The organism is Nonomuraea sp. ATR24 (genome assembly GCF_041950485.1).
GTDB classification, from domain to species: Bacteria; Actinomycetota; Actinomycetes; order Streptosporangiales; family Streptosporangiaceae; genus Nonomuraea; species Nonomuraea ceibae.
Window position 1 is genome coordinate 620,584 of record NZ_JBGNUU010000002.1, and the last position, 111,636, is coordinate 732,219.

Annotated in this window: 106 protein-coding genes (2 of these 106 cut by a window edge); 47 read left to right on the plus strand and 59 right to left on the minus strand. The window is 74.4% G+C overall.

Annotated features, from left to right (window positions below; all coding sequences use genetic code 11):
- Positions 1 to 83: the 5' end (the start) of a hypothetical protein gene (locus ACBI99_RS06830; RefSeq protein WP_219516677.1), read on the minus strand. 319 nt of this gene lie to the left of the window's left edge; the window shows 83 of its 402 coding nt (coding positions 1-83); its start codon is at positions 81 to 83; the stop codon falls past the left edge of the window.
- A 373-nt stretch (positions 84 to 456) separates the two neighbouring features.
- Between ACBI99_RS06830 and ACBI99_RS06835 the strand changes: the two genes are divergently transcribed.
- Together ACBI99_RS06835 and ACBI99_RS06840 are read left to right on the plus strand one after the other, a co-directional pair.
- Positions 457 to 1,383 (plus strand): hypothetical protein, encoded by a 927-nt coding sequence (locus tag ACBI99_RS06835; protein ID WP_375071904.1) that lies wholly within the window; start codon positions 457 to 459, stop codon positions 1,381 to 1,383.
- 163 nt (positions 1,384 to 1,546) lie between these two features.
- Positions 1,547 to 2,746 (plus strand): cytochrome P450, encoded by a 1,200-nt coding sequence (locus tag ACBI99_RS06840; protein ID WP_219519490.1) that lies wholly within the window; start codon positions 1,547 to 1,549, stop codon positions 2,744 to 2,746.
- Between the two features lie 25 nt (positions 2,747 to 2,771).
- Here ACBI99_RS06840 and ACBI99_RS06845 read toward each other — a convergent pair whose 3' ends face one another.
- Entirely contained in the window at positions 2,772 to 3,890 is a 1,119-nt protein-coding gene (locus ACBI99_RS06845; protein ID WP_375071905.1) for an FAD-dependent oxidoreductase, read from the minus strand.
- Between the two features lie 93 nt (positions 3,891 to 3,983).
- On the minus strand, positions 3,984 to 4,568 hold the full coding sequence (locus ACBI99_RS06850) for a TetR/AcrR family transcriptional regulator (RefSeq protein WP_246647085.1): 585 nt from the start codon (positions 4,566 to 4,568) through the stop codon (positions 3,984 to 3,986).
- Between the two features lie 77 nt (positions 4,569 to 4,645).
- On the opposite strand from ACBI99_RS06850, the gene ACBI99_RS06855 reads away from it, so the two are divergent.
- From ACBI99_RS06855 to ACBI99_RS06865, 3 genes are read left to right on the plus strand one after another with little or no spacing between them, the layout of a single operon-like run.
- The gene (locus ACBI99_RS06855) at positions 4,646 to 5,689 is read left to right on the plus strand and encodes a hypothetical protein (RefSeq protein ID WP_219519483.1); all 1,044 of its coding nucleotides are present in this window, start codon (positions 4,646 to 4,648) and stop codon (positions 5,687 to 5,689) included.
- Between the two features lie 13 nt (positions 5,690 to 5,702).
- Positions 5,703 to 5,864, plus strand: a complete 162-nt coding sequence (locus ACBI99_RS06860) for a hypothetical protein (RefSeq protein ID WP_375071906.1) — start codon at positions 5,703 to 5,705, stop codon at positions 5,862 to 5,864.
- Positions 5,861 to 6,736, plus strand: coding sequence for a hypothetical protein (locus tag ACBI99_RS06865; RefSeq protein WP_219519477.1), 876 nt, complete (start codon positions 5,861 to 5,863; stop codon positions 6,734 to 6,736). Before ACBI99_RS06860 ends, ACBI99_RS06865 begins: the two co-directional genes overlap by 4 nt.
- 30 nt (positions 6,737 to 6,766) lie before the next feature.
- Here ACBI99_RS06865 and lexA read toward each other — a convergent pair whose 3' ends face one another.
- The 4 genes from lexA to ACBI99_RS06885 form a co-directional block, all read right to left on the minus strand.
- Entirely contained in the window at positions 6,767 to 7,426 is a 660-nt protein-coding gene (gene lexA / locus ACBI99_RS06870) for a transcriptional repressor LexA (RefSeq protein ID WP_375071907.1), read from the minus strand.
- Between the two features lie 10 nt (positions 7,427 to 7,436).
- Positions 7,437 to 8,288, minus strand: a complete 852-nt coding sequence (locus ACBI99_RS06875; RefSeq protein ID WP_375071908.1) for a TIGR03619 family F420-dependent LLM class oxidoreductase — start codon at positions 8,286 to 8,288, stop codon at positions 7,437 to 7,439.
- 842 nt (positions 8,289 to 9,130) lie between these two features.
- Positions 9,131 to 9,307, minus strand: coding sequence for a hypothetical protein (locus tag ACBI99_RS06880; protein WP_219514365.1), 177 nt, complete (start codon positions 9,305 to 9,307; stop codon positions 9,131 to 9,133).
- A 14-nt stretch (positions 9,308 to 9,321) separates the two neighbouring features.
- Positions 9,322 to 9,513 (minus strand): hypothetical protein, encoded by a 192-nt coding sequence (locus tag ACBI99_RS06885; protein ID WP_219514363.1) that lies wholly within the window; start codon positions 9,511 to 9,513, stop codon positions 9,322 to 9,324.
- Between the two features lie 465 nt (positions 9,514 to 9,978).
- Between ACBI99_RS06885 and ACBI99_RS06890 the strand changes: the two genes are divergently transcribed.
- Positions 9,979 to 10,680, plus strand: a complete 702-nt coding sequence (locus ACBI99_RS06890) for a hypothetical protein (RefSeq protein ID WP_219514361.1) — start codon at positions 9,979 to 9,981, stop codon at positions 10,678 to 10,680.
- A 3-nt stretch (positions 10,681 to 10,683) separates the two neighbouring features.
- On the opposite strand, the gene ACBI99_RS06895 is transcribed toward ACBI99_RS06890, so the two are convergent.
- Complete coding sequence (locus tag ACBI99_RS06895; protein WP_364181183.1) at positions 10,684 to 12,234, minus strand: AMP-binding protein; 1,551 nt, start codon at positions 12,232 to 12,234, stop codon at positions 10,684 to 10,686.
- Positions 12,235 to 12,519: 285 nt separating this feature from the next.
- Between ACBI99_RS06895 and ACBI99_RS06900 the strand changes: the two genes are divergently transcribed.
- Positions 12,520 to 14,205: an RICIN domain-containing protein gene (locus ACBI99_RS06900; protein ID WP_375071909.1), complete on the plus strand. Its 1,686-nt coding sequence runs from the start codon at positions 12,520 to 12,522 to the stop codon at positions 14,203 to 14,205.
- Here ACBI99_RS06900 and ACBI99_RS06905 read toward each other — a convergent pair.
- The 10 genes from ACBI99_RS06905 to ACBI99_RS06950 form a co-directional block, all read right to left on the minus strand.
- Positions 14,133 to 15,251 (minus strand): methyltransferase, encoded by a 1,119-nt coding sequence (locus tag ACBI99_RS06905; RefSeq protein ID WP_375071910.1) that lies wholly within the window; start codon positions 15,249 to 15,251, stop codon positions 14,133 to 14,135. The two genes, ACBI99_RS06900 and ACBI99_RS06905, sit on opposite strands and share 73 nt — an antisense overlap.
- A gap of 10 nt (positions 15,252 to 15,261) precedes the next feature.
- Positions 15,262 to 16,551: an MFS transporter gene (locus ACBI99_RS06910; protein ID WP_375071911.1), complete on the minus strand. Its 1,290-nt coding sequence runs from the start codon at positions 16,549 to 16,551 to the stop codon at positions 15,262 to 15,264.
- Positions 16,548 to 20,759 (minus strand): amino acid adenylation domain-containing protein, encoded by a 4,212-nt coding sequence (locus tag ACBI99_RS06915; RefSeq protein ID WP_375071912.1) that lies wholly within the window; start codon positions 20,757 to 20,759, stop codon positions 16,548 to 16,550. Before ACBI99_RS06915 ends, ACBI99_RS06910 begins: the two co-directional genes overlap by 4 nt.
- The gene (locus ACBI99_RS06920; RefSeq protein ID WP_375071913.1) at positions 20,756 to 21,442 is read right to left on the minus strand and encodes a DUF6875 domain-containing protein; all 687 of its coding nucleotides are present in this window, start codon (positions 21,440 to 21,442) and stop codon (positions 20,756 to 20,758) included. Before ACBI99_RS06920 ends, ACBI99_RS06915 begins: the two co-directional genes overlap by 4 nt.
- Positions 21,439 to 22,725 (minus strand): NAD(P)/FAD-dependent oxidoreductase, encoded by a 1,287-nt coding sequence (locus ACBI99_RS06925; RefSeq protein ID WP_357593602.1) that lies wholly within the window; start codon positions 22,723 to 22,725, stop codon positions 21,439 to 21,441. Before ACBI99_RS06925 ends, ACBI99_RS06920 begins: the two co-directional genes overlap by 4 nt.
- Before the next feature lie 5 nt (positions 22,726 to 22,730).
- On the minus strand, positions 22,731 to 22,901 hold the full coding sequence (locus tag ACBI99_RS06930; RefSeq protein ID WP_219514375.1) for an MbtH family NRPS accessory protein: 171 nt from the start codon (positions 22,899 to 22,901) through the stop codon (positions 22,731 to 22,733).
- A gap of 5 nt (positions 22,902 to 22,906) precedes the next feature.
- The gene (locus ACBI99_RS06935; protein ID WP_219514332.1) at positions 22,907 to 24,337 is read right to left on the minus strand and encodes an amino acid adenylation domain-containing protein; all 1,431 of its coding nucleotides are present in this window, start codon (positions 24,335 to 24,337) and stop codon (positions 22,907 to 22,909) included.
- A gap of 11 nt (positions 24,338 to 24,348) precedes the next feature.
- Positions 24,349 to 25,524, minus strand: a complete 1,176-nt coding sequence (locus tag ACBI99_RS06940; RefSeq protein WP_357593598.1) for a nucleotide disphospho-sugar-binding domain-containing protein — start codon at positions 25,522 to 25,524, stop codon at positions 24,349 to 24,351.
- Positions 25,521 to 25,757 (minus strand): phosphopantetheine-binding protein, encoded by a 237-nt coding sequence (locus ACBI99_RS06945; protein ID WP_219514328.1) that lies wholly within the window; start codon positions 25,755 to 25,757, stop codon positions 25,521 to 25,523. The genes ACBI99_RS06940 and ACBI99_RS06945 overlap by 4 nt, the downstream gene beginning before the upstream one ends.
- A gap of 419 nt (positions 25,758 to 26,176) precedes the next feature.
- Complete coding sequence (locus ACBI99_RS06950) at positions 26,177 to 27,160, minus strand: NAD-dependent epimerase/dehydratase family protein (RefSeq protein WP_375071914.1); 984 nt, start codon at positions 27,158 to 27,160, stop codon at positions 26,177 to 26,179.
- A 119-nt stretch (positions 27,161 to 27,279) separates the two neighbouring features.
- Here ACBI99_RS06950 and ACBI99_RS06955 point away from each other — a divergent pair, with 119 nt between their 5' ends.
- Positions 27,280 to 28,893, plus strand: a complete 1,614-nt coding sequence (locus ACBI99_RS06955) for a sulfatase (RefSeq protein WP_357593597.1) — start codon at positions 27,280 to 27,282, stop codon at positions 28,891 to 28,893.
- A gap of 25 nt (positions 28,894 to 28,918) precedes the next feature.
- On the opposite strand, the gene ACBI99_RS06960 is transcribed toward ACBI99_RS06955, so the two are convergent.
- Both ACBI99_RS06960 and ACBI99_RS06965 read right to left on the minus strand, forming a co-directional pair.
- On the minus strand, positions 28,919 to 30,304 hold the full coding sequence (locus ACBI99_RS06960; RefSeq protein ID WP_375071915.1) for a PP2C family protein-serine/threonine phosphatase: 1,386 nt from the start codon (positions 30,302 to 30,304) through the stop codon (positions 28,919 to 28,921).
- 67 nt (positions 30,305 to 30,371) lie between these two features.
- The gene (locus tag ACBI99_RS06965) at positions 30,372 to 31,355 is read right to left on the minus strand and encodes an MBL fold metallo-hydrolase (RefSeq protein WP_219514301.1); all 984 of its coding nucleotides are present in this window, start codon (positions 31,353 to 31,355) and stop codon (positions 30,372 to 30,374) included.
- A 53-nt stretch (positions 31,356 to 31,408) separates the two neighbouring features.
- Here ACBI99_RS06965 and ACBI99_RS06970 point away from each other — a divergent pair, with 53 nt between their 5' ends.
- On the plus strand, positions 31,409 to 32,062 hold the full coding sequence (locus ACBI99_RS06970; protein ID WP_219514290.1) for a TetR/AcrR family transcriptional regulator: 654 nt from the start codon (positions 31,409 to 31,411) through the stop codon (positions 32,060 to 32,062).
- Between the two features lie 17 nt (positions 32,063 to 32,079).
- On the opposite strand, the gene ACBI99_RS06975 is transcribed toward ACBI99_RS06970, so the two are convergent.
- The 5 genes from ACBI99_RS06975 to ACBI99_RS06995 form a co-directional block, all read right to left on the minus strand.
- The gene (locus ACBI99_RS06975; RefSeq protein ID WP_357593593.1) at positions 32,080 to 32,784 is read right to left on the minus strand and encodes an energy-coupling factor transporter transmembrane component T; all 705 of its coding nucleotides are present in this window, start codon (positions 32,782 to 32,784) and stop codon (positions 32,080 to 32,082) included.
- The gene (locus tag ACBI99_RS06980) at positions 32,781 to 34,202 is read right to left on the minus strand and encodes an ABC transporter ATP-binding protein (RefSeq protein ID WP_357593592.1); all 1,422 of its coding nucleotides are present in this window, start codon (positions 34,200 to 34,202) and stop codon (positions 32,781 to 32,783) included. Before ACBI99_RS06980 ends, ACBI99_RS06975 begins: the two co-directional genes overlap by 4 nt.
- Positions 34,199 to 34,813, minus strand: a complete 615-nt coding sequence (locus tag ACBI99_RS06985; protein WP_219514285.1) for an ECF transporter S component — start codon at positions 34,811 to 34,813, stop codon at positions 34,199 to 34,201. The genes ACBI99_RS06980 and ACBI99_RS06985 overlap by 4 nt, the downstream gene beginning before the upstream one ends.
- Before the next feature lie 59 nt (positions 34,814 to 34,872).
- On the minus strand, positions 34,873 to 35,451 hold the full coding sequence (locus ACBI99_RS06990) for a TetR/AcrR family transcriptional regulator (protein ID WP_357593590.1): 579 nt from the start codon (positions 35,449 to 35,451) through the stop codon (positions 34,873 to 34,875).
- An 80-nt stretch (positions 35,452 to 35,531) separates the two neighbouring features.
- Positions 35,532 to 36,077, minus strand: a complete 546-nt coding sequence (locus ACBI99_RS06995; RefSeq protein ID WP_219514282.1) for a GNAT family N-acetyltransferase — start codon at positions 36,075 to 36,077, stop codon at positions 35,532 to 35,534.
- A 55-nt stretch (positions 36,078 to 36,132) separates the two neighbouring features.
- Here ACBI99_RS06995 and ACBI99_RS07000 point away from each other — a divergent pair, with 55 nt between their 5' ends.
- Positions 36,133 to 36,747, plus strand: coding sequence for a TetR/AcrR family transcriptional regulator (locus ACBI99_RS07000; RefSeq protein ID WP_375071916.1), 615 nt, complete (start codon positions 36,133 to 36,135; stop codon positions 36,745 to 36,747).
- Here the strand turns inward: ACBI99_RS07000 and ACBI99_RS07005 are convergent.
- The gene (locus tag ACBI99_RS07005) at positions 36,736 to 37,383 is read right to left on the minus strand and encodes a GntR family transcriptional regulator (protein WP_219514274.1); all 648 of its coding nucleotides are present in this window, start codon (positions 37,381 to 37,383) and stop codon (positions 36,736 to 36,738) included. The genes ACBI99_RS07000 and ACBI99_RS07005 overlap by 12 nt on opposite strands.
- Positions 37,384 to 37,508: 125 nt before the next feature.
- Here ACBI99_RS07005 and ACBI99_RS07010 point away from each other — a divergent pair, with 125 nt between their 5' ends.
- From ACBI99_RS07010 to ACBI99_RS07075, 14 genes are all read left to right on the plus strand, one after another.
- Entirely contained in the window at positions 37,509 to 39,473 is a 1,965-nt protein-coding gene (locus ACBI99_RS07010; RefSeq protein ID WP_375071917.1) for a beta-galactosidase, read from the plus strand.
- Complete coding sequence (gene gcvPA / locus ACBI99_RS07015; RefSeq protein ID WP_219514270.1) at positions 39,470 to 40,795, plus strand: aminomethyl-transferring glycine dehydrogenase subunit GcvPA; 1,326 nt, start codon at positions 39,470 to 39,472, stop codon at positions 40,793 to 40,795. Before ACBI99_RS07010 ends, gcvPA begins: the two co-directional genes overlap by 4 nt.
- Entirely contained in the window at positions 40,792 to 42,333 is a 1,542-nt protein-coding gene (gcvPB, locus tag ACBI99_RS07020; protein WP_375071918.1) for an aminomethyl-transferring glycine dehydrogenase subunit GcvPB, read from the plus strand. The genes gcvPA and gcvPB overlap by 4 nt, the downstream gene beginning before the upstream one ends.
- Positions 42,330 to 43,478, plus strand: a complete 1,149-nt coding sequence (locus tag ACBI99_RS07025; RefSeq protein WP_375071919.1) for an ATP-NAD kinase family protein — start codon at positions 42,330 to 42,332, stop codon at positions 43,476 to 43,478. The genes gcvPB and ACBI99_RS07025 overlap by 4 nt, the downstream gene beginning before the upstream one ends.
- The gene (locus ACBI99_RS07030; protein WP_375071920.1) at positions 43,475 to 44,230 is read left to right on the plus strand and encodes an SDR family NAD(P)-dependent oxidoreductase; all 756 of its coding nucleotides are present in this window, start codon (positions 43,475 to 43,477) and stop codon (positions 44,228 to 44,230) included. Before ACBI99_RS07025 ends, ACBI99_RS07030 begins: the two co-directional genes overlap by 4 nt.
- A 44-nt stretch (positions 44,231 to 44,274) precedes the next feature.
- Entirely contained in the window at positions 44,275 to 45,555 is a 1,281-nt protein-coding gene (locus ACBI99_RS07035; RefSeq protein ID WP_375071921.1) for an ABC transporter substrate-binding protein, read from the plus strand.
- A 2-nt stretch (positions 45,556 to 45,557) separates the two neighbouring features.
- On the plus strand, positions 45,558 to 46,505 hold the full coding sequence (locus ACBI99_RS07040; RefSeq protein ID WP_375071922.1) for a carbohydrate ABC transporter permease: 948 nt from the start codon (positions 45,558 to 45,560) through the stop codon (positions 46,503 to 46,505).
- Positions 46,506 to 46,515: 10 nt separating this feature from the next.
- The gene (locus ACBI99_RS07045) at positions 46,516 to 47,337 is read left to right on the plus strand and encodes a carbohydrate ABC transporter permease (RefSeq protein WP_357592334.1); all 822 of its coding nucleotides are present in this window, start codon (positions 46,516 to 46,518) and stop codon (positions 47,335 to 47,337) included.
- Entirely contained in the window at positions 47,337 to 49,001 is a 1,665-nt protein-coding gene (locus tag ACBI99_RS07050; protein ID WP_375071923.1) for an amylo-alpha-1,6-glucosidase, read from the plus strand. The genes ACBI99_RS07045 and ACBI99_RS07050 overlap by 1 nt, the downstream gene beginning before the upstream one ends.
- A gap of 57 nt (positions 49,002 to 49,058) precedes the next feature.
- Positions 49,059 to 50,183, plus strand: a complete 1,125-nt coding sequence (locus tag ACBI99_RS07055; protein WP_375071924.1) for a site-2 protease family protein — start codon at positions 49,059 to 49,061, stop codon at positions 50,181 to 50,183.
- 118 nt (positions 50,184 to 50,301) lie between these two features.
- Positions 50,302 to 50,598 carry a DUF3817 domain-containing protein gene (locus ACBI99_RS07060; RefSeq protein ID WP_357592338.1) on the plus strand — a complete coding sequence of 99 codons (297 nt, stop codon included), beginning with the start codon at positions 50,302 to 50,304 and terminating at the stop codon, positions 50,596 to 50,598.
- Between the two features lie 42 nt (positions 50,599 to 50,640).
- A complete protein-coding gene (locus tag ACBI99_RS07065; RefSeq protein ID WP_219510678.1) occupies positions 50,641 to 51,294 on the plus strand; it encodes a response regulator transcription factor in 654 nt (217 codons plus the stop codon).
- Positions 51,291 to 52,454 (plus strand): sensor histidine kinase, encoded by a 1,164-nt coding sequence (locus tag ACBI99_RS07070; RefSeq protein ID WP_375071925.1) that lies wholly within the window; start codon positions 51,291 to 51,293, stop codon positions 52,452 to 52,454. The genes ACBI99_RS07065 and ACBI99_RS07070 overlap by 4 nt, the downstream gene beginning before the upstream one ends.
- A gap of 201 nt (positions 52,455 to 52,655) precedes the next feature.
- Entirely contained in the window at positions 52,656 to 52,859 is a 204-nt protein-coding gene (locus ACBI99_RS07075; protein WP_219510677.1) for a cold-shock protein, read from the plus strand.
- Positions 52,860 to 52,915: 56 nt separating this feature from the next.
- Here ACBI99_RS07075 and ACBI99_RS07080 read toward each other — a convergent pair whose 3' ends face one another.
- Positions 52,916 to 53,587: a GNAT family N-acetyltransferase gene (locus tag ACBI99_RS07080; protein WP_375071926.1), complete on the minus strand. Its 672-nt coding sequence runs from the start codon at positions 53,585 to 53,587 to the stop codon at positions 52,916 to 52,918.
- Positions 53,577 to 54,206, minus strand: a complete 630-nt coding sequence (locus tag ACBI99_RS07085; RefSeq protein ID WP_375071927.1) for a TetR/AcrR family transcriptional regulator — start codon at positions 54,204 to 54,206, stop codon at positions 53,577 to 53,579. Before ACBI99_RS07085 ends, ACBI99_RS07080 begins: the two co-directional genes overlap by 11 nt.
- Before the next feature lie 84 nt (positions 54,207 to 54,290).
- Here ACBI99_RS07085 and ACBI99_RS07090 point away from each other — a divergent pair, with 84 nt between their 5' ends.
- Complete coding sequence (locus ACBI99_RS07090; protein ID WP_375071928.1) at positions 54,291 to 55,031, plus strand: type II CAAX prenyl endopeptidase Rce1 family protein; 741 nt, start codon at positions 54,291 to 54,293, stop codon at positions 55,029 to 55,031.
- Between the two features lie 4 nt (positions 55,032 to 55,035).
- Here the strand turns inward: ACBI99_RS07090 and ACBI99_RS07095 are convergent, their stop codons facing one another.
- Complete coding sequence (locus tag ACBI99_RS07095) at positions 55,036 to 55,998, minus strand: YafY family protein (RefSeq protein WP_219510674.1); 963 nt, start codon at positions 55,996 to 55,998, stop codon at positions 55,036 to 55,038.
- Positions 55,999 to 56,059: 61 nt separating this feature from the next.
- On the opposite strand from ACBI99_RS07095, the gene ACBI99_RS07100 reads away from it, so the two are divergent.
- A complete protein-coding gene (locus ACBI99_RS07100) occupies positions 56,060 to 58,294 on the plus strand; it encodes an ATP-binding cassette domain-containing protein (RefSeq protein WP_375071929.1) in 2,235 nt (744 codons plus the stop codon).
- A gap of 39 nt (positions 58,295 to 58,333) precedes the next feature.
- Here the strand turns inward: ACBI99_RS07100 and ACBI99_RS07105 are convergent, their stop codons facing one another.
- Positions 58,334 to 60,661, minus strand: a complete 2,328-nt coding sequence (locus ACBI99_RS07105; RefSeq protein ID WP_375071930.1) for an alpha/beta fold hydrolase — start codon at positions 60,659 to 60,661, stop codon at positions 58,334 to 58,336.
- Positions 60,658 to 61,611 carry an ABC transporter ATP-binding protein gene (locus ACBI99_RS07110; protein ID WP_375071931.1) on the minus strand — a complete coding sequence of 318 codons (954 nt, stop codon included), beginning with the start codon at positions 61,609 to 61,611 and terminating at the stop codon, positions 60,658 to 60,660. Before ACBI99_RS07110 ends, ACBI99_RS07105 begins: the two co-directional genes overlap by 4 nt.
- Before the next feature lie 157 nt (positions 61,612 to 61,768).
- Here ACBI99_RS07110 and ACBI99_RS07115 point away from each other — a divergent pair, with 157 nt between their 5' ends.
- Both ACBI99_RS07115 and ACBI99_RS07120 read left to right on the plus strand, forming a co-directional pair.
- Positions 61,769 to 62,950, plus strand: coding sequence for a histidine kinase (locus ACBI99_RS07115; protein WP_308126033.1), 1,182 nt, complete (start codon positions 61,769 to 61,771; stop codon positions 62,948 to 62,950).
- Positions 62,935 to 63,585 carry a LuxR C-terminal-related transcriptional regulator gene (locus ACBI99_RS07120; protein WP_375071932.1) on the plus strand — a complete coding sequence of 217 codons (651 nt, stop codon included), beginning with the start codon at positions 62,935 to 62,937 and terminating at the stop codon, positions 63,583 to 63,585. Before ACBI99_RS07115 ends, ACBI99_RS07120 begins: the two co-directional genes overlap by 16 nt.
- Positions 63,586 to 63,653: 68 nt before the next feature.
- Here the strand turns inward: ACBI99_RS07120 and ACBI99_RS07125 are convergent, their stop codons facing one another.
- The 5 genes from ACBI99_RS07125 to ACBI99_RS07145 are packed head-to-tail and all read right to left on the minus strand — an operon-like array spanning position 63,654 to position 68,527.
- Positions 63,654 to 64,577, minus strand: a complete 924-nt coding sequence (locus tag ACBI99_RS07125; RefSeq protein WP_375071933.1) for a glycosyltransferase — start codon at positions 64,575 to 64,577, stop codon at positions 63,654 to 63,656.
- On the minus strand, positions 64,574 to 65,749 hold the full coding sequence (locus ACBI99_RS07130) for a hypothetical protein (RefSeq protein ID WP_357592344.1): 1,176 nt from the start codon (positions 65,747 to 65,749) through the stop codon (positions 64,574 to 64,576). The genes ACBI99_RS07125 and ACBI99_RS07130 overlap by 4 nt, the downstream gene beginning before the upstream one ends.
- Positions 65,746 to 66,525: a hypothetical protein gene (locus ACBI99_RS07135; protein ID WP_375071934.1), complete on the minus strand. Its 780-nt coding sequence runs from the start codon at positions 66,523 to 66,525 to the stop codon at positions 65,746 to 65,748. The genes ACBI99_RS07130 and ACBI99_RS07135 overlap by 4 nt, the downstream gene beginning before the upstream one ends.
- 11 nt (positions 66,526 to 66,536) lie before the next feature.
- Positions 66,537 to 67,526: a hypothetical protein gene (locus ACBI99_RS07140; RefSeq protein WP_375071935.1), complete on the minus strand. Its 990-nt coding sequence runs from the start codon at positions 67,524 to 67,526 to the stop codon at positions 66,537 to 66,539.
- Entirely contained in the window at positions 67,523 to 68,527 is a 1,005-nt protein-coding gene (locus ACBI99_RS07145; protein WP_375071936.1) for a GNAT family N-acetyltransferase, read from the minus strand. The genes ACBI99_RS07140 and ACBI99_RS07145 overlap by 4 nt, the downstream gene beginning before the upstream one ends.
- A gap of 164 nt (positions 68,528 to 68,691) precedes the next feature.
- Here ACBI99_RS07145 and ACBI99_RS07150 point away from each other — a divergent pair, with 164 nt between their 5' ends.
- From ACBI99_RS07150 to ACBI99_RS07180, 7 genes are all read left to right on the plus strand, one after another.
- Positions 68,692 to 69,621: an NAD(P)-dependent oxidoreductase gene (locus tag ACBI99_RS07150; protein WP_219510663.1), complete on the plus strand. Its 930-nt coding sequence runs from the start codon at positions 68,692 to 68,694 to the stop codon at positions 69,619 to 69,621.
- Entirely contained in the window at positions 69,618 to 70,736 is a 1,119-nt protein-coding gene (locus ACBI99_RS07155; protein ID WP_357592352.1) for an ATP-grasp domain-containing protein, read from the plus strand. The genes ACBI99_RS07150 and ACBI99_RS07155 overlap by 4 nt, the downstream gene beginning before the upstream one ends.
- Entirely contained in the window at positions 70,726 to 71,520 is a 795-nt protein-coding gene (locus ACBI99_RS07160) for a hypothetical protein (protein WP_219510661.1), read from the plus strand. Before ACBI99_RS07155 ends, ACBI99_RS07160 begins: the two co-directional genes overlap by 11 nt.
- A complete protein-coding gene (locus ACBI99_RS07165; protein ID WP_219510660.1) occupies positions 71,517 to 72,167 on the plus strand; it encodes a hypothetical protein in 651 nt (216 codons plus the stop codon). Before ACBI99_RS07160 ends, ACBI99_RS07165 begins: the two co-directional genes overlap by 4 nt.
- 61 nt (positions 72,168 to 72,228) lie before the next feature.
- A complete protein-coding gene (locus ACBI99_RS07170; RefSeq protein WP_375071937.1) occupies positions 72,229 to 73,770 on the plus strand; it encodes an ABC transporter substrate-binding protein in 1,542 nt (513 codons plus the stop codon).
- Entirely contained in the window at positions 73,767 to 74,696 is a 930-nt protein-coding gene (locus ACBI99_RS07175; RefSeq protein WP_219510658.1) for an ABC transporter permease, read from the plus strand. Before ACBI99_RS07170 ends, ACBI99_RS07175 begins: the two co-directional genes overlap by 4 nt.
- The gene (locus tag ACBI99_RS07180; protein ID WP_375071938.1) at positions 74,693 to 75,541 is read left to right on the plus strand and encodes an ABC transporter permease; all 849 of its coding nucleotides are present in this window, start codon (positions 74,693 to 74,695) and stop codon (positions 75,539 to 75,541) included. The genes ACBI99_RS07175 and ACBI99_RS07180 overlap by 4 nt, the downstream gene beginning before the upstream one ends.
- Here the strand turns inward: ACBI99_RS07180 and ACBI99_RS07185 are convergent.
- Positions 75,520 to 76,260: a class I SAM-dependent methyltransferase gene (locus ACBI99_RS07185; RefSeq protein WP_375071939.1), complete on the minus strand. Its 741-nt coding sequence runs from the start codon at positions 76,258 to 76,260 to the stop codon at positions 75,520 to 75,522. The two genes, ACBI99_RS07180 and ACBI99_RS07185, sit on opposite strands and share 22 nt — an antisense overlap.
- Before the next feature lie 165 nt (positions 76,261 to 76,425).
- On the opposite strand from ACBI99_RS07185, the gene ACBI99_RS07190 reads away from it, so the two are divergent.
- From ACBI99_RS07190 to ACBI99_RS07200, 3 genes are all read left to right on the plus strand, one after another.
- Positions 76,426 to 78,528: a carbon starvation CstA family protein gene (locus tag ACBI99_RS07190; RefSeq protein WP_219510653.1), complete on the plus strand. Its 2,103-nt coding sequence runs from the start codon at positions 76,426 to 76,428 to the stop codon at positions 78,526 to 78,528.
- Positions 78,525 to 78,698, plus strand: a complete 174-nt coding sequence (locus ACBI99_RS07195; RefSeq protein WP_219510651.1) for a CstA-like transporter-associated (seleno)protein — start codon at positions 78,525 to 78,527, stop codon at positions 78,696 to 78,698. Before ACBI99_RS07190 ends, ACBI99_RS07195 begins: the two co-directional genes overlap by 4 nt.
- A gap of 104 nt (positions 78,699 to 78,802) precedes the next feature.
- Positions 78,803 to 79,753 carry a sulfotransferase gene (locus tag ACBI99_RS07200; protein WP_375071940.1) on the plus strand — a complete coding sequence of 317 codons (951 nt, stop codon included), beginning with the start codon at positions 78,803 to 78,805 and terminating at the stop codon, positions 79,751 to 79,753.
- Between the two features lie 15 nt (positions 79,754 to 79,768).
- On the opposite strand, the gene ACBI99_RS07205 is transcribed toward ACBI99_RS07200, so the two are convergent.
- The 7 genes from ACBI99_RS07205 to ACBI99_RS07235 form a co-directional block, all read right to left on the minus strand.
- On the minus strand, positions 79,769 to 80,677 hold the full coding sequence (locus ACBI99_RS07205; protein ID WP_375071941.1) for a hypothetical protein: 909 nt from the start codon (positions 80,675 to 80,677) through the stop codon (positions 79,769 to 79,771).
- A 164-nt stretch (positions 80,678 to 80,841) separates the two neighbouring features.
- The gene (locus ACBI99_RS07210) at positions 80,842 to 83,550 is read right to left on the minus strand and encodes a fumarate reductase/succinate dehydrogenase flavoprotein subunit (RefSeq protein WP_375071942.1); all 2,709 of its coding nucleotides are present in this window, start codon (positions 83,548 to 83,550) and stop codon (positions 80,842 to 80,844) included.
- Complete coding sequence (locus ACBI99_RS07215; protein WP_375071943.1) at positions 83,551 to 84,300, minus strand: ABC transporter ATP-binding protein; 750 nt, start codon at positions 84,298 to 84,300, stop codon at positions 83,551 to 83,553. It abuts the gene before it with no gap.
- Positions 84,297 to 85,073: an ABC transporter permease gene (locus ACBI99_RS07220; protein ID WP_219510647.1), complete on the minus strand. Its 777-nt coding sequence runs from the start codon at positions 85,071 to 85,073 to the stop codon at positions 84,297 to 84,299. The genes ACBI99_RS07215 and ACBI99_RS07220 overlap by 4 nt, the downstream gene beginning before the upstream one ends.
- The gene (locus ACBI99_RS07225) at positions 85,070 to 86,482 is read right to left on the minus strand and encodes an ABC transporter substrate-binding protein (protein WP_375071944.1); all 1,413 of its coding nucleotides are present in this window, start codon (positions 86,480 to 86,482) and stop codon (positions 85,070 to 85,072) included. The genes ACBI99_RS07220 and ACBI99_RS07225 overlap by 4 nt, the downstream gene beginning before the upstream one ends.
- 8 nt (positions 86,483 to 86,490) lie before the next feature.
- On the minus strand, positions 86,491 to 86,718 hold the full coding sequence (locus ACBI99_RS07230) for a ferredoxin family protein (protein WP_219510645.1): 228 nt from the start codon (positions 86,716 to 86,718) through the stop codon (positions 86,491 to 86,493).
- Positions 86,709 to 87,458, minus strand: a complete 750-nt coding sequence (locus ACBI99_RS07235) for a GntR family transcriptional regulator (RefSeq protein WP_375071945.1) — start codon at positions 87,456 to 87,458, stop codon at positions 86,709 to 86,711. Before ACBI99_RS07235 ends, ACBI99_RS07230 begins: the two co-directional genes overlap by 10 nt.
- A gap of 199 nt (positions 87,459 to 87,657) precedes the next feature.
- On the opposite strand from ACBI99_RS07235, the gene ACBI99_RS07240 reads away from it, so the two are divergent.
- The 7 genes from ACBI99_RS07240 (at position 87,658) to ACBI99_RS07270 (ending at position 94,587) form a co-directional block, all read left to right on the plus strand.
- Positions 87,658 to 88,608: a TauD/TfdA family dioxygenase gene (locus tag ACBI99_RS07240; RefSeq protein WP_219510642.1), complete on the plus strand. Its 951-nt coding sequence runs from the start codon at positions 87,658 to 87,660 to the stop codon at positions 88,606 to 88,608.
- A 197-nt stretch (positions 88,609 to 88,805) separates the two neighbouring features.
- Positions 88,806 to 89,960 carry a sensor histidine kinase gene (locus tag ACBI99_RS07245; RefSeq protein WP_375071946.1) on the plus strand — a complete coding sequence of 385 codons (1,155 nt, stop codon included), beginning with the start codon at positions 88,806 to 88,808 and terminating at the stop codon, positions 89,958 to 89,960.
- Positions 89,957 to 91,078, plus strand: coding sequence for a hypothetical protein (locus ACBI99_RS07250; RefSeq protein WP_219515520.1), 1,122 nt, complete (start codon positions 89,957 to 89,959; stop codon positions 91,076 to 91,078). The genes ACBI99_RS07245 and ACBI99_RS07250 overlap by 4 nt, the downstream gene beginning before the upstream one ends.
- Entirely contained in the window at positions 91,060 to 91,731 is a 672-nt protein-coding gene (locus tag ACBI99_RS07255; RefSeq protein ID WP_219515510.1) for a response regulator transcription factor, read from the plus strand. The genes ACBI99_RS07250 and ACBI99_RS07255 overlap by 19 nt, the downstream gene beginning before the upstream one ends.
- Before the next feature lie 140 nt (positions 91,732 to 91,871).
- Positions 91,872 to 92,810: an AfsR/SARP family transcriptional regulator gene (locus ACBI99_RS07260; protein WP_219515469.1), complete on the plus strand. Its 939-nt coding sequence runs from the start codon at positions 91,872 to 91,874 to the stop codon at positions 92,808 to 92,810.
- Positions 92,811 to 92,930: 120 nt separating this feature from the next.
- A complete protein-coding gene (locus tag ACBI99_RS07265; RefSeq protein WP_219515457.1) occupies positions 92,931 to 94,076 on the plus strand; it encodes an FAD-dependent monooxygenase in 1,146 nt (381 codons plus the stop codon).
- Between the two features lie 67 nt (positions 94,077 to 94,143).
- Positions 94,144 to 94,587, plus strand: coding sequence for a proteasome activator (locus tag ACBI99_RS07270; RefSeq protein WP_219515440.1), 444 nt, complete (start codon positions 94,144 to 94,146; stop codon positions 94,585 to 94,587).
- On the opposite strand, the gene ACBI99_RS07275 is transcribed toward ACBI99_RS07270, so the two are convergent.
- The 7 genes from ACBI99_RS07275 to ACBI99_RS07305 all read right to left on the minus strand — a co-directional run bounded on the left by ACBI99_RS07275 (position 94,582) and on the right by ACBI99_RS07305 (position 99,966).
- On the minus strand, positions 94,582 to 94,812 hold the full coding sequence (locus ACBI99_RS07275) for a hypothetical protein (RefSeq protein ID WP_375071947.1): 231 nt from the start codon (positions 94,810 to 94,812) through the stop codon (positions 94,582 to 94,584). The two genes, ACBI99_RS07270 and ACBI99_RS07275, sit on opposite strands and share 6 nt — an antisense overlap.
- A gap of 212 nt (positions 94,813 to 95,024) precedes the next feature.
- Positions 95,025 to 95,996 (minus strand): helix-turn-helix domain-containing protein, encoded by a 972-nt coding sequence (locus ACBI99_RS07280; protein ID WP_219515434.1) that lies wholly within the window; start codon positions 95,994 to 95,996, stop codon positions 95,025 to 95,027.
- Positions 95,997 to 96,048: 52 nt separating this feature from the next.
- Entirely contained in the window at positions 96,049 to 97,125 is a 1,077-nt protein-coding gene (locus ACBI99_RS07285; RefSeq protein ID WP_219515419.1) for a 2,3-butanediol dehydrogenase, read from the minus strand.
- Positions 97,122 to 98,393, minus strand: coding sequence for an MFS transporter (locus ACBI99_RS07290; RefSeq protein ID WP_357592398.1), 1,272 nt, complete (start codon positions 98,391 to 98,393; stop codon positions 97,122 to 97,124). Before ACBI99_RS07290 ends, ACBI99_RS07285 begins: the two co-directional genes overlap by 4 nt.
- 12 nt (positions 98,394 to 98,405) lie before the next feature.
- The gene (locus tag ACBI99_RS07295) at positions 98,406 to 98,939 is read right to left on the minus strand and encodes a 2,4'-dihydroxyacetophenone dioxygenase family protein (protein WP_219515414.1); all 534 of its coding nucleotides are present in this window, start codon (positions 98,937 to 98,939) and stop codon (positions 98,406 to 98,408) included.
- A gap of 108 nt (positions 98,940 to 99,047) precedes the next feature.
- A complete protein-coding gene (locus ACBI99_RS07300; protein WP_219515410.1) occupies positions 99,048 to 99,392 on the minus strand; it encodes a VOC family protein in 345 nt (114 codons plus the stop codon).
- Complete coding sequence (locus tag ACBI99_RS07305; protein ID WP_219515407.1) at positions 99,352 to 99,966, minus strand: SDR family NAD(P)-dependent oxidoreductase; 615 nt, start codon at positions 99,964 to 99,966, stop codon at positions 99,352 to 99,354. The genes ACBI99_RS07300 and ACBI99_RS07305 overlap by 41 nt, the downstream gene beginning before the upstream one ends.
- 120 nt (positions 99,967 to 100,086) lie before the next feature.
- Between ACBI99_RS07305 and ACBI99_RS07310 the strand changes: the two genes are divergently transcribed.
- Both ACBI99_RS07310 and ACBI99_RS07315 read left to right on the plus strand, forming a co-directional pair.
- Positions 100,087 to 102,888 (plus strand): AAA family ATPase, encoded by a 2,802-nt coding sequence (locus tag ACBI99_RS07310; RefSeq protein WP_375071948.1) that lies wholly within the window; start codon positions 100,087 to 100,089, stop codon positions 102,886 to 102,888.
- A gap of 64 nt (positions 102,889 to 102,952) precedes the next feature.
- Positions 102,953 to 104,647 carry a DJ-1/PfpI family protein gene (locus ACBI99_RS07315; protein WP_219515378.1) on the plus strand — a complete coding sequence of 565 codons (1,695 nt, stop codon included), beginning with the start codon at positions 102,953 to 102,955 and terminating at the stop codon, positions 104,645 to 104,647.
- A 16-nt stretch (positions 104,648 to 104,663) separates the two neighbouring features.
- Here ACBI99_RS07315 and ACBI99_RS07320 read toward each other — a convergent pair whose 3' ends face one another.
- The 8 genes from ACBI99_RS07320 to ACBI99_RS07355 all read right to left on the minus strand — a co-directional run.
- Positions 104,664 to 105,257 carry a hypothetical protein gene (locus ACBI99_RS07320; protein ID WP_357592403.1) on the minus strand — a complete coding sequence of 198 codons (594 nt, stop codon included), beginning with the start codon at positions 105,255 to 105,257 and terminating at the stop codon, positions 104,664 to 104,666.
- Positions 105,254 to 105,754 (minus strand): hypothetical protein, encoded by a 501-nt coding sequence (locus tag ACBI99_RS07325; protein WP_357592405.1) that lies wholly within the window; start codon positions 105,752 to 105,754, stop codon positions 105,254 to 105,256. Before ACBI99_RS07325 ends, ACBI99_RS07320 begins: the two co-directional genes overlap by 4 nt.
- A 61-nt stretch (positions 105,755 to 105,815) precedes the next feature.
- Entirely contained in the window at positions 105,816 to 107,582 is a 1,767-nt protein-coding gene (locus ACBI99_RS07330) for a thiamine pyrophosphate-dependent enzyme (RefSeq protein ID WP_375071949.1), read from the minus strand.
- Between the two features lie 69 nt (positions 107,583 to 107,651).
- Positions 107,652 to 108,107, minus strand: a complete 456-nt coding sequence (locus ACBI99_RS07335) for a carboxymuconolactone decarboxylase family protein (protein WP_246646572.1) — start codon at positions 108,105 to 108,107, stop codon at positions 107,652 to 107,654.
- A gap of 69 nt (positions 108,108 to 108,176) precedes the next feature.
- Entirely contained in the window at positions 108,177 to 108,662 is a 486-nt protein-coding gene (locus tag ACBI99_RS07340) for an Rrf2 family transcriptional regulator (protein WP_219515347.1), read from the minus strand.
- Positions 108,663 to 108,695: 33 nt separating this feature from the next.
- Entirely contained in the window at positions 108,696 to 109,901 is a 1,206-nt protein-coding gene (locus ACBI99_RS07345) for a cytochrome P450 (protein ID WP_375071950.1), read from the minus strand.
- Complete coding sequence (locus tag ACBI99_RS07350) at positions 109,852 to 111,126, minus strand: cytochrome P450 (protein ID WP_357592411.1); 1,275 nt, start codon at positions 111,124 to 111,126, stop codon at positions 109,852 to 109,854. The genes ACBI99_RS07345 and ACBI99_RS07350 overlap by 50 nt, the downstream gene beginning before the upstream one ends.
- Positions 111,123 to 111,636 carry the 3' portion of an ATP/GTP-binding protein gene (locus ACBI99_RS07355; protein WP_219515339.1) on the minus strand. 74 nt of this gene lie beyond the right edge of the window, so the window shows 514 of its 588 coding nt (coding positions 75-588); its start codon lies off the right edge, out of view — the gene reads right to left on this strand; its stop codon occupies positions 111,123 to 111,125. The genes ACBI99_RS07350 and ACBI99_RS07355 overlap by 4 nt, the downstream gene beginning before the upstream one ends.

The window sequence follows — 111,636 nt, forward strand, 5'->3', positions numbered from 1 at the left end:
GCCGAGCCGGTACGGTCCGTCCACAGGGCGAGCTCGGCCTGGATTTCCCCGGCCAGGCGCTGCCCTTTCGCGCGCACGTTCATGCCCACCGCGCATTCCCCCGACGATCAATGGCAACTTTTCTCGCGCAACCTATCAATCACCGGGCTGTGACCATAAGTCCATAAATGCGTCACATATCGCTCATTTTCCGCCAGGTCAGGGGTGTGGTCGGAGATGGCAATGTCCTCCCCAGAAGGTCGCCGTACGCCGCGTGGCGCGCTGACCGGCTTTGCCCGGGTATGCCATCGTGACTCGTCCCAGCAGCCGCCCCCCGGGAGGCCGTCGCTCGGCCGTCCCAGGCCCTGACCGGCGTGCCGCGCGCCACGCTCGTGGCCGGCCCCGGTTCGGCGGATCACGATCCCACACCCGCGGCGCGCTCGCGCCCGACCACGAGGAAGGCTGGCCAGCGTAAGCATGACCGGCAGGCGACACACCCCGACCGACCTCACCACCCCCGACGCGGCCACGGGGGCGGCCCCCAGCGTGGCCACCGACGCGGCCACCGAGGCGGCCACCGGCGCGGTCGCCGGGGCGCGTACGGGCGCGGCCGTCCGCGCGGATGCCGTCCCGGATCCGGACGCGCCCGGGAAGTGGCGGGGGCGGGTGAGCGTCGTGCAGGTGGCCGGGGGCGCGATGGCCGCGCTCACGGCGGCGGTGGCGGCCTCGTGGCTCGGGGTGGCGGGCACGGTGATCGGCGCGGCGGTCATGAGCGTGGCCACCACGGTCGGCACCGAGCTGTACACCCACTACCTGCGCCGCACCCGCGCCAAGGTCAGGCAGCACACCGTCACCGGCAGGCGGCACCGCCCGTCGGACCAGGCCCGCTCCTCCCGCCCGGCCCATGTCTCGGACCAGGCGCGGGCGGGGCGGGGGCGGGTGGGGTGGCTCCGGCTGGGCGGGGCGGCGGCGCTGGTGTTCACGCTCAGCTTCGGCGGCATCCTGATCTACCAGGCGATCGCCGGGCAGACGGTGTCCGAGCAGCTCAAGGGCGCGACGGAAGGCAAGGCCGAGCCCGCCGGCCGGGACGCCGCCAAGGACCGCCGGACCGAGCCCGCCCTGCGCCACTCCCGCCCGTACCCGGTCTCGCCGACGCCGTCGGGCACCCCGTCGTCCACGCCGTCCGCGACCGGCTCGCTGGCCACGCCGTCGGCGTCCGCGACCGTGACCGCCACCGCGCCCTCCCCCACGGACGCGCGCACCGATCAGCCGGCCGCGCCGCCCGCCCAGGAGCCCACGGACCGGCCCGCCACGCCGCCGCCGACCGGCGCCGAGCCCACCGAGCCGCCGCCGCCCGCCCCCTCACCGTCCGCCCCGCTGTCCGGCCTCCTCCCCTTCCCGTGAACGACCGCGATTCCGTGAGCGACCGCCCTTCCGTTAACGACCGCGCGGATCTCGTACGTACGCGAAAACACCCCGCACGGGCAGGGGCCCCGGCTGCCAAGGCGGGGTAGGGACCTGGGGTGGCCGCCCCACGCCGACGCGGATCTACGACCAAGGAGAGGCGATGGCCGACTTCGCCGAACGGTACGGAATCCCCGAACAGCACTTCTGGCTGCACGGCCCGCGCTCGGGCCCGCCCGTCGAGTTCGACCCCGCCTCGGGGATGTGGAACGTCTACGGCTACCCGGAGCTGCACGAGGTTCTCGGCGACCCCGCGACCTTCTCCTCCGACACCATGCGGGTGGTGCCGAAGGGCCTGGTGCCCGAGGTCGAGGAGTTCTCGCTCGACGGCTTCATCACGCAGATCGACCCGCCGGCGCACGGCAAGCTGCGCAGGCTGGTCAGCAGCGCCTTCACCCGCAAGATCGTCGCGGATCTGGAGCCGCGCATCGCCGCCCTCACCCACGAGCTGCTGGACGCGGCCCGCGAGCGCGGCCGGCTGGAGCTGGTGACCGACCTGGCCTACCCGCTGCCGGTCATCGTCATCGCCGAGCTGCTCGGGGTGCCCGCCACCGACCGGGCGCTGTTCAAGCGGTGGGCCGACGCGCTGTTCCAGCGTGACACCAAGGTCTCGCTCACCGAGCCCGACGAGAGGCAGCTCGCGCAACGGCAGGAGTCGCTGCGCCCGTGGAAGGAGATGTCGGACTACCTCGCCGGTCACGCGGCCGAGCGCCGGGCCCGGCCGCGCGGCGACCTGCTGAGCCTGCTGGTGGAGGCGGAGGTCGACGGCGAGCGCCTGCCCGACACCCAGGTGGTGAACTTCGCGATCGTCCTGCTGCTGGCCGGGCACGTCACCACGACGATGCTGCTCGGCAACACGGTGCTCTGCTTGGACGCGTTCCCGGAGCAGCAGGATCGGGCGCGGGCCGACCGGTCGACGATCCCGGCCGTGATCGAGGAGTCGCTGCGTTACCTCACGCCGTTCGCCGCGCTCGGCCGTGCCACGACCCGGGAGGTGGAGCTGGGCGGCGTGAAGATCCCGGCCGACCAACTGGTCATGGCGTGGCTGGGGTCGGCCAACCGGGACCCGAGGCAGTTCCCCGATCCGGACATGTTCGACCCGGGCCGCGACCCGAACCCGCATCTGGCGTTCGGCCGGGGCATCCACTTCTGCCTGGGCGCGCCGCTGGCCAGGCTGGAGGGGCGGGTCGCGCTGAACATCCTGCTCGACCGCCTCCCGTCCCTGCGCACCGACCCGGACGACCCGCCGGAGCTGATGCCGGCCCCGACCATGACAGGCGTACGCCGTCTCGCCCTGGCCTGACCTCCGGCGCGAGCGGGGGCGCGCGTCAGCCTGTCGCGGGCGCCGGTTCCACGTTCGGGAAGGAGCCGTCGCCGAAGAGGATGCGGGCCGCCAGGGCGCGCCCGGCGCGTCCGCGCAGGGCGGTCACGGCGGCCTCCGCGGCGGCGGGCGACCGGATGCCGGCGAAGGCGCGGCGCAGCATCAGCCGGGTCCGGTACCGGGCGCGCAGCGCGGCGCCGTCGTACCGCTCCAGCTCGCGCCGGTCGCCGGTGCGCAGGTAGGCGGCGGTGACGGAGGCGGCCAGGGCCGCCATCCGCAGGCACGGGTCCAGCCCGCCCGCCGTCAGCGGCGACACCGCGCCGGCCGCGTCGCCGACGAGCAGCCCGGCGGGGCACGCGAGCCGGCGCAGCACGCCGCCGACCGGGATCGGGCCGCCGCGCCGCTCGACCGGCCCGGCCGGGTCGGCGCGGCCGGGCGCGCCGGCGGCGAACGCGTCCAGCAGGTGGCGTACGCCGGTGCGCATCGCGTCCGGACGGCCCGCGACGCCCACGTGTGCGTGGCGGCCGTCGTCGATGACCCACCCCAGGTAGCCGGGGGCGATCCTGGGGTCGAGCACGCAGTGGAACGCCGGGACGGTCGTGCCGGACGCGACCGGGTGGACGAGCTCGGCGCCGACGAGGAAGCGCCGGTTGACGTCGAGGCCGAGGTCGCGCGCCACCTGGGAGCGGGCGCCGTCCGCGCCGACGACGAACCGGGCCGCCACCGGCTCCGCCCCCTCGAACCGCGCCACTCCCGCCCGCACGCCGCGGAACCGTGCGCCCAGCCGGACCTGCGCCCCGGCCGACTCGGCCTCGCGGCGCGCGTGCTCGTACACGCCGGCCATGTCGGCGACCCGGTACTCGTCGCGGTCGCTGGTGAGGCGGATCGGCGCCCGCCGCGACGGCGGGTACAGCAGCACGTCGCGTACGCCGGGACCGAGCAGGTGGTCCGGCAGGTCGAAGTCGTCGAGGGTGCGGCGTACGAAGATGCCGGTCGTGCGGATGCCGGTCGTCAGCGTCCTGCGGCGCTCGGCCACCAGCACGTCCAGTCCCTGCCGGGCGAGCAGCTGGGCGGTGCTCAGCCCGGCCAGGCCCGCGCCCACGACCAGGGCGTCCACTGTCTGCATACCCTGCGACGCTAGGGGCGGCGCCCGGCCGGGGCGATGGTTTGCACGGTAACCGCCCGATACCTCCACAGGTCCGCCACATGCGGGGCGGCGTCAGGGCGGGGCGTCGAGGCTGCCGACGATGAGGGCGGTCAGCGCCTCGGCGGCCTCGGCGGCGGTGGCGCGGCCCTGGTTCAGCTCGGCGGCGAGCGCGTCGGCCGCGCCGAGCACCCCGGCGCAGCGCAGCCGTAGCGCCTCTGGCGGGAGTCCGGTGTGGGGGCGCAGGGCGGTGGCCATCAGCTCCGCGTAGTCGTCGAACAGGTCGCGTTCGATCGCCTCCATCTCCGGGTTGCCCTTGAGCGCGGCGGAGACGGCGTGCCATTCGGGCATGTCGGTGGCGCAGGCGAAGTAGGCGGCGCTCAGGACGCGGGCGATCTCGCCGGGCACGGCCGGGGCGCCGCGCAGGGCCTCCTCCGAGGCGGCCCGGTGGCGTTCGTCGAGCCGCCGGTAGAGCGCGATGAGCAGGCCGGGCCGGGTGCCGAAGTGGTCGTAGACGATCGGCCTGCTCACCCCGGCGGCCTCGGCCAGGCTCAGCAGCGTGAGGCCGTCGGTGCCGTGGGCGCGCACGATCGCCAGGGCGGTGTCGAGCAGCTGCTCGCGCCGGGCCTGCTTGGACAGGCGGGTGGATCCGGTGGTCATCGTCCTCCTTGCGTCGCCGCCCCAGTCTAAGCTACAAAATGTAAGTTACAGAATGTAGGTTAGCGAGAGGACACCCCGTGGAACACTCCGTACTCATCCTGGGCGGCTCCGGGCAGGCAGGCTCGGCGACCGCCGCCCTCCTGCGCCGATGGCATCCCGACCTGCCGCTGACGATCGCCGGCCGTGACCTCGGCCGCGCCCGCCGGGTCGCCGACGACCTGGGGGCCGCCACCGCCGTCACCGCCGACCTGGACCGGAGCGATCTCGGCCGCCCGGACGACGCCGCCCACTCGGCGGTCGTGGCGACCGTGTGGGACAGCCGCCTGCACGGCCTGCGTTACGCGCAGGAGCGCGGCCTGCCGTACCTCAGCATCTCCAGCGGCCTCGTCGACCTCGGGCCCGAGGTCGTCGCCGCGGCCGCGCGGCCGGGCGCGGCGCCGGTCCTGCTCGCCAGCCACTGGTACGCCGGGCTCGTCGTCCTGGCCGTGCTCGACCTCGCCCGGGAGTTCGGCAGGCTCGACAGCATCCGGGTCGGCGGCGTGCTGGACGAGCTCGACAGCGGCGGACCGGCGGCGGCGACCGACCTGGAGCGCCTGCTGGCCGCCACCTCCTCCGGGTACGTCCGCCGCGACGGCGTCTTCCACTGGGTCCCCGGCGCCGAGGCGCAGACCGAGGTCACCAGCGCCGACGGCACCGTGCTGCCCGCCCAGTACGTCCCCATCCCCGACGTGCCCAGCCTGGCCCTCGCGACGGGGGCGCCCGACGTCGGCTTCGCGTTCGCGTTCGGCGAATCCTCGGGCAGGAGGCGCGGCGGGCCGCCGTCCACCGAGGTCAGGATCGACCTTGGCGGCGTGGACCACGCGGGCGCGCCGCTCACGACCAGCCACTACCTCCTCCACCCCGAGGGACAGCGCCCGCTGACCGCGCTCGGCATCGCCCTCGGCGTCGAACGGCTGCTCGGCCTGCGCGGCGACCCCGTGCCGCCCGGCCTCCACACGCCCGAGTCGCTGATCGACCCCGGCTACGCGGCCGGGCGGATGGCGGAGATCGGCGTCACCTTGACCACGGCCGAGACTTCCGCTGACTCCGCCGATCGAGAATCGCGGAGGGCGCACCCGTGAGATGATCTAGTTCATGATGGGTCTGTCAGGCACGGGCCGCCCTGCCGAGCTCGGCCGGGCGTCGGCTGACGGCGCCGCCACGAGGTCCGACGGCGCGCCGCTGCCCGGGTCCAGCGCGAGACCGCGCGCCGGCGCCATGCCCGATGCGGGCGCGGGCGCGGTGGTCGCGTCGTGACGCGCGCCGCCGACCCCGACCTCACCAGCGTCGGGCGGATCGACGGCCTGCGCCCCGGCCAGGTCCCCGCCGCCGACGTCGAGCTGATCGACGGGCTCGACCCGCTGACGTGGCAGGTGGCCGTGGCCTGGCTCCAGGGCCGCCCGTCGGCGGCCCGGCGCCGCACCTGCCTGCGCGTCCTCGCCTCGTGGCTGCGCTGGCTGTACGCGGCCGAACCGGCGCTCGAACCCCTCGCGGCCACCGGGTCCCACCTGGACGCCTACTGCTACACCGCGCTCACCACCGGCGTCGGCCCCGCAGGCAGGCCGCTGGCCAAGGCGACCGTCGCCGGCAGGCGCGCCGTCCTGGCCTCCTTCCACGCCTTCGCCGAGGCGTCCGGCGCGACCCGGGCCCGGCGCTCCGCCGACGGCGCACCGCCGCTCACCCCGGCCGAACGGCGGCTGCTGCGCGGCGGCGTCGCCCGGCTGGCCGAGGACGGCAGGGCGGCCGAAGCCCTGGCCGTCGCGCTGCTGGAGGCCACCGGCGCGTCGGTCGACGCGCTGGCCGCGCTCACCGTCCACGACATCCACGCGCTGCCCGGCGGCGAACACCCCCTCGTGCTCGTCCTGCACGGCGAGCCCGACGGGCCCGTCGCGTACCCGATCCCGCCGCGCGCCCGCCCGCTGCTGCGCGAGCTGTGCGGCGGCCGGGCCGCCGGCGAGCCCCTGATCACCGGCCCTCACGGGCGCGACGTCGACGCGCGCTGGGTCACCGCCGCGCTCACCGACGCCGCGCTGGCCGCCGGATTACCCCGGCACCGGGCCGAACTCCTGCACCCGGGCCTGCTGCGGGCCGTCACGGTGACCGAGTTCGCCCGCTCGCACAGCTCCTGACACGGCTGGAGACGGCTGCTCGGACGCTGCTCAGACGCTGCGCAGGACCGACACCACGATGCCCAGCACCACCGCGTCGTCGCCGTCGATGACGTCGTACGCGGGATTGCGCGGCTCCAGGTAGACGTGCCCGCCGCGCCGGCGGAACACCTTGACCGTGGCCTCCCCGTCGATCATCGCCGCGACGATCTGGCCCGAGTGCGCCTCGGGCTGCTGCCGTACGACGACGAGGTCGCCGTCGCAGATCGCGGCGTCGACCATCGAATCACCCCGCACCCGCAGGCCGAACACGTTGCCGCGCCCCGTGAGGTCGCGCGGCAGCGTCAGCGTGTCGTCCAGGCGCTCGTCCGCCAGGATCGGCGCGCCCGCCGCGATGTCGCCCACCACCGGCACGCTCACCAGGTCGCGCGCCTGCTCAGGCGCCGCCCCGTGCAGGAACATCCGCACGTCGATCGGCCTGCTCACCGACGACCCGCGCGTCAGGAACCCCTTCTTCTCCAGGCTCCGCAGATGCTTCGACACCGCCGACGACGACCGCAGCCCCACCGCCCGGCCGAGCTCCCGGGTGCTCGGCGGGTAGCCGTGCCTGACCACCCAGTCGCGGATCGTGGCCAGGATGCGCTGCTGGCGCGGCGGCAGGGCCGAGACGTTCAGATGCTCGAACAGGTCAGGATCGTCGTAGGCGGTCACGTGCGAAATGCTAGGGCAGGAAACCGCACCGCTCGGCGAACGCCGACAGTTCCTCGCGCTGCTCGCCCGGATCGGTGGCCGACGAGCTCACCACCAGCCGCGTCACCCCCTGCCCGGCCAGCTCCGCGACACGCTCCCCGGACATGCCGATCGACCCGAACCGCGTGTACTCCAAAGCGTCCGGATCGCGGCCCGCCGCCGCGGCCGTCTCGCGGGCCAGCTCCCACTGCGCCGCCCGCTCCTCCGGCCCCAGCGCACCGCCCGCGAAGTAGCCGTCCCCCCGCAGCCCCGCCCGCCGCGCCGCCGCCCGCGACGATCCCCCCACATGGATCGGCAGCCGCCCGGCGGGCTTCGGATAACTGCACAACGCCTCGAACGAGAAGAACTCCCCGGCGAACCCCACCCCCTCCTCCCCGCCCTCCCACAGCAGCCGCAGCACGTCGATCGCCTCGTCAGCGCGCCGCCCCCGCGTCCGGAACTCCACCCCCCCCGCCTCGGCCTCCCCCGGCAGCGCCCCCACCCCCACCGTGAGCAGCCGCATCCGGCCCTTCGACAGCACGTCCACCGTGGCCAGCCGCTTGGCCAGGATCACCGGATGGTGGTACGGCACCAGCAGCACCCCGGTGCCCAGCAGGATCCGCTCCGTCGCCGCCGCCACGAACGCCAGCGCGTCCAGCGGGTCCACGTACGGCAGCGTCGGCGGCAGCTCGAACGCCCCCACCTTGGCGCCCGGATACAGCACGACGTGCTCGGGCATGTACAGCGACTCGAACCCGCACTCCTCCGCCAGCCTGGCGAACCCCACCAGCTTGTCAGGATCGACCCCCTGGTGCGGCGTCCCATAGCTGATCCCGAACTTCATCGCCCAACCCCCGATCACCGCCGCGCCCCGCGCGGCCCGCCCGAACCCCGCCACGCTAAAACCCTGACACCAACGACAAGTCAACCCCGCCCCCTGCCACGAGAAGCCCCCTTCCCAAGCCCCGCCCCAGACCCGACCCACCCGGAGGACAACTGCGGACGCGCCCCCGGCGACGGCCCACGGGGGGCGGCATGCGAGCGCGCCCCCAACCGACCCACCGGGGGCCGCATTGCGGACGCGCCCGAACCGACCCACGACGTTGGGCCTGCGCGGCACCTCGGCAGGCCGCTCCCGGTGGGTCGCTCCCGGCAGGCGCCCGGGGTCGCCCACCGGGGTCGCGCACCGGGATCGCGCACCGGGGTCGCTCACCGGGGTCGCTCCCCCTGCAGTCCGCCCTCCCGGGGGGTCGGTTGGGGGCGCGCCCGCGCGCCGCCCCCGGTCACCGGCACAAGCCCCCCTGGCCCGACCCAGCGGGAGGAAGTGGAGGCGGCGTGTGGCGGTCCGGGTCGGGGCCCCGGCCCGCTCGGTCGAGGCGCGGGGGCGCAACCGCTGGGGCTGGTCGGTAAGAGCCAGGCGGCGGCCAGGCCGGGTCGGGGCCAGGCGCCGGGCGGGGCCCGGGGGCCAGCGGGGGCCAGGCCGGGGCAGGCGGCGGCCAAGCCGGAGGGCCGGAGCGGGCGGCGGCCAAGCCGGAGGGCCGGAGGCGCGCGGGGCCAGGCCGGGGGCGGGCAGCGGCCAAGCCGGGGGGCCGGGGGCCGGGGCCGGGGGCGCCCGGGGGTCGGGGGCCGGTCGCGGGCGGGGCCAGGCCGGGAGCGGGCGGAAACCAGGCCGGGGGCGGGCCAGGGTTACGGGTCGCGTTTGTGGAGGAGTTTGGGGAGGGTGGCGAGGGTGGCGCCGCCGGCGGCGCCGGCGCTGAGGAGGGCGCCGGGCCATTCGGCGCCCGTGGCGAGGACGAGGGCGCAGGTGATGGCGGCGATCATGACGGTGAGCGTGAGCGTGAGCAGTTGGCGCGTGGTGAACATCGGTCCTCGTCTCCTCAGGTGCGGTCGTCGGCCCAGAAGTCGATGAGCTCTTCCGGGGTGAGGTCTTCGGGACGCCCGGCGGGCGGGGTGCGCCCGGTGGCGAGCACCCAGGTGGTCAGGAGGGTGACCAGGAGGTGCTCGTCCGCCGGGCAGGGGGCGTCGGCGCAGTACACGATGCTGGACGGGCGGGCCGTGAGTATCGGCATGGGCGGTGGCCTCCCGAAGAGCAGCGATGAATGCGGTAACCATGCGGCTTGACGGAGGCCGTGGGCCAGCGATCCAAACGTGCTCGGACAGAGCCGTACGAGATCGGAAATAGACGGCAGCGGACGTTAAACTCCGCAAGCATCCGACATCGTCCGGATTCATCCGGAGTTATCCGGCAGCCCGCCCACGAATGGCGTCGAAAGTGCTGCTAGCTACCCGAATGGGCGACTGGGACCAGTGGGACAGTGATCATCCGGAGTGGCCACGGCAACCGGATGAGATGGAATCTGCGAAGTGTCATCGACGCGAGAATATTTCTGCAAATATGGCGACAATTCTTAGCCCACCACCCAACAAGGACGATGACTGACACTCCCCGGGCAGGATCTCACTCCGCCTTCATAGCCGCGCTCATAGAGCTCCGGGAATCGGCCGGCCAGCCGAGCTATTCAGAGATGCACCGATTGTCGCGCGCACCGGACGTTCCCAAGGAACTGCCCGCGAGCACCGTCAGCGACATCCTCACCGGCAAGCGGGAACGCCTGCCGGACTGGAAGCTGGTCGCCTCGTTCGTGATGGTCTGTCACCGTCATGCCGAGCAGACGGGCCTGCCCCGCGACGCCCTCGGCACCGTGGAGCAGTGGCAGACCCGCTGGCGCGCCGCCAGGAGCGAGCAGCCGCCGCGCACCCCGTACGTCCCCGGCACGCCGGCGCCCGGTGCGCACGTCACCGGCACGTACGACCACTATCGGACCCCCGCGGACGAGGCCGAGCGGCGGACGACCAGGACGGTCGCGCGGCTGGTGCGGCGGGCGGGCGACGGTGACGCCGAGTCCGCCTACCGGCTGGCGATCATCCACGTGCTGACCGGCGACCTGGCGGCGGCCCGCTACTGGCTTCACGCCGCGCGCGGGCGGCATCATCCCGACGCCGAGGCGTTCGCCGCCGATCCGCGCCCGGTCGAGTTCGCGGCGCGGCTGTCGTTCGCCTACGGCCAGGCGTACGAGCAGGAGGGCCGGGCCAAGCACGACATCGCCAGGTTCTACTACGGGCTCGCGGCCCGGCACGGCCATCGGCCGGCCGCGCAGCGGCTGCGGGTGATGCGCGCGCTTCCGTTCGGCAAGCTGCTGCCCGCGCCCGTCGGGGGTGAGGTCCGGCCGGGGTGAGCGTCAGATCCGGCGGGCGCCGTCCTGCCAGTAGGGGTCGCGCAGCAGCCGCTTGTACAGCTTGCCGGTGGGGGTGCGCGGCAGTTCGGGGACGAAGTCGAACGACCGGGGCACCTTGTACCCGGCCAGCGAGGCGCGGCAGTGGGCCGTCAGCTCGGCGGGCAGGCCGCCTCCCGGCTCGACGCCGTCCGCGAGCTCGACGGCGGCCTTGACCTGTTCGCCGAACTCCTCGTCCGGCACTCCGAACACCGCGACGTCCCGGACGGCCGGGTGGGTGATGAGCACACTCTCGATCTCGGCCGGGTAGATGTTCACGCCCCCGCTGATGATCATGTCGATCGCGCGGTCGCACAGGAACAGGTAGCCGTCCTCGTCGAAGTAGCCGATGTCGCCGGTGGTGAACAGCCCGCCGGCCCGGTGGATGGACGCGGTCTTGTCCGGGTCGCCCCAGTATTCGACGTCGTCGCCGTTGGCGTAGCGGAACCAGATCTGGCCCTGCTCCCCCGGCTTGGCGGGCGTGCCGTCGTCGAGCAGGATGTGGATCTCGGTCGCCGCCTGCGGGCGGCCGACGCTGCCGGGCTTGGCCAGCCACTCCTCGGCGGTGATGACGGTGTTGACGCCCGCCTCGGTCGAGCCGTAGTACTCGTGGACGACCGGGCCGATCCACTCGATGATCTGCCGCTTGACCTGCGGCGGGCAGGGCGCGGCGCCGTGCCAGACCGAGGTGAGGCTCGCCCCGGAGAACGCCTGCCGGGTGGCGGCGTCCACGCGCAGCAGGCGGACGAACTGGGTGGGCACCAGGTGCACGTTGGTGATCCCGTACTCGTCGATGAGCCGCAGCGTCTCGGCGGGGTCGAACGCGCGCCGCATGACCACCGGGCAGCCGCCCATGAGCGCCATGAACGAGAACATCCACTGGGCGGAGTGGTAGGCGGGCCCGGCCAGCAGCGTCCGCCCGCCGTCGGGCACGGTGAAGGTCTGGCCGAAGCGGTCGGCGGCCAGGGCGAGGGCCTCGACGGGCAGGCCGGTGGTGGACTGCTTGCGGCTGACGCCCTTGGGCCTGCCGGTGGTGCCGGAGGTGTAGAACATGGGGCTGCCCATGACCTGCGGTTCCGGTTCGCCGGGCGGGGCCGCGGCGATGAAGTCCTCATACGGGACGAAGCCCTCGATTCCCTCACCGAACGCCACGCGTACCGGCAGGTCGAGCCCCTGGACGGCCTCGGCGGCCTGGGCGGCGAAGGCCGGGTCGGAGAGCAGCGCCCGCGCGCCCGCGTCCCGCAGGACGTAGGCGAGCTCCTGGGCGGTCCAGTGCCAGTTGACCAGGACGTAGCGCAGGCCGATGTGGCCGGCGGCGGCCATGACCTCGAAGTACTCGCGCCGGTTGGCGGCGTGGAGGGCGAGCACGTCGCCGGCGGCGAGGCCCGCGCCGAGGAGCGCGCCGGCCAGCCGGTCGACCCGCTCGTCCAGCTCGTGCCACGTGGTGACGCCGTCCTCGTCGGCCAGCGCGAGGTCGCCGGGCCTCGTCTCGGCGAAGCGGCGCAGCAGTCGGGCCATCGCTGATCTCCACTCTCGACTCAATAATAGAACTGGATTCTAGATATTGATTCCTCGATTAGATCACGCGCCCGGCCGGCTGTGAAGCCCGCCCCCGTCCGGCCCTGCAAGCAGACCCCGCTTCTTGCAAGCGGTTGTTGCAGAAATCCGAGCTGAGACCTGGCAAAACTCCTGGCCGCGTTTGCAGTTTTACTCAGGCGTATTGACGCCGTCCCGGCGCGTAGCCACTGTGAGTGCAACCGGTTGGTGCCCCGGTGCCCCCGTACCCCCCGAACGGAGCTGGACGTGCGCAAGCAAGAACAACTCGGCAGGCGGCTGGCGATCGTGCTGTCCGCCGGACTCCTCACCACCGGCGGGCTGGTCGCCGCGCTCAACGCGCCGGCCTCGGCCGCGCCGAGCAGCGGCGACTACACGCTGGTCAACGCAGGAAGCGGCCTGTGCGCCGCCGTGCCCGGCGCGGCCACGGCCGACGGCACGCAACTCGTGCAGAACCCCTGCGGAGCCGGCGCGGGGCAGGTCTTCACCCTCACCGCCTCCGGCGGCGACTACGAGATCAGAGCCGCGCACAGCGGCAGGTGCCTGGGCGTCCGGGACGCCTCCACCAGCGCGGGCAAGCCAGTCCAGCAGGAGACCTGCACCGGCGCGGCCTCACAGACGTGGCGGCTGACCGCCTCCGGGTCCGCCTACCGGATCGTCAACGCCAACGGCGGCAAGTGCGTCAACGTCAAGGACGACTCCACCGCCGCAGGCGCGCTCCTGCAGCAGAACTCCTGCGACTCCAAGCCCACCAAGCAGTGGACGCTGCGGCCCACGGGCGGCACCCCGACGACCAGCCCCACCCCCACCGTCACCCCCACGCCGACGATCACGCCGACCGTCACCCCGCCGCCGACCGGCGACACGCTGTACGTGGCCCCGAACGGCAGGGACGGCGCCGCCGGCACCCAGGCCGACCCGACGACGCTCACCTCCGCGATCACCAGGGTCGCCGCCGGGGGCACCATCTACCTGCGCGGCGGCACGTACGCCTTCTCGCAGACCGTCACCATCGCGCCCGGCAACGACGGCGCCTCGGGCGCCCGCAAGAAGCTGGCCGCCTACCCGGGCGAGACGCCGGTCCTGAACTTCTCCGGCCAGAGCGAGGACCCGGCCAACCGGGGGCTGGCCGTCAACGGGTCCTACTGGCACATCCACGGCATCGTCGTCGAGCGGGCCGGCGACAACGGCATCTTCGTCGGCGGCAGCCACAACGTCATCGAGCGGACGGTGACCCGCTACAACCGCGACACCGGGCTGCAGCTCTCCCGGACCCTCTCCTCCACGCCGCGCGAGCAGTGGCCGTCGGACAACCTCATCCTGAGCGCGCTGTCGCACGACAACGCCGACTCCGACGGCGAGGACGCCGACGGGTTCGCCGCCAAGCTCACCGTCGGCTCCGGCAACGTCTTCCGTTACGCGGTGGCCCGCAACAACATCGACGACGGCTGGGACCTCTACACCAAGTCGGAGACCGGCCCGATCGGCGCGGTGACGATCGAGGACTCGCTGTCCTACGGCAACGGCACGCTGAGCAACGGCGGCCAGGCCGGCAACGGCGACCGCAACGGCTACAAGCTCGGCGGCGAGGACATCCCGGTCAACCACGTCATCCGGCGCAGCATCGCCTACGACAACGGCAAGCACGGTTTCACCTACAACCGCAACCCCGGCACGATGACGATGACGGGCAACGTCAGCGTCGACAACGCCGAGCGCAACTTCTCCTTCGACGCGGGCTCCACGGTGTTCCGCGACAACACCTCCTGCCGCTCCGGCGACGGCGCCAACGACAAGACGGTGGGGTCGGCCGACGGCTCCAACCAGTTCTGGACCGGCTCGAACGGCTCCCGGTGCTCCTCCTACGACGGCGCGCTGAGCTGGTCGTTCGCCTCGGACGGGCGGCTCGTCGTGACGTTCGGCGGCACCCCGTAGGCTCCCCGCCCGGCCCTCACCCCGCGTGCCGGGGTGAGGGCTTCTGCTGTCACGAGCGCGTGCGACGGCGAGCGGGCGAGCTCCCGCCACGGCCCGGCCACGCACCCGGCCGCCTCCAGCCAGCCGCTGATCGTGCCGGTCGCGTGCAGCGCGCCGCCCTGCGTGTGCCACAGGTTGAGCGCGAATCCCGCGCCGAAGGCCAGGTCGGCGGCGGTGCCGCGCGGCTCGGGCACGCTCTCCAGGACGACCAGCAGGCCGCCCGGCCGCAGCGTGGCCGCCGCCCTGGCGACCAGCGCGGCGGCGTCGGGCGCGGCGAACCCGTGCAGCACGTTGAAGAGCACGGTCACGTCCTGCCCGCCCGGCAGCCCGGCGGTGAGCAGGTCGCCCTCCTGCCAGGTCAGCGGCCCGTCGGAGCGCCCGGTGACGGCGGCGTCGACGATCGTGGCGGACATCCCCGGGTACGCGCCGCAGAACGCGCGCGCGTACTCCCCGTGGCCTCCTCCCAGGTCGAGCAGGCTCCTGCTGCCCTCGGGCAGCGGCGTGAGCGAGACGACCTCCTCCGCCAGCCAGCCGGCCAGCCCGCGTTGCAGGTCGTGGAAGGCGGCCGACAGGTCGGGGCGGGCGGCGAGCCAGGGGTAGAAGCCGCCCGCCGGGACGCCGGAGCGGACGGAGTCGGCCAGCCCGCCCCACTGCTCCTCGACGATCGCCTGCCACAGGTCCAGGATGCGCCCGTAGTCGGTGCCGGAGCCGGAGCAGAGCCAGGCGGTGGTCGCGGGCGTGTTGGCGTGCCGGCCGTCGTGGCGTTCCACGTACCCGGTGGCGTGCAGCAGGCCGAGCAGCGGCTCCAGCCCGGTGGGGGCGACGCCGGCCGAGGCGGCGAGCTCGCCGGTGGTCAGCGGACCGGCGGCGAGCGCGTCGAAGAGGCCCAGCGAGCGCGCGGCCCCGACGGCGTGGCAGGCCATGAGGCCGATCAGGTCCAGCATCGGCGCCGGGGCGTCGCCGCCGCGGAAGGCGGCGACCTCTGCGGGCGTCAGTTCTACGGGCATGGCGTTCCTCTCAGGCGACGGGGACGGGGACCGGGCGGCGGTCCAGGCGGCGCAGCGCGGGCAGCGCGGCCAGGACGGCGGCCATGACGAGCAGGAGCAGCCCGTCGAGCAGCAGGACGAGGGCGATCCCGCGCCCCTCCCCCACGCCGACGAGCAGGCCCGCGCTGCCGGCCAGCGCCCCGCCGGGCAGCAGCGCCGGGTTCAGCAGGTGCTCGGCCACGGGCGCGGCCAGCAGGTAGCCGACCGGGACGGCGGCCGAGCCGAGCGTGTGCACGGTGCCCATGGCGCGGCCGAGCACGGCCGGCTCGATCCGGCTCTGCAGGACCGCGTGCGCGCAGCCGTTCACCACGGGCAGCGTGAACAGGAACCCGGCGGCGGCGGCCCCCACGAGCAGCGGCGACGGGGCCGGCGCGTGCAGCACGAGGAAGACGCCGCCGAGCGCCATGAACGCGGTCATCCCGCCGATCTTCCGGCGCGGCCCGCCCCAGGCGCCCATGACGAGCCCGCCGGCGAGCATGCCCGCGCCGCCGGCGAACATCAGCACGCCCAGCACGCCGGGCCCGGCGAACGACAGGATGAGCGGCTGCACCAGCACCCCGGCGACCGCGAAGGCGAAGTTGAAGCCGGTCAGCGCCGCCACCAGCGACGGCAGCCCGGCGCGGGCCCGCAGGTGGCGCAGCCCCGCGCCGAGGTCCCGGAGCACGGCGGGCCGGGCGGCGGCGGCGTTGGGCCGCAGCACCTCGGCGGGCAGCCGGATCAGCACCAGGGCCGACATGGCCACGCCGAACGTGACCAGGTCCAGCACCACCACCCCGCCCATCCCGGCGACGGCCAGCAGCGTGGCCCCGAGCACGGGCGCGGCGATCTGGATGCCGCTGGACAGGTGCATGAGCCCGTTGGCGCGGCCCAGGTGCCGCTCGGGGATCAGCAGCGGCGTCATGGCCTGGTAGGCGGTCAGGTGGAAGACGCCGCACGCGCCGCTGATCGCCGCGGCCAGCGCCACGTGCCACACGGCCAGCGCCTGCGCCCAGATCAGCGCGCCGACGGCGGCCGTCGACAGGGCCGCCAGGCAGTCGGTGACGATCATCACCAGCCGCCGGTCGAACCGGTCGACGACCACCCCCGCGAACGGGCCGGCGAGGATGCCCGGCAGCATGCCGCTGAGCACGACCAGCGCGAACTCCGTCGGCGACCCGGTGCTCCGGTACACCCAGACGCCGAGCACGAACGTGGTGAGGCTGGACCCGACGGACGACAGCAGCGACGCCGTCCAGAGCAGCGCGAACCTGAGCACGTTCATCCGCGCACCGCTCCGGCCAGGCGCCCGGCGTAGCGGCGGACGAGCGTCTCGTCGGCGGGCGGGCAGACGATCCCGGCCCGGCCGAGAGCGCGCTCGGTGCGGCGGCAGTCGAACAGGGGCCGCCGGAACTGCGGGTCGGCTGCGTCCAGCACCGGCGCGAACGGCGCCATCGGGCTGTCCGCGCCCAGCCCGGCGGCCCGCGCCCGCCAGGTGTCCCACGGCACGCAGCGGGCGCCGAGCGCGTCGGCGATGCGCCGGTAGGAGATCGTCGCGCCGTTGAAGTAGTGGAAGTCCCCGGCCGTCGCCGGGTCGGCGATCAGGTGGGCGATGCCCGCCGCGACGTGGTCCACGGGCGACAGGTCCTCCTCGACGGGCAGGTCCGGCACCAGGCCGAGACGGACGCAGGTGGCCAGCAGGCGGCTGAAGTAGTCGGCCGCGTTGCCCCGGCCGGTCACGCTGTGCCCGCCGACCCGGGCCGGCCGGTGCACCACCGCCGTCAGGCCCGCGTCCCTGGCCCGGCGCACCAGCCGGTCGGCCACCCACTTGCTCTGGTCGTAGCCGGTCTCCAGCCCGGCCGGGTCGTCCGGCGCGCTCGCCTCGGTCACCACCCGGTCCCGGTGGGCCAGGCCCAGGAAGACGCCGAGGGTGGAGACGAAGTGCAGCCGGGCGCCGCCGAGCCCGGCCAGGCGCAGCGCCTCGACCGTGCCGCCGACGTTGACCGGGCGCATGCGGGGGAAGCTCTCGTAGAAGTTCACCTGGCCGCCGTTGTGGCAGATCACCCCGACCTGCCCGGCCAGCTCGGCGAACCGGTCCCGGTCCAGGCCGAGCCGGGGCGCGCCCAGGTCGCCCGGCAGGCCGCGCACCCGGCCGGGCGGGGCGTCCAGGCCGTGGGCGCGCAGGTTGTCCAGCACCCGCCGCCGGGCCCGGTCCTCGTCGGACGCCCTGACCAGGCAGACGATCTCGGTGTCGGTACGGGCCAGCAGCTCGGCCAGGAGGTGCGCGCCGAGGAACCCGGTCGCCCCGGTCATCAGGATCGCCCCGCCACGCCGCACCGGGGAGGCGGGCTCGACCGTGAAGCCGGGCGGCAGGGTGGCCTGCGCCTCCAGATCGGGACGCTCCTGGCCGGCACCTGCCTGGCCGGCGGCGTCCTGGTCGACGGTGGCGGCGAGCTCGGCCAGGTCGGCCGTCTCCAGCACCGCACGCAGCGGCACGTCGGCGCCGAGCGTCCGCCTGATCTCCGCGACCACCCGGCCGGCCAGCAGCGAGTGGCCGCCCGCCTCGAAGAAGTTGTCCGACCTGCGCACGTCGGCCACGCCGAGGACCCGCCGCCACACCTCTGCCAGCGCCGACTCGGTGGCGGTCGCGGGCGGCTCCCCCGCAGGTTCCGGCGGCGGCAGCGCCGCCCGGTCCACCTTCCCGTGCGTCGTCCGGGGGATGGTCCCGACCAGGACGAACGCGGCCGGCACCAGGTAGCCGGGCAGCCGTTCGCGCAGGTAGGCCCGCAGCGCGCCCGGCGTCAGATCCGGCGCGCCGGTCGCCGCGTAGGCGACGAGCCGGTCGCCGTCGACGAGCACGGCGCTGTCGGTGACGGCCGGATGGGCGGTGACGGCGTGCTCGACCTCGGCGGGCTCGATCCGGTGGCCGCGGATCTTCACCTGGCGGTCGCGCCGGCCCAGGAACTCGATCGCGCCGCCCGGCCGCACCCGGGCCAGGTCGCCCGTCCGGTACAGGCGCGCCCCGGCGGGGCCGTCCGGGTCGGGCACGAAGGCCGCCGCGGTCAGCGCGGGCGCGCCCGTGTAGCCGTCGGCCAGGCCGGCCCCGCCCAGGTGCAGCTCGCCGGCGCCGCCGACCGGCACCGGCCGCCCGGCCGCGTCGAGCACGCGGGCGCGCACGTGCGGCAGCGGCGTGCCGATCGGCACCCGGGCCGCGTCGCCGAGCTCGTCGGCGCCGCCGATCCGGTGCACGGTGGCGCACACCGTGGCCTCGGTGGGCCCGTAGTGGTTGAACAGCGCGCACCGGCCGCCGGTCAGCCGCTGCCAGGCGCGTACGTCCTCGGCGGGGACCTCCTCGCCGCCGACCATCATGATCTCGACGGGCCAGCCGCCGGGGACGCCGGTCCCGGCCAGGTCGGCGACCCAGCGCCGCCACAGCGCGACGGGCGCGTCCACGGCGGTGACGCCGTGCGCGGCGCAGAACCGGACGAGCTCCGCGCCGTCGAGCCGGGCGGGCTCAGGGTGGATCACCAGGGTGCCGCCGGACGTGAGCACCGGGAACAGGTCGCCGACGGAGGCGTCGAACGTGAGCGGCGGCAGCATGAGCACCCGCTGCCCCGGCCCGAACCCGTGCGCGTCCACGAACGAGCGGGTGAACGCGGCGACGGCCCGGTGCGGCACCACCACGCCCTTGGGCGCCCCGGTCGACCCCGACGTGAAGATCACGTACGCGGGGTCCCCGGGCCGCGGGCTCCTGCCTCCGCCGCCCCCGGGCGGGTCCGCGGCGTGCGGCACGAGCTTGGCGCCGGGGAAGGCGTCCAGCTCGGCCAGCCGGGCGGGCGGGGCGATCAGCGCCGCCGCGCCCGCCTGCCGGAGCAGGAGGTCCGCGCGGGCGGGCGGGTGGCCGGGATCGAGCGGCAGGTACGCGGCCCCGGCGAGCAGGACGCCGATGACGGCGGCGATGCCGTCCGGCCCCGCCGGGAGCGACACGCCGACCACCTCGCGCCCGCCGCCGGGCGCGAGGTGCGGCTCCAGCCGGGCGGCCACCTCCAGCGCGCGGGACGCCAGCTCGCCGTACGTCAGCCGCTCCCCCTCGGCCACGACGGCGACCCGGTCCGGGTCCCGCCCGGCCTGCCGCAGCACGAGCCCGGCCACGCTCTCCCACTCGCCCGGAGCCTGCGCGGACGGCTTGGCGGGCACCGGGCCGGAGTCGAACGGGATGCGGCTCACCGGCAGGTCCGGGTCGCCGGCGAGGGCCTCGACGGCCGTGGTCAGGTGCCCCGCCAGCGCGGCGGCCGTCGCGGCGTCGAACAGGTCGGCCGCGTAGTCCAGGTACAGCTCGACCTCGTCGCCCACGGTGACGAACAGGGTGAGGTCGAAGCGGGCCTCCGGGGCGGGCAGCTCCCAGTGCCCCACCGTCAGCTCGCCCGCCGTCACCGGGCCGCCGTCCAGATGCTCCATGACGAGCATCACCTGGAAGAGCGGGTTGTGGCTGAGGTCGCGGCGGCCTCCGGTGAGCTCCACGACCTCGTCGAACGGCGTGCCGCCGTGCGCGAGCGCCTCGGCGACGGTACGCCTGCCGCGCCGCAGCAGGTCCGCCACCGTCGGGTCGCCGCCGAGGTCCAGCCGGAGCGCCACGGTGTTGGCGAACATGCCGACCGTCTGCCCGAACCGCCGGTCGGTGCGGCCGTCCAAGGGGCAGCCGACCACCACGTCGTCCTGCCCGGCGCACCGGCCCAGCGTGACGCCGAGCGCGGCCAGCACCATCGCGAACACCGTCGTCCTGGTGCGGCGCGCGCTCTCCAGCAGGGCGGTGCGCAGATGGGCGGGCAGGACCCAGCGGTGCTGCGCGCCGCGCCCGCTCGGCACGGCGGGCCGGGGCCGGTCGGTGGGCAGGGCGAGCAGGGTGGGCGCCCCGGCCAGCCTGGCACGCCAGTAGTCGCGGTCCGCCTCGGCCCGCGCGCCGCCGGTCCGGCCGAGCCGGTCGACGTACTCGGAGAACGGGACGGCGGGCGGGCCGGGCTCGAACGTCCCGGCGAGCAGGCCGTACAGCTCGGAGAGGAGGATGCGCAGCGCGCGGCCGTCGCAGATCGCGTGGTGCAGGACGAGCACGAGCACGTGGTCCTCCGGGGCGAGCCGGACGAGCAGGGCGCGCATGAGCGGGGGGCGGCCCAGGTCGAACGGCCGGGCCACGAACGCGCCGCAGGCCGTGCGCGCCTCGTCCTCGCAGGTCACCTCCACGAGCTCCGGCTCGACCCGGGCCCCGGCGCGCACGATCCGGACGGGACGCCCGTCGCCGCCGTCGGCCAGGCCGGTGCGGACGGCCTCGTGCCGGGCGACCAGCCGGTTCAGCGCCTCGCCGAGCCGGGCGGGGTCGAGCGGGCCGCGTAACCGGTGCCCGCCCCAGACGTGGTAACCGGACGAGTGGCCGGAGGAGTCCGCCTGGTGCAGGAACCACAGCCGTTCCTGCGCGGGCGTCGCCGGGAGGCCCGTCATGCCCGGCCCGCCAGGTCGCGCAGGTGGCCGGGCACCTGCTCGCCGAACAGGTCGCGGTAGGCGGCCAGATGCGTCTCGTCGGAGATCAGGAAGGGCAGGTCGGTGGGCACCATGTGCCGGATCACCAGCATCGGGACCGGGCTGCGCAGCGGGCGGAAGTCCTGGTTCCACAGTCCCGCCTTGTCCGGCGGCCCGTCGTGGAACTCGCCGATCATCAGGCCGTGGCCCACGTAGGCGTCCTTGAGCTCGCGCTGCGCGGCGTCGATCACCTCGCGCGCGTCGCGCATGCCCGGCAGCAGCACGAGGACGGTCGTCGACTGCGCGGCGGGCCCGCCCCGGGGCGCGAGGTCGAGGAACCAGTCGCGGTAGGGCGCGAGCAGGGCGCTCAGCGACGCGACGGTGTGGCCGCCGCCCGGCTGGACGGCCAGCAGGAAGGCGTTCCGGTCCAGCGACGCCTGCGCGTACGGGCACACCGGGCCGCGCCGGCCCAGCTCCGGGTGCGGCCGGGTCAGGTAGGCGCGCGCCCACGCGACGACGGCGCGCAGGTCGGCGCCGTGCTCGGCGGCCAGCGGGTGCGGCGCGGGGCCCGGCTCCCCGTCGGTCGGGTCGAGCACGTCGGCGGGGTCGAGCACGTCGGCGGGGTCGAACAGGACGAGCGTGTCGTCCTGGGGATGCCTGATCATCGGGTGGTCCTCCCGGTACGCCGCGCGGCGAGCAGGCCGGCGGCGGCGAGACCCGCCCCGGCCGCGGCCAGCGCGGCGGCCAGCCGGTCCTGGCGGCGGGCGCGTCGCAGCGCCTCGCCGTAGGGCACGGTGGTGTGCGAGACGAGTGTGTACAGCGGCACCCAGGTGCCGGGGAAGGTCTTGTGCAGCAGCAGGTCCAGGCGCTTCCTGGCCAGGGCGAGCGGTGAGCGCATGCCGTCGCGCAGCTCCAGGAAGTTGCGTTCCGACAGCTCGGCCAGCACGTCGGTGTGCGGCTTGCGGGCGCGCTCGTAGGCGGCGAAGGCGGCCTCCCGGTCGCCCGGATGGCGGGCCAGCATGCGGTCGAGGACGAGGCAGTCCTCGAACGAGGCGTTCATGCCCTGGCCGTAGAAGGGGTAGACGGCGTGGGCGGCGTCGCCGACGAGCACCGTCGTGTCGCGGTGCCGCCACGGCGCGGTGCGCACGGTCGTGAGGTGGCTCATCGGCGCGGCCGACGCCTGCTCGTCGAGGTCGGGGACGAGCGTCGCCAGGTGCGGGAAGGCCGCGGACACCGGGTCCGGCGGCTCCTCACGCGGCAGGAAGAGCGTGCAGGTCAGGCTGTTGTCGAGATTGGGGTGGGCGACGCCGAGGCCGCGCTCGCCCGGCCAGATGTGCAGCGCCTCCAGCGGCACGGCCGGCTCGCCGCCGGGCGTGGCGCGGATCGTGACCTCCTTGTAGCCCCACTCCAGGTACTCGCGGCTGAACCCGGCCGGCAGGCCGCGCTGCATGGCGGTCCTGACGAGCGAGGACGCGCCGTCCGCGCCGACGACGAAGCCGGCCCGCAGCGTCGTGCCGTCCTCCAGGGTGACGGCGGCGGCGTCCCGGTCGACGGACACGCACCGGGTCTCGAAGCGCAGCCGCACGCCCGGCTGCTTCTCGGCGTGCTCGACCAGCAGCCGGACCAGTGTGTCGCGCCGGATCGAGTGCAGGATCTGCGACGGGTCGCCCCCGTAGGGGTAGAACGCCGGCCGGCCGCCCGCGTGCACCATGCGGCCGCGCATGGGCACCGACAGCCGCCGGGCCTCCTGCCACAGGCCGACCTCGCGCAGCGCCGCGATGGCCCGCGCCGACATGCCGAGGTTGATCGACCGCCCGCCGTCGTGGGCGGCCGAGCGCGGGTCGGGGCGGCGTTCGACCAGGTCGACCCGGTGCCCGCCGCGGGCGAGCAGGATCGCCAGCAGCGGCCCCGCCAGTCCCGTCCCGACGATGATCGCGTGGGGTGCCATGACCGTCACCCCTCGCCGCGCGCGCTCAGCGGACGCATGTCGGTCCACACGGTCTCGATGTGCGCCAGGCACTCCTCCTTGGTGCCGGCGAACCCGGTCGCCCGCCAGCCGGGAGGCGGTTCCCGGTCCGCCGTCCAGACGGAGTACTGCTCCTCGTGGTTGACGACCACGACCATGTCGCTCACAGCTTCTCCTCGAGCGCGCGCCGATCGATCTTTCCGTTGGGGGTCAGAGGCAGCGAATCCAGGCGGATCACCCGGCTCGGCACCATGTACGCGGGCAGCGTCGCGGCCAGCCGGGTGCGCAGCGCGGGGCAGTCGCCGACCACGAACGCCACCAGGGCGTCGCCGGACACGGCCGCGACGGCCTGCCGCACGCCGGGCAGCTCGTCCATCGCGGCCTCCACCTCGCCGAGCTCGACCCGGTAGCCGCGTACCTTCACCTGGGTGTCGGACCGGTGCAGGAACTCCAGGCCGCTCTCCGTCCGCCGCACGACGTCGCCGGTCAGGTAGAGCCGGCCGCCGGGTTCGCCGTACGGGTCGGGCACGAAGCGTTCGGCGGTCAGGGCGGGCCTGCCGAGGTAGCCGCTCGCCACGCCGGTCCCGCCGATGGCCAGTTCGCCCTCGGCCACCCGGTCCAGCCGGTCGTCCACGACGTGGACCGAGGCTCCGGGCAGCGGGGTGCCGAGCGAGACCGTGTCCGGCTCCCACGGCACCTCCCACGAGGTGGCCCAGACGGACGCCTCCGTCGGCCCGTACATGTTGATCAGCCGGCCGACGCGTGGGCGCAGGTCCTTGGCCAGGGCCGGGGGCAGCGCCTCGCCGCCCGCGAGCGCGGTCAGCCTGGGGGCGCGGAACCCGGCGTACAGCAGGACGCGCCAGCCCGACGGGGTGGCCTGCATGTGGGTGACGCCCTCGCGTTCGATCAGGGCGGCGAGCCGTTTGCCGAGGATCGCGGCCTTCGGGTCGAGGAGGATCAGCCGACCGCCGGTGACGAGCGGCAGGTACAGCTCGGGGACCGACATGTCGAACGTGAGCGCGGCGGCCGACAGCCAGACGTGCTCGGGCGCCGAGCCGACCAGGTCGCGCATGCCGGCGAGCAGCGCGGCCAGCCCGCCGTGCGGCACCACCACGCCCTTGGGGCGGCCGGTCGACCCGGAGGTGTAGATCACGTACGCGGGAGATGCCGGGCCGGGCCGCGCCTCGGGGACGGCGGCCGTGGCGGGGACGTCCTCGTCCAGCCGGACGGCGGGCAGCGTGGTCGTGGCGGGTTCGCCGGTGGTCACGAGGAGCCGCGCGCCGGAGTCGGCGAGGACGAGCTCGGTGCGGGCCGCCGGGTGCTCCGGGTCGAGCGGCAGGTAGGCGGCGCCGGTCCGCAGGACGGCGAGCATGGCCGTCACGCAGGCCGCCGACTTCGGGGCGCGGATGCCGACGAGGACGCCGGGACCGGCCCCGGCGGCGGCCAGCCGGGCGGCGAGGCGGTTCACGGCCGCGTCCAGCGCGGCGTAGGTCAGGCGCTCGTCGCCGTCGGCGAGCGCGATGCGGTCCGGGGTGCGCGCCGCTTGGCGCGCGAATAATTGAACAACGTTTGGGAGCGCTCCCAATTCAGGCATGCGTCAACTCCTCAGCTTTCCAGCAGCTCTTCCACGGCCTGTGCGGCGGCCCGCAGCCCCGGCTGGGCGGACTGCTCGTACGGGGCCACCCGGGCGGCGTAACCGTCGTCGGCCAGCGCCGCGCGCAGCAGGGGAACGATCTCGCCCGTGGTCCACCGCCGCTCGGGCAGCCAGGACCCGAGCCCCAGCCTGGCCAGGCGCATGCCGTTGTCGGAACGGTCGAAACCGTGCGCCAGCAGCACCTGCGGCACCCCGGCCGCCACCGCCCTGACGACGGTGCCGATGCCGCCGTGGTGCAGCACCGCCCTGGCACGTGCCATCACCCGGTGGAAGGGCAGGTGCGGGAACCACGCGACGTCCTCGGGCAGCCGGTCGGGCACCAGGTCCCGATGCCGCGCCACCACCAGGGCCGGCACCCCCGCCTCGGCGCACGCCGCCACGGCTGCCGGGTAGAACCGCTCGTGGATCATGCGTCCCGTCCCGCCCGTCACGATCACCGCACCCCGCTCCAGCAGGCGCTCCGCCTCCGGCGGCACGGGGCCGGCGAACGTGTCGTCGCCATAGGGCGCCCCGGTCAGCCGCGCCCGCGCCGGCGCCGCGATCCCGGCCCGGTCGAACCAGTCCGGCCACAGCCCCAGATGCAGCCCGGCCGAGGTGAACCAGGCGCCCCAGTCGCCCACCGGGCCCAGCCCCAGCGTGGCCCGGACGGTGTCGAGCCGGTCGGCCATCGTCTCCCGGTACATGTGCACGGCGGGCCGCTCGGACATGTACTGCACCGGCGTCACCGCCACCCACGCGACCGGCACGCCCAGCGCCTCACCGGCGAACAGCGTGGAGACCGCCGTCGTGTGCCGCCCCACGAACACCGTCTCCCCCGGCACGTGCCTGGCCTTGAGCACCTCGCACTCGTACGCGATCTGGTCGAACAGCCCGATCGCGTCGTAGAAGCGCCGCCACCGGTCCATCCCGGCGCCCAGCAGCATCGGCGTGTCCGCCAGGTAGCGCTCGTAGTCGCGCTCGGTGTCGATGGCCGTGAACTCCAGCCCGGCCCGCCGGGCCACCGCCTCGAACGGCGCATGAGTGAGAAGCTCCACCCGGTGCCCGCGCTCGCGCAGCACCCGCCCCAGGCCCACGAACGGCAGCACGTCGCCGTGCGTGCCGTGGGTGACCAGGACGACGCCGGTCAAGAGTGCTCCCCGATGGCCCGCGCCGCCTCGGCGACCGTCAGCCCCTCGACGAAGAGCACCTCCACCGGCAGCTCGACCCGGAACTCGCTCTCCACCATCGCCAGGAACTGGACCATCGCCAGCGACTGGCCGCCCAGCTCGAAGAAGTCCTGGTCAGGGGAGGTGACCTCGACCCCGAGGATCTCCGACCACAGCCGCATGACCTCCGTTTCGAGCACGCCGGACATCGCCATATCAATTCTCCTCGTTGCGCGGAATGGACGCCCGTCACCAAGCGAGAGAAGGACCTTGCGCCTCCAGTGGCGCTCATCGCCTGCGAAGGGGTTTCGACGACCTGGGCGCCTGACCGATCAGGGCCCCATCCAAGATCATGGGATCGCTCCCAAAACGGAACGCTAGGGTCGCCTCAGCGGGCGAGTCAACCTTTTCACCCCCAATTGCGCCACTGTCAGGACGGGGGTTGGGAGCGCTCCCACACCCTTACGGGCACGAACCGGTCATCCAGGCCGATCCCTTTCCGCCCTCCCCCCACGCCCACCCGAAAGCGCGCGCCCCCCGGGAGGCGCCCGAGGTGCTTCCCCCATGCGCGAGCGCGCCCTCCCACGGGTGCGCCTCTCCCGTACCGGGGTGCTCCCCTGACCGGGGGAGCAGGTCAGGGGGTGGCGGCGGCCAGGGCGGCGTCGTCGGCGGCGGCTTCCTCCGGGGTCCAGGGGTTCGGGGACGGGTGGGCGAGGTGCCAGCGGACGGACTCGGCGACGCGCGTGGCGGGGTCGGCGGCGGACCAGCCGAGCATGGCGGCGGCCCGGTGGGAGGAGACGAGGGCGTGCTGGGCCGGGGCGCCGGCGAGTGCCAGGGCGGGCGGCAGGGCGTGGTCGGGGACGCGGACGAGCTCGGCGGAGGAGCCGGCCGCGTCAAGGATCTGCCGGAACCAGCCGCCGAAGGTGAGCGTGCGCGATTCGCCGATGGTGAGGGCCTGCCCGTCGGCGGCCCGGCTGTCGAGGGCGGCGAGGACGGCGGAGGCGAGGTCGTCGACGTGCAGCCGGGTCCAGAGGAGGTTGGCGGCGCCGACGGGGATGCGGTCGCGGCCGGCGCGGACGCGGCGCAGGATGACGTCCTCGCGGCGTTGCGCGTCGTGCGGCCCGTAGATCATGGGCAGCCTGAGGACGACGGCGCCGCGCGGCAGCCAGCGTTCCTCGACGTCGAGCTTGTCGTAGTCGTCGGGGACGCCGGGCAGCCCGGCGCCTCGGTAGGGGTAGCGTTCGCGGCGCAGCTCGGAGTCCTCGTCGATGGGCATCGCGGCGAGCTCGCGGCCGGTGTTGAGCCCGGTGAACGCCTGGTAGACGTCGACGCTGGACAGCACCACGGCGGGCACGTCGGGCAGGACGGGCAGCACGGCGTCCACGTCGGCGGCGGTCAGCGCGTAGGAGTCGACGATCGCCTCGGGGTCGAAGTCGCGCACGGCGCCGGCGTGGCGGGCCAGGTCGTGGCGGTCGGTGAGCAGGTGGGTGACGCCGGGCAGGTCGGGCAGCGGCGTCTTGCCGCGGTGGACGGCGAGGACGTCGTCGCCGCGCGCGGACAGCCGTTCGGTGATCCGCCTGCCGGTGAACCTGGTGCCGCCGAGGATCAGGACTCTCATGCGTCCCAGCCTGCCACGGTTCCCAGAAACCCCTGAGGGGCTTTCTGGCGCGAGGACGTCAAATGCGTGATTAGTGTGCTTACACCCCGAATGCACCGACAGTAAAGAGCCCCCTGATCATGCGAATCCCCAGCAAACGCCTCGCCGCCGCGGCCGCCGCCGTCGCGCTGGCGCTCTCCGGCACAGCGCCGGCGAGCGCCCAAGAGACCGCCGCCCAAGGGAGTGCACAAGCGGAGCGGCCCAAGCAGCCGAACATCGTGTTCTTCCTCGTCGACGACATGTCGGCCGACCTGCTGAACTACATGGACACGGTCAAGAGCCTCGCCACGGACGGCACGACGTTCAGCAACTACTACGTGTCCAACTCGCTGTGCTGCCCGTCGCGCGCCTCGACGTTCACCGGCGAGTTCCCGCACAACACCGGCGTGCAGACGAACCAGGGCGCCGACCGGGGCGGCCACGCGGCGTTCGCCAAGCACGAGGGCCGCACGTACGCGACCGAGCTCCGCAAGGCGGGCTACCGCACCGGCTACCTGGGCAAGTACATCAACGAGTATCCGGCCGAAGCCGGCTACCAGGTGCCGCCGGGCTGGGCCGAGTGGCACGTGTCCGCGGGCGGCGGCTACAACGAGTTCCGCTACCGGCTCACCGGCTACATCGAGGAGGAGACTCCGGGGCGCAAGCCGATCGTCTCCGGAGGCGACTACCTGGTGGACGTGCTGGGCCGGCGCGCGGTCAAGTTCCTGGAGCGCTCGCGCGAGCACGCGCCGGGCAAGCCGTTCTTCCTCCAGGTCGCGCCGTTCTCCCCGCACTCAAGGGTCAACGTCAAGCCGGGCCAGAAGGAGCCCCGCTTCCCGCCCGCGTACCGGGACCGGCCGAAGAAGCAGTGGCCGGCCGGGCAGTTCCCGAACGGCGACTGCGGCGGCGTCGACTGCGACACCGTGGACGTCACCTCGCTGCCCGCCTTCGACGAGGACACCTCGGACAAGCCGGCCTGGGTGCGCCGGCAGCCCATCGGCCCCAAGCTCACCAAGGAGCTGCGCACGGACTTCCGTGACCGCGTCCGCATGGTGCAGGCGGTCGACGACATGGTGGAACGCGTCCTGTCGGCGCTCACGCCCGCCGAGCGGCGCAACACCTACGTGGTGTTCACCTCCGACAACGGCTTCCACCTGGGCCAGCACCGGCTGGTGCGCGGCAAGTCCACGGCCTACGACCATGACGTACGGGTGCCGCTGCTGGTCAAGCGCCCGGCCGCCGGGCGGCACGGCGACCTGGTCACCGGCGCGATCGCGCAGAACGTGGACCTGTTCGCGACCTTCCTCGACATCGCCGGGGTGGACCCGGCGCGGCGTGACAGCCGTGACGGCCGCAGCCTCCTGCCGCTCATCTCCGGGCACCGGCCGAAGGAGTGGCGCGACGCCGCCCTGATCGAGCACGTCAGGCCGGACCCGGCCGCGGAGGGCAGGCCCGACCCGGACGCCGACGACCTCAAGCGCGGCAACGGCGGGCCGCCCGACTACGCCGCCGTGCGGACGGCCGACGAGCTCTACGTCGAGTACCGGGGCGTGGCCGAGCCCGAGTACTACAACACCGCCGCCGACCCCCACCAGGAGCACAACGACCCCGGCAACGCGCGCACTGCCGGCCTGGCCGAGGCGCTCGACCGGCTGAGGGACTGCGGCCGCCCGGGGAAGACCGACTGCTGGACGGCGGCGCGTACCGGCTCCTGAGCACCGGCGTGCGGGGGCTGCGGGCTCAGGCGCCGCCGCAGAGCGTGGCCGGTTCGGCGAGGCGGAGGGCGAGCAGGGCGACGTCGTCGGTGAAGTCATCGGTGAACTCGCCGGTGAACTCGCCGTCCCGGTGGCCCAGCAGCCCTTCGCACATCTCGTCGACCGGCAGGTGGCGCAGCTCGGTGGCGGCCCTGGCCAGGCTGTCCATGCCCTCGTCCAGCCCGTGCCCCGGGTTCTCGATCAGCCCGTCCGTGTAGAGGATGAGGGTGGACCCGGTGGGGATGACGTGCTCGTGGTCCGGGCGCGGCAGCTCGGCGGTGACGCCGAGCGGATGGCCGCCGTCGGCGCGCAGGTAGCGGGCCGGTCCGGCGGCCGGGACCAGCAGCGGAGGCGGGTGCCCGGCGCTGCTCCAGCGCAGCCGCCACTCGCTGCCGCCGTGCTCCTCCAGGCGGCCCAGCAGGACGGTGGCCATCGGGCCGCCGTGCAGGCCGTGCAGCACCTCGTCCAGGCGTTGCAGGATGCGGGAGGGCGGCTCGCACTGCTCGTAGGCGAGCACCCGCAGCATGTTGCTGACCCGGCTCATCACGGTGGCCGAGCGCATGTCGTGGCCCATCACGTCACCGACGATCAGGCACGGCACGCCGTCGGGCAGCACGAGCGCGTCGTACCAGTCGCCGCCGATCTGCGGGACCGTCTTGGAGGGACGGTAACGGGCGCACGCCTGCATGCCGGGCAGCTCGGGCAGCCGTGGGAGCAGGCTGCGCTGGAACTCCTCGGTGCTGCGCCGGATCCGCGCGTACAGGCGGGCGTTCTCGATGGCGACGCCTGCCGCGCTGGCCAGCGCCGCGATGATCCGCTCGTCGTCGCCGGTGAACGGCGTCCCGGACCGCTTGTCGGCGAAGTACATGTTGCCGTACGCGGTGCCGCGCACCAGGATCGGGGTCCCGAGCAGCGTCCGCATCACCGGGTGCCCCTCGGGGAACTCGCGGAACTTGGGATGGGCCGTCACGTCGTCCACGCGCAGCGGGCGCGGATGGCTGATGAGCTCCTCCAGCAGGCCGTGCGTGGTCGGCAGCCGGCCGATGGCCTCGTGCACCTCGTCGGGGACGCCGCTGGTGAACAGGTCGCTGAACTCGCCCTCCTCGTTCAGCACGCCGAGGGCGCCGTAGCGGGCGTCGACCAGGTCGGCCGAGACCTCGACGATGGTGCGCAGCGCCGCGTCGAGCTCCAGCTCGGAGCTGATCGCCAGGACCGCCGCGAGCAGGCGCGCGAACCGCTCGTTCAGCTCCCCGACCTGCCCGAGCCCGGCCCGCCCGAGCCCGGCCTGGCCGAGCCCGGCCCGCCCGTGGCCCGCATCCGGCCGCCGCCCGTGGTCGCCCTCGGACGCGCCGTCGCCGCGCTGTTCGCCCACCTCACCCCCCGAGATGCCCCCAGCCTGCTCATGCCCCGCCGCGGTCCGCGCGACACGCACCGTGAGGTCACCCGGTGTGCACGCGGTAGGTGACGAGGACGTTGAGGCGGTGCAGCTCGCGCACCGCGTGGAGGAAGCGCGGACGGGCGATCTCCTGCGGCAGCTCGTACGCGGCCAGGCCGTCGAGGAGCGAGCCGGGCAGGCCGCGCTCGAACGGGTCCGTGCACGCGGCGTAGGTCTCCTCCAGCGTCAGCCCGGCGCGGACGGCCTCCGCCACCTCGCTCTCCAGCCGTTCCAGGTACGTGATCAGCTCGGCGAGGGCGACCGGGGCGCTGCCGACGGGTCCGTGGCCGGGGACGATCCGCTCCAGGCCGGGCAGCGCGTCCCGCATCCGGCGCACCGCCGCCAGGTAGGGTCCCGGGCCGCCCTGCAGCAGCATGGCGATGCCGCCGATGGCCACGAAGTTGCCGGTCCACGCGGCGCGGGCGGACGGCACGTGGACCACGGTGTCGCCGGGTCCGTTGCCCTGCCCGAACCAGTGCAGCCCGACCACCTGGCCGCCGAGGTCGATCTCGCAGGAGGAGTCGAAGACGAGGTCGGGCCCGCGCCACGTGGTGACCTCGTCGAGCAGCGCGTCGTCGCCGTACATGCTCTCGGCGCGCATGGCCTTCTCCCTGCCGAGGTCGGTCATGGCGTCGCGGTTCGCCCGGTGGGACACGATGGTGACGTCAGCCGGGAAGGCGGCGTTCCCAAACGTGTGGTCGCCGTGGTAGGTCGTGTTGACCAGGTAGCGCACGGGCGCCGGGGTCAGGCCGGCGGCGAGGCGCTGGATCTTGCGGGCGATCCCCGGCGTGATGCCGGAGTCGATCACCAGGGCGGCGTCCGTGCCGGCGATGACGCCGCTGTTGTCCTTGGGCGGCAGGTTGGCCATCAGCGCGTGCACGCCGGGGGCGAGCTCGCGCGGGACGAAGTCGAGCCCTGCGGGCGTCAGATTGGGTCCCTGGAATCCGGGCGGCCGTTCGGCGATCTCGCGGTCGAAGGTGACGTTCATGTCCACCGAAACTAAGCGAACGTTCGATTATTTGCAAGCGGTAGGGTGGGCGCATGAATCGGCCAGCACCCCGCCGGCGTCCCGGCCGCCCCGCCAAGGCCGACGCCGGCGACACCAAGGCGGAGCTGCTGCGCGCCGCGCTCACCCTGTTCGCCCGGCACGGCTACGCGGGCACCTCCGTACGCGCCATCGCCCGCGAGGTCGGGCTGAGCGAGAGCGTGCTGTACGCGCACTTCCCCGGCAAGCAGGCGATCTTCGAAGCCGCCCTGGCGCTCGGCGGGCCGCACATCACGGTCGCCGCCATCGCCGGGCTCGACGCCACACCCGCAGGCTCTCCCGCCGCCTACGTGCGCGACCTGGCCGCCGCCGTCCTCGACGCCTGGGACACCCCCGAGGGCCGCCGGCTCGCCAGCCTCGCCGCCCGCGACGGGCTCATGCACGACCCCGCGCTCGCCGACGCCATCGACGCCTCCCTGGAGCACCTGGCCGGGGTGTTCCGGCGCTGGCTGGACGACGGGCTGATCCGCGACGACCTGGGCGACGCGGACGACCTCGCGTACGCGTTGCTCTCGCCCATCGCGCACGCCCGCGTGCTGTGGCTGCACGACGACGCCACCCCCGCCCAGCGCGACAAGGCCCGCGAGCGCGCCCTGCGCCACGCCGACCTGTTCGCCCGGGCCGTCACGCCGCCGGCGGCGCACGGCTGACGGCCGACCGGCGGCGTTCAGCGTACGAAGAGGGCCCCCACGGCGTGGGGCACGGCGGCGAGGGCGACGCCGGCGAGCAGCACCGCGGTGTCGGCCCGGGTCCACGGCGCGGGCTCGGCCCAGCTGCGGGTGCGGGCGCGGGCGAACCCCCGGGCGTCCATGGCCACGGCCAGGCCGGTGGCGTCACGCAGGGTGGCGACGAGGAGCGCGAACGTGATCGACGCCGCGTACCGCGCACGCGAGACGGGCCCCCGGCCGGGCCCGGAACCGCGAGCCCGCCTCGCCCGGGCCAGCTCGTGCCAGGTCCGGCCGAGCTGGTCGAAGCGGTGCAGCGCGGCGGCGAGCGACACCGCGAACCGGTGCGGCAGCCGCAGGCGCTGGCCGAGCTGCCCGGCCAGCGCCGCCGGGTCGACCAGGGGCGCCACGGCCGCTCCGGGAAGCGCGAGCACGACGATGCGGAGCCCGGCCACGACGGCGGCCTCCAGGTGCCGGCCGCCGAGGAGCCAGCTGGAGTACGCGACCGAGAGGGCCCCGGCGGCCACGGCGGCGAACCGGGCGGGCGGACCGGAGCGCGCCGGGAGCAGGATCACGCCGGCGACCAGGTAGCAGCCGAGGGTGATCACCGCGCCGGTGAGGTCCCGGATGCCCAGGGACGCGACGAGGGCCAGCAGGCTGACGGCGATGAGCACCAGCGGGTTGACGCGCGCCAGGACGCCGGTCACCGGGCCCGCCCCGGGTCGAGGGCGTGCCGGTGGTCGGCGAGCCCGATCAGGTGCGGGTCGTGGGTGGAGACCGCGACGGTGGCGCCGCTGCGGGCGCTCGCGCGCACCCACCCGGCGACGGCGGCCCAGGTGTGGCGGTCCTGCCCGACGGTGGGCTCGTCGAGCAGGACGAGCGGGGGCCGGTGCGCGAGGGCGGCGGCGAGGGCGAGCCGCCGCTGCTCGCCGCCGGAGAGCCGGTACGGGCTCGCGTCGGCGAGCGCGGTGAGGCCGAGCAGGTCCATGATCGCCTCCGGGTCGACCGGGATGCCGAGCCGCGTGCCGGTGTGCGCGATCTCGGCCCGGACGGTGGCGGCGAGGAACCCGTGCTCGGGGTGCTGCGGCACCCACCCGGCGAGGCGGGCGAGCGCGGCCGACCGCAGCCGGTGCGGTGGCGCGGGCAGCCCGGTGATCTCGCCCCGGGCGGGGCGGACGAGGCCGGCCAGCGCCGCGACGAGCGTGGACTTGCCCGCACCCGACGGGCCCGTGAGCACGGTGGTCCGGCCCGGGGGGAGGGTGGCCGTGACGGCGTCGAGCGCCGTCACGGTGACGGTCGCGCGCAGGCGGCGGACGGTGAGGTCGACGCCGAGCTCCCGCGCGCGCACCGTCGGCCCCGGCCCGCCGGGCGCGACCAGGGCGTCCGCGACCGGCTGCGGCCGGGGCGGCGGCAGGTCCGGCATCCAGATCCCGGTGTGCGCGAGCGGTCCGGTCAGGTCGCGGAAGGCGGCCGGGCTTACGGCGTGCGTGATCTCGCCGGCCCGGCCGAGGACGACGATCCGGTCGAGGTGGGGCAGCCAGGGTCCGATGTGGTGGTCGGCGACCACGAGCGAGACGTCGCTGCCGGCCAGGCTGTGCGCCACCGCGGCCCGCACGGCCGCGGCTCCGGCGGGGTCGAGCATCGAGGTGGGCTCGTCGAGCAGCATGAGGCCCGGCCGCAGCGCCAGCACGCCGGCGAGGGCGAGCCGTTGCAGTTCGCCGCCGGACAGGGCGGAGGTCGGCCGGTCCACCGGGTAGGTGAGGCCGACCCGTTCGAGGCTGTCGTGCACGCGCCGCCAGATCTCGTCCCGGGGCATCCGCGCGTTCTCGGGGCCGAAGGCGACGTCCCGCCCGATGCGGTCGGCGACGACCGCCGCGCCGGGATGCTGCAGCACCAGGCCGATGCCGCCGTCGACCAGCACCTCTCCGCTCCGCCTGCCGGGCACGGCCTCGCCGAGCACGCCGGCGAGCGCGTGGATGACGGTCGTCTTCCCCGCGCCGCTCGGGCCGACGAGGCCGACGCGTTCCCCGGCCCCGATGTCGAGGTCGAGTCCCTCGACGACCGGCGCGGGCCGGCCGAGCGGCCACCAGCCGAAGCCGCGCAGCCGGGCGCGTGCCCGGGTCATCGCAGGCGCGCCGCGGCGCGATCGTGGTGCTCCCGCCCCGGTCCGAAGGCGTCCAGCGCCCCGGTCCGCGCCAGCGAGCGCACCACCGCCCAGCCGCCGAGCCCGGCGACCAGGGCTCCCGAGACGCCGAAGAAGCCCAGGTGGGCGAGCCTGTAGCCGAGCGCCCATTCGGGGTAGTACACCGCCCACTCGTACAGGGCCTCACCGGCGGCCGCGACCGTGCCGGCGAGCATCGCCACCACGGGCCCGAAGCGCCGGTAGAGGAACAGGGCGAGCACGAGCTCCGCGCCCGCGCCCTGGATGGCGCCGGAGATCACGTTGGTGAACCCCCATCCGTTGCCGAGCAACGCCTCCACCGAGGAGGCCACCACCTCGGTCAGCAGCGCCGCCCCCGGCTTGCGGACGATCAGCCCGCCGAGCAGGCCGCCGAGCAGCCAGGCGCCGCCGAAGATCCCTTTGCTCGGCGGGAACGCGAACGCCGCGGCGCCGCTCAGCACGTGATAGAGCTGGTCCCAGCCCCAGAACACGACGCCGACCGCGACACCGAGCATCACGACCGTGACCAGGTCGATCGTGCGATACCGCAGCCGAGCCACCGGGTTGTCCAACATTGCGGGCACCTTCCTCCGCCGGGCGCCTTCCATCGCCGGCGCCGGCGTTCCTTGCGCGATCAGTGGGGGTCGAGCCCGAGCAGCCGCAGTGCGGCGGCGGCCTGCTCGCGGGCGCGGCTCTCGGTGGGGGCCGGGAGCAGGCCGAGCAGGCGCCGGCGGTGCGGCTCCCCGAGCAGCAGCGCGAACAGGGCCTCCGCGAGCGCCGGGTCCGGCTCGGGCAGCCGGGTGAGCAGCGCCGCGACGTACTCGTCCGGGCCCTCGCGGTAGAACCTGGCCGCGAGGCCCGGGAACGCGCCAGCCTCGGCGATCATGAGCCGGTGCAGCCCGACGGCCTCGTCGGAATGCAGCGTGAACACGATCCGGGTGGCGAGCCGCGCCAGCGTCTCGTCCTCGCCCGCGACGGGCTCCAGCGTGCGCCGGCGCAGCCGCTCCACGGCGGCGGCGAAGATCTCGGGCTTGTCGCCGACGTAGGAGTAGACGGTGCGCTTGGTCACCTTCGCGGCGGCCACCAGCCTGTCGATGGACATGCCCTGGTAGCCGTCGGCGACGAACAGCCGCACGGCGGCGTCCAGGATCTCGTCGCGGCGCCGTTCCCGCTCGTCCGCGGTGGGCCGGCCCCGCTTGCGCTCCACGACCACCGTGCCCTCCTTCGTCAGCCTGTAATGAAACGGTACGGGTGTCATTATGGGGCAGCCGTGACCGGCCGCCGCCGCGGGGGTCAGGGGGCGGGCCACTCGCCGGCGAGGATCGACCAGACCTCGCTGTCGTGCCGCACCCCGCGATACGGGTAGCGTCCGCGCAGCACGCCGTCGCGGGTCATGCCGAGCCTGCGCGCCGCCGCGATGCTGCGCGCGTTGCCGGGCGAGACCCACCACTCCACCCGGCTCATCCCGCGCCGCGTGAACGCCCAGTCGATGAGCGCGCGGCAGGCCCGGTTGACCAGGCCTCGGCCCGTGCCGGCCGCCTCCAGCCAGCAGCCGATCTCGCACACCCCGGAGGCGGCGTCGAAGCTGGTGAACATGACGCCGCCGACCAGGGTGCCGTCGAGCCAGATGCCGTAGATGCGGCCGCTGTCCTGGGCCTGCCTGTCGGCGTAGCGCTGCAGGACGGCCGTGGCGGAGGCGAGGTCGGTGCTCTGCGACGCCCACGGGATCCACGGATCCACGTCGGGGCGCGCCCGGTCGATGTGGGCCAGGAACTCCTCGGCGTTCCAGGGCTCCAGGGGGCGGAGCTGGGCGTCGTCGGCGAGCGGCAGTGCGAACACGGGCAACCTCGATCTCGGGGGTACGTAACGAGCGTTCGGTATGTAAGCTAGCACCATGCCGCCCGCACCCGGAGACCGCGATGCCCGCCGCGAGGACGTCTCGCAGGCCGTCTGGCGCATCCTGGCCGATCACGGGTTCGGCGGGCTGACCCTGCGGGCCGTCGCCGCCGAGATGGGGGTGTCGACGGGGATGCTCATGCACTACTTCCCCACCAAGCGGGCCCTGGTCGGGCACGCCCTGCACCTGCTCGAACAGCACACCTCCGCGCGCCCGCGCCGCCCGCGTCCGGCCGAGGGCGCCGCCGCGCTGCGGGCCGTGCTGCTGGACGTCCTGCCGCTCACGCCCGACGACGCCGCCCGCAACCGCGTCTGGGTCAGCTCCTGGGATCTGGCCCTGGCCGACGACGGGCTGCGCGCCGACCAGGCCGGCCGCTACGTCCGCATGCGCGCGGCGATCCGCCCGCACCTGGAGGCCGCGCGCCGTCTCGGCGAGCTGCCCCCGGAGGCCGACCTCGACCGGCTGGCGGCCACGGCGGTCGCGTTCGCCCACGGCTTGGTCGTGCAGGCCCTCTTCGACGCCGAGCGCTTCCCGCCGGACACGCAGACCGCCATGCTCGACGACTTCCTCGCGTCCCTGCTGTCCGGAACTCCCGGCAGGTCAGCCGGCTGAGGGGATGCGGGCCACCATGCGCTCCATCCCGTTGACCCAGTTGTCCCGCAGTGCCTGGGCGGCCTGGTCGTGGTCGCCGGCCAGCAGCAGCTCGGCCACCCGGCGGTGCTCGGCGGCCTCGCGCTCCAGGGGCGTCTCGTCACCGGCCAGCACGTGGGCGTAGCGCCGCAGCCCGGCCTTGACGCTGGTGATGAGGTCGAGCAGGCGTTCGTTGCGGCAGCCGCTGAGCAGCAGGTCGTGCCACTCGTCGTCGTGACGCTCTATGACCTGCTGCTCGGCCACCCGGTCGGGGAACTCACGGGCCAGCCTGAGCAGCTCGGGCGCGACGCGGCGCAGGTGGGCCGGGTCTGACGAGTCGAGGGCCAGCACCTCCAGGGCGGCGAGGATCTCGCACAGCTCCCGGAACTCCTTGCGGCTGACCGGCGCGAAGCGGAAGCCGCGGCCCTGGTTGCTCTCCAGGACTCCCTCGCCGGCGAGGGTGATGAGGGCCTCGCGGAGCGGGGTGCGGCTCACTCCCAGCTCGCCGGCCAGAGCGGCCTCGTTGATGTCGGTGCCGGCGACGAAGTCGCCACGGTCGATCCTGGCAAGCAGCTCTTCCCTGATCTGCTCGCGCAGCGGTCGCCGCTCGATGGGCATGGCGCTCCTTCGGGGATTAGTGGCGAGGCCGATTCTACCTCTTGACGTGATACAAAATGCTGCACTATGAATTCTGAATACAAAATATCACATGGCTTTGGAACGACCCAGGAAGGAGGCCGGGAGTGGGGCTGACCCGAGTGCCGGGGCTGCTGTTCGGCGGCGACTACAACCCTGAGCAGTGGCCGGAGGAGGTCTGGGCCGAGGACGTGCGGCTCATGGCCGAGGCCGGGGTCAACATGGCGACCGTCGCCGTGTTCTCCTGGTCACGCCTGGAGCCGAGCCGGGGATCGTACGACTTCGGCTGGCTGGACCGGGTGCTCGGCCTGCTGCACGAGCACGGCGTGGCCGCCGACCTGGCGACCGCCACCGCGACCCCGCCGCCGTGGCTGGTGCGCGAGCACCCCGAGGTCATGCCCGTCGACGCGCGGGGCGTGCGGCTGGAGTTCGGCTCCCGCCAGGGCTACTGCCCCAGCTCGCCGGTCTTCCGCGAGCACGCCGTACGGCTGGCGGCGGCGATGGCGGAGCGCTACGGCGACCACCCGGCGCTGGCGATGTGGCACGTCGGCAACGAGTACGCCGACCACACGCTCGAATGCTTCTGCCCCGAGTCCGCCCGCCACTTCCGCGCCTGGCTGCGCGAGCGCTACGGCGACGTCGGCGCGCTCAACGCGGCCTGGGGCACCTCCTGCTGGGGCCAGCACTACACCGCGATCGACCAGGTGGAGCCGCCGCGCCAGGCGCCCGGCCCGGTCAACCCGGCCCAGCTGCTCGACTGGCGGCGGTTCTGCAGCGACGCGCTGCTGGAGCTGTTCACGGCGGAGCGCGACGTGCTGCGCGAGCGCACCCCCGGCGTCCCCGTCACCACGAACTTCATGAGCATCCTGCACGGCCTCGACTACTGGAAGTGGGCCGAGGCCGAGGACCTGGTGAGCGACGACGCCTACCCCGACCCGGCCGACCCGGACTCGCACGTGGCGGTGGCGCTCAGCTACGACCTGATGCGCTCGCTCAAGGGCCGGCCGTGGCTGCTGCTGGAGTCGGCCCCGTCGGCGGTGTCCTGGCGCGAGGTGAACGTCCCCAAACCGCCCGGCATGATGCGGTTGCACAGCCTTCAGGCGGTCGCGCACGGCGCCGACGGCGTGATGTTCTTCCAGTGGCGCCAGGCCCGCTACGGCCCGGAGAAGTTCCACTCGGCCCTCCTCCCCCACGGCGGCACCGGCACCCGGGGCTGGCGCGACACGCTGGCGCTCGGCGCCGACCTGCGACGGCTGGCCGAGGTCGCGGGCACCGGCACGCCCGCCGAGGTGGCGCTCGTGCTCGGCTGGGACAGCTGGTGGGGCCTGGAGGCGCCGGAGTCGATGCCGTCGGCCCGGCTCAGGCTCAAGGAGCTGCTGCTGTCGTGGTACCGGCCGCTGCACGCCCGGGGCGTCGCCGTGGACCTGGTCCCGCCGGGCCGCGACCTGTCGGGCTACCGCGCCGTCATCGTGCCGAACCTCTACCTGTGCACGGACGAGCAGGCCAAGGCGCTCGCGACGGTCACCGGCGAGCTGGTCGTGGGCCCGTTCAGCGGCGTGGTCGACGAGGCCGACCAGGTGCACCCCGGCGGCCCTCCCGGCCCGCTGCGCGACCTGCTCGGCGTGGACGTCGAGGAGTTCTGGCCGCTGCCCGACGGCGTCACCCAGCGGGTGCGCCACGCGGACGGCGGCACGGGCCAGGCCCGCACCTGGGCGGAGTGGCTGCGCCCGCACGACGGCGCCGAGGTCCTGGCCCGCTACGAGGGCGGCGACCTGGACGGGCTGCCCGCCGTCGTCAGGAAGGGCTCGGTCACGTACGTGAGCTGCCTGCTCGACGACGTCACGCCGGTGCTCGGCCGCGTCCTGCCGGGCGTGGCGTCGATCGACGTGCCGCCGGGCGTCGAGGCCGTCCGGCGCGAACGCCACCTGTTCCTGCTCAACCACACGATCACCCCGCGACGGGTCACGCTGCCGGAGCCCGGCACGGACCTGCTCACCCGGACCCGCATGCGCGGCGAGATCGAGCTCGCGCCGCGCGACGCCGTAGTGCTCAGGATCGAAGGAGACACGTGACGCACCCGTACATCCCGAACGCCGAACCCGGCGTGCGGGCCGAGATGCTCGCCGCGATCGGCGCGGCGAGCGTCGAGGAGTTCTACGCCGACATCCCCGCCGAGCTGCGCCTGAACCGGCCGCTCGACCTGCCCGCGCCGTTCGTCGCCGAGCAGGACCTGGTCCGTCACATGGAGGGCCTGCTCGGCCGCGACACCGGGACGGACCGGGCGCTGAGCTTCCTCGGCCACGGCTGCTACCCGCACTACGTGCCCGCGGTGTGCGACGAGGTCAACTCCAGGAGCGAGTTCCTGACCGCGTACGCGGGCGAGCCGTACGAGGACCACGGCCGCTTCCAGGCGCTGTTCGAGTACGTCAGCATGATGGGCGAGCTGCTGGAGATGGACGTCGTCAACGTCCCGACCTACGACGGCTTCCAGGCGGCGGGCACCGCGCTGCGCATGGCCTGCCGCTACACCGGGCGGTCGAAGGTGCTGGTCAGCGCCGCGATCACCGCCGACAAGCTGAGCAAACTGCGTGACTTCCTCGCCCCGGACGTCGAGGTGACGCTCGCCCCGGTCGGCCGCGACGGCGAGATCGCGGTGCCCGGCCTCGACGGCTCGTACGCGGCGATCTACCTGGAGACGCCGAACGTCTACGGCGTCGTCGAGACGCGCGGGCGGGAGCTCGCCGACCTGGCGCACGCCCACGGCGCGCTGCTCGTGGTGGGCGCCGACCCGATCTCGCTCGGCGTGCTGGCGCCGCCCGCCTCGTACGGGGCCGACATCGTCTGCGGCGACATCCAGTCGCTGGGCATCCACCAGAACTACGGCGGCGGCCACGCCGGCTACATCGCCACCCACGACCACGAGCCGCTGGTGGCGGAGTTCCCGTCGCGGCTGTTCGGCATCGCGCCGACCAAGGTGCCGGGCGAGTACGGGTTCGGCGACGTCTTCTACGACCGCACCTCCTTCGCCCACCGCGAGGACGGCAAGGAGTGGGTGGGCACCGCCGCCGCGCTCTGGGGCATCACGGCCGGCGTCTACCTGGCGCTGATGGGCCCGCAGGGCATGCGGGAGGTCGGCGAGACCGTCCTGGCCCGCACCCGCTACGCCATGGACGCGCTGGCCCGGCACGTCACCGTGCTGCACCCCGGGGCCGTCCACTTCCGCGAGTTCGCCGTCGAGGTGCCCTCCAGCGCGGCCCTGCTCGCCGGGCTGCGCGAGCGCGGCATCTACGGCGGCGTCCCGCTCGACGGCACCACCGTCCTGGTCTGCGTGACCGAACGCCACTCCATCGCCGACATCGACCGGCTCGCCGCAGCCGTACAGGAGACGCTGTGAACCCCGCGGAGTCCTTCGCCAAGCTCCCCGTCGCCCCCAAGCCGCCGCTTCGCCGCTTCCACCAGGCACGATGGGACGAGCCGATCATCTTCGAGCTGTCCTCGCCGGGCCGCCGCGGCGTCGCCGTGCCCGAGCCGGGCGCCCCGGCCGTCGAGCTGCCCGACGCGGTGCGCCGGGCGGAGCCGCCGAAGCTGCCCGAGATGTCGCAGCTGCACGTGCTGCGCCACTACCTGCGGCTGTCGCAGGAGAACCTGGGCGTGGACCTCAACATCGACGTCGGCCAGGGCACCTGCACGATGAAGTACAGCCCGAAGGTCAACGACCGCTTCGCCGGGATGGTGGCGGAGCTGCACCCGCTGCAGCCCGAGGAGACCGTGCAGGGCGTGCTGGAGCTCTACTGGCGGCTGGAGCGGATGCTGGCGGAGATCTCCGGGATGGCCCGGGTCTCGCTGCAGCCGGGGTCGGGGTCGGCCGCCATCTACGCCAACATCGCGATGATCCGCGCCTACCACGCCTCGCGCGGCGAGAGCCACCGCGACCAGGTCATCACCACGATGTTCTCGCACCCGTCGAACGCGGCCTGCGCCAAGACCGCCGGGTACGAGGTGATCACGCTGATGCCGGACGCCGAGGGGCTGCCGGACATCGAGGCACTGCGCGCGGCCGTCGGCCCGCGCACCGCCGCCCTGATGATCACGAACCCGGAGGACACGGGCATCTTCAACCCGCGCATCCAGGAGTTCGTCGGCCTGGTGCACGAGGCGGGCGGGCTGGCCTGCTACGACCAGGCGAACGCCAACGGCATCCTGGGCATCACCCGGGCCCGTGACGCCGGGTTCGACCTGTGCCACTTCAACCTGCACAAGACGTTCTCCACGCCGCACGCGTGCGGCGGGCCGGCGGCGGGGGCGTGCGGCGTCTCCGAGGAGCTGGCGCCGTTCCTGCCCGGCCCGGTCGTCGGCTTCGACGGCGAGACGTACCGGCTGGAGACGCCGGCCGCGTCGATCGGGAAGGTGCGGCCGTTCCTGGGCGTCACCCCGAACATCGTCCGCGCGTACGCGTGGATCATGGCGCTGGGCGCCGAGGGGCTGCGGCAGGTGGCCGAGACGGCGGTGCTCAACAACAACTACCTCATGCACCGCATCCTCGACATTCCCGGCGCTTCGGCGCCCTGGGGGCGGCGGCGGGTCGAGCAGGTGCGCTACTCGTGGCAGGAGCTCACCGAGGAGACCGGGGTGCACTCCGAGGAGATCGGCGTGCGGGCCGCCGACTTCGGCGTGCACTACTGGACGAGCCACCACCCGTACGTGGTGCCCGAGCCGTTCACGCTGGAGCCGACCGAGTCGTACTCCAAGGAGGACCTCGACGAGTACGCGGCCATCCTGGCGCACGTGGCGTCCGAGGCCCGCAGCGACCCGGCCTTCGTCAAGGAGGCCCCGTACAACCAGACCGTCCACAAGATCGACATGACGTCGCTCGACGACCCCGCGGAGTGGGCGCCCACCTGGCGCGCCTACGTGCGCAAGCACCTGGCATGACCGGGCAGCCGGCGATCGGGCTGGTCGTCAACCCGGTCGCCGGGCTGGGCGGCGCGGCCGGGCTCAAGGGCAGCGACGGTGCCGCGGCGCAGCGCGCGGCCCTGGCCAGGGGCGCGGTGCCCAGGGCGGCCGAGCGGGCGGCGCGGGCCGTGCGCGCCCTGCTGGCCCGCCGCCCGGGGGCCCGCCTGGTCACCGTGCCGGGCCCGATGGGCGAGCACGCCGTCCGCGCCGCCGGCGGCGCCTGCGCCCTCGTCCGGCCCGGCGGCGCGGACGCCCTGGCCGTGACCACGGCGGAGGACACGCGGCGGGCCGTGGCGGCGCTGGCCGGGGTGGACCTGCTGCTGTTCGCGGGCGGCGACGGCACCGCCAGGGACGTGCTGGACGCGCTGCGCGAGCTGGGCGACCAGGCGCCGCCCGTGCTCGGCGTGCCCGCCGGGGTCAAGGTCTACTCGGGCTGCTTCGCCGTCAGCCCCGCCACGGCGGGCCTGGTGGCGGCCGGGTTCCGGCCCGGCCCCACCGCCGAGGCCGAGGTCGTCGACCTGGACGAGGAGGGCTACCGGCGCGGCCTGGTCGGCCCCCGCCTGTACGGGACCGTCCGCGTCCCGCGGGCCCGCACCGCCTTCTCCGGCCGCAAGACCGGCTCCTCCGGCACTCCCCCGGCCACGGTCGGCGCGATCGCCCGCGAGGTCGTGTCCCGGATGCGACCCGGCGTCCGGTACGTCCTCGGCCCCGGCGCCACCACCCGGGCGGTCGGCGACGAGCTGGGGCTGGCCACGACGCTGCTCGGCGTGGACGTGGTCGGCGACGGCCGGCTGATCGCCGCCGACGTGCCGGAGGCCGAGCTGTTCGGCCTGGTCAGCCGGGGGAAGACGGTGGTGGTGCTGTCGGTGATCGGCGGGCAGGGATTCGTCCTGGGCCGGGGCAACCAGCAGATCTCGCCCCGGGTGCTCAGGGCCTCCGGGGCCACGCTGCTCGTCCTGGCCACTCAGCCCAAGCTCGCCGCGCTGAACGGCCGCCCCCTGCTCGCCGACAGCGGCGACGAGGACCTCGACAGAACACTGAGCGGGCACGTCCGGGTGATCACCGGGCACCGCGAGAGCACGATCTACCGCCTCAGCGCGGCAAGTGAGGAGTACGACGGATGAACACGCTCGACGGCAAGGTCGCGATCGTCACGGGCGGCGCGTCCGGCATCGGCCGCGCCACGGCCCTGCTGTTCGCCCGTGAGGGCGCCCGCGTGGTGGTGGCCGACATCGACGGCCCCGGCGCGCAGGCGACGGCGGCGGCGATCGAGGAGGCGGGCGGCGCCGCCGTGGCGGTGCGCGCCGACGTGTCGGCCTCCGACGACTGCCGCGAGGTCGTCCGCACGGCCGTCGACACGTTCGGCGGCCTGCACGTGCTGTTCAACAACGCCGGGATCATCCGCCGCACCACGGCGCTCGACCTCGACGTGGAGGAGTGGGACCGGGTCATGGCGGTCAACGTCCGGTCCGTCTTCCTCATGTGCAAGCACGCCGTCCCGGCGATGACCGGCGGCGGCTCCATCGTGAACACCGGCTCCGGGTGGGGGCTCAAGGGCGGCGGCAACGCCATCTCCTACTGCGCCTCCAAGGCCGCCGTGGTGAACATGACCCGCGCCCTGGCCATCGACCACGCCGCGGCCGGCATCCGCGTCAACTCCGTCAACCCGGGCGACACCGACACGCCGATGCTGCGCGACGAGGCGCGCCAGCTCGGCGAGGACTGGACGGCCTTCCACGCCGACGCCGCCGACCGGCCGATGGGCCGCGCCGGCAGCCCCGACGAGATCGCCCAGGCCGTGCTCTTCCTGGCGAGCGACGCCGCCAGCTACGTCACCGGGTCCGCCCTCGTCGTCGACGGCGGCGGGCTCGCCTGACCTCCCCCACACCCCCCACGCACAACCCCCCGAAGGAGTCCACCATGAGGCGTGCCCTCGCAATCCTGGGCGTGCTCGCCCTCGCGACCACCGCGTGCAGCGGCAGCGGCGGCGGGAACGTCCCCGGCACCGGCGACGGCCCTGTCACCGTCCGCTGGTCCACCTGGGGATCGGCCGAGGACCTGAAGCTGTACGAGGCGTTCACCCAGGACTTCCAGAAGCGCCACCCGAACATCCGGCTCAAGCTGGAGTCGGTCGCCAAGTACGAGGACTACCACCCCAAGCTGCTCACCCAGCTCACCAGCAAGACCGCGCCCGACGTGTTCTTCGTCGGCGACGACAACGTCGGCAAGTTCGTCGCCGCGGGGGTGCTCTCCCCGCTCAACGACAAGCTCGCCGGGCCCTCCTCCAAGAGCCGCCCGGACGACTTCTTCGAAGGCGTGTACGGCGGCGCGAAGAAGGACGGCCAGATCTACGGCGTCCCCAACGACACCAACCCCGAGGTGCTCTGGTACGACAAGAAGGCGCTCAAGGACGCCGGCATCGCCGAGGACCCGGCCGCCCTGCACGAGGCCGGCCAGTGGACGATGGACACGTACCTGGCCATGAACGCCAAGCTCAAGGCCGCGGGGAAGGCCGGGTCCATCTTCTGGAACTGGTACGGATCCACGTACTCGATGATCAACGGCTTCGGCGGGAAGGTGTGGGACGGCGGTAAGTTCGTCGCCGCCACCGACGCCAAGTCCGTGGAGGCGCTGCGCACGCTGGCCAAGGGCTACCAGGACAAGACGTTCCTCAGCGCCGACCTGCTGCCCGCCAGCAACGGCGCGAGCACGCAGTTCCTCAAGCACAAGGTGGGCTTCTACGCCGGCGGCCGCTGGATGATCGACTCGCTGAAGAAGGGCGGCGAGCTGGCCGACTACGACATCGTGCCGTTCCCCTCGCCCGACGGCAAGCCGATGCCGGGCGCCGTCGCCGCCTCCTACCTGTCGATCAACAAGGAGACGAAGCTGCCGGAGGAGGCGTTCACGTTCCTGACGGAGTTCGTCAGCAAGGAGGGCCAGCTCATCCGGCTCAAGAGCGGCGGCGCGGTGCCGTCGATCAAGGGCGCCGAGCAGATCGTGCTGGCCGACGGCTACCCGGCGCACGCGCAGACGTTCCTCGACGTGCGTGACACCGGGTTCGCGAACTACCCCGAGGAGGTGGCCGTGCCCGGTCTCACCGCCGCGATCAACGAGCACCTGATGAAGGTGTGGACCGGCAAGGTGCCCTTCGACCAGGGCATGACCGAGCTGGGCTCGCTCGTCGAGAGCAAGCTGGGCTAGCCGTGGCGCTCGACACCGGGGCCCGGACCGGGCCCCGCACCGGGAGCGCCCGCCCTGGGGCTCGCGCCGGCCGGGTGCGCCACCGTGACGGCTGGTGGGCCGCGTTCTTCCTGGCGCCGCAGGTCAGCGCGCTGGTCGTGTTCCTGGTCGGGCCGCTGTGCTTCGCCGTGGTGCTGGCGTTCATGCACTGGGACGGGCTCGGCCAGAAGGAGTGGGCGGGCCTGGCCAACTTCGCCGCCGTGCTCACCGACCCGCAGTTCGGGCGCGCGGTGTGGAACACCGTCAAGCTCGCGCTGCTCACCGTGCCCGCCGGGCTCGCCCTGGCGCTGCTGATCGCCGTCGCGCTCAACAACGTCCGGGGCAGCGGCTTCTACCGGGTGCTGTACTTCCTGCCGGTGGTCACCAGCTCGGTCGCCGTCGCGCTGATGTGGCAGATCATCCTCGCGGGCGACGAGTTCGGCGTGCTCAACACGAGCCTGCAGCAGTGGTTCGGCATCACCGCCCCCGACTGGCTGGGCGACCCGGACTGGGTGATCGTCGCCATCGCGGCGGTGACGATCTGGTCGTCGCTCGGCCTCAACGTGGTGATCTTCCTGGCCGGGCTGCAGACGATCCCGCCGCAGATCGTCGAGGCCGCCCGCATGGACGGCGCCGGCCCCGTGCGGATCTTCCGCTCCGTCACGCTGCCGCTGCTCTCGCCGACGATCTTCTTCTCCACCGTGGTCGCCGTCATCAGCTCGTTCCAGGCGTTCGACCAGATCTACGTGCTGGTCAACCCCCAGGACAACGACGGCGCGCGGACCATCGTCTACCAGGTGTACGAGCTGGGCTTCCGCGACTTCCAGTTCGGGCTGAGCAGTGCCGCCGCGCTGATCCTGCTGGTGCTGACGCTGCTCGTGACCCTCGTCCAGTTCGCGGCGCAGAAGCGCCTCGTCCACTACGACTCGTGAGGGGGCCCGCATGCGACCCCGGCAGATAGCCCTGCACGCCGCGCTCGCCGTCGGCGGCCTGGCGATGCTGTTCCCGTTCGTCTGGATGCTGCTGACGTCGTTCAAGGGCGTCCGCCAGATGCTGAACGACCCGCTGGCCTGGCTGCCCGACCCGTGGCGCTGGGCCAACTATCCCGACGCGCTCGGCGCCATGCCGTTCGGCCTCGCGTACTGGAACAGCTTCTACATCGCCGCGATCAACGTCACGCTGACGCTGCTCACCTCCGCCATGGCCGCCTACGCCTTCGCCCGGATCCGCTTCCGCGGGTCCGAGGTGCTGTTCGTGGTGTTCCTGGCCACCCAGATGGTGCCCTCGCAGGTGACGGTCGTGCCGCTCTACCTGATGCTGGCCGAGCTGGGGTGGATCGACTCCCACCTGTCGCTCATCGTGCCCACCGTCGCGAACCCGTTCGCGGTCTTCCTGCTGCGCCAGTTCATCCGGGCCGTCCCGGTGGAGCTGGAGGAGGCCGCCAGGATCGACGGCGCCGGGCGCTGGCGGTGCTTCTGGAACGTGGTGCTGCCGAACATCCGGCCCGGCCTGGGCGCGCTCGGCATCATCGCCTTCCTGGCATCCTGGAACTCGTTCTTCTTCCCCCTGATCTTCCTGAACTCCCCCGAGCTGGCCACGGTGCCGCTGCTGCTGAGCCAGTTCTCCGGCCAGCGCATGGCCGTGGACTACGGGCTGATCCTGGCCGCCTCCGCGATCGCGGTGGTGCCCACGCTGATCGCCTTCCTGTTCGGGCAGCGCAGGATCATCAACTCGATGGCCGCGTCCGGGCTGGGAGGCCGCTGATGCTGGAGCTGATGCTGGATCTGCGCGAGCGCCCGTTCACCGACCGGGGCTCCCGGCTGCTCGTGATGGCGGCCGACGACGGCTCCCTGTGGATCGCCAGAGCGCTGTACGAGACGCGGCTCGCCGACGCGACCGTCCTGACGGGGCTGCGGGTCCTGTCGGGCGATCGGGAGCTTCCGGTACGGCGCGCGCTGCCGGACCGGGTGGAGTTCGCGGGCGGGGTGACGATGGCGTTCGCCGCGCCGGACACGCTCGTCCTCACCGGCCGCGACGCCCGCGCCGTCTGGGACGGCGGCGAGGCCCCCATCGACGGAGTCCTCCCCCTCACCACCCCCAACCCCAACCCGGACGGTTCCACCCCGGACAACCCCACCACAGACGGCCCCACCCCGAACGGCCCCACCCCGAACGGCCCCACCCCGGACGGTTCCTCCCCGGACGGGGCCTTCCCCGAGAGGCCGGGGTTGGATGGTGGGGCGGTGGTGGCGGCGGCCGGGGCGCGGTGGCGGGCGTGGTTCGACCGGATGCCCGCCGTGCCGCCCGGCCTGAGGGAACGGGCCGAGCAGGCGTGGTGGACGCTGGCGGTGAACCTGGTGCCGATCCGGGGCCGGGAATCCCTCATCCCCTCCAAGTACGGATATGTCGGCTTATGGAACTGGGATGCGTACTTCCACGCCATCGCCCTCCGCCACGCCGACCCCGCCCTGGCCAGGGAGCAGATCCGCATCCTGCTCGACAACCAGCGCCCCGACGGCCTGATCCCCGACGTGGTGCACGACCACGGCGTGCTGGCCGAGACCACCGACCTGCCCCGCTCCGACCTGGCCAGGCTCGCCCAGCACGTCGGCGGCCCGCCGGACCCCACGGTCGTCCCGGTCACCAAGCCGCCGCTCACCGCCTGGGCCGTGTGGAAGATCCACGAGGCCGACCCCGACCCCGCCTTCCTGGCAGAGGTGTTCGAGCCGCTCGCCCGCTCCCAGGAGTGGTGGTTCACCCGTTCGGACCCCGACGGCGACGGCCTGGCCGAGTACCTGCACCCGTACTCCTCCGGCCTCGACGACAGCCCGATCTGGGACCACGGCCCGCGCGCCGAGCCGCCGGACCTGAACTCCTACCTGGCGCTCCAGTACGACCGGCTCGGCGACATCGCCGCCGTGCTGGGCCGTGACCCGGGCCCGTGGCGGGAGAGGGCGCAGGCGCTGGTGGACCGCATGGTCGCGCGCCGGTGGAACGGCCGCCGCTTCGTCACCCGGGTGGGCGGGGGCGAGGTGGACGTGCGCACGCCGCTGGAGTTCATGCCGCTGCTCACCGGCAGGCTCCCCCGGCAGGTCGCGGACCGGCTGGTGGCGGACCTGACGTCGCCGTCGTTCTGGGGCGAGCGGCCGGTGCCGACCGTGGCGTTCGACGACCCGCGGTTCGACCCGGACGCGATGTGGCGCGGCCCGGTGTGGCTGAACGTCAACTACCTGCTCGTCGAGGGGCTGCGCCGCTCCGGCTACCCGGACACGGCCGCCGAGCTGCGGGAGCGGACGCTGGCGATGGTCCGCGACGGCGGCGGGCTGTACGAGTACTGGAACCCGCGCACCGGCCGCCGCGCGGGCCGGGCGACGAGCGGCTTCGGCTGGTCGGCCGCCCTGTTCCTGGATCTCGCGCACACCGGCTGACCTGATGTTTCCGCCCGTCCACCGGGGTACCGGACGGGTGAGGACCTGGGAGGCCGGATGCGCTCGTCGATCTCGCTGGGCCGCGTCGGCGGCGTCGCCGTCGGGCTGAACGTCAGCGTGCTGTTCATCGTCGCGATCCTGGTCGTGGGCCTGGCCTTCGGGAGCTTCCCCGCGCTGTTCCCGGGCCGAGCCACGGCGCTCTACCTGCTGGCGGCGCTGGCGGCGGCGGTGCTGTTCCTGGCGTCGCTGCTGGCGCACGAGCTCGCGCACGCGCTGGTGGCCCAGCGTCACGGCATCGAGGTGCCGAGGATCACGCTGTGGCTGCTCGGCGGCGTGGCCGAGCTGCGCGGCGAGCCCCGCACTCCGGGCGCCGACCTGAAGATCGCCGTGGTGGGGCCGCTGACCAGCCTGGCCTGCGGGATCGTGTGCGGCGCGGTGGCGATGCTGCTGTCCGGCGCGCCCCTGGCGGCGGGCGTCTTCCTCTACCTGGCCGGGCTGAACGTCCTCCTGGCCGTGTTCAACCTGATCCCGGCCGCGCCGCTGGACGGCGGCCGGGTGCTGCGCGCCGCGCTGTGGGCGCGCTCGGGCGACCGGACGCGCGCCGCGGTCACCGCCGCCCGCGCGGGCCGGGTGTTCGGGTACGCGCTCGTCGCGCTCGGGCTCTTCCAGGTCGTCACCGGCCTCGGCTTCCAGGGGCTGTGGCTGGCGCTGATCGGCCTGTTCCTGGTCAACGCCGCCGGCGCGGAGGAGCGGCAGACCCAGGTGTCCTCGGCGCTGGGCGGCGTCCGCGTCGGCGACGTGATGACCGGGCCGCCCGTGGTCGCCCGTCCTGACGAGACCGTCGCGGGGCTGATCGAGCGCCTGGTCATGACGAGCCGCCTGTCCACGTACCCGCTCACCGACGAGCGCGGCGCCTTCCTCGGCCTGGTGACGCTCAACCGCATCCGGGACGTGCCGCCCGCCGCGCGGGAGACGACCCGGCTGAGCGACATCGCCTGTCCCGCCGGGGACGTGCCGAGCGCCCGCCCGGACGAGCCGCTGACCGGCCTGCTGTCGCGGATGGACGGCTGCGCCGACGGGCGGGCCGTGGTGCTGGACCCGTCGGGCCGGCTGATCGGCCTGCTCACGCCGACCGACATCAGCCGCGCCATCCAGACCGCCGGCCTTCGTCCCGGGCCCTGACGGCGCTCCCGGGCGGTGACGCCCCCGTACGGCGAGGTCCCCGCGGCGGAGTGACTGCGCCCGCCGTCCTCTACAGGCTGTAGAGTGAGCGCGAAAATCGGATGAAAGTGGTGGGGGCGTGCTGCGCTGGTTCCGGATCGTGGCGGTGGCCGAGGCGTGCTCGTGGGCCGGGCTGCTCGTCGGGATGTTCTTCAAGTACGTGACCGAGACCGGCGAGCTCGGCGTGAAGGTGTTCGGGCCGATCCACGGCGCGCTGTTCGTGCTGTACGGGCTCGGCGTGATCCTGTCGGCGCGGGAGGCGGGCTGGAGCCGGGGCACGGTCGTGCTCGGCCTGGCGTGCGCGGTGCCCCCGTTCACCTCGATCTGGTTCGAGCGGCGGATGGCGGCGCGCACGGAGGCCCGCCAGCTCGCCTGAGCGTTAACCGCGCTCTTACCCCCGATCTGCGGGAATGCCACCATGCGAATTCTGGTGGCCGAGGACGAGCGGGTCCTGGCGGATCTCGTGGCCGAGGGGCTGCGCGGCCGGGCGATGACGGTCGACGTCGCCTACGACGGCGCGGACGCGCTGGAGCGGCTCGCGGCCGGCGCCTACGACGTGCTGGTCCTGGACCGCGACCTGCCCCGGCGGCACGGTGACGACATCTGCCAGGAGCTGGCCCAGCGCGGCGACCCGGTGCGCATCCTGATGCTGACCGCCTCGGGCACGGTGCACGACCGCGTCGCCGGCCTGAACCTGGGCGCCGACGACTACCTGCCCAAGCCGTTCGCCTTCGACGAGCTGGCGGCCCGGGTCGGCGCGCTCGCCCGGCGGTCCGGGCCGCCGCTGCCGCCGGTGCTGGAGCACGCCGGCATCACCCTGGACACCGGCGCCCGCGAGGCGTTCCGCGACGGCCGCCCGCTGGCGCTGTCGCGCAAGGAGTACGGGGTGCTGGAGGTGCTGATGCGGGCGCGCGGCACCGCCGTCAGCGCCGAGGAGCTGCTGGAACGCGCCTGGGACGAGCAGACGGACCCGTTCACCACGGTCGTGAAGGTGACGGTGAGCAAGCTGCGCGCCAAGCTGGGCCTGCCACCGGTCATCGTCACCGTGCCGGGCGCCGGGTACCGCTTGTGAGACCGCGGCGGATCCGGCCGCTGGGCCGCCTCTCGGTGCGGGCCCGGATGACGCTGCTGTACGGCGGGATCTTCACGGTCATCACGCTGGGGGCGCTGGTGGTGGCGCAGCGGCTCCAGGGGGACGCCGTCGGCAGGAACCTCCAGGACGTGGCGGTCCGGCGGAAGGCCGAAGGGCCGTGCGAGCCGGGCGCCCCCTGCCTGCTCCCGCCCGGGGTGGAGACGTTCGTCCGGGCGGACGAGCTCGAACAGGAGCTGGTGGACTCCCAGCGGGTCATCACGCTCGTCACGTTCGTGGCGATCGCGGTGCTGGCGTTCGCGGTGTGCTGGTGGCTCACCGGGCGGCTGCTGCGCCCGCTGCACCGCATCACCGCCACCGCCCGCAGGCTGTCGCTGTCGACGCTGCACGAGCGCATCGCGCTGACCGGGCCGCAGGACGAGCTCAAGGAGCTGGCCGACACCTTCGACGCCATGCTCGACCGGCTGGAGCGCGCGGTGGCCGGTCAGCGCCGGTTCGTCGCCAACGCCTCGCACGAGCTGCGCACGCCGCTCGCCATCCAGCGCACCGCCGTCGAGGTCGGCCTGGCCGACCCCTCGCCGGAACGGCTGGCCTGGATCCGGGCCGAGCTGCTGCGCAACACCGAGCGGTCCGAGCGGCTCATCGACGGCCTGCTCGTGCTGGCCCAGGGCGAGCGCGGCCTCGACGCGCCCGCGCCGGTGGACCTGGCGGCCGTGGTCGAGCAGGTCGTCGCGGAGCAGTCGCCGGCGGCGCGGGACAAGGACGTCACGGTCGCCGTCTCCGTCACCGGTGGCCCGGTCGTCGTGGCGGGCGACGAGGTGATGCTCACCCGGCTGGTGGCCAACCTGGTGGAGAACGCCGTCCGGCACAACCATCGGGGCGGGCGCGTCCTGGTCGAGCTGTCCCCGGCCGCCGGGCTGGTCGTCGGCAACACCGGCCCGCTCGTCCCGCCGGGCAGGGCCGGCGAGCTGTTCGAGCCGTTCCGCAGGCTCGACCCGGACCGGACCGGCTCGGCGGGCGGCGCGGGGCTCGGGCTGTCGATCGTCGCCGCCATCACCGCCGCCCACGGCGGGCGCGTGGAGGCCGTCCCGAACCCGGACGGCGGCCTCCGCGTCACCGTGGCCCTCCCCCCGTCCACCTGATCGGACGCGGTCCGGGAATGACCGGCGAGCCGCCGCCGTTGTACAGAACAGCCGGGTCAGTTCCGTGTATGTGGTTTGCCCCGCACGCCTTCGGGCGGGCGGCTGTTTCTTCTTGAGAGATGGTGCGGTCGCAGCAAAGACAACCCCGGCCGGCGATCCGCGATCCCGCGGGTCACCCATCTCTGACGAGGAGACATCGCAATGGCACAGGGCACTGTGAAGTGGTTCAACGCTGACAAGGGCTTCGGCTTCATCGCCGTCGACGGCGGCGGCGCGGACGTGTTCGTCCACTTCTCCGAGATCCAGTCGGGCGGCTTCCGCAGCCTGGAGGAGAACCAGCGCGTCGAGTTCGACATCAACCAGGGCGCCAAGGGCCCCCAGGCCGTCGGCGTGACCGTTCTCTGATCCGCAGAGCGTGAAGACAGCCCCTCGTCCTCCGGGACGGGGGGCTGTCGCCGTCTCTACCGGGCGGCGCTGACGCCGAAGGCCGTCCAGCCCAGGTCGGGGAACCCGGCCGCGGCGGCGACCGCCGCGGAGGCCAGGTTGCCGGGCGCGTGCATGTACGTGGGCACGGCCCCCTCGTCGAGCACCCGGCGCGCCGCCTGGGCGACGAGCCGCCGGGCGAGCCCGCGCCCCTGCGCCCGGGGCTCGGTCACCACGGCCAGCTCGCGCCCGTGGTGGTCGTGCCGTTTGACGCCCACGCCGGCCAGGTGCGCGCCCGTGCGCGGGTCGCGCGCCACCAGCACCTCGCCGCCGAAGGGCCGCAGCCACTCGGGCACCTCCGGATCGGTGGCGGGCACCCACACCCCGGCGTCGGGCAGCGGCGCGGGCCGGGCCGTCCAGCGGTAGACGGCGGTGAACCAGGCGCGGGCGGGCGGCCCGAGCAGCGCGGGGACCCGCGGCCCGAAGCCGCCGGGGTCGTCGTCGTGCAGCTTCGCGACCTCCTCGGCGTGCTCGGGCAGCACCGAGAGCACGCCCCCGCCGGGACCGCCGACCCCGAGCACGGGATGGATCGCGCCGTCCCACGCGGGCAGCGCGCGCCCGGGATGGGCGACGACGTCCAGCGGCCCGCCGGGCGGCCAGGCTCCGAGCCACCGGGTCAGATGCTCGTGCAGCCTTCGCTCAGGAGTCATGCCCAGATCCTATACCCTCCGGGGGTACCGAGAGCGCACGCTCCCACAGCATCACCACCGCCCTGACGTGGCCGGGGCCGTCCGGCGGGTCGAGCAGCGCGCCGTGCAACTGGGCCTCGATGCCCTGGACGGCCAGCAGCGCGTTCAGCTCGGGATCGGGGCCACCGGCTCCGAGGCGGCGCAGCTCGGCCGCCAGCGCGCGGGCGATCCGGCGCTCGGCGTCCCGGAAGCGGGCGACCAGGCCGGGGGTGCGGGGGACGTGGTCGTACAGCAGCCGGTGCAAATCCGGCCGGTCGGTGTGCAGCGCGGCCACGCCCTCCACCAGGTCGGTGAGCAGGGCCGACAGGGACGGCCGCCGCCCGGCCGCGCCGGCGAAGACCTGCGCGACCCGGTCGGCGCTCTCGGCGAGGTAGTGCTCGGCCAGCGCCACCAGCAGCGCGTCCTTGTTCGGGAAGTACTGGTACAGCGACCCGATGGACACCCCGGCGCGTTCGGCGATCTTGTTCGTGGTGGCGCCGGCGTAGCCGTGCCTCTGGAAAAGCTGAGCCGCCGCCTCCAGGATCGCCGCGACCGTCTCCCTGGAGCGCTGCTGGCGTGGCTGTTTACGGGGTGTGAGCACGACCCTCCTATGCGAGTACCGAAAACTGAGAATAGCTCGCATTATTGAAGGCGTTTCGCTCTCCCCTCGTGAACGGAGCCCTCTGTGCTGCCCGAACTCCTCGCCTACGGCGCCCGGGTGCTGCCCGGCCTGCTCCTGATCGGCGGCTGTTACGCGCTGGCGCGCGGTGAGCGCGACCCGCTCGCGCGCGTCATGGCGCTCGTGCTCGCCTTCATCTTGATCAGGGACGCGATGACCCCGCTCGGGTTCTGGCGGATCGGCACGGCGGGGGCGGTCCCGTGGCTGCGCTTCACCGACCAGGCGGGCGTCCTGGTGGTGTTCGGGCTGGGCACGGTGGCGGCGACGGTCGCGGTGCTGCGGCTGGACGCCGGGCTGCGGTCGCTGGTGCGCTGGGGGCGCTTCGGCCCCGGCACGGTCGTGTGGGGCGCGGGCGGCGGCGCGCTGGCCGCCGCGCCGGTGCTGCTGCTGTCGCTGACCACACCCCTGGACGGGCGCGGCGGCGCGGTCGCGGTCGCGCTGCTGCCGGTGCTGCTGCTGTTCAGCCTGGCGGGCAACCTCGCCGAGGAGGTGCTGTTCCGCGGCTTCCTCCAGGGACGGCTCGAACAGCGCCTGGACGCCACCCGCGCCGCCCTGCTGTCGGCGCTGCTGTTCGCCGCCTGCCACGCCTTCCTCGCCTCGACGGTCACCGACGCCGGCTGGCCGCTGCTGGCCTTCACCCTGTACGAAGGGCTGATCTGCGCGTTCCTGCGCGTGCGCCACGGGGTCACCACCGCCGCGCTCGCCCACGGGATCGCGATCTTCCTGCTGGCCGCCGGGCTGGTGTGATCGGTCAGTCCGGCTCGGTCGCGGCCAGGAGCCGGGCGGCGAAGGCACGGCAGCCCGCGGTGAACTCCGGGCCCGCGGTGATCCGGAAGTCGGCGTCCAGGAAGGCGAGGTTGAGGATCAGCCACTGCCAGGAGTCCAGCGCGAGGCTGACGCCGGTCCGCCCGTCGTCCAGCGCGCGGACCTCGGCGTCCTGGAACTTCAGCGCGTCGAGCACCGCGGCGGCCGGGGCGTCCACCAGGACGCTGACGTCCTGCTTGTCCCGGTTGATCCCCTGCCGCAGGTAGTCGGTGGCCGACTCGGCGGGCAGCGGGCGCGGCTCGTAGCGGTCGCCGGTGCCGGTCGCGCCGGTGACGCGGTCGAGGCGGAACACCCGCCAGTCGCCGCGCCCGAGATCCCAGCCGAGCACGTACCAGCGCAGCAGGTGGTGGATCTGCCGGTACGGCTCCACCCGCCGCTCGCTCCGGCCGCCGCGCGCGTCCGTGTAGGCGAACGACAGGACCTCGCGGCGCGCGATCGCGTCGGCGACCAGCGCGAGCTGCTGGGCGGGCACGCTCGGCGCGCGTTGCGGGCTCGTCTCCAGGCTGGCCCGCACCGCCGCGACGCGCGGGCGCAGCCGGGCGGGCAGGAACTGGTCCAGCTTGCCGTACGCGCGGGTCGCGGCGTCGTCGATCCCGCCCTCGGCCGCCGCCCCGACGGCGGCGAGCGAGGCGAGCGCCAGCAGCGTGGCCACCGCCTCGTCGTCGTCGAGGACGAGCGGCGGCATCGTGCGCCCGGCCGCGAGCCGGTAGTAGCCGCCGGGCCCTGGCTGGGTCTCGACGGGGTAGCCGTAGCCGCGCAGCCGGTCGACGTCGCGGCGCAGCGTGCGCGGGCTGACGCCGAGCCGCCGGGCCAGCTCCTCCCCGCCGAACGGCCGCCCGGTCTGCAGCGTCGACAGCAGGGCCAGCATGCGCTCGGTGACGTCCGCCATGCCTCGATCCTGCCATCGGACGCGGTCAGAATCCGGCCACATCTGCTCGTAGCGTGACGGCATGACAGCGCGCACCATCACCCTTCGCGGAGCCCGGACGAACAACCTGGCCGGCCTGGACGTCGACATCCCGCGCAACCGGCTGGTCGTGTTCGCGGGCGTGTCCGGCTCGGGCAAGTCGTCGCTGGTGTTCGACACGATCGCCGCCGAGGCGGGCCACCAGCTCAACGAGACGTTCCCGCCGTTCGCCCGCAACCGGCTGCCGAAGTGGACGCGCCCCGACGTCGAGCACATCGGCGGCCTGACCCCCGTGGTCGTCATCGACCAGCGGCGCATCGGCGGCAACGCCCGCTCGACGGTCGGCACGATCACGGACGCGTGGACGTACCTGCGGCTGCTGTTCTCCCGCCTCAGCAGCCCGTACGTGGGCGAGTCGAACCGGTTCTCCTTCAACGAGCCCGCCGGCATGTGCCCCACCTGCTCCGGGCTCGGCGAGGTGGTGGTCAGCGCGGTCGACCGCTTCCTCGACCTGGACAAGTCCCTGGCCGAGGGCGCGATCCTGCTGCCCGGCTTCGGCAACGGCGGCTACTGGTACTCCCGGTACGCCGACATCGGCGCCTTCGACGCCCACACCCCGCTCCGCGACTGGACCCCGGCCGAACGTGAGGCGCTGCTGTACGGCGGCGAGGCCGCGGCCTCGCTCGGCAGCAGGCCGCCCCGGGACTACGAGGGCGTCGTCGAGCGGTTCGAACGCATCTACCTGCACACCTCCGACAACCTGTCCGAGCGCAAGCAGGAGGCCATCCGGCGCTTCACCCGCGCCGGGACCTGCCCCGAGTGCGGCGGCGACCGGCTCGCCAAGGCCGCCAGGACGGCCACCGTGCTCGGCCGCACGATCGGCGAGCTGTCCCGCATGGAGATCACCGAGCTCGCCGCCCTGGTCCGCACCATCGACTCCCCCGGCGTCGCGCCCGTCGTCGCCGCCCTGGTGGAACGGCTGGAGGCGATGGTCACGATCGGGCTCGGCTACCTCACGCTCGGCCGGGCGACCACGACGCTGTCCGGCGGCGAGTCGCAGCGGATCAAGATGGTCAAGCACCTGGGCTCCAGCCTCGCCGAGATGACGTACGTGGTCGACGAGCCGACCGTGGGCCTGCACCCGACCGACGTGGAGTCCATGATCGAGCTGCTGGAGCGGCTGCGCGACACGGGCAACACCGTGCTCGTCGTCGAGCACGACCCCGCCGTCATGGCGCACGCCGACCAGGTCGTCGAGATCGGGCCCGGCGCCGGCGCGGGCGGCGGGCGGCTCGTCTTCCAGGGGCCGTTCGACCGGCTGCGGGAGGCGGACACGCCAACCGGCCGCGCCCTGGCCCGGCGGCTGCCGGTCAACACCGCCCCGCGGCAGGCGACAGGCCACCTCACGGTGGCGGGCGCCTCCCGCAACAACCTGCGCGACCTCACCGTACGGATCCCCACAGGCGTGCTGACCGTGTTCACCGGGGTCGCCGGGTCCGGCAAGTCCAGCCTGGCCCACGAGCTGGTCGCCCAGCACGACGCCACGGTGATCGACCAGCGGCCGGTCAGCGCGAACCGCCGCTCGACCCCGATCACCTACACCGGGATCGCCCCGGCGATCCGCAGGCTGTTCGCCCGGCGCAACGGCGTCTCGGCCGCGCTGTTCAGCGCCAACTCCGAGGGTGCCTGCCCGGCGTGCAAGGGGCTCGGCGTGATCTACACCGACCTGGCGTTCATGGACGGCCAGGAGGTCCGGTGCGAGACCTGCGAGGGCCGCCGGTTCACCCCGGAGGTCCTGGCCCACACCGTGGACGGGCTGTCGATCGCCGACGTCGACGACCTCACCATCGCCGAGGCCGTCGACCGGCTGCCCGACCGGGCCATCGCGGACGCGCTGCGCCAGCTCTCCGCCGTCGGCCTCGGCTACCTGCGCCTGGGGCAGTCGCTGAGCACGCTGTCAGGCGGGGAGTGCCAGCGCGTCAAGATCGCCAAGGAGCTCCGGGAGTCGGCGCGGCCCACCGTGTACGTGCTCGACGAGCCGACGACCGGCCTGCACCCGAGCGACGTCGGCACGCTCCTGCGCGTCCTCGGCGACCTCGTCGCGCAGGGGCACACCGTGATCGTCATCGAGCACAACCTGGACGTCGTCCGGCAGGCCGACTGGCTCGTGGACCTCGGGCCGGGGCCGGGCCGGCACGGCGGGAGCGTGCTGTACGAGGGCCCCGTCGCCGGCTGCACCGACCGCTCGACCCCCACCGGCCGCGCCCTCGCCGGGTGACCGCGCCTGGTGATCTCGCCGGGTGATCGCGGGCGGCCCTCACCCGGCGCCCGGGCAGGTGGCGCCGGACGGCGGGAGGCGCAGGCTGATCAGGTAGCGGTTGACGTGCGCGGTGACGCAGCCGCCAGGACCGGACAGGTACAGCGTGTGCCCGTGGCCCTCGTACCGGAGGTTGGACGAGCCCGGCACCCGGCGGACGGCGCGGGCCACCTCGTCGTGGTCCGTCCAGCTCCCCACCCCGAGCAGCGGCGGCAGCCCCCACGCGGGCAGCGGCGCCGGCGGGTTGGTGACCGGCGCGGGCCAGCCCGCGCAGGCCAGCGGCCACCACGAGCGCTGCCCGGCGAAGTGAGGCGACACCCGCTCCGCCTCGCGCAGCGCCTCACGGAAGGCGGCGTAGCTCCCGTACCCCTTGCCGTCCAGGCAGTGCGTCATGTTCTGGCCGGCGGCCGCGGGCACCTTGGCGCTGCCCGTGGCCTGCCTGACGTAGTCGGCGAACCCGGAGGCGTCGCCGCCCTCCGCCTTCTCGATCGCGGCGGCGAGCTGGACCCAGCGGGGCACCTCGGGCTCGCGGCCGGGCGAGACGAAGCTGGGCCCGGCGGCGACCTTCAGGTCGAACCCGCTGTAGGCGGCCCCCGACGGGTCGCCGCGCACCGGCACCGGCTTGCGGTCGGCGGCGGTGACCAGCCGTCGCCACACCCCGGCCACGTCCCTGCCGTGCAGCGCGCAGGCGGTGTCCGCCCGGCACCAGGCGGCGAAGCGCACCAGCTGCCGCTCCAGCCGCGCGTACAGGGCGGGCTCGGTGGCGGCGACCGGCTCCTGGTGGTCGGCGGCGCCGTCCAGGACCATCGCGCGCACCCGGGCGGGGAACAGCCGGGCGTACGCCTCGGCGGGGTGGCCGCCGTAGGAGTTGGCCAGGAAGCTCAGCCGCGGCTCGCCGAGCGCCACGCGGACGGCCTCGATGTCGCGGGCGACGGAGGCGGAGTCCATGTGGTCGAACAGCTCCGGGTCGGCGGCGCGGCACCGCTCGGCGTGCTCCCGGTTCGCCCGCGCCAGCTCGGCCCACTCGGCGCGGTCGCCGGGCAGCGTGATCCACGGGCCGGTGGACAGGCACGCGTACGGCAGCGGGCCGCCGGGGACGGCGGTGTTGCGGGGGGCGAGGCTGACGACGTCGAACCGGTCGCGCAGCTTGGCGAACCGCGCGTGGTGCTGCTTCAGGTCGTCGATCCCCGACCCGCCGGGGCCGCCGGGGACGGAGAACAGGACGCCGATCCGGCGGCCCGCCCCGGAGGCGGGCAGCATCGCGACCGGCACGGTGATCGTGCGCCCGGCGGGCTTGTGCCAGTCGAGCGGCACCTCGACGGAGGCGCACCGCAGGTCCCCGGGCGCGTCCTTGTCCGCGCACGGCCGCCAGGCCAGGGCGGACGCCGCGCCGCCCGCGTCACCGGACGCGGGCGCCACCGCCGGTTCTGCCGGCCCCGCCGGCATCCCCGGTGACAGCCCGGCCGCCGGCAGCACCGTGGGCAGGACCGCCGTCAGCGCCGTCAGCAGCACCGCGGCCGCGCCGGCGAGCAGCGGCCTGAGCCTGCGGCCCTTCAGCGCCGTGACCGTCGCGCCCGCCGCCAGCGCGACGGCGACGTGGCCCGCGAGCAGCGCCGCCGCCGCGACGGGCGGCAGCAGCCCGCCCACCCCGGCGACTTGCGCGGGCAGGTTCTCCAGCAGGTACGAGCCCACCTGGGCCCGCAGCGGCGACGGCAGCGCCTGCGCGGCCACGGGCAGCACCAGGAAGACCAGCACGAGCGCGACCAGGGTGCCCGGCGTCGACCGGATCGCCGCGCCCGCCCCCAGCCCGACGAGGGCCGCCGCCGTCATGGACAGCCCGGAGACGGCCACCGACGCGAGCACGCCCGGCTCGGCGAGCGAGGTCCCCAGCGTCCCGCCGTCGAGCAGCAGCTGGTCCGCGCGGCTGCCGAGGACCGCCTGCGCGGCCCCGTGCATGGCGAACGCCAGGACCTGACCGGCGACCAGGGTGACGGCGGCCAGGCCCGGCACCTTGGCGAACAGGAACACCTGCCGCCTCGGCACCGCCGCCAGGCTGGTGCGGATCAGGCCGGTGGCGTGCTCGGCGGTGATCGTGAGCGCGCCCAGCGTGCCGAACACGACGTAGGCGATCGGCAGGCCCGTGCCCAGCCCGGCGCCGACGCCGGTGAAGCCCAGCCGCTCCTCGAACGTCTGCCGGTCGAACCCGCGCCCGATCAGGTACGCCACCCCGGCGCAGGCCAGCACGGCGAGCAGCGAGACGGCCAGCAGGTACGCGTTGGAGCGCAGCGAGCGGAGCTTGTGCCATTCGGCGGCGATCGCGTCCGTCATCGGCCCTGCTCCGTCCCGGTACGGGCGCCGTACTCGACGCTGTCCTCGGTGAGCTCCATGAACGCCTCCTCCAGCGATGCGCCGCGCGGTGTCAGCTCGCCTAGCGCGACGCCCGCGCCCAGCGCCAGCTCCCCGATCACCTCGGCATCCAGCCCCCGCACAGACAGCCCGCGCACGGACAGCCCGCGCACGGGTGGGCCGGGGGGCGCCTCTTCGGGGGTCACGGTGGCGCCGTGCGCGCGCAGGACCCCGGCCAGCCGTTCCGGGTCCGCGGCCCGGACGAGCACGTCGCGGCGGAAGCGGCCGGCCAGCTCGCCGATCGCCGTGTCCGCGATCAGCTTGCCGCGCCCGATGACGACGACGTGGTCGGCGGTGAGCGCCAGCTCGTTCATCAGGTGGCTCGACAGCAGGACGGTCCGCCCCTCGGCGGCCAGCGCCCGCAGCAGGTCGCGGATCCAGCGGATGCCCTCCGGGTCGAGCCCGTTCAGCGGCTCGTCGAACATCAGCACCGCCGGGTCGCCCAGCAGTGCCGCCGCGATCCCCAGCCGCTGCTTCATGCCCAGGGAGAAGCCGCCGATCCGCCGCCCGGCCACGTCCGTCAGCCCCACCTGGCCGAGCACCTCGTCCACCCGCCCGGCGCCGATGCCGTTGCTGCGGGCCAGGCAGCGCAGGTGGTCGCGGGCGGTCCGGCCGCCGTGCACGGCCCCGGCGTCGAGCAGCGCGCCCATCGTGCGCATCGGGCGGCGCAGCGACGCGTACGGCCGCCCGTCCACCAGCGCCTCGCCTCCGGCGGGCACCTCCAGCCCGAGCACGGCCCGCATGGTGGTGGACTTGCCCGCGCCGTTGGGGCCCAGGAATCCGGTCACCAGGCCCGGTCTCACGCTGAAGGTCAGCCCGTCCACGGCGACCGTGCGGCCGTAGCGCATGGTCAGTCCCCGTACGTCGATCACGTCTCCCCCTCGTCCGGCATGGTCGGCCGGAACGAGCCTCGCGGTGCGCGGGCCCGGTCTCCAGGGGGGCCGGTCCACCTCCGGGGTGGGAATTCACCACCCCGGTGGTAGGCGCAGACCTACCGCCGCACGCTCGCGGGCACGGCAGACTGCAGGGGTGAAGGGGAGGAAGACCGTCGCCCGGCGGGCGCTCGGCGCCGTCGCCGGGGTGGGGGCGCTGGCGCTGAACGCCGCCACCGGGGTGGCCGCGCCCGTCCTGCTCGCCCTGCTGGCGTCGGGCGCCGCGCTGGCGCCGCTCACCGGGCGGCCGCTCGCGTGGGCGCGCGCGGCGGTGGGGCGGCTGGCCGGGCATCAGCGCCGGTGGGCGCGGCGGGTGCTCGCCCGGGACGGCGACCCGGCGGACGCACCGGCGGGCGGCACGGTGGATGCCTCGGCGGGCGGCCCGGCTGCCGCTCGGCGGGAGGTGCTGTGGCTGGCCGTGCACGCGGTGTCCGGACCGGCTCCCGTGGCCGTGGTGTGGGCGATGCTGGCGGCCCTCGACTATCTGTTCTTCCGGCTCCAGCCGTCCCGCCCGAGCATGCTGAACACGTACTCCATCAGCCTGGCCCTCGTGGCGATCGCGGTCGTGGCCCTGCTGGCCGTGCCGCTGTTCCGCACCGGGCAGGCGCGGCTGGCGCGGCTGCTGCTCGACGCGCGGCCCGCGCCGGACGCGCGCATCCGGGAGCTGACCGCCTCCCGCGCCGCGGTCGTCGACGCGCACGCCGCCGAGCTGCGCCGCATCGAACGCGACCTGCACGACGGCGCCCAGGCCAAGCTCATCGCCATCCGCATGAGCCTGGGGCTGGCGCGCGCCGCCGCCGACCCGGACGAGGTGCTGCGCGCGGTCGACGAGGCCAGGGAGGTCGCCGGTCAGGCCCTGACCGACCTGCGCGACCTGGTGCGCGGCATCCACCCGCCGGTGCTGGCGGACCGCGGCCTGCCGGGCGCGATCGGGGCGTCCGCGCTGCTCTGCCCGATCCCCGTCGACGTCGACGCCGAGCTGCCCGGCCGCCCGCAGCCGCCCGTCGAGTCGGCGGCGTACTTCGCGGCTGCCGAGGCGCTGGCCAACGTGGCCAAGCACAGCGGCGCGTCGCGGGCCTGGGTGCGGCTGCGGCACACCGGTGGCGTGCTGCGGCTGACGGTGGGCGACGACGGTCACGGCGGCGTGCGCCGCGACCTCGGCACCGGCGTGCGCGGCATCGAGGACCGGCTGTCGGCCTTCGACGGCACTCTCACCGTGGACAGCCCGCCGGGCGGGCCGACGGAGCTGATCATGGAGGTGCCGTGCGCGTTGTCATAGCCGAGGACCTGGCCCTGCTGCGCGACGGGCTGGTCCGCCTGCTGTCGGCGTACGGCTGCACCGTGGTGGAGGCGGTCGACAACGGCCCGATGCTGCTGGAGGCGCTGCTGCGGCACCGCCCCGACGTGTCGGTGATCGACGTGCGGCTGCCGCCGGGCTTCGCCGACGAGGGGCTGCGCGCCGCCCTGGAGGCGCGGGCCCGGGTGCCGGGGCTGCCGGTGCTGATCCTGTCGCAGTACGTGGAGCAGCTGTACGCCAGGGAGCTGCTGTCGGACCGGTCCGGCGGGGTGGGTTACCTGCTGAAGGACCGGGTGGGCGACGTCGACGGGTTCGTCGGCGCGGTGCGCCAGGTGACGGCCGGGGGCACCGCGATGGACCCGGAGGTCGTCTCGCAGCTCCTCACCCGGCGCGGCCGGGACGAGCCGCTGGCCGCGCTGACGCCGCGCGAGAGGGAGGTGCTGGCCCTGATGGCGGAGGGCCTGTCCAACCTGGCGATCGCGGCGCGCTTCCGCGTCACCGACAAGGCGGTCGCCAAGCACACCACGAACATCTTCGCCAAGCTCGGCCTGCCGCCGTCCGACGACCACAACCGGCGCGTCATGGCGGTCCTGGCCTACCTCCAGGCCACCCCATAGCCACCCCCGGCCCCCACCATCCACCGTCCACACTGACGACCGGACGGGTACGGGGGCCGGGGCAGGGCTCAGTCGCCGCCCGGGGGGACGCGGCCGGGCGGGGGCGGGGTCGGGGCGCCGCCGGTGAGCGTGTCCTCGGGACGTACGGGGAGGTTCGACTCGCGGACGTAGAACGCGGGCGGGCGGGGGGCGACGCGGTGGACGTAGCGGCCGACCACCGCCACCCCGGCGAGCGTGGCCGCGGACACCAGCAGGTGCGCGGCCTCCAGCCCGAGTGCCGCCGCCGCCAGCGCCAGCACCGCCACCAGGTAGAGCGCGTTCAGGGGCCGCCACGAGAAGCCGAAGAACAGCTCGAAGGCGTGCCCGGCCAGCCGGGCGGGCCGCAGCTTGGAGCGCCCGGCGTCGCGCTCGCGGTGGCTGACGTCGACCGCGGTGTGCCGGGCCCCCACCAGCGGCACCGCGGGCATGAACCAGGGCAGGCGCAGCTCGCTGATCGTCCGGGCGACGCTGGTGCGCATGAGCCGGAACGTGGAGGCGCCGCGCGGCATGTCGATGCGGAACACGGCCCGCGCCGCCCAGTGCAGCCCGGCCGAGCCGATCTTGCGCAGGAGCGGGTCGCGCCGGCGCACCCGGCGGCCGAAGACGACGTCGTAGCCCTCGGCTGCCCTGTCGAGCAGCTTCCAGATCTGCGACGGCGGCACCTGCAGGTCGGCGTCGCACTGCACGATCCATGGCCACGCGGCGTAGCGGTAGCCGGCGGCCGTGACGGCGTCGATGCCGAAGTTGCGGGTGAAGGACAGGTATCCCACTCTCGGGTCGGCCTCGGCCAGCGCCCGGATGTAGGCGAGCGAGTCGTCGGTGCTGCCGTCGTCGACGAACAGGATCTGCAGGTCGGCGAGGTCCGCCAGCTCCCCGGTGAGTTCCCGGTAGGCGACCTCCACCTGCGCGCCCTCGTTGTAGCACGGAACCAGCACGGTCAGCCCGGTGCTCATCGCGCCCTCCACAGCGCCAGGCCGAGGACGAGCGGGTTCGCCCCCAGCGCGTACACGGCTCCGGCCGCCCCGGTCAGGGGTACGGCCACGGCGCCCAGCGCGGCGACCGCGGCCAGGGCGACGACGACGGCCCGGGCGTTGGCCCGTAGGTCGGTGTGTTCGACGACGAAGGTGGCGCCGCTGGCCAGGGCCTGCATCGGCAGCAGCGTGAGGGCGAGCGCGGCGAGCGCGACCGGCCCGTGCGCGCCTGCCGCCAGCGCGAACCCGGCGGCCGTCAGCCAGAGGGCGGCGCCCAGCGCGGCGAGCCCGGCCATGCGCCGCCCGAGCACGCGCGCCCCGGCCGCTCCCCCGCCGGCCACCCGCAGGGAGAGCTGCGGCTGGTAGATGCGCTGCACCGTGTAGAGGATCGACAGCGCGAACCCCCAGCCGAGCGTGACCAGGTACAGCTCGCCGCTGTGGGCCGCGTACGGGCTCAGGGCGAGCTCGACGAAGAGCACGCCAATCATCGCGTTGTTCATCACGTCGGCGGCGCCCATCAGCAGCACCGTGCCGGTGAGCACGCGGCGCAGCCCCGGCCGGGGCCGTGATGCGCGCGGCAGCCCGGGCAGCAGGGACAGGTTGAGCGCGGTGACCAGCGCCAGCAGCCCGGCCAGGTAGCCGGCCGGGCCGACCCCGGCGAGGAAGGCGAGCGCCGCCATCGCGCCCATCCCGAGGCCGAGCACGGCGAAGTGGACGGTGTCGCGCGTGTAGCGGCCGAGCGCGCGGTGCAGGGCGACGCCGAGCATGCCGCAGCCCAGCGCCACGTAGTAGGCGACGCCCAGCAGGTAGAGCGTGACCGGCTCCCCCGGGGCGAGGGCCAGCGCGGCCAGCGCCGCCGCGAGCGGCGGCAGCGGCACGTAGGCGACCAGGACGCGGAGCATCCCGGCGAGGTCGTCCCGGGTGCGCCGGGCGCGCGGGATGAGCTTCAGCGCCGCCTTCTCGCCGCCCGACTGGACGACCATGCACAGCCAGCCGGCCGCCCCCATCACCGCCCCGTACGCGTCGAACTCGGCCCGGCTCCAGGCCAGCGCCAGCAGGGCCGCCGAGCCGTACAGCATCACCCGGAACGCGGCGCGACCGGCGAGGAGCGTCACGAGCCGGGGCAGCCCGATGCGGTGGGCGGCGGCGGTCATCCGGCGTCCAGGTCGGCGGGCAGGTCGGCGGGCTGGCCGGCGGGCAGGTCGGCGAGCACCCGGTCGCGGAGCGGGCGTGAGCCGTCGCGCAGGTAGGCGCGCAGCGCGTCCTCGATCTCGGCGGCGCCGAAGCGGCCGATCACCCCGGCCAGCGACGGTCCTCTCTCCACCTGGAACAGCGCCGAGAACAGCGCTCTGACCTGGGCGGGTTCGAGGCGTTCCGGCAGCGGGAGGAGGCCGGCGACGAGCTCGGGGTCCGGCGGCTCCGCCGGTGGCGCCGCCGGCCAGGTGGCCGGGCGGCCGGGCCCGGCGAACCAGGCGCGCACGTGGGCGAGCCGTTCGGCGGCCCAGGGGTCGCCCGGCGCCAGGCGGGCCTCGGCGAGCGGCAGGTCGTAGCAGGTGGCGTGCAGGGCGGCGCACACCTGGGAGAAGGCGGGCGGCTTGGCGGGCAGGTCGGCGAGCGGGATCTCGCTGACCTCGGCCAGGAGCGCCGCGGCGGCGTCGTCGGTCCTGGCCTTGGCCACGAACGCGTCGAACTCCTGGTACCAGCGGTTCATCGCGGCCCGGTCGGGCGGGCCGTCGTCGCCGCGCTCGCGCAGCCATCGGATCATCCGGGCGGGCAGGTACGGTTCCAGCGGGTCGCCGGCCACGGAACGGAGCACCACCGGGGCCGCGCGGAAGACGGCCCCGCAGGCGCGGCAGGCGTGCCGCCGCCGGTTCGGCAGGCGGCCCGGCAGCGGCACGGGATGCGGGTCCCCGCACTGGACGCACCTCACGGCGGCTCCCTTCACCACGGCACCGCCAGCGCCGAGGAGGTCACCAGTTCGGCGCCCAGGTCGCTCTTGACCTCGGCCTGCCCCTTGCCGAGCACCAGGCCGCTCCTGCCCGCGCCGATGGCCCACTCGATCATGCGGACGTAGCCGTCGAAGTACAGGTGCTTGCGCCCGCCCTGCTCGACGGGGACGGCGCCCCAGCTCAGGCAGATGGGCCAGGCGGCGTGGTCGAGGATGAGCGACAGGCCGAGCAGCCTCCCGCGCCGCCGGTACGTCAGCGCGACGCATTCGCCGCTGCCGATCAGCGCCTCCAGGTAGGGCAGCGGGAGCGGCGGGGCGGGGGTGAGCCGGCTGCGGTGCTTGAGGTCGTTCTCGGCGCGCATCCGGGCCGCCTCGTCGGCGCTGACCAGCTCGCCGGCCGGGCCGACGCGAACCGACAGTTCGGCGGCGATGGTCCGGGCGCGCCTGCGCAGGGAGTCGCGGCGGCGCGGGTCGAGCACGGCGTACCACTGGTCCAGGTCGGGCCAGGGCAGGGCGAGCGTGGCCAGCGGCGCGGTCGGCAGGCGGAGCCCGAGCCGGCCGGGCAGCCGGGCGGCCTCGCCGTCCGACACCTCGCGCCAGACGGTGCCCCGCCAGCCGGGGCCGAGGTGGCGGCGCAGCGCTCGCGTGCAGGCGGGCAGGAGGTCGGGGTCGGGGTCGCCGCGCCACCACCAGCCTTTCTGCGACCGGTTGGCGGGCGCGTGCACGTCCACGACGCCGGCGGGCCCGCGCCGGTCGGCGTAGGCGCCGCGCCGCAGCCGGGGTGACCGCAGTGAGGCCGCCACCGCTCCCACGGCCCGGCCGTCGCGACGCGCCACCGCCAGCGCGAGGGGCGCCTGGGCGCTCCAGGCGTAGGCGCGCAGCAGGTCGTACCGCCAGGTCACCCGCTGGCCGGCGGCCTGGCGTAACTCCTCCCAGTCGCCGGGCTCGGGGTCGTGGCGCGGGTCCAGCAGCTCGACCCTCATCCGATCGCCCACCGGGGGACGGCCACCAGCCGCATGGGCAGGTAGTCGAAGCCGAGCGAGCGCTTCACGTCGACGAACCCGCGGCCGGCGAACAGCCGTTCGGCGCGGCCGGCGGTCGCGTGGGCGATGATCCGGACGTAGCTGTCGAAGTACAGGTCTTTCCGGCCGCCCTCCTCGGCGGGCAGGGCCGCCCAGGGCCCGTACATGGGCGTGGTGGGATGGTCGTAGACGACGGCGAAGGCCAGGAGCCGGTCGCCCTCGTGGTAGGAGACGGTCCGGACGTCGTCGCGCCGGATCAGCTCGGCGAAGTAGGCGGCGGTCAGCGGCAGGCGGCGGTCGAGCGCGGCGGCCACCCAGCCCTGCGGCGTCGTGGGCGCGGTCAGCCGGGCGGCGTGGCGCTCGTGCAGCCGGGCCAGCTCGGCGGGGTCGAGGTCGGTGCGGCCGTTGCCCTCCACGACGGTCAGCGTGCCGTCCTCCTCGATCCGCCTGATCTGGCGGCGCAGCGTGGAGCGGCGGTTGCGGCTGAGCGTGGCGATCCACCCGTCGCGGGCGGGCCAGCGTACGGGAAGCTGTGTGGTGCCCGGGGACTGGCGGACCAGGGCGCCGGTCCTGGCGACGAGCGGCAGCGCGGCTTCGGTGACCATCCGGTAGACGACCCCGGCCAGCCGCCAGCCGAACTCGGCTGCGGCGGCCCGCTCGAAGCCCCTGATGAGCTCGCGCCCTTCGGCGCCGCCGGGCAGGCACCAGGTGGGGCCGTTGGAGTGGGCGGGCAGGCGCACGTCGAGCACGAGCGGCCCGCGTCCGAACCGGATCGCGCCCACCGCGCCGACGATGCGCCCCGCCTCGTGGACGACGCACAGGAGGGGCCGGGCCCACGATCGCTCGAAGGAGGCGCGGATCACGTCATAGGACCAGATGGCCGTCAGGTCGTGGCCGCGGCGGAAGTCTTCCCAGCCGTCGGGCTCGGGGTCTCGCCCTGGCTGTAAGAAGCTGAACTTCACGATGTGCCCTATTCGGATTAGGCATAACAACTCTGCATCAGACTTATGGCCTGTTAAGAATCGCAGTATATGTCTGCTTTGATCATGGACGCGCATCAACACCTGGTGCGTGAATCTGCTGCCCGAGCATCACCAGTGCACGGCGTTTCACCAGGGGAAACAGCATGAAAGTTGGCGTCACCGGAGGTAACGGCTTCATCGGCCGCTACGTCTGTGAGGAGTTAGCCACCCGCGGTCACACCCCCGTCGTCTTCGACCACCGCGATCGCGGCGCCGGAAGCTTCGAGTTCATGCTCGGCGACATCAGGGATGCCACGGCGATGGTCGAGCTGGCCGCGCACACCGACGCGATCATCCACCTCGCCGCCGTCCTCGGCACCCAGGAGACCATCGACAACCCGCGCCCCGCGGCCGAGACCAACCTCTCCGGCGGCCTGAACTTCCTCGAGGCCGTCACCCAGTACGACCTGCCCGGCGTCTACATCTGCGTCGGCAACCACTGGATGGACAACAGCTACTCCATCTCCAAGACCGCCGTCGAGCGTTTCGTGCGCATGTTCAACGCGCACCGCGGCACCCGCGTCAACCAGGTCCGCGTCGTCAACGCCTACGGCCCCCGCCAGATGGCCGCCCCGCCCTTCGCTCCCGGCAAGGTACGCAAGATCACCCCGGCGGTGATCTGCCGCGCGCTGTCCGGCATGCCGGTCGAGCTCTACGGCGGCGGCACGCAGATCTCCGACATGGTCTGGGTCGGCGACGTCGCCCGCGGCCTGGTGTCGGCGCTCGAGGCCGCCGCCGCGGGCAACACCCTGGACCACGTCGTCGAGGTCGGCCCCGTCGAGTCCGCGAGCATCCGCACGATCGCCGAGCTGATCATCGACCTGTGCGTGGAGCGCGGGCACGACCGCGTCCCGATCGTCGACCTGCCGATGCGGCCGGGCGAGACCCCGGACACCGCCGTCACCGCCGACCCGGAGACGCTGCGCGCGGTCGGCATCGACCCCGCCACCCTCGTGTCGCTGTCGGAGGGCATGGCCAAGACCGTCGACTGGTTCATCGAGAACCGCGGCACCCACTGGAACAGCCCTTCATGAGACACCTGGTGGTCCTCGGCGGCTCGGACGGCACGGTCAGCGCCTTCCGCGCCGCCCGGCGGCTCGGCCTGGCGACGATCTGCGTCGACATGCGGGCCGACGCGCCGGGGGCCGTGGAGGCCGACGAGTTCCTGCACGTCAGCACCCGTGACGTGGCCGCCGTCGCGGCCGCGTTGCGGGGCCGGGCCGACCTGGCCGGCATCCTGGCTCCGGGCAGCGACATCAACCTTCCGTCGCTGGTCGAGCTGGCCGGCCTGCTCGGCCTGCCCTGCGGGGTGCCGGAGGAGACGCTGCGCGCCTCCACGGACAAGATCTACTTCCGCCGGGTGTGCGAGCGGATCGGCCTGCCCGGACCACGTTACGCCGACCGGCCGCAGGACCGGCCGCCGCTGCCGGTCATCGTCAAGCCCGTCGACTCCGGCAGCTCGCGCGGCATCACCGTCTGCCGCGAGCAGGCCGAGCTGGGCCCGGCGATCGAGCACGCGGCGGCCGTCTCCCCCAGCGGCCGGTTCGTCATCGAGGAGCTGCTGACCGGGCAGGACCTCTGCGCGGAGGCCATGCTGCAGGACGGCGAGGTCGCCCTGCTCGGCCTGAGCAGGCGCGTCACCGAGCCGCCCGGGGTGGTCGCGATCGGCCACGACATGCTGCCCCCAGGCGCCCTCGACAAGGAGGTCGCCCGGCAGCTCGAACTCCTCTGCGCGGAGATCGGCTACACCGACGGGCCGCTCAACGCCGACCTGTTCGCCGACGGCGGCGAGGTCCGGCTGATCGAGATGGGCGCGCGGATCGGCGGCAACGGGCTGGGCGAGGCGCTCGGACTGATGCACGGCGTGGACACGGTCGAGGCGACCGTCCGCCTGGCGATCGGCGAGCGTCCCGACCTGACGTCCGCCCGGCGCGGACCGGCCTCGGTACGGGTGCTGCGCGCGCCCGTGGCCGGCACCCTGGTCGCCATCCGGGGCCTGGAGTCGCTGCCCGGCAGCGCCGAGGTCGTCGTGGTGGCCAGGCCGGGAGACCCGGTGGCGCCGTACACCGAGTGCCGCGCCAAGCTCGGCTACGTCGTCGACCACGAGCCGCCCGACCTCGACGCGCTGATCACCGTCGATGTCCGTTGAGGTCACGGCGGCGGGAGTCCCGGCGGTCAGGTTCTCCCCGGTGAGGTGGGAGCGGGCCTACCGGCGCGCGGTGCGCGCCGCGTTCGCCCGCGTCCCCTTCTACCGGGACCAGTGGGTACGGGCCGGGCGGGCGCTCGGTGAGCCGGTGCCCACCCCGAGCGCCGAGCTGGCCGGTCAGCTCCACCGCCTGTGCCCGTTCGCCCGGCCCTACGATCCGGGCGCGGAGGCGAGCCCGTGGATCGGCCCGGCCGGTGACCTGCGGGCCGCGCTGGCCGTGGCGGGCGCGGGCGGCCGGGCGCCGGTGCTGGAGGTGCGCCGGGCCGTGCTCGACCGCCGCGCGCTCGGCCCGGGCCGGCGCTACGGCGTGCTGCTCCATCCGGACGCCGACGTCGTGCACGAGCGGCGGCGGCGCGAGCTGAACGAGCCCGCCCTGCGCCTGGCCGAGACGGCCGGGCGGGCGGTCGTGGTCGGCGAGCGGGAGGCCGTGGCGGAGTTCCTGCCCGCGCTGGCCGGGGTCGAGACGCGCGTGCTGGAGCGGACCGGCCTGGCGGGCGCCGGTGACCTGATCCACGACCCGCACCTCGGCTACTACGCCGCGCGCGCCGCGTGCGGCGAGATCCACCTGCTGTGGCGGCGCTTCCACGCCCGGCCCGCGGCCGGCTCGCCCGCGGTCACCGCGCTGCTCAGGCGCAGGCCGACGCTGGTCGACGTGGTCCCGGAAGGGGCCGCCGCGCTCGGCCGCTGCCCCGGCCACGGCACCCCGACCCTTGGAGTGACCCCGTGATCACCATGATCAGGGCCAACCTGGTGACGCTCGTCGCCGGCCTCGTGGCCGTCGCACTGGCCGGGCTGGTCCGCTTCGTCCTGCCCTACGAGCAGGACATCACCACGCTGTGGGGCTTCCTCGTCAAGCTCACCCCGCAACTGGCCGCGATCGTGGCCATCGCGTGGCTGGACGTGGAGACCGCGCGCAGGCTGCGGCTGCACCTGGTCGTCCTGCCCGCGCTGTTCCTGGGCTTCCTGCTCTACTTCGTGCCCGGGACGTTCATCGCGGCCATGGACATCGAGGAGGGCCTGACCACCTTCGAGGAGCTCTATCTGCACGTCGTGGTGTTCGTGCCGTTCCTCATCGTGGCGCTGCTGCTGGCCTACCGGCTGGGCGGCGGGTCGCGGGAGGGCGTGCTGCGGACCGGCCTGGCGATGTCGATCCTGCACGTGTCGGGGCTGGAGGACCTGGTGGCGGTCCTGATGAACCGCAGCCTGGAGACCATCCCCGAGGTGTGGGCGTGGGCCGACCACATCACCGTGCGCCTCGGCCACCCGGCGACCAGGACCGAGGTGTACGTGTTCATCACCGTGCACGTGGTGGCGGCGCTGCTCGTGCTGTTCGTGCCGCGGCGATGGCTCCGGAGATCTCCTCAAACCGACTGAATACGGTTATCGTTTGCGTGCCGGACATGCCGACCGGCCGGGACGCGGACGGGAGATCAAGGTGCGAGGACGAGCCACGATCCTGCTGCTGGCGTTGCTGGGCGCGGTCCTGGCGGGCTGCGGCGCGCCGGAGCAGGCAGGCGCCGGGCAGCTCACGCTGGCGGCCCCGCGTGACCTCGTCGCCGGGCCGCAGGACCCGTACTACGCGCACCAGACGCTGGGCGTGTGGGAGCCGCTGGTGACGGTGGACGACCGGCTGCGGCCGGTCCCGGCGCTGGCCGTCTCGTGGGAGCGGGCCGAGCGGGGGCGGCGCTGGACGTTCACGCTGCGCGACGGGGTGCGGTTCAGCGACGGGTCGCCGCTGACGGCCGAGGCCGTGGTCGCCAACGTCCGCCGGTTCCTGCGGATCGCGCCCCGCCAGTCGGCGTTCTTCAGCCTCGACGCCGGGATGGAGGCGGCCTACGGCAAGCTCCGCGACGTGCGGGCCGAGGCGGGCAGGGTGACGTTCGAGCTGGCCGAACCGGTGGCCGACCTGCCGGCCAGGATCGCCGGGTTCTTCAGCATGGTGCAGTCGCCGAAGGCGTTCGCCGCCTCGGGCGACTTCACCGGCGAGCCCGTCGGGACCGGCCCGTACAGGCTCGTGGAGTGGGTGAAGGGGCAGCGGGCGGTGCTGGCCGCCAACCCGCACCACCACGGCGGCGCGCCCGTCTACGACCGGATCGTGGTCCGGGTGATCCCCGACGCGAACGCGCGCGTGGCGGCGCTGCGGGCGGGCGAGGTCGACGGGCTGATCGACAAGGGCGCGCTGCTGCCGGGGCAGGTGGGCGCGGTGGCCGCCGATCCCGGCTTCCGGGTGGTGCGCAGCCCGTCGGTGCTGACTCATTACCTGACGTTCAACGCCTCGCGTGGCCCGTTCGCCGACGCCCGGTTACGGGAGGCGGCCGAGCTGGCGATCGACCGGCGGGCCGTCGCGCGCACGCTGCTCGGGGGCACGGCGACGGCGGGCGGGGCGTTCCTGTCGCCGGTCTTCGGCGACCTCGCCGCCCCGGGCTCCGGCGCTCCGCACGACCCGGGACGGGCCCGCGAGCTGGTCGCCGCCGCCGGAGCGCCGGCCGAGCCGGTGTCGATCCTCGTCTCGTCCGCCGAGACCGGGCAGTTCCCCTATACGGGCATCGCCGAGGTGCTGCGGGTCGCGCTGGAGCAGGCGGGGCTGCCCGCCCGGGTGACGGTGGCCGAGGCCACCAAGGCGGTGATGGAGGCCGGCGACTACGACGTCTTCCTGAGCGCGTACAGCGTGCCGAACGGCGACCCCGACTACCTGTTCCGGCGGTTCCTGCGCTCCGACGCGGCGTGGAACACCGAGCGGCGGCTCGGCTACCGCAGCGCCGCCTTCGACGACCTGGTCGACGAGGCCGCCGTCGAGACCGATCCGGGCGGCCGGCGCGAGCTGTACCACCGCGTCCAGCGGATGCTCGCGGCCGACCGGCCGATGATCCCGCTGGCCTACCAGGACAACGCGATCGTCACGACGAGCCGGGTCGGCGGCGTGCGGCAGAGCGTGGCGTACGTGGTGGACCTGGGCGCGCTCGTCCCGCGACGGTGACGGCCGTCGTCCTGCGGCGCGGCGCGGAGCTGCTGCTCGCGCTGCTGGCGGTGTCGGTGCTGGTGTTCCTGCTGACGTCGCTGGCGCCGGGCGACCCGGCGGAGGAGATCCTGCGGCGCGGCGGCGTGCAGCCGACGGCGGCCGGCGTGGCGGCGCTGCGGGCCGAGCTCGGCCTCGACCAGCCGCTGTTCACCCGCTACCTGCGCTGGCTGGGCGGGGTGGCGGGCGGCGACCTCGGCCGGTCCTACGCCGACCGGTCCCCGGTGGCCGCCGAGGTGTTCTCGCGGGTCCCGGCGACGCTGCGGCTGGCCGGGGCGTCGGCCCTGGTCGCGGTGGGGCTCGCGGTGCTCGCCTCGGTCCGCCTCGCCCTGCGGCCGCGCGCGCCGCTCAGCCGGGCGATCGCTCTGGTGACGGCGGCGCTCACGGGCGTGCCGCCGTACATCGTCGGCATCCTGCTGATCAGCGTCGTCGCGGTCGGCCTGCGCGCGCTGCCCACGGGCGGCGACACCGGGCCGGGCGCGGTGGTGCTGCCCGCGCTCACGCTCGGGCTGGCGGGCGCGGCGACGCTGCTGCGGCTGCTGCGCGCCGACCTCGCCGACGCGCTGCGGCAGCCGTTCGTCCGGCTGGCCGCCGCGAAGGGGCTGCGCGCCCGGCGGACGGTCCTGGTGCACGCCGTACGGGTGGCCGCGCCGAACGCCGTCACCGCCGCCGGGGTGGTGCTCGCCGAGCTGCTGGCCGGGGCGGTGGTGGTGGAGACGCTGTTCGCCTGGCCGGGCCTGGGGCAGCTCGCGGTGACGGCGATCCGGCAGCGGGACGTGCCGGTGGTGCAGGCGTACGTGCTCGTCACCGGGGCCGCGATCGTGCTGCTGCTGGCGTGCGTGGAGCTGTGCCTGGCGGCGTGCGACCCGAGGGTGCGGCGGCGATGAGGGGACGCGCCGGGCAGGCGCTGCTCGCGGCGGTCGTGCTGTTCTGCCTGGTCACGCCGCTGGTGTCGGGGCACGATCCGCACGCGCCCGACCTGGGGCGGGCCATGCTGCCGCCCGGTGGCGGGCACTGGCTGGGCACCGACCAGCTCGGCCGTGACCTGCTCACCAGGACGGCGGCTGCGGGCCGTACGTCGCTGCTGGTGGCGCTGGCGGTGACGGCGGCCACGACGGCGCTCGGCGCGGTGACGGGCGCCGCCGCCGGGCTGGCCGGCGGGGTGGCGGACCGGCTGCTGGGCTTCGCCGCCACCGTGGCGCTCGCCCTGCCGGGGCTCACGCTGGCGCTCGCGCTGGCGGGCGTGCTGCGGCCCGGGTACGGCACGGTGCTGGCCGCGCTGGTGCCGCTCGGCTGGGTGAGCTGCGGGCTCGTCGCCCGCACCGCGACCCGGCAGGCGGCCGCCTCCGATCACGTGCTGGCGGTGCGGGCCATCGGCGCGTCACGCCTCTACCTGCTGCGGCGCACGATCGGGCCGGAGCTGGCCGGTCCGCTGCTGACCGTCGCCACGGCCGACTTCGCCAGGGCGCTGGTCGCGGTCACGTCGCTGAGCTTCCTGGGGGCCGGGCTGCCGCCGCCCGACACCGACTGGGGCGGCATGGTGAGCGAGGCCACGCCGCTGCTGGTGGCCGCGCCCCGGCTGGCCGTCGTGCCCGCGCTCGCCCTGGCCGTCACCGGCCTCGCCGTCGCGCTCGTGGCCGACGCGCGACGGGCGGCTCAGACGGCTCAGACGGCTCAGACGGCTCAGACGGCTCAGGCGGCTCAGGCGGCTCAGGCGGGCGGGAGCCGGTAGACCGACACGTGCGAGCGCGAGTCGGCGGTGAACTCCGCCCCGCTCCAGTCGGCGTGCCGCGACTCCAGCTCGAACCCGGCGAGCTGCGCCATCAGGTCGAGCTCGGCCGGCCACACGTAACGCTGCGGGGTGCGGAACAGCTCCGCCTGCCGCCCGTCGCCGAACGTGAAGTGGTGCGACACGACGAGCTGCCGCACCACGTCGTAGGTGTCGAGCCCGATGTAGCCGGGCTCGCTGTGGTAGACCATCGCCTGCTGGCCCGGCGGGAGCTTGCGCAGCTCGGGCACCCAGAGCTCGATCACGAACCGGCCGCCGGGCGACAGGTGCCGGGCCGCGTTGCGGAAGCAGGCGACCTGCTCGGCCTGGGTGAGCAGGTTGCCGATCGTGTTGTAGACGAGGTAGACGAGCGAGTACGCGCCCGGGGCGACCGCGCTCGCCATGTCGCCGGCGACCACCGGGATCGCCGCCTCGCCCGCCTTGGTGCGCAACTGGTCGATCATCGGCTGGGACAGCTCGATGCCGGTGACGGGCACCCCCCGCTCGGCCAGCGGCACCGCGACCCGGCCGGTGCCGATGGCGAACTCCAGCGCCCGCCCGCCGCCCGCGAGCGCGGCGAGCCGGTCGACCGCGGGCTTGAGCACCCCGGGCGCGAACATGCCGGCGCCCGGCGTGTCGTAGCGGCGCGCGGTCTCGGCGTCCCAGATCTCCTCCTGTCGCATGCTCCCCACCCTGACCCGGCGGCGTCCGGACTGTCCACCGCTTTACGGCCGGGTGAGCGCGACGCGTGAAGACCGGATTCGGTGATCGGCTGACTACGCTGCGCAGTTGTCTCTAGGTTGCGACAGGAGCGCCGCTCCCCCGCCCGCAGTCAGAAAGGATCACGTATGTCGAGGGTCAGATCGATCGTCGTCTGGACGGCGGTCGCGATCGCCGGAGCGGTCGCCTGGGGCGTCCTGGCGCTGTCGCGGGGCGAGAGCGTGTCGGCGGTCTGGATGGTCGCCGCCGCGCTCGGCTCGTACGCGATCGCGTACCGGTTCTACGCCCGGTTCATCGCCCGTACGGTGCTCGGCGTCGACGACCGCAGGGCCACGCCGGCGGAGCGGCTCGACAACGGCGTGGACTTCCAGCCGACGGACCGGCGGGTGCTGTTCGGCCACCACTTCGCGGCCATCGCCGGGGCGGGGCCGCTGGTGGGGCCGGTGCTGGCGGCGCAGATGGGCTACCTGCCCGGCACCATCTGGATCATCGTGGGGGTGATCCTGGCCGGGGCCGTCCAGGACATGGTGGTGCTGTTCTTCTCGCTGCGGCGCGACGGCAAGAGCCTGGGCCAGATGGTGCGCGAGGAGATCGGGCCGATCGGCGGGGCGGCGGCGCTCGTCGCGGTCTTCGCCATCATGATCATCCTGCTGGCGGTGCTGGCGCTGGTCGTCGTCAACGCGCTGGCCGCCTCGCCGTGGGGCGCCTTCTCCATCGCGATGACCATCCCCATCGCCCTGTTCATGGGCTTCTACCTGCGGGTCCTGCGGCCCGGCCGGGTGGTCGAGACGTCGGTCATCGGGGTGGCGCTGCTGCTGCTGGCCATCGTGGGCGGTAGCTGGGTGCAGGACTCCGCGCTGGCCGGGGTGTTCACGCTCAGCCCGCAGACGCTGGTCGTCTGCCTGGTCGTGTACGGGTTCTTCGCCTCGGTGCTGCCGGTGTGGATGCTGCTGGCGCCGCGCGACTACCTGTCGACGTTCATGAAGGTCGGCACGATCGGGCTGCTGGCGGTGGGCGTGGTGGTCGCGGCCCCGGTGCTGCGCAACGAGGCGGTGACCGAGTTCGCGCTGACCGGGGACGGGCCGGTGTTCGCCGGGGCGCTGTTCCCGTTCGTGTTCATCACGATCGCCTGCGGGGCGCTGTCGGGCTTCCACGCGCTCATCTCGTCGGGCACCACGCCGAAGATGATCCAGAAGGAGTCGCAGATCCGGCTGATCGGCTACGGCGGGATGCTCACCGAGTCGTTCGTCGCGATCATGGCGTTGATCGCGGCCAGCGTGCTGGAGCCGGGGCTCTACTACGCGATGAACGCCCCGGCGGGGCTGCTCGGGTCCACCGCCGAGAGCGCGTCGGCGGCGGTGGCGCGGCTCGGGTTCACGATCTCGCCCGAGGACCTGACGGCAGCGGCGGCGGCCGTGGAGGAGAGCACGATCATCGCGCGGACCGGCGGGGCGCCCACGCTGGCCGTCGGCATCTCCGAGATCATGGCGGCGGTGTTCGGCGGCGCGGCGTTCAAGGCGTTCTGGTACCACTTCGCGATCATGTTCGAGGCGCTGTTCATCCTCACGACGGTCGACGCGGGGACCAGGGTCGGGCGGTTCATGCTCCAGGACACGCTGGGCAACGTGTGGAAGCCGATTGGGCGGGTGAGCTGGAAGCCGGGCCTGTGGGCGACCAGCGCCGTGGTGGTGCTGGCGTGGGGCTACTTCCTGTGGGCGGGGGTCAACGACCCGCTCGGCGGGATCAACCAGCTCTTCCCGCTGTTCGGCATCGCCAACCAGCTCCTGGCGGCGGTGGCGCTGACGCTGGCGACGACGCTGCTGATCAAGTCGGGCAAGCTCCGCTGGGCGTGGGTGACCGGCCTGCCGCTGGCCTGGGACGTCGCGGTCACGCTCACCGCGAGCTGGCAGAAGGTGTTCGACGCCGACCCGAAGATCGGCTTCTTCGCGCAGCGCGAGCTGTACGCCGAGGCGCTGGCGGCGGGCCGGGTGCTGGCCCCGGCGCGGAGCCTCGACCAGATGCGGACCGTCGTCACCAACTCCACCGTGGACGGCGTCCTGGCGGCGCTGTTCGCCGTGCTCGTGCTGGTCGTCATCGCCGACGCGGCCGTGGTGTGCGTGCGCGCGCTCCGCTCCCGCGAGCCGCTGCCGCTCAAGGAGGCCCCGTACGTGGAGTCGGCCCTCGTCGCGCCGTCGGGGCTGTTCGCCACCCCGGGCTCGCGGTCGTCGTGAAGGCGCTGCGCTTCCTGCGCTGGTACGTGCGCGAGCTGACGGGGACGGCGGCCTACGAGCGGTACGCGGACGCGCACGCGGCCCACGGCGGGACGCCGATGTCGCGGCGCGAGTACGAGCGGCGGCGATCGGACCTGCGCGAGGCGGCGCCGGAGAGCCGCTGCTGCTGACCCGAAACTTCCGGCCTCAACGGGGACGTACGGCCGACCCTCTTGAATAACCCACACTATTGGTAGGAAAATCAGGCATCTATTCCTTCGTGAAGGGAAAGATCGTGCCTCTGCCTGATTTCCTGATCGCCGGCGTGCCCAAGGCGGGGACCACCGCCCTGCACACCGCGCTGCGGCGGCACCCGGACCTGTTCCTGTCCCGGGTCAAGGAGCCGAAGTTCTTCCTCACCGACGGCCCGCCCCCGCACACGGGCGGCCCGGGCGACGCCGACACCTACCGTGAGCACGTCTGGCGCCGCACGGACTACGAGGCGCTGTTCACCGACGCTCCCCCGGGCGCGCTCACCGGCGAGTCCACCCCCTTCTACCTGTACGACACGGCCGCCCAGCGGCGCATCCACGCCCTGACCCCTGAAGTCAAGATCATCCTGACGTTACGGGACCCGGTCGAACGGGCGCACTCCAACTGGACACACCTGTGGTCGGCCGGGCTGGAGCCCATCGGCGACCTGGTGCGCGCCTGCGAGGCCGAGCCCAAGCGGATCGCCGACGGCTGGGGGCACTTCTGGCACTACACCGGCCTGGGCCGTTACGGCGAGCAGCTCGCCCACCTGTTCAGCCTGTTCCCCCGCGAGCAGGTGCTGATCTTCCGCTACCGCGACGTCGTCGACCGGCCCGCCACCACCCTGGACCAGGTCTGCGCCTTCCTCGGCGTCCGCACCGGCCTGCTCACCGAGGTGCCCCGGCAGAACGTGACCGCCCACCCCCGGGCCGGCGCCCGGCACGCCGTGCTCGCCACCCTCCGCAGACGGCTGCCCGCGCCCCTGGCCGGGCCCGTCGAGGGCCTGCTCCAGCGGCGCGGCCAGGCCCGCCGCCCGCTGGAGTGGGAGCAGCGGCAGCGGCTCATCCCCTACTTCGCCGACGACATCCGGCTGCTCCAGGAGCTCACCGGCGACGACTACGGCGACTGGCTCCGGCACCGGCCGCGCTCCGGCGGCCTCGTCGGCGTCCGGCCGCCCGGCCAGCGGCAGGCGCGCAACGGCCGCCGGAGCTGACGCCGCGCCGCCCGGTCAGCGCAGTTCGGTGCGCAGCTCGGTGCGCAGCTCGTGCGCGCCGTCCGCGCGGGTGAACTCGTAGTACAGCCGTACGCCGCCGCCGGGCAGGTCGACGATGTCCAGGTAGCGCAGGCCGCCTCCGCCGTGCGGGGAGGCGGCCGCGGGCGCCCCGCCCACCGGCGTCAGCTCGGCCGGGCCCGCGCCGACGGCGACGCCGGTGCGCTCCTCGTAGTTCTCCGCGGCGTCCGCCCGGCCGTCGTAGAAGGCCAGCACCCGGTCTCCGGCGAACCTCACCGCGCTCACCCGCACCCCGCGCGCGTCCCACAGGCCCGGCCTGCCGCTGAGCGCCGTGCCGTGCCACGTCCACTCCAGGCCGTCGGCGCTGGTGGCGTAGTCGGTGACCATCTGGTCGGCCTCGTCGGGATCGGCCAGCGGATGGCAGGAGGCCCACAGGTGCCAGACGCCGTCCCGCTGGACGACGACCGTGTCCTTCACCCCGGTCTTCGGGTCGCCGGGCAGGACGGTGACGCGCGAGCGCGGGTCGAACCCGGCCGGGTCCGCGGCCTCCAGCACCTCCACCCGCCAGTGCTTGGTGCCCTCGGTGGCGCAGCTCAGGTAGAGCCGCCAGCGCCCGTCCGGCAGGCGCACCAGCGCGGGCCGCTCCAGCGATTCGGCGTCCATCTGTTCGCGCGTGACCGTCGTCAGCGTCTCGAACCGCTCGCCGTCCGCCGAACGGGCGACCACCACCGCGTACCCGCGCCCCTGCCCGACCGGGCGGCGCAGCCGGTAGGCGAGGTAGATCAGCCCGTCCGCCGCGACGGCGCTCGGCGCGCCCGCCCAGTGCCCCTCACCGGGTGACGGCGGCGCGACCGCCACCACGGAGCGGTCCGGGTCGGGCAAGAAGGCGTTCTCATCGATCGACATGGGCGCGACACTAGGCGACGACGCACTGCGCTTCACGGACCCTGACCCTCCCTTGGACGTTCCCTGCTCCACGCATAGTCGTTCCCTTCCGCAACCCCTCAGGGGGTTCCTGTCCGCCCCGGGGTCTCCTGGGGCTCGTGGTCGTCGGTGGCGTACGGGCCGGCTCAGGGGAGAGCGGCGCGGGCGTCGGCATCCAGGCCGGACAGGGCCGCGCGGGCGTGGGCGCGGACGTCGGCGTCCGGGTCGGACAGGGCGGCGCGCAACGCCTCGGCCACCTCGGGCCTGCCCGCCCAGCGCGACAGCGCGAGCACGGCCGCCTTGCGCACGTCCAGGTTGGCGTCCGACAGCGCCCCGGCGAGCGGCCCGCAGGCGGTCTCCGCCTCGGCGGCCGCCAGGCAGCGGGCCGCGCCGGCCCGCACCTCCCAGGCGGGGTCGCGGAGCGCCCGCGCCGCCTCGGCGGTGAGCGGGGCGCCGGTCGCGCCCGACGCCTCCAGCGCGGCGGCGCGTACGAGCGGGTCGGCGTCGGCGGCGAGCGCGGCGAGGGCGGCGAGGGCGGCGGACGGCTTGCCGATGAGCCCCAGCCCCTTGGCCGCCCACACGCGCACCTCGCGCGACGGGTCGGCGGCGGCCCCGGCGACGCGGTCGGCCTCGTCGAGCGAGACCAGCCCGCGGATCGCCTCGACGCGCACCCGGCGGTCGGGGTCGGCGAGCCCCGCGGCGAAGGTCTCGGCCCCGGCCAGCCGCAGGGCGCGCAGTACGTCGAGCGCGCACGCCCGTACCACCGCGTCGGCCCCGCCGAGCTGCCCGGCCAGGGCGGCGCCCAGCTCGGGCGTGGCGGGCAGCACCTCGACGAGCTCCTTGAGCGCGGTGGCGGCGGCGCGCCGCACGGTGCCGTGGGCGTCGCCGAGCGCGGCGGCCAGCGCGGCGCCGGTGCCCTCGGGGACGACCTCGGTGAGCGTGGCGACGGCGGCCCGCCTGACCTTGGGGTCGGGGTCCGACAGGTACGGGCCGAGCCGGTCGGCGGTGGGCTGCTCCTCGGCCAGCCGGTGCAGCTCCAGGATGCGCGGCGAGCGGCCGACGGCGGCCCGGCCGGTGGGCGCGGCGGCGGCGCGCCGTACGGGGGTGGCGGTGTGCGCGCCGAGCACGACCGGTTCGGCGGCCACGGGCGCGTACTCGGGCACGGGCACCAGGTAGGGCTCGACCGGGCGTTTGACGAACTCCATCGCGCCGTCGTCGCGCTTGCGCAGGTTGAGGTGGAACAGCCAGGTCGCGTCATCGCGGGCGGGCAGGTCGGCCCGCTCGTGGTAGAGGCCCCAGCGGCTCTCGGTGCGGGTCAGCGAGGCGCGGGCGGCCATCTCGGCGCAGTCGCGGATGAAGTCGACCTCCACGCAGCGCATGAGCTCGTGCGGGGTGCGCGCGCCCATCGCGGCGACCTCCTCGCGCATGCGCTCGAACGACTCCAGCGCGAGGTCCAGCTTGGCGGCGGTCTTGGGCGGCGTCACGTAGTCGTTGACGAACCGGCGCAGCTTGTACTCGACCTGCTGCTGCGGCGGCCCGTCCGGGTGGCGCAGCGGGCGGTAGACCAGCTCGTGGGCGGCGGCGACCTGATCGGCGGGCAGCGTGTCGGGCGACCCGCCGGACCCGGCGACCCGGGCGGCGGCGTGCGCGCCGGCCAGGTCGCCGAAGACGAACGCGCCGATCATGTAGTTGTGCGGCACGCAGGCCAGGTCCCCGGCCGCGTACAGGCCGGGCACGGTCGTCGCGCCGTGCTCGTCCACCCACACCCCGGAGGCCGAGTGGCCGCCGCACAGGCCGATCTCCGAGATGTGCATCTCCACGTCGTGGGTGCGGTAGTCGTGGCCGCGCCCGGCGTGGAAGGTGCCGCGCGTGGGCCGTTCGGTGGTGTGCAGGATGTTCTCCAGCGCCCCGATGGACTCCTCCGGCAGGTGCGTGAGCTTGAGGTAGATCGGCCCCCGCGCGGAGGCGATCTCGGCGGCCACCTCGGCCATCATCTGGCCCGACCAGTAGTCGGAGTCGACGAAGCGCTCCCCCCGGTTGTTGACCTGGTAGCCGCCGAACGGGTTGGCCACGTAGGCGCAGGCCGGGCCGTTGTAGTCCTTGATCAGCGGGTTGATCTGGAAGCACTCGATGCCGCTGAGCTCGGCCCCCGCGTGGTAGGCCATGGCGTGGCCGTCGCCGGCGTTGGCGGGGTTCTCGTACGTGCCGTACAGGTAGCCGCTGGCGGGCAGGCCGAGCCTGCCGCAGGCGCCGGTCGCCAGGATGACCGCGCCCGCGCTCACCGTGACGAACCGCCCGGACCGGGTGTCGAACCCGGCCACGCCGACGGCCCGGCCGCCGGAGGTGAGCACCCGTACGGGCATGACCCGGTTCTCGATGCGCACCCTCTCGCGGATGTCGCGGCGGCGCAGCACCCGGTAGAGGACCTTCTTGACGTCCTTGCCCTCGGGCATGGGCAGCACGTAGCTGCCGGAGCGGTGGACGCGGCGCACCGCGTACTCGCCGTACTCGTCCTTCTCGAACTTGACGCCGTAGCGCTCCAGGCGGCGGACCATGTCGTGGCCCCGGGTGGCGGTCTGGTGGATCGTCCGCTGGTTGACGATCCCGTCGTTGGCCCGGGTGATCTCGGCGACGTAGTCCTCGGGGGTGGCCTTGCCGGGGATGACGGCGTTGTTCACCCCGTCCATGCCCATGGCGAGCGCGCCGCTGTGACGGACGTGCGCCTTCTCCAGCAGCAGGACGCGGGCGCCCCGCTCCGCCGCGGTGATCGCGGCCATCGTGCCCGCGGTGCCGCCGCCGACGACGAGCACCTCGCACTCCAGGTGCAGGCGGTCGTCGATCGAGGGAATCTCCATCTACAGCTCCTTCAGAATCCTGTCGCGCAGCCCGGCGTCCCGGCCGGCGCCGCGTACGGCGAAGGACGCGCGAACGCCGTGCCCGTTCCCGGGTCCGCCGAGCACCACGATCCGGTCGGCCAGCAGCAGCGCCTCGTCCACGTCGTGGGTGACGAAGACGACGGTCGCGCGGGTGCCGGCCAGCACGTCGAGCAGCAGGCGTTGCATCTGGGCGCGGGTCTGGGCGTCGAGCGCGCCGAACGGCTCGTCCATCAGCACCGCGCGGGGCGCGGCCACGAGCGCGCGGGCGAGCTGCACGCGCTGCCGCATGCCGCCGGACAGCTCGCGCGGCAGCTTGCCCTCGGCCCCTGCCAGCCCCACCCGGTCGATCCACTCCAGCGCCGCCGCGGTCCGCTCCCGCCTGCCGACCTTGCGGATGCGCAGCGGCAGCTCGACGTTGCGCAGCACGCTGCGCCAGGGCAGCAGCCCGTCGTCCTGGAAGACCATGGCCCGTTCGGCCGAGGTGCCGGTGATCTCGGCGCCGCCGGCGCGGACCGTCCCGGCGGCGGGCGGGAGCAGCCCGGCCAGGGCGCGCAGCAGCGTGGACTTGCCGGAGCCGGACGCGCCCACGATGACCAGCACCTCGCCCGGCTCGATGTCCAGGTCGACGCCGCGCACGACCGGGTCGTGGCCGTAGCCGAGCGCCAGCCCCTCCAGCGTGAACCCGATCCCGGCGGGCGCGGCCCCGACGGCGGGCAGCACCGCGGTCATGACACACCGTCCCGCGCGGCCCGGGGCAGCCAGCGGGTGACCCGCCGCCCGGCCAGCTCCACGGCGGCCGAGGTGAGCCAGCCGAGCAGGCCGATGGTGAGCATCCCGACGATCACCGCCGGGTAGTCCACCAGCGTGTACGCCTGCCAGGTGCGGTAGCCGACGCCGAACTCCCCCGAGATCATCTCGGCCGAGATCACGCAGATCCACGACACGCCCATCCCGACCGACAGCCCGCCGGACACGCCGGGCAGGATGCCGGGCAGCACGACGTGCCGCAGCACGTGGAGGCGGCGCCCGCCGAGCGTCCTGACGGCGTCCTCCCACAGGGTGGGCAGCGCCCGGACGGCGTGCCGGGTGCTGACCAGGATCGGGAAGAACGCGGCGACGAACGTGATGAACACGATGCCCTGCTCGTCGGTGGGGAACAGCAGGATCGCCACCGGGACCAGCGCGATCGCCGGGATCGGCCGAACCGCCTCCAGCAGCGGCAGCAGCACGTCCCGGGTCCGCGGCGACCTGCCGAGCGCGATGCCCGCGGCCACGCCCGCGACCGTGGCCAGCCCGAACCCGGTGAGGATGCGGATCAGGCTCTGCAGCAGGTCGAGCGCGAACACCGGGGTGACGAGCTGCCGGGCGGCCTCCCCCGCGATCTCGTCGAGCGTGGGCAGCCGGTCGAACCTGAGCCACAGCCGGGCGTCGGCGGCGGTGAGCGCCTGCCACAGCCCGGCCGCCGCCAGCACGGAGGCCGCTCTGACGGCCCAGCCGGTCACGTGTCACCCGCCTTGCCCGCCGTCTTGCCCGCCGCCTTCCCTGCCGCCTTCACCGCGTCCTCGTACGTGATCGGCTCGGCGTCCGGGTGCGCCGCGCGGTAGGCGGCGGCGCCCTCGGCGGTGGTGAAGGGCAGGAAGTCCGCGCCCGCGCGCAGCCACACGGCGTGGCCGGCGAACCAGCGGGTGCCGGTGACGGTGTCGGGCACGTACGCGGCGCGCACGGCCGTCCCGGCGGCCCGGGCGGCGGCGATCTGGCGCAGCAGGCAGGCGGGCGTGGCGGCGGGCCGCGTCGTGGCGGCGCCGTCGAGCCACAGCTCCGAGGCCGTCGCCGGGTCGGTGACCGGGCCGCCGCACACCGGGTCCGTCCCCGTGATCGCGGCCGGGTTCGCGGTGGCGGCCACGTCCCGGTCGTAGTCCGGCCCGTACGCCTTGCGCAGGTAGGAGTCGTTGACGAAGGCGGCGACGTCCACGCCGGCGAAGTCGTCGCCGATGCGCTTGAGGAACGGCACGTCGTGCTCGTGGGCGGCCTTGAGCTGCGGCTTGAGCGTGACGTCGAAGGTGGAGATGCCGCCGGGGCCGTTGTAGAGGTAGACGACCTCGGGCGGCAGGCCGGTGATCCGCGCGACGGTCTCGGCCGCCTCCAGCGGGTGCTCGTGCAGGTAGCGGGTGGCGTCCAGCTGCGCCTTGAGGAAGGCGTCCACCACCTCCGGGTGCTCCTTCGCGTACGCCTGCCGCACCACCACGCCGTGGAAGGTCGGCACGTCCAGCGCGGAGCCGTCGTAGATGAGGCGGCCCTTGCCCTGGAAGACCACCAGCCCCGGCCAGGCGACGAACTGGGCGTACGCCTGGACGCCGCCCGCCTCCAGTTGCGAGGCGCCGACGGCGGGCTGGTGGTTGACCACCTCGACCCCGGAGACGCCCGCCTTCTCCAGGGCCTGCACCAGCGTGCCGTGCCCGGCGGAGCCGACGCTGGCCGACACCTTGGCCCCGCGCAGGTCGGCCAGGGTCGTCGCCGGGGAGCCGGGCGGCACGACGACCATGTTGAGGCCGCCGCGCAGGTTGTAGCCGGTGGTGGAGATCAGCTCGGTGCGCGCCTCGGGGACGCCCTGGGTGCGGGAGGCGTTGATGAGCAGGGGGTAGTCGCCCATCGAGCCGATGTCGATCTTCCCGGCGACCATCTTGGCGGTGATCGGGGCGCCGGTGTCGTGGTCCTGCCACTCGACGGCGTACCGGTCGCCGAGCCGCTTCTCCAGGTAGCCGAGCGAGCGCAGCAGGGTGCCCGCGGTGACGGTGTTGATGGTCTTGGACTGGTAGCCGACGACGACCGTCGTCCTGTCGGCGCCGCCGCCGGTGACCGAGCAGCCGGCGGCGGCGAGCAGGACGAGGGCCGCCAGAAGCACGCGCGTCATCGTCGTCCTCATCGCAGCAGGTAGGGGATGTTGATGGTGACCGCGTCGACCGGGCACCGGGCGGCGCACGGGCCGCAGTACCAGCACTCGTCGACGTACATGTACGCCTTGCCGGTCTCGTCGCTGATCGCGAGGGAGTCGAGCGGGCACGCCTCGACGCACAGCGTGCAGCCCTCGACGCACAGCGCCTCGTCGATGGTCACGGGCACCTCGACCCGCTGGTCGATCAGGGCCATCGCCCCTCCTCCTGGGTGGCGCGGTCGAGCTGCCCGCGCATGGTCAGCCGGTCGCCGCGGAAACGGATGAACTCCAGGTCGACGGGCCTGCCGTCGGCCAGGTGGGTGAGCCGCTCGACCATGAGCAGCGCGGCTCCGCGCGGGACGGCGAGCACGGCCGCGGTGTGCGGGTCGGCGTTGACCGCCTCCAGCGTGAGCTCGGCGGTGCCGAGCGGGCTGCCGGTGATCCGCTCCAGCAGCACGAAGATGTCGTTGTTGGTCAGGTCGGCGTCGAACAGCGGCTCGCCGGCGTCGCGGACGAGGTAGGTCAGGTCGAGCGAGAGCGGCAGGCCGTTGAGGCTGCGCAGCCGTTCGAGGTAGACGACGGGCTCGCCCGGGGGCAGGCCGAGCCGGGCGCGCACGGCGGGCGGCGGCTCGATCAGCGTCATGGTCCTGACCTGGTTGGTCACCCGGCCGTGCTCGTCCAGCGTCTCGGCGAGGCCGAGCAGCCGGTGCAGGCCGTGCGGGTACTTCTCGCCGGCGATCGTGGTGCCGACGCCGGGGCAGCGCTCGACCAGCCCTTCCTCGCGCAGCAGGCGCAGGGCGTCGCGCACGGTGTTGCGCGAGGCGCCGAACTCGCGGGCCAGCGCGGCCTCGGGCGGCAGCCTGACCTGGGGGAAGCCTCCGTGCACGATCTGGCGCCTGAGCAGGTCGGCGACCTGTCTGGCCCGGTCCGCCCGGCGTCGCGCGACCTGTCCCATCTCCACACCTCCCGTTCGGCCTGGGCTATAACCTAGCAAGCAGGTAGGTAAATAGGGATAACGGAAGGATTGCGCCACACCAGGCCCGCCCCGCCCGCCGCGCGAACAGCGGCTCGCCGCCGGGATGCCGGAAGATCCGCCACCCGAATTCCCCTAATTGCCTATTGCTTTTGTAGGAAATATGGCGCACGATCAGGCCATGACCAGCATCCTGACCGTCAAACGCGTGGCCGGGCACATCGGCGCCGAGATCGTCGGCCTCGACCTCGCCCACCCGCTGGACCCCACCACCGTCCAGGAGATCCGCCAGGCCCTGCTCGCCCACAAGGTGCTCTTCTTCCGTGGCCAGACCCTCGACCACGCCGGGCAGATCGCCTTCGCCCGCCAGTTCGGCGACCTCACCCACGCCCACCCGCACGAGGACGCCCCGCCCGAGCGGTTCCCGCAGATCCTCACCATCGACCCGCGCCGCTACGAGGAGCGCTACGGCCCCGGCTACCGCGAGCTGTACCGCAAGAAGCGCTACTCCTACGCCTCCGGCTGGCACACCGACGTCACCGCCGCGGTCAACCCGCCCGCCGCCTCGATCCTGCGGGCCGAGACCGTGCCGGAGTTCGGCGGCGACACCACCTGGACCAACCTGGTGGCCGCCTACGAGGGGCTGTCCGCGCCGCTGCGGGCGTTCGTCGACGGGCTGCGCGCCGAGCACCGCTTCCTGGCCGGATACCGGCCGGACGAGGAGGACGGCCGGCTCACCAAGCGGATCAACGACAACCTTTTGGTCTCGGTGCATCCCGTGGTCAGGGTGCATCCCGAGACCGGGGAGCGGGCGCTGTTCGTCAACCCGGGCTTCACCGACCACATCGTCGGCCTGTCCGAGCCGGAGAGCAGGCGGGTCCTGGACCTGCTCTACGAGCAGATCACCCGTCCCGAGTACACCGTCCGCTGGCGCTGGCAGCCGGGCAGCCTGGCGTTCTGGGACAACCGGGCCACGGCCCACCTCGCCCCGTCGGACCTCGACCACCTCGATGTCCAGCGGACCCTGCACCGGGTCACGCTGATCGGCGACCGTCCCGTCGGGCCCGACGGCTTCGTCTCCGAGATCGTCGCCGGGCGGGAGTTCACCGCCGAGTCCCTCGTCGTCGCCTGACGACCCACGAGCGCGCGGGCGGGGCCGGGGGGCTCGCCCGCGCAGGCGACCGCCGCGCTCCAGGCACGGGCGGTCGCACGAGTCAACCGCGCAACCCGGAGGCGGGCAGGCAGCTTGGCGATAGCGCGAACATGAGAGCTCTTCCTCGTTAGGCTTCGTCACGGAGATCGCGCGGGTACCGGCGGAGAGGGTGACGGGTGGCTGGGGAGGCGGCGCTGCTGCTGGTGCGCTTCGGCCGCCGCTACGCGGCCGCGGTGCGCCTGGCCACGCTGGCGCCGATCTGCGGGATCGCCCTGTTCCGCGCCCAGGGCGAACAGCTCGCCGCCACCGCCGCCGTGGTCGCCGTCGCGGCGGCCTGGACGTGCGGCTTCTCGTGGTGGCTGCGCGCCGGGCGGGGGTCCTGGCCGGTCGCCCTCGACGTGCTCGTCCTGCTGGGCCTGTATTCGAGCGTGCCGTGGACCGGCGCCATCGAGGACACCAACACCGGCTGGCTGCGGCTGCTGGTGACCTTCGCCTGCGTCACCTGGCAGTGGCACACCACGCCCGCCGCCGGCGGTGCGGCGGCGGTGGCCGCCGGAGGCGGGGCGGCGCTGATCGTCGCCCTGGCCGGCGGCGAGTCGCTGGTCAGGGAGGCCATGTGGGCGACCGCGGCGGCGGCGCTGTCCCGGCTGGCCTGGGTGCTCGTCCACCACGCCGCCGGCCGCGCCGACCGGGCGGCGGCCGAGGCCGTACGGGCGCGCGGCGCGTCGCTGGTGGCCGAGGCGGTCCGCGCCGAGGAGCGCGAGCTGGCCAACTCCCTGCACGACACGGCGGCGACGACGCTGCTCATGGTCGGCACCGGCCAGGTGCGCTCGGACGACGGCTGGCTGGCTCCCCAGGCCCGCCGCGACCTCGACCGCCTGCGCTCCGACGCCGGCCGCCCGCCGGGCGGGGACGACCCGGAGGGACCGGGCGGCGAGGACGACCTGGTCGAGCGGTTGCGGGCCGGGCTCGGCGAGGCGCGGCTGGCCGTGGAGTTCGACGCCCCTGAGCGCCTGCGACTGCCGTCGGACGTGGCACGGGCGCTCGCCGACGCGGCCGGGGAGGCCCTCACGAACGTGCGCCGCCACGCGGGCACCGGCCGGGCGAGCGTGCGGCTGGAGGGCGACGCGCGGGCGCTGCGGCTCGACATCGCCGACCGGGGCCGGGGGTTCGCCCCCGCGCGGGTGCCGCTCACCCGGCGCGGCATCCGCGAGTCGCTGCGCGGCCGGATGAGCCGCGTCGGCGGCACCGCCACGATCACCTCCGCCGAGGGCGAGGGCACCCTGGTCAGCCTGGAATGGCCCGCCCCGGCCGGTGACGCGGACCGATGACCCCGACGGGCGAGGCCGTGGAGGAGGAGGCGACGCGGGCGCGGTTGCGGCGCGGCCTGCGCGTGGCGACGCTGCTGGTCGCGCTGGCGATCGTGGCCGGGCTCGGGCTCGCCAACCTGCTGCGCCACCTGGACGAGTACGGGACGCCGCTCGCCCAGGTCGCCGCACTGGGGCTGCTGGTCGCGGTGCTGGCCGGGGAGGCGGCGCTGCTCGTGCGGCGGCGCTCGTGGGGCCGGCTGCGCCTGCCCGCCGTCGCCGTCGTGCTGGCCGCGTCCCTGCTGTCGTACGCGACCCTGCCCGACGGGCGGACCTCGACCACCGTCGACTGGATCTTCGGCGCGGCCAACTGGGTGGGCGTCGTCGTGCTGCTGGACCGCCCGCTGCGCGTCACGGTGTCGTTCCTGCTCGCGCACGAGCTGACCGCGCTGCTGAACGTGCTCGTGCTGCACGAGCCGAGCCGCGCCGCACTGGCCCGGTTCGCCACCGGCTCGGTGACCGTGATCGGCTTCCCGCTCTGCGTGGCCGTGGTCGCGGGCCTCCTGCACGGCCTCAGCGCCGCCGCGGCGGCCTCCCGTGCGGAGATCGAGCGGGTACGCGTCGCCGAGGCGGTCGCCGCCGAGTCCCACCGGCGCAGGCAGCAGCGCTTCGCCGAGCTGTCGGCGACGACGATCCCGCTGCTGGAGGGGCTGGCCGACGGCTCGCTCCGCCCGGAGGACCCGCAGGTGCAGCGGCGTTCGGCGATCGAGGCGGCGCGGATGCGGCGGCTGTTCGCCGAGACCGACACGGTCGCCGATCCGCTGCTGCACGAGCTGCGCCACTGCGTCGACGTGGCCGACCGGCGGGGCGTCGTGGTGGAGCTCGACACGCGGGGTCAGTGGCCGGCGCCGCCGCTGGCCGTCCGCCGCGACCTGACCGAGGCCGTGGTCGTCATGCTCGCCACGGCGGCCTCGAAGGCCCGCGTCACGGTCACGGGGGTCGCCGGGCTGGTGTCGGTCAGCGTGGTGGCCGACTGCGGCGAGGTGGGCGTGCCGAGCCCGGCGACGCCCGGCGTGCGGGTGGAGGCGCTGCACGACGACGACACGGTGTGGATGGAGGCCCAATGGCAGGCGACGACCTGATCACCGCGGTGATCGTGGACGACCACACGGCGATCGCCGCGGGGGTCCGCTTCTGGTGCGCGGAGGCCGTACCGCCGATCGAGCTCATCGACGCGGGCGACCGGCTGGCCGAGGTGTGGACGGGCCCCGGGGCCGGCGCCGACGTGGTGATCTTCGATCTGGAGCTGGTGCCGCGCCGGCCCGACTTCGGCGAGCTGCGCCGGCTGGTCGACAACGGCAGGCGGGTGATCGTCTACTCGCAGCACACCGACGACGCGACCGCGATGAAGTGCGTCGACCTGGGCGCGCTGGCCTACCTGACCAAGCGCGAGGGCCCCGAGCACCTGGTGCCGGCGATCCGGGCGGCGGCGCGCGGCGAGCCGTACACGGGCCCGTCGCTGTCGGGGGCGATCATCGCCGACGACTCCCCCGACCGGCCCCGGCTCTCGCAGCGCGAGACCGAGGTGCTGCGGGCCTGGTTCGTGTCCTCGTCCAAGGATCTCGTCGCCGCGAAGCTCAACATCACCGTCAAGACGGTCGACACCTACATCACGCGCGTCCGGATCAAGTACGCCAACGCGGGGCGCGCGGCCCGTACCAAGAGCGAGCTCGTCGGGCGGGCGCTCGACGACGGCGTGATCACGCTGGCCGAGCTCAACGAGCCCGTTTTGTAGGGCGTTCACCCGACACCGGCCCCGGCCGCGCCTGCGTAGTGTTTCCCCCGGTGGCGCGGACACCCACTGCGGCGGGGGCGAGGGGGTGTCCCTTCGTTCTCCGTTTCCCCCGCCGTCGGCGAGCGACAGGGAGAGCCCGCGTGGGGCTGGAGATCAAGATCCTGGGGCCTTGGGAGATCACCGCGCACGGCGAGCCGGCCGGGCTGGCCGGTGAGCGGCGGGTCGGCGTGCTGGCGCGGCTGGCGCTGAGCGCCGGCCGGCCGGTCCCGGCCGAGCAGCTCCTGGCCCAGGTGTGGGGTGAGAGCACGGCGACGACGGCCGGCAAGCAGCTGCACATCGTGGTGTCGAAGCTGCGCGGCCTGCTGGCGCCGCACCAGGACGAGGAGATCATCGCGACGGTCGCGGGCGGCTACCAGCTGAACCTGGCCCGCGAGAGCGTCGACGCGCACCTGTTCTCGCTGCTGGCCCGGCGGGCGCGGGAGGCGCGGGCGCGGGGCGAGGTCGCGGCGGCGGACGGCCTGTTCCGGCGGGCCCTGGCGCTGTGGCGGGGCGACGCGCTGGCGGGCATGAACGCCTCGTGGGCGCACGCCGAGTCGGCCCGCCTCCAGGAGGAGCGCCTGACGACGCTGGAGGACCACGTCGACCTGCGGCTGGCGGCCGGTGACCACCACGCGGTGGTGCCGGTGCTGCTCGCGCACGTCCGGGCGCACCCGCTGCGGGAGCGCCCGCGCGCCCAGCTCATGCTGGCGCTGTACCGGGCCTCGCGGTCGCCGGAGGCGCTGGAGGTCTACCAGGAGACCCGCCGCGTCATGATCGACGAGCTGGGCATCGAGCCGGGGCCCGCGCTGCGCCGGCTGCAGCAGGCGGTCCTGCGCCGCGACCCCGCTCTCGACCCCGCTCCGGATCTGGGCTGCGGCCTGGACGTCCCGCCCCGGCGGGTGACGGTGGCCGCGCCCGTCGTCCCGGCGGCATCGCGGCCGGCCTCCGGCGCCTGCCGGTGGAGCCCGCCGGTCACGTGTTCCTCCTGCCCGGGCTGCCGGACCCGCCGGCGTGCCCGGCGCTCGCCGCGGCGGCGCTGACCGGCCTGCCGCGCGTGCGCCCGCTCGAACCCGCCGGGCCGGGCCGCTACCGGGGGCCCCGCCCGGCCGACTGTTACTGTGCGTCGTAAGAAGTGACGTTCAGTGACTTAGGGGTTCCTCGTGCACATCGCCTGCGTCGGCGGCGGGCCGGCCAACCTGTACTTCTCGATCCTGATGAAGCTGGTGGACCCCGCCCGGGACATCACCGTCTACGAGCGCAACCCCGAGGGCTCGACCTACGGGTGGGGCGTGACGTTCTGGGGCGACCTGCGTGACAGGCTGCTCAGCACCGACCCCGAGACCGCGCGGGCCATCGTGGACGGCTCCGTCCACTGGGACAGCTGGCTGATGCGGGTCCACGACCGCGCGACGGTGACGCTGGAGAACGCCGAGGAAGGGCTCGGCATCGGCCGCCGCGAGCTGCTGGCCATCCTCGCCGACCGGGCCCGCTCGCTCGGCGTGCGGATCGCGTACGAGCACGAGGTCGCCGCCGAGGAGGAGCTGGCCGGGGCGGACCTGGTCATCGCCGGTGACGGCGCGGGCAGCGCGCTGCGCGAACGCCACGCGGACCACTTCGGCACCGACGTGGCGACCGGCCGCGACCCGTACGTGTGGCTGGGCACCACCAAGGTCTTCGACGCCTTCACCTTCGCCTTCGCCGAGACCGAGCACGGCTGGATCTGGTGCTACGGCTACCCGTACGGCAAGGCGAACAGCACCTGCGTGGTGGAGTGCTTCCCGCAGACGTGGCGGGGGCTGGGGCTGGACGAGGCGGGCGAGGCCGACGGGCTGGCGCTGCTGGAGAAGCTGTTCGCCGAGGTCCTCGACGGGCACCCGCTGATCGGCGGGGGCGGCGGGCGCTGGCAGCGCTTCCGCACGGTGACGAACCGGACGTGGCATCGCGGCAACCTGGTCCTGCTGGGCGACGCCGCGCACACCACGCACTACTCGATCGGCGCGGGCACGGCGCTCGCGCTCGGGGACGCGGCGTTCCTGGTGCACGCGCTGCACAACACCCCCCGGCTGCCCGAGGCGCTGGCCTGGTTCGAGCGCGAGCGCATGGCGGCGATCCGGCCGACGCAGCGGGCGGCCCGCTACAGCGCCCGCTGGTACGAGAACCTGGACCGCTACGTCGGCCTGCCGCCGGAGCACCTGCTCACGCTGCTCGGCCGCCGCCACTCGCCGCTGCTGTCGCGCGTCCCGCCCCGGCTCTACTACCGGGCCGGATGGCTCGGCTCGCGGATCGCCCGGCCGTTCGCCTGGTGAGTGAGGTACGGGTGCGTGGGCAGAGGGTCAGGTGAACCCAGGCACTCGAGCGAAACAGGACGCCGACATGACACCGACACCAGATCAGCCCCGGCCGCCGGAGGACGAGGCCGCGACCGCCGCCGAGGTGGAGATCAGGCGCGTCGAGGAACCGGCCCGGCTGCTTCGCGTGAGCGCCATGGTGAGCTCGCTGCTGGACGAGGCCCGCACGGTGCCGCTCGACGAGCACGCCCGCGAGCAGCTTCAGCACATCCAGGAGCAGGCAGTCAAGGAGATCGGCCACTCCGTGGACCCGGAGCTGCGCGAGGAGCTGGCCCGCCTGCTGCCGGACCCGTCGGCGCCTCCCACGCAGGCGGAGATCCGCATCACGCAGAGCCAGCTCGTCGGCTGGCTGGAAGGGGTCTTCCAGGGCATCAAGACCGGGCTGGCGCTGCAGCAGGCGGCTCACCGGCTGCCGCCGCCACCCCGGCCCGATCTGCCTCCGGCGGCCGGCGGCGGGCCGTACCTATGAGTGCCCGCCGAAGAGGCGGGCGAGCGCCTCGGTGAGCTCCTGCCTGGTGTAGGAGCGCTCGGGCAGCTCGTTGAGCTGTCCGAGGGTGTCGGCGGGCAGCTTGACGTGCTCGGACGCGCACGAGTAGACCTCGCGCCGCGTCACCTCGTCCCGGTCGCGGAACACCTCGTCCAGCACCCGCCGCACCTCGTCGGGCATCTCGTCATGCCCGGTCTCGTCCGTCATCTCGTTCTCCCGTCGTCCCCGGCGTGCTATTCGAAGTCGTCGGGATTGAGTTCCTTCTGGCGCAGGAAGGCCTCGTCCAGTTCCTCGTCGCTGAGCTCGTCCGGCTGGTCCTGCTCGGCCGGCTCCCCAGGCTGCTCGGTCATCGTGTTCTCCCCCGTTTCTGCTGCTCAGAGCCTGGCTACCCAGCACCCGGGACGCCACACCGGGGCGGGTCAGCCGGACGCGGCGGCGCGGGCCTCGCTGGGGGTGCGGCCGAAGCGGGCCCGGAACAGGCGGGCGAAGTGCGCCTGGCTCGAGAAGCCCCACCGGTGCGCCACGTCGGCGATCGTGGTGTCGCGCGCCCCGCCGCCGGTGAGCTGGCGGTGCGCCTCCTCCAGCCGCCGCTCGGTGATGTGCCGGGCCGGCGACCTGCCGGTGGACTCGAAGATGCGGGCCAGGTGCCGCACGGAGATGCCCATGACCCCGGCGACCCGGGCGGTGCTCAGGGCGGGGTCGTGCAGGTGCCGCTCGATGTAGTCCTCGGCGACGATGAGCTGGGTGCGGTAGCCGTCGTGGCCGGGCCGGCCGCCGGAGCGCTCGGCGGCGAGCTGGCGCAGCAGGTCGAGCACGGCGGCCTCGGCGTGGTCGGGCTCCCAGCCGGACCGCAGCGCGGCGAGCCCGCCCAGCAGCGAGCGGAGCGCGGCCACCAGCGTGCCCTCGCGGGCGGTGTCGCGGCCGAACAGCATCGGCGCCGGCAGCCCGCCCGCCAGGCACGCCCGGTCGAACAGGTCGCGCGGGATGTCGACGAGGATCTGCCGCATGCTGGAGGAGAACCCGAACAGGTAGGGGCTGCGCGTGTCGTAGACGACGAGCTCCCCCGCGGTGGCGGCCAGGCAGCCGTGCTCGTGCAGGAACACCGCGTCGCCGGTGAGCAGCAGGGTGGCGAAGACGGAGTCCTTGGGCGCGGACCGCACGGTCTGCGGGCTGCGCTCGATCGCGTGGGCGTTGCCCGCGATGTCGGCCAGCCGGATCGCGGTCAGCTCGATGTTGGTCTGCTTGGCGAGCAGGCCCTGGTCGGAGTAGGAGGTGCAGGACAGGCCCACCAGCGCCCTGCGGTTGTAGTCCTCCCAGTAGTCGATGCGCTCGGCGGGTGCGACGTGCTCGGTCGTGGCCCTGGAGACCACGGTGACGGTGTCGGCCGGCATGTGTCCCTCCTTCCCCGGCGGGACGCACAGGATAGCAACCCGGTGTGATCTGTCACACAGGCCGGACCAGCACTTTCACCTGTCCTTCCCCGCCGCTCAGCAGCGCCTCGAAGCCGTCGCGCACCACGTCGGCCAGCGGGATGGTCGAGGTGACGATCCCGGTCAGGTCGACGCCCTCCTCGGCGACCATGCGGATGAGCTCCGGGTAGGCGTCCCGGTAGCCGACGCTGGTGAGGATCGACTGCTCGTTGTTGACCAGGGCGAAGGCGTCCAGGCTGACGGTCCCGGCCAGGCCGAGGAACATCACCCGCCCGCCCCGCCTGGTGGCGGCCAGGCTGGTGCCGAGCGCCACCTCCGAGCCGACTGCCTCGAACGTCACGTCCGCGCCCTCGCCGCCGGTCGCCTCCCTGACCTGCGCCGCGCAGGAGTCGCCGGCCGGCACGGTGTCCGTCGCGCCGAGGGCGCGGGCCAGCGCGCGCCGGGCCGGCGACGGGTCCGCCGCCACGATCCGCCCGGCTCCGGCGCGGGCCGCCAGCCGCGTCACCAGCAGCCCGATCGGCCCCAGGCCGACGACGGCGACGGTCTCGCCGGGCGCCACCGCGGCCCGCCTGACGGCGTGCAGCGCGACCGCGGCGGGCTCGAAGACCGCCGCCTGCTCCAGCGGCACCGACTCGGGCAGCCGGTGCAGCATGTACGCGGGCACGGTGACGCGCTCGGCGAGCCCGCCGTGGCCCATCAGCCCGGCGAAGCCGAAGTGGCGGCAGATGTTGTACTCGCCGGCCCGGCAGCGGGGGCAGTCGCCGCAGCGGTAGTGCGGTTCGACCGCCACCCGGTCGCCGGGGGCGACGCGGGTGACGCCGGGGCCGGTCTCGGCGACGGTGCCGCAGAACTCGTGACCGAGCACCAGCGGGGCGGCCACGCCCGACTCCGGGTGCGGCTCGCCGACCGGGATGGCGTGCGGGCCGTCGGCGTACTCGTGCAGGTCGCTGCCGCAGATCCCGCAGTACGCCACCTCGATCGTCACCTCCCCCGGGCCGGGCGGCGGGACGTACGTGTCGAGCACCCGGACGTCGCGGGGGCCGTACCAGACGGCGGCCTTGACGGCGGGCCTGCGGGCGGTGCCGCTCATGAGCCCGCCGCGCTGGGGGCCGGTCCGGCGGCGGCGCGGCGGCGCAGGACCGCGGGCGCGGTCTCGCGCAGCGCGAACGAGAGCACGACCACGAGCAGCGCGCCGCCGGCCGCGATGAACATCGCGGTCTGCAGCCCCCACTGGTCGGACGCCCAGCCCGCGACCATCGGCGCGAGGAACCCGCCGGCCAGCTCGCCCACGCCCATGATCAGGCCGAGGGCGGTGGCGAGCGCGCCGCGCGGCACGGTCTCGGCCGGGATCGTGGCCATGAACAGCGTGAAGCAGCCCAGCCCGGTGTAGCTGACCACCATGAGCGCGCCGAGCAGGACGGGGTCGTCCACGTACACGAGGAACAGCGGGCAGCACACCGCGAGCGCGGTGAAGCCGATCAGCGTGGGCTTGCGGCCCAGCCGGTCGGAGATCCCCGGCGTGGCGAACCCCCACAGCACCCAGGCCACGCCCAGGCACGTCATCACGCCGCTCATCGTGCCGGGCGCGAAGCCCTTCACCTCGGTCAGGTAGGTCGGGGTGAAGGTGATGATGGTGATGAACCACGTCAGGTAGAAGCAGGCGATCAGCATGCAGACGACGATGTTGCGCAGCTTGAGCACCTCGCCCAGCGGCACCCGGGCCGGCTTCGGGGCGGCCGCCGCGGGGGCGTCCGGCGTGCGGGGCGAGCGCTCGTGCACGAACTTGGCGATGAGCGCCGCGATGATCAGGCCGGGGATGATCGTGACGTAGAAGGCGACCTGCCAGCTGTAGGTCTCCGCCAGCCACACCACGGCCAGCGGGGCCACGATGCCGCCGAGCAGGCCCGCGGACGAGCCCTGGACCAGGCCCATGTTGAAGCCCCGGCGGCTCTCCCGCGACGCCTCCACCATGAGCGACTGCGCCATCGGCAGCACCGCGCCCTCGGCCGTGCCCATGAGCGCGCGGGCCGCCAGCAGCCCGGCGAAGCTCGCCATCAGGCCGGAGGAGGCGGAGAACAGCGAGAACAGCACCACGGCCGCGATGAGGATGGGCTTGCGGCGGCCGAGCGCGTCCGAGAGCCGGCCGGCGAACATGCCGGCCAGCGCCCAGGTGAGCGCCAGCACGCCGGACAGCGTGCCGAGCTCGGCGTTGGACAGGCCGAAGTCGGCGTCCATGTACGGCGCCAGGAACGACAGCGCCTGGCGGTCGAAGAAGACGAAGCCGAAGGCGAGGAACAGGATGACCAGCAGGCGGTTCTCGTACCTGTCGGCCGTGGTCCCGGTGGGGGTGTCAGCCATGACGACCTCGTGTCAGCGGAAGAGGGAGTTGACGTAGTCGGCGCCGATCCCGACCTTCTCGTAGTGCTCGCGGCACATCGCGATGTAGTCGTGCACGTCGAAGAAGCCGTCGGGGTCGCCGTTCTCGTCCAGCCAGATGAGCGGGCCCTTGACGATGAAGAACGTCTTCATCGGCTCGCCGCTGTCGTAGGCGACCAGCGTGTGGCCCTCGCCCGGCGCCTCGTAGACGAAGTCGCCCGCGCTCGCGGTCCAGGGCCGCTCCAGGTAGCCCCACTTGCCGGAGATCGTGTACGCGAACACCTCGTGCGGGTGGTAGTGCCGGTTCACCAGCCCGGCCTCCTTGGCCCGCAGGATGTCGGCCCAGCTGTTGTCCTTGACGTTGATCCACAGCGGGCGGGAGCCGACGGTGTCGGTGAACGGCACGTAGTAGCGGTCGTCGTCGGTGGCGACCTGCGAGAGGTACACCTCGGGCAGCGCGTCCGGGCGGAAGGAGTTCTCGATGGGCCGCAGGTCCTTCCAGAACTCCGACTTCGGTGCTTCCGGCATGGTGACGGGTCCTTTCTGGGATGTTTCCCGGAAGTGAACCCCGGCGGGCCCGTCCCCGTCTTTCCCCTGGCGGACCTCACGGTTTGCACAAAGCGGACATGCCGCTGGTCAGCCGTGCACGAAGCAGAACTCGTTGCCCTCCGGGTCGGCCATCACCTGGAAGGAGCCCTGGGCGTCGGTGACCGTCGCGCCGAGTCGGGTGGCGCCCAGCTCCACGGCGCGGGCGGCGGCGGGCTCGATCGCGGCGACCTCGACGTCCAGGTGCAGCCGGTTCTTGCCGGCCTTGCCCTCGGGCACCTGCTGGAAGGCCAGGCGGACGCCGCCGGGCGGCTCGACGTAGGACCAGTCGGCGGCGCGGTCCACCGGGTCGCCGCCGAACAGGGCGGCCCAGAAGCGGACCAGGCCGTGTGGATCACGGCAGTCGATGACGATCTGGCCGAGACGCGGATGCATGGGGCAAGCGTAGCCAGCCGTCCGCGCACCCGCAGCCACAGCCGTCCGAGCATGCGCACCCGTCCGCGCACCAGTCCGAGCACCCTTCCGAGCACAGCCGCACGACCGCGTCGGCGATCTCCTCAGCGCTGCCGTACGCCGGGGTCACGGCGCTGACCCGGACGCCGGTGCCGGCCAGGTCGCGGGCCGTCGCGCGGGTCAGCTCGGCCACGCGCGGGCCGGTGGCCAGGTTGACGATGCGGCCCCGCCCGGCCAGCCGCATGGGCGGAAGCTCGTACCGCATGGCCAGGGCGGCGCGGGAGTGGTTGAAGGCGGCGTCGAGCCGGCCGAACGCGCCGAGCGTCTGCTCCACCAGCCGCCGCACCGACACCGGGCTCGAAAGGTCCGTGGGGACGGCCACCACCGCGCCGCCGGCCGCGCCGATGCGGGCGGCCAGCGCCTCCAGCGCGCGGCCGTCGCGGGCGGCCAGCACGACGCCGGCGCCCGCCCTGCTCAGCGCCCGCGCCGCCGCCGCGCCGATCGCGCGGCCGGCGCCGGTGACGATGGCGGTCCTGCCGCGCAGCGTCTCGCCCATGGTGACCTGCCCTTCTGCCGCGGATCTCCGAGGCTAGGCAGCCTGCCGCCGGCCCGCATCAGTGAAGTCGCCGGTCCCGTGCCCGTTGTCACAGCTTGCGGTGCTTTCTATGCTCACCGTGTGCTGGGGAGAGACAGCGAGATCGAGCTGCTCGCAACGTTGCTGCGGCGTGCCGCCGAAGGGCACGGCGGCGGCGTGGTGCTGCACGGCGAGCCCGGCATCGGCAAGACCGCGCTGCTGACGCACACCGAGGAGCGCGCGACCGGCTTCCGGGTGCTGCGCGCGGTCGGCGTCGCGCCCGAGGCCGACCTCGCCTACGCGACGCTGCACGAGCTGCTGCTCCCCGTCCTCGACTCGGTCGCCGAGCTGCCCGGCCCGCAGGCGCAGGCGCTGAGCGTGCTGTTCGGGCGGGCGCACGGCACGCCGCCGGACCCGTTCCTGGTCGGCCTGTCCACGCTGTCGCTGCTGTCGCTGCGGGCCGGCGAGCGTCCGCTGCTGTGCGTCGTCGACGACGCCCACTGGGCCGACCGGCCCACGCTGAAGACGCTCGCGTTCGTGGCCCGCCGCCTGGACAACGAGCCGATCGCGGTGGCGCTGGCGGCGCGGGCCGACGAGGGACACGACACCGACCTGCCACACCTGCGGCGCATCCCGCTCATGGGCCTCAAACCGGACGCCGCCCGCGCGCTGCTCGCCGGGCGGCGGCTCACCCACGGCGAGCAGGAGCAACTTCTCGCCGTCACCGGCGGCAACCCGCTCGCCCTGCTGGAGCTCGCCGGGCGGGAGCTGCCGCCGGAGGGCGCCCAGGAGCCGCCCGCGCTGACCGACGAGCTCGGCCGCTCGTTCCTGGCCAGGATCCGCGCCCGCCACGGCGCCGCGCTGCCGCTGCTCCAGCTCATCGCCGCCGACGGCTCCGGCAGCGTCGAGACCGTCGGCCGGGCCGCCGCCTCCCTCGGGATCGACGCCGGCCCGCTGCACCGCGCCGAGCTGGACGAACTGCTCACCTACGACGGGACCCGGCTGGTGTTCCGGCACCCGCTCATCCGGTCGGCCGTCTACCACAGCGCCACCGTCAACCGGCGGGTGGCCATCCACCGGGCGCTCGCCTCGGCGTTCGACACCGACGCCGACCACCACCGGCGCGCCTGGCACCTGGGGCAGGCCGCCGTCGGCCAGGACGAGGAGGCAGCCGGGGAGCTGGAGCGCTCGGCCGAGCAGGCCGCCCTGCGCGGCGGCCCGGCTGCGGCCATGGCCACGCTGTCACGCGCGGCCGAGCTCACCCCCGACGGGCCCGACCGCGGCCGCCGGCTGTGGAGCGCCGCGCGCGCCGCCGTCCAGGGCGGGTTCACCGCCGCCGCCGGCGAGCTGCTCGACCGGGCCGAACGCGAGCCGCGCCTGGCCGAGGCCGACCGGATCGCGCTGGCCGCGCTGCGCGCCATCGTGGCCGAGTTCGCCGGGTCGACGCAGGACGCGCTCGACCTGGTCAGGCCGTGGATCCCGCGCGCGCTCCGGATCGACAGGCGGCTGTTCACGCCGACCGTCGCCATGTACGCCGACCTCGGCCGCCGCGCCGACCGGCCCCGGGCATGGGCCGAGCTGGCGGGCTGGCTCGGCGAGGTCGCGCCGGACCGCGACGACCCGCGCGACGCGGTGCTGCGGCTGCTCCACGCGCTCTGCCTGGCCCGCACCGGCCACGACGCGCGACCGGCGGAGCGCGACCGCGAGCTGGCCGGTGAGCTCACCGATCCGGTGACGATGACGCTGGCCGGCGCGATCGCCGGGCAGCTCGGCGAGCACGAGCTGAGCCGCCGCCTGATCCGCGACGCCGGACGGCTGGCCCGGGCGGGCGGATCGCTCGGCACGGTCGCCTGGAACCTCGAGTACCAGGCCGCCGACGAGCTCGCGCGGGGCCGGTTCGGGCTCGCCGAGGCGCACGCCGAGGAGGGCTGCCAGTTCGCCGCCGACGCCAGCCAGCCCAACACCGCCTGCCGCAACCGGGCGCTGCTGGCCCTGTGCGCGGCGCTCCGGGGGCGGCCGGAGGCGGCCGAGCTGGCCGCCGACGTGCTGGCCGAGGCGGCCGGCCGCCGCCTGCCGGACGCGATGGCGTACGCCGGACGCGCGCTCGGCCTCGTCGACCTCGTCGCCGGCCGCCACCACGAGGCCGCCCACCACTTCGCCGGAACCACCGGCCCGGCCACGGCCCTGACCACGGCCTCGACCGTTGATCCGGCCACGGGCCGCCCTCATGGTGCGGCCACCGGCCTGGTTGCCGATCCGGGCGTGGATCTGCCCGCCGACCTGGCCATGGGGATGGCGCCTGACCTGGTCGAGGCGCTGGTGCGGGCCGGGGACCAGGAGGGCGCCGCCGCCGCTGCCGCGCGGTACGAGCGGTGGACCGCGTACACCGGCTCGCCGGAGCTGGGCGCGCTGGCGGCCCGCTGCCGGGCGCTGGTCAGCGAGGGCGCCGACGCGCACGGCCACTTCGCCGAGGCACTGCGCCTGCACGCCCTGGCCGATTCGCCGCTGGAGCTGGCCCGCACCGAGCTGCTGCTCGGCGAGCGGCTGCGGCGCGACCGGCGGCGGTCCGAGGCGCGGCGGCACCTGCGCGAGGCGGCCGAGGGCTTCCGCCGCCTGGGCGCGCTCGCCTGGGCCGACCACGCGCAGGGCGAGCTGCGCGCCACCGGCGAGCAGGCGCGCACCCGCGCCCCGGAGGCCGCCGCGCTCGGCACGCTCACCCCGCAGGAGCTGCGCATCACGCTGGCGGTCGGCGAGGGGCTGACCAACCGGGAGATCGCCGCGCAGCTCTTCCTCAGCCCGCGCACGGTCGACTACCACCTGCGCAAGGTCTTCCAGAAGGCCGGCATCACCTCGCGCGCCGAGCTGATGCGGCTCGTCCTGGCGGAGGACCGGCGAGTTCGCTGATTCGGCGCCTGCCCGTCCCTTCCTAACGTCGGCGGCATCACACGCTCACGTCAGGAGTACGGACATGCGGAAAGTCATCAGGTTCGTCTGGCACTACGCCGAGATGGTCATCGCCATGTACGCCGGGATGCTGCTGCTCGACCTCCTGTGGGACGCGGTGCTGCCGCAGCCGGTCCGGTTCGACGTCGACACGCTGCTCATGGCCGCCGACATGACCGTCGGCATGGCCGCCTGGATGCTGGTCCGCAGGCACGGGTGGGCGAGCATCGCGGAGATGAGCGTGGCGATGTTCGCGCCGTTCCCCATCCTGCTCGTCCCCTACTGGTTCGGCGTCTTATCAGGACATGTCGTGATGTCCCTCGGGCACACGCTCATGTTCGTCTTCATGGCCCTGGCCATGCTGTGGCGCCACGCCGAGTACACCTGCCACCCGGTCGGCATCCCGGCCAAGTGGCTCAGGCGATCGGGTGTCGTGCTGGTCGCGCTGCTGGTCCCGGCCTCGGTGTCGGCCGTCAACACCACGGGCAAGTTCGGCGACCTTTACACGGTCCGCGCCGACGCCGTGACCGCCAGGCCCGCCCCGAAGGCCGGCGGCCACGACCCGGCCAAGCCCACCGTGGCCCTGCTGACCGGCCCCGGCGGCACCAACGTGGCCGACCTGCTCGGCCCGTACGAGGTGCTGGCGGGCACCGGCCGCGTCAACACGTACGTCGTCGCCGCCGACGCGGGCCCGGCGCCTCTGACGGGCGGGCTCGACCTGGTGCCCGACCTGACGCTCGACGGGCTGACGCGGCTGCTGGACGAGCGGCGCGACCGGCTCGACGCCGTGGTGATCCCCGCCATGCAGGAGCCGTACCCGGCGGTCGGCGACTGGCTGCGCGCCCACGCGGCGCGCGGCGCGATCGTCGTCAGCGTCTGCAACGGCGCCCGGGTGCTGGCCGGGACCGGGCTGCTCGACGGCAGGCGCGCCACCTCGCACTGGCTGCGGCTGTCCGGGCTGCGTGCCGACTTCCCCGCCGTCGGCTGGACCGGCGGCGTCCGGTACGTCGACGACGGCGAGGTGATCACCACGGCCGGAGTGCTGTCCGGCATCGACGGCGCCCTGCGGATCGTCGAACGGCTGCTCGGCGCCGACGCGGCCCAGGAGGCGGCGCAGCGGGTGCACTGGCGGCACTACTCCCCCGGCGCCGCCGCGCCCATCCCCGAGTCCGGGCTGGAGCCGGGCGACGCGGTCGTGGGGATCAACGCCTCCTACCGGCCCGGCCCGTCGGCCATCGGCGTGCGGCTCGTGGACGGCGTCGGCGAGCTGGAGCTGGCCTCGGTGTTCATCTCCTACACCGAGCACGCGATGGTCGGGCGTACGGTCGCGATCGGCGACGGCCCGGTGCGCTCCCGCCACGGGCTGACGTTCGTGCCCCGGGCGACGCCCGCCGAGGCTGCCGGGGAGCTCGGGCGGCTCATCGTGCCCGGCCTGGACGCGGCCCGGCGGCAGGTGACCGGGGTGGGCGACCTGCGGCCCGAGTACCCGCACACGGGCGGGGAGTTCGCCTTCGACCCGGTGATGCGCGACATCGCCCGCACCTACGACGTGCAGACGGCCCGGTGGACGGCGAAGACGCTGGAGTACCCGGTGCAGGACCTCGGGCTCACCGGCAGCGCCTGGCCGTGGCCCGCGACCGCCGTGGCCGGCCTGCTCGTCCTGCTCGGCGCCGCCGTGGCGACCGGCGGCGTCCTGCTGCTCCGGCGACGCCGCCGCTGACCCGCCCCCGGGCACGTCAGCCGACCGGCAGGCGGTACAGCCGCCGGGTCGCGTCGAGGCAATCGTCGTCGAGGAAGCGCCCCGACAGGCGGCCCGCCACGATCAGCCAGTTGTCCAGCCACAGCCTCAGCACGCCCTCCGGCCTGACCTCCTGCCCGGCGAACACGTTGAAGGGGCTCATCCGGTCGTCGGCCAGGCCGTGGGCGTGCTCGTGGAAGGGCCAGCCGGTGGCGGCGACGTCCCTCGGGCTGAGCCGCCCTTCCGTGACGCCGTCCGAATAGTAGAGATCGTGCACGCCGAGCCCGTCGGCGTCCCACACGACCTGGACGTACCTGCGCCCGGCCAGCGGCTCGGTGCGCGGGCGCGGGCCGGCGACGGTGATGGCATGGGTCCAGCCGGGGGCGTGGGCGCCCATCCAGACGAGCTCGTCGAACCCGTACGGCTCGTAGTGCCGCATCGCCTCCGCCAGGCCGCAGGGCACCGCCGCCGCCGGGTCGCCGCCGAGCAGGCGGGCGATCTCGTCGGGGTCGTCGCCCTCGATCCAGGTGCCGGCGAACAGGTCACCGAACCCGCGCGCTTCCAGCAGCGGCCACTGCTCCCAGAGCTTCACGCGGCCACCCGGCACAGGGTCCGCCGCTCGGCGAGCCAGGCGCGGTCGACGAACCGGCCGGTGATCCGCCCGATCGCGACCAGGTGCGGGTCGAGGTCGCTCTCGTCGCCCTGGTCGTCGTTGAGCCACAGGTCGTCGAGGCCGTCCTCGCCGTAGATGCCCGGCACGCCGTAGAACTCGTTGATCCCTCTCACGTAGCAGAACTCGAGGACCCGCCGGTCGAGCGGCGCCAGGGCGCAGAGCGAGAAGTTCAGCACCAGGGCGAACGTCCAGCCGGGCGCGTGGCGGCCCATCCAGAGGATCGGGGTGCGCGAGCCGGCGCCGTTCCAGCGCAGCGCGGTGGCCAGGCCGCACTCGACCGTCCTGGCCTGGTCGATCCCCAGCTCGGCCGCGATCGCGGCGCGGTCGTCGCCCTCGAACCAGAAGGCGTGGATCTGCTCGGCCAGACCGGCGGCGGCCAGCAGGCCCCACTGGCTCTCCTCGGGTAACGCGCGCAACGGGCACCTCGATCGTCCGGGAACGGCGGCATCCTACAGTCCGGCCGATCTTGGCGGGTGCTCACTTGCCCAGTTGGGAGATCTTGTCCTTGAACAGGGTGGTAGCGATGGACGCCTTGTGCGGCTGGCCGCGCAGGAACGCCTGGGCGAAGCTCTTGGCCTGCTGGTAGGAGACCTTGCCGGGCATCGGCGGCTCGTTCGGGTCCACGTCCACGTCGACCAGGGCGGGGCCGTCGTGCGCGAGCGCCTGGGCGACGGCCTCGGCCACGTCGCCGGGCTCGGTGACCTTGCGGCCGTAGCCGCCGCAGGAGCGCGCCCAGGCGGAGAAGTCGGCGGCGGGCCGGGCGAAGCGGACGCCGTGCTCGGGGTAGCCGAGCACCATCTGCTCCCACAGGATCTGGCCGAGCGAGTTGTTGTTGTTGACGATCACCTTGATCGGCAGGTCGTGCTGGGCGGCCGTCAGGAACTCGGCCATGAGCATCGCGAACCCGCCGTCGCCGATGAACGCGATGACCTGCCGTCCGGGGTGGGCGAGCTGCATCGCGATCGCGTACGGCAGGCCGGGCGCCATCGAGGCCAGGTTGCCCGACAGGTAGAAGCCGCGCTCGCCGCGGATCGTCCAGTGCCTGGCGGCCCAGGTGGCGATCGTGCCGGAGTCGCAGGTGAGGATGGCGTCGTCGGTGGCGGCCCGGTCGACGCAGCCCATCAGATACTGCGGCGCGATCGGGTCGCGGTCCGGCGAGTCCAGCGCCGCCATGTCGGAGCGCCACTTCTCGGTCATCCGGACGTACTTGTCCAGGTGGTCGCGGGCGCCGTCGTGCTTGAGCAGCGGCAGCAGGGCGCGCAGCCCCTCCTTGGCGTCGCCGATCATCGGCACCTCGGTGGGCAGCCGCACCCCGGCCCTGACCGGGTCGGCCTCCAGCTGCACCACCCGGGCCTGGCCGGGCTGGGGCAGGTGCTGGGTGTAGGGGAAGTTCGTGCCGACCATGAACAGGGCGTCGCAGTCCTCGACGAGCTCCTCGCCGGGGCGGGTGCCGAGCAGGCCGATGCCGCCCACCGCGTACGGGGAGTCGTCGGGGATGACGGCCTTGCCGGGCAGCGTCTTGATCACCGGAGCGCCGAGCGCCTCCGCCACGGCGAGCACCTCGGCCCGCGCGTGCAGGGCCCCGGCGCCGGCCAGGATCGCCGGGCGCTCGCTGCGGTTGAGGATCTCGGCCGCCGCCTGGAGGTCCTCCTCGCGGGGCAGCCCCGGCGGGCTGAGGTAGACGGCGGCCGTGGCCGGCGGCCGGGCGGGGGCGACGTGCTTGTACGGGTCGGCGTCGGCGGGGGCGACCTGCACGTCGTTCGGCAGGGTCAGGTGGGCGACGCCGCGCCGGGCGTACGCGGTCCTGATCGCGATGTCGACGACGCCGGGCAGCTGGGTCGGGTTGTCGACGACCAGGTTGTACTCGGCGACGTCCGCGAACAGCCGGTCGAGGTGGACCTCCTGCTGGTAGCCGGTGCCGAGCACGCTGGTCTCCTGCATGCCGGTGATGGCCAGCACCGGCTGGTGGTCCAGCTTGGCGTCGTACAGGCCGTTGAGCAGGTGGATGCCGCCGGGGCCGCTGGTGGCCAGGCACACGCCGACGCGCCCGGTCGCCTTGGCGTGGGCGGCGGCCATGAACGCCGCCGCCTCCTCGTGGTGCACCAGGACGAAGCGGACGCGGTCGGCGTGGCGGCGCAGCCCTTCCATGATGCCGTTGATGCCGTCGCCGGGCAGGCCGAAGACGGTGTCGACGCCCCACTCGGCCAGCCGCTCGATGAGCACTTCGGAAGCGATGGTTGTCATACCTGCCGCCGTGCCCCAGCGGGTCTCGGCAAACGTCCACGTCCCTGCAAATTTCGGGCAGGCGGGTCCTCAGGCCGCCGGGGCGTTGCGCAGGGTCACGTTGATGCGGTTCCAGGTGTTGATCGAGCCGATCGCCATGACGAGGACGGCCAGCGACTCCTCGTCGTAGTGGGCGGCGGCCTCGGCCCACACGTCGTCGGGGACGCCCGCGGGGTTGTCGGCGATGCGGGTGGCGGCCTCGGCGAGGGCGAGCGCGGCGCGCTCGGCGTCGCTGTAGAAGGGGGTGTCGCGCCAGGCGGCGAGCCCGTGGACGCGCCGGTCGCTCACTCCGGCCTCGGCGGCCTCGCGGGCGTGCATGTCGACGCAGTAGCCGCAGCCGTTGATCTGGCTGACCCGCAGCCGCAGCAGGTCGAGGGTGGCACGCGGGACGGGGCCGGCGTTGAGGTAGGCCTCCAGCGCGTACATGGCCTTGAGACCGTCGGCGGCGGGCTTGCGGATGCTCATGCGCATGATGATTCTCTCCATCTTTGATATTTGATATCCAGAATTACGGTGAGCGGCGGGGCCGATCGAGCACCCCGCCCACGGCGGCGCTCAGGGACGGCGGGAGGCGAACCAGTCGCGCGTGGCCGCCGGGGTGCCGGGCAGGTGGCGCTCCACCATCTTCTTGATGTCCGCCAGCGTCTGACCGGCCAGCTCCTTGCGCCAGGCCAGCTCCGCCCGGCGCATGGCCTGCGAGACGAAGCACGCCTTGCGGTAGTCGACGTCGGAGCGGCCTCCCGGCCCCTGCCGGAGCACCTCCTCGCAGCGGAACGCCTCCCCCGGCCCCTCGATCGCGGTCACCACGTCGAGCAGCGTGATGCGCTCCGGCGGGCGCGCCAGCCGGAACCCGCCGCGCGGGCCGGGCGTGGAGGTGACGATCCCGGCCCGGGCCAGCGCCTGGAGCTGCTTGTTCAGGTAGGCCGCCGGCAGCTCGTAGAACGCCGCCAGGCGGGCCGCCGTCATGGCCTCTCCGGTCTCGACCCAGGTCAGGTTCAGGCAACTGTGCAGCGCCCACTCCACGCCCTCGCTCATCCGCATAACCTGGATACTACACGTCCAGGTTTATGGGTGTCACGCCGCCGGGTCGAGGACCACCGGCAGCGACGGGTAGTCGTTGCCGATGAACGACGTGTGCCGCCCCGGCCTGCTCACCAGCCGCAGCTCCGGGAAGCGCGAGAAGAGCGCCGGCAGCGCGATCGCCGCCTCCAGCCGGGCCAGCGGCGCGCCCAGGCAGTAGTGGATGCCGTGCCCGAACGCCAGGTGCTGCCGCTCGGCGCGGCTGATGTCGAAGCGGTCCGGGTCCGGGTTGACCGCCGGGTCGCGGCCGTGCGCGCCGAACGCGATGAGAATGAGCTCCCCCTTGCCGATCATGACGCCCTCGCCGAGGTCGATGTCGGTGGTGGCGTAGCGCATCGGCAGGTGCATGATCGGCGCGTGCTGGCGCAGGCTCTCCTCGATGACGTCCTCCCAGCGGGCCGGGTCGGCGCGGACGGCGGCGAGCTGGTCCGGGTGCGACAGCATGGCGACGGTCGCGTGGTCGATGAGCGACACGGCGGTCTCGCTGCCCGCGCCGATCATCAGGATCAACGTGCTGACCAGCTCCTCCGTGCTGAGCGGCGCGCCCTCCTCCTGCGCGGCCAGCATCAGGCTCGTCAGGTCCGTCCCCGGGTTGGCGCGGCGGTAGTGCATGAGCGCGTGCATCGCCGCGAACATGTCCCGCTGGACGACGTTCGCCTGCTCGGGCGTGAGGCTGGTGTCGAGGACCGCGTCGATGCAGCGCAGCATCTGCGGGCGCTGCTCCAGCGGGACGCCCATCAGGTCGCAGATCACCCGGGTCGGGATGGGATAGCTGAAGGAGGCCCGCAGGTCGACCGGCCGCCCCGGCGGGGCGAGCGCCAGGTCGGCGAGCAGGTCCTCGACGATGGTCTCGATCGCGGGCCGCATCGCCTCGATGCGGCGCGGGGTGAACGCCTTGCCGACCAGGTCCTTGAGCCGCTTGTGGTCGTCGCCGTCGACGGTGAACATGCTGATCACGTCGACCCAGGCGGTCAGCCAGCCGATCGCGAACGGCCTGTACTCCGGCCAGGAGGTGCGGGCGTTCTTCGAGACGCCCGGGTGGACCAGGAGCTTCTTGGCGACCTCGCCGCGGGTCACCGACCAGGCGACCAGGTCTCCGGGCAGCCGCACCCGGACGGCCGGGCCGGCCGCGCGCAGCTCGTCGACCTGCTCATAAAGGCGCCTTCCTGTGGGATCGAGAATCGGGGGTTCGCTGGACACGACTACCTCCAGTGGACGCGGTGGGGGTGAGGGAAGCATCGGCGGGCCGGGGCCGGAAGCGGATGGCCAGCGTCGCCGGGCACTGGTGGAAGGGGCCCGGCCGGTTGGCTCCGCCGCCCGCGCCCAGCTCCAGGTCCCACAGCTGGTCGAGCAGCGTCTCGATCGCGGTCTGGGCGATCGCGGCGGCCTGGCTGTCGGCGGGACAGCGGTGCGGGCCGGCCGACCAGGCCAGGTGGGAGCGGTTGTCGTAGCCGAGCGGCGGCAGCGCCGGGTCGGTGCCCGTGGCGGCGTGGCTGATCAGGATCGGCACCCCGCGCGGGACCGGCACCCCGTGCAGCGCGGTGTCGTGGCGGGCGAAGTGCACGGAGAAGTTGGCCATCGGCGACTGCGTCCACAGCACCTGCTCCAGGGCGCGGCGCACGGTGACGGCGCCCGCGGTCAGGTCGCCGGCGTAGTGGTCGTCCGACAGCAGCAGCCGCAGGCCCGAGGCGATCCACGCCGAGGTCGGGATCGTGCCCGCGCCGACCAGGACGACGAGCTGGTGCAGGATCTCCTCGTGCGTGAGCCGGGCCGGGTGGGCCAGCATCCAGGAGGTGCAGTCGCGCCCCGGCGAGCCGTCCTTCATCGCGATGATCTCCGCCAGGCACTGCGCCAGGTCGGCGGCCCCCTGCGCGGCCTCCGGACCGGCGTTGATCATGCCCTGGCAGCCGGTGACCATGCGCTCGACCAGCTCCGGCGGGCAGCCCAGCAGGTCGGTGAAGACCAGCAGCGGCAGCATGTCGGCGTACTGGCTCATCAGCTCCGCCCGGCCCTCGCCGGCGAAGTCGTCGATGAGGCGCAGCGCGTGGCGGCGGGTGATCTCGCGCAGCTCGTGCAGGTTGATCCGGCGCAGGCAGTCGTCCATCGCGCGCCGCAGCCGGGCGTGCCGCTCACCGTCGGCGTACAGGAGGCTGGGCCGGTAGGCCATGAGCGCCAGCACCGGGCTGTCGGCGGGGACGCGGCCCTGTTGCAGCGCCTCCCACATGCGGCTGTCCTTGGAGTAGGTGTCGGTGTCGGTGACCACGTCGACGGCGGCGCGGCGGCCGGTGACGACCAGCGCGTGCACGCCGTCGGCGATCTCCGCCCAGGCGACGGGGCCGGCGGCGCGCAGCAGGTCGTAGGCGTCGTCGGGCCGGGCGGCGAACGAGGGGCCGAACAGCCTCGGGACGGGGGCGGACGGTGTCATCGGGCATGCTCCAGGCGGCGGTGGTGGTCGAGGATGTGCTGGACGAGGGCGATCAGGCCGTGCTTGGCCGAGCCCGCCCGGCGGGCGTCCAGGCTCACCAGCGGCTGGTCGTCCAGGCTGAGGCTGTCGCGCAGCTCGGCGTCGCGGTAGCGGGGCGAGCCGTCGAAGTGGTTGACGGCGACGACGTGCGGCAGCTGCGCCTCTTCGAGCAGGTTCATCGCGTCGAAGCTGTCGTCGATGCGGCGCGTGTCGACCAGGACCAGTCCGCCGAGCGCGCCCTCCATGAGGGAGCGGACCATGCCGTGGAACCTCGGCTGGCCGGGCGCGCCGAACAGATAGAGCACGATCTCAGGAGACAACGTGAGGCGGCCGAAGTCCATCGCCACCGTGGTGGTGTCCTTGCCCTGCAGGTCGCGCAGGTCGTCCACGAGCTGCCCGGCCTGCGTCATCCGCTCCTCGGTGGACAGCGGGCGGATCTCCGAGACGGTCCTGACGAAGGTGGTCTTGCCG

Bases quoted from the DNA above. Each gene is read 5' to 3' on its own strand.
- ACBI99_RS06835 (WP_375071904.1), top strand. From the start codon at position 457: ATGACCGGCAGGCGACACACCCCGACCGACCTCACCACCCCCGACGCG.
- ACBI99_RS06840 (WP_219519490.1), top strand. From the start codon at position 1,547: ATGGCCGACTTCGCCGAACGGTACGGAATCCCCGAACAGCACTTCTGG.
- ACBI99_RS06845 (WP_375071905.1), bottom strand. From the start codon at position 3,890: ATGCAGACAGTGGACGCCCTGGTCGTGGGCGCGGGCCTGGCCGGGCTG.
- ACBI99_RS06850 (WP_246647085.1), bottom strand. From the start codon at position 4,568: ATGACCACCGGATCCACCCGCCTGTCCAAGCAGGCCCGGCGCGAGCAG.
- ACBI99_RS06860 (WP_375071906.1), top strand. From the start codon at position 5,703: ATGATGGGTCTGTCAGGCACGGGCCGCCCTGCCGAGCTCGGCCGGGCG.
- ACBI99_RS06875 (WP_375071908.1), bottom strand. From the start codon at position 8,288: ATGAAGTTCGGGATCAGCTATGGGACGCCGCACCAGGGGGTCGATCCT.
- ACBI99_RS06880 (WP_219514365.1), bottom strand. From the start codon at position 9,307: ATGTTCACCACGCGCCAACTGCTCACGCTCACGCTCACCGTCATGATC.
- ACBI99_RS06885 (WP_219514363.1), bottom strand. From the start codon at position 9,513: ATGCCGATACTCACGGCCCGCCCGTCCAGCATCGTGTACTGCGCCGAC.
- ACBI99_RS06895 (WP_364181183.1), bottom strand. From the start codon at position 12,234: ATGGCCCGACTGCTGCGCCGCTTCGCCGAGACGAGGCCCGGCGACCTC.
- ACBI99_RS06905 (WP_375071910.1), bottom strand. From the start codon at position 15,251: ATGCCCGTAGAACTGACGCCCGCAGAGGTCGCCGCCTTCCGCGGCGGC.
- ACBI99_RS06910 (WP_375071911.1), bottom strand. From the start codon at position 16,551: ATGAACGTGCTCAGGTTCGCGCTGCTCTGGACGGCGTCGCTGCTGTCG.
- ACBI99_RS06915 (WP_375071912.1), bottom strand. From the start codon at position 20,759: ATGACGGGCCTCCCGGCGACGCCCGCGCAGGAACGGCTGTGGTTCCTG.
- ACBI99_RS06920 (WP_375071913.1), bottom strand. From the start codon at position 21,442: ATGATCAGGCATCCCCAGGACGACACGCTCGTCCTGTTCGACCCCGCC.
- ACBI99_RS06925 (WP_357593602.1), bottom strand. From the start codon at position 22,725: ATGGCACCCCACGCGATCATCGTCGGGACGGGACTGGCGGGGCCGCTG.
- ACBI99_RS06930 (WP_219514375.1), bottom strand. From the start codon at position 22,901: ATGGTCGTGGTCGTCAACCACGAGGAGCAGTACTCCGTCTGGACGGCG.
- ACBI99_RS06935 (WP_219514332.1), bottom strand. From the start codon at position 24,337: ATGCCTGAATTGGGAGCGCTCCCAAACGTTGTTCAATTATTCGCGCGC.
- ACBI99_RS06945 (WP_219514328.1), bottom strand. From the start codon at position 25,757: ATGGCGATGTCCGGCGTGCTCGAAACGGAGGTCATGCGGCTGTGGTCG.
- ACBI99_RS06950 (WP_375071914.1), bottom strand. From the start codon at position 27,160: ATGAGAGTCCTGATCCTCGGCGGCACCAGGTTCACCGGCAGGCGGATC.
- ACBI99_RS06955 (WP_357593597.1), top strand. From the start codon at position 27,280: ATGCGAATCCCCAGCAAACGCCTCGCCGCCGCGGCCGCCGCCGTCGCG.
- ACBI99_RS06965 (WP_219514301.1), bottom strand. From the start codon at position 31,355: ATGAACGTCACCTTCGACCGCGAGATCGCCGAACGGCCGCCCGGATTC.
- ACBI99_RS06970 (WP_219514290.1), top strand. From the start codon at position 31,409: ATGAATCGGCCAGCACCCCGCCGGCGTCCCGGCCGCCCCGCCAAGGCC.
- ACBI99_RS06980 (WP_357593592.1), bottom strand. From the start codon at position 34,202: ATGACCCGGGCACGCGCCCGGCTGCGCGGCTTCGGCTGGTGGCCGCTC.
- ACBI99_RS06985 (WP_219514285.1), bottom strand. From the start codon at position 34,813: ATGTTGGACAACCCGGTGGCTCGGCTGCGGTATCGCACGATCGACCTG.
- ACBI99_RS07000 (WP_375071916.1), top strand. From the start codon at position 36,133: ATGCCGCCCGCACCCGGAGACCGCGATGCCCGCCGCGAGGACGTCTCG.
- ACBI99_RS07005 (WP_219514274.1), bottom strand. From the start codon at position 37,383: ATGCCCATCGAGCGGCGACCGCTGCGCGAGCAGATCAGGGAAGAGCTG.
- ACBI99_RS07025 (WP_375071919.1), top strand. From the start codon at position 42,330: ATGACCGGGCAGCCGGCGATCGGGCTGGTCGTCAACCCGGTCGCCGGG.
- ACBI99_RS07030 (WP_375071920.1), top strand. From the start codon at position 43,475: ATGAACACGCTCGACGGCAAGGTCGCGATCGTCACGGGCGGCGCGTCC.
- ACBI99_RS07035 (WP_375071921.1), top strand. From the start codon at position 44,275: ATGAGGCGTGCCCTCGCAATCCTGGGCGTGCTCGCCCTCGCGACCACC.
- ACBI99_RS07045 (WP_357592334.1), top strand. From the start codon at position 46,516: ATGCGACCCCGGCAGATAGCCCTGCACGCCGCGCTCGCCGTCGGCGGC.
- ACBI99_RS07050 (WP_375071923.1), top strand. From the start codon at position 47,337: ATGCTGGAGCTGATGCTGGATCTGCGCGAGCGCCCGTTCACCGACCGG.
- ACBI99_RS07055 (WP_375071924.1), top strand. From the start codon at position 49,059: ATGCGCTCGTCGATCTCGCTGGGCCGCGTCGGCGGCGTCGCCGTCGGG.
- ACBI99_RS07065 (WP_219510678.1), top strand. From the start codon at position 50,641: ATGCGAATTCTGGTGGCCGAGGACGAGCGGGTCCTGGCGGATCTCGTG.
- ACBI99_RS07075 (WP_219510677.1), top strand. From the start codon at position 52,656: ATGGCACAGGGCACTGTGAAGTGGTTCAACGCTGACAAGGGCTTCGGC.
- ACBI99_RS07080 (WP_375071926.1), bottom strand. From the start codon at position 53,587: ATGACTCCTGAGCGAAGGCTGCACGAGCATCTGACCCGGTGGCTCGGA.
- ACBI99_RS07095 (WP_219510674.1), bottom strand. From the start codon at position 55,998: ATGGCGGACGTCACCGAGCGCATGCTGGCCCTGCTGTCGACGCTGCAG.
- ACBI99_RS07100 (WP_375071929.1), top strand. From the start codon at position 56,060: ATGACAGCGCGCACCATCACCCTTCGCGGAGCCCGGACGAACAACCTG.
- ACBI99_RS07105 (WP_375071930.1), bottom strand. From the start codon at position 60,661: ATGACGGACGCGATCGCCGCCGAATGGCACAAGCTCCGCTCGCTGCGC.
- ACBI99_RS07125 (WP_375071933.1), bottom strand. From the start codon at position 64,577: ATGAGCACCGGGCTGACCGTGCTGGTTCCGTGCTACAACGAGGGCGCG.
- ACBI99_RS07130 (WP_357592344.1), bottom strand. From the start codon at position 65,749: ATGACCGCCGCCGCCCACCGCATCGGGCTGCCCCGGCTCGTGACGCTC.
- ACBI99_RS07140 (WP_375071935.1), bottom strand. From the start codon at position 67,526: ATGAGGGTCGAGCTGCTGGACCCGCGCCACGACCCCGAGCCCGGCGAC.
- ACBI99_RS07150 (WP_219510663.1), top strand. From the start codon at position 68,692: ATGAAAGTTGGCGTCACCGGAGGTAACGGCTTCATCGGCCGCTACGTC.
- ACBI99_RS07155 (WP_357592352.1), top strand. From the start codon at position 69,618: ATGAGACACCTGGTGGTCCTCGGCGGCTCGGACGGCACGGTCAGCGCC.
- ACBI99_RS07160 (WP_219510661.1), top strand. From the start codon at position 70,726: ATGTCCGTTGAGGTCACGGCGGCGGGAGTCCCGGCGGTCAGGTTCTCC.
- ACBI99_RS07180 (WP_375071938.1), top strand. From the start codon at position 74,693: ATGAGGGGACGCGCCGGGCAGGCGCTGCTCGCGGCGGTCGTGCTGTTC.
- ACBI99_RS07185 (WP_375071939.1), bottom strand. From the start codon at position 76,260: ATGCGACAGGAGGAGATCTGGGACGCCGAGACCGCGCGCCGCTACGAC.
- ACBI99_RS07190 (WP_219510653.1), top strand. From the start codon at position 76,426: ATGTCGAGGGTCAGATCGATCGTCGTCTGGACGGCGGTCGCGATCGCC.
- ACBI99_RS07205 (WP_375071941.1), bottom strand. From the start codon at position 80,677: ATGTCGATCGATGAGAACGCCTTCTTGCCCGACCCGGACCGCTCCGTG.
- ACBI99_RS07210 (WP_375071942.1), bottom strand. From the start codon at position 83,550: ATGGAGATTCCCTCGATCGACGACCGCCTGCACCTGGAGTGCGAGGTG.
- ACBI99_RS07215 (WP_375071943.1), bottom strand. From the start codon at position 84,300: ATGACCGCGGTGCTGCCCGCCGTCGGGGCCGCGCCCGCCGGGATCGGG.
- ACBI99_RS07225 (WP_375071944.1), bottom strand. From the start codon at position 86,482: ATGACGCGCGTGCTTCTGGCGGCCCTCGTCCTGCTCGCCGCCGCCGGC.
- ACBI99_RS07230 (WP_219510645.1), bottom strand. From the start codon at position 86,718: ATGGCCCTGATCGACCAGCGGGTCGAGGTGCCCGTGACCATCGACGAG.
- ACBI99_RS07235 (WP_375071945.1), bottom strand. From the start codon at position 87,458: ATGGGACAGGTCGCGCGACGCCGGGCGGACCGGGCCAGACAGGTCGCC.
- ACBI99_RS07240 (WP_219510642.1), top strand. From the start codon at position 87,658: ATGACCAGCATCCTGACCGTCAAACGCGTGGCCGGGCACATCGGCGCC.
- ACBI99_RS07250 (WP_219515520.1), top strand. From the start codon at position 89,957: ATGACCCCGACGGGCGAGGCCGTGGAGGAGGAGGCGACGCGGGCGCGG.
- ACBI99_RS07255 (WP_219515510.1), top strand. From the start codon at position 91,060: ATGGCAGGCGACGACCTGATCACCGCGGTGATCGTGGACGACCACACG.
- ACBI99_RS07270 (WP_219515440.1), top strand. From the start codon at position 94,144: ATGACACCGACACCAGATCAGCCCCGGCCGCCGGAGGACGAGGCCGCG.
- ACBI99_RS07275 (WP_375071947.1), bottom strand. From the start codon at position 94,812: ATGACGGACGAGACCGGGCATGACGAGATGCCCGACGAGGTGCGGCGG.
- ACBI99_RS07280 (WP_219515434.1), bottom strand. From the start codon at position 95,996: ATGCCGGCCGACACCGTCACCGTGGTCTCCAGGGCCACGACCGAGCAC.
- ACBI99_RS07285 (WP_219515419.1), bottom strand. From the start codon at position 97,125: ATGAGCGGCACCGCCCGCAGGCCCGCCGTCAAGGCCGCCGTCTGGTAC.
- ACBI99_RS07290 (WP_357592398.1), bottom strand. From the start codon at position 98,393: ATGGCTGACACCCCCACCGGGACCACGGCCGACAGGTACGAGAACCGC.
- ACBI99_RS07295 (WP_219515414.1), bottom strand. From the start codon at position 98,939: ATGCCGGAAGCACCGAAGTCGGAGTTCTGGAAGGACCTGCGGCCCATC.
- ACBI99_RS07300 (WP_219515410.1), bottom strand. From the start codon at position 99,392: ATGCATCCGCGTCTCGGCCAGATCGTCATCGACTGCCGTGATCCACAC.
- ACBI99_RS07305 (WP_219515407.1), bottom strand. From the start codon at position 99,966: ATGGGCGAGACGCTGCGCGGCAGGACCGCCATCGTCACCGGCGCCGGC.
- ACBI99_RS07315 (WP_219515378.1), top strand. From the start codon at position 102,953: ATGCGGAAAGTCATCAGGTTCGTCTGGCACTACGCCGAGATGGTCATC.
- ACBI99_RS07330 (WP_375071949.1), bottom strand. From the start codon at position 107,582: ATGACAACCATCGCTTCCGAAGTGCTCATCGAGCGGCTGGCCGAGTGG.
- ACBI99_RS07335 (WP_246646572.1), bottom strand. From the start codon at position 108,107: ATGGAGAGAATCATCATGCGCATGAGCATCCGCAAGCCCGCCGCCGAC.
- ACBI99_RS07340 (WP_219515347.1), bottom strand. From the start codon at position 108,662: ATGCGGATGAGCGAGGGCGTGGAGTGGGCGCTGCACAGTTGCCTGAAC.
- ACBI99_RS07350 (WP_357592411.1), bottom strand. From the start codon at position 111,126: ATGACACCGTCCGCCCCCGTCCCGAGGCTGTTCGGCCCCTCGTTCGCC.